This window comes from Streptomyces sp. NPDC058092, from assembly GCF_042884935.1.
Classification (GTDB): domain Bacteria; phylum Actinomycetota; class Actinomycetes; order Streptomycetales; family Streptomycetaceae; genus Streptomyces.
The window spans coordinates 1-112,988 of the sequence record NZ_JBHVSY010000013.1 but is presented as its reverse complement, the minus strand read 5'-3'; the positions used below and the strand labels follow the sequence as shown (position 1 = coordinate 112,988).

At 71.0% G+C, this 112,988-nt stretch carries 98 protein-coding genes, 5 pseudogenes and 1 riboswitch (1 of these 104 running past the window's edge); of the genes and pseudogenes, 40 read left to right on the top strand and 63 right to left on the bottom strand.

Annotated elements, in window-relative coordinates:
- Window positions 1–383: the 3' portion of a phosphatase PAP2 family protein gene (locus ACFVV1_RS22340; RefSeq protein ID WP_389991830.1), read on the top strand. It extends 322 nt beyond the left edge of the window; 383 of the gene's 705 nt are visible here — the last part of the coding sequence; the start codon falls outside the window, past its left edge; its stop codon occupies window positions 381–383.
- A 49-nt stretch (window positions 384–432) separates the two neighbouring features.
- On the top strand, window positions 433–1,524 hold the full coding sequence (locus ACFVV1_RS22335) for a bile acid:sodium symporter family protein (RefSeq protein WP_389991827.1): 1,092 nt from the start codon (window positions 433–435) through the stop codon (window positions 1,522–1,524).
- Here ACFVV1_RS22335 and ACFVV1_RS22330 read toward each other — a convergent pair.
- The 10 genes from ACFVV1_RS22330 to ACFVV1_RS22285 form a co-directional block, all read right to left on the bottom strand.
- The gene (locus tag ACFVV1_RS22330; RefSeq protein ID WP_389991824.1) at window positions 1,512–1,832 is read right to left on the bottom strand and encodes a DUF6191 domain-containing protein; all 321 of its coding nucleotides are present in this window, start codon (window positions 1,830–1,832) and stop codon (window positions 1,512–1,514) included. The genes ACFVV1_RS22335 and ACFVV1_RS22330 overlap by 13 nt on opposite strands.
- A 113-nt stretch (window positions 1,833–1,945) precedes the next feature.
- Window positions 1,946–2,986, bottom strand: a complete 1,041-nt coding sequence (locus ACFVV1_RS22325) for an NAD(P)-dependent alcohol dehydrogenase (RefSeq protein ID WP_389991822.1) — start codon at window positions 2,984–2,986, stop codon at window positions 1,946–1,948.
- Window positions 2,987–3,044: 58 nt separating this feature from the next.
- The gene (locus ACFVV1_RS22320; protein ID WP_389991819.1) at window positions 3,045–3,818 is read right to left on the bottom strand and encodes an SDR family NAD(P)-dependent oxidoreductase; all 774 of its coding nucleotides are present in this window, start codon (window positions 3,816–3,818) and stop codon (window positions 3,045–3,047) included.
- Entirely contained in the window at window positions 3,815–4,486 is a 672-nt protein-coding gene (locus ACFVV1_RS22315) for a TetR family transcriptional regulator (protein WP_389991816.1), read from the bottom strand. The genes ACFVV1_RS22320 and ACFVV1_RS22315 overlap by 4 nt, the downstream gene beginning before the upstream one ends.
- A gap of 80 nt (window positions 4,487–4,566) precedes the next feature.
- Entirely contained in the window at window positions 4,567–5,787 is a 1,221-nt protein-coding gene (locus ACFVV1_RS22310) for a PP2C family protein-serine/threonine phosphatase (protein WP_389991814.1), read from the bottom strand.
- Window positions 5,788–5,965: 178 nt separating this feature from the next.
- Window positions 5,966–6,724, bottom strand: a complete 759-nt coding sequence (locus ACFVV1_RS22305) for a GNAT family N-acetyltransferase (protein WP_389991811.1) — start codon at window positions 6,722–6,724, stop codon at window positions 5,966–5,968.
- Window positions 6,721–7,641, bottom strand: coding sequence for an NADP-dependent oxidoreductase (locus tag ACFVV1_RS22300; RefSeq protein WP_389991808.1), 921 nt, complete (start codon window positions 7,639–7,641; stop codon window positions 6,721–6,723). Before ACFVV1_RS22300 ends, ACFVV1_RS22305 begins: the two co-directional genes overlap by 4 nt.
- Window positions 7,642–7,828: 187 nt before the next feature.
- Window positions 7,829–8,740 carry a TIGR03619 family F420-dependent LLM class oxidoreductase gene (locus tag ACFVV1_RS22295; RefSeq protein WP_389991805.1) on the bottom strand — a complete coding sequence of 304 codons (912 nt, stop codon included), beginning with the start codon at window positions 8,738–8,740 and terminating at the stop codon, window positions 7,829–7,831.
- 75 nt (window positions 8,741–8,815) lie between these two features.
- On the bottom strand, window positions 8,816–9,553 hold the full coding sequence (locus ACFVV1_RS22290) for an SAM-dependent methyltransferase (RefSeq protein WP_389991802.1): 738 nt from the start codon (window positions 9,551–9,553) through the stop codon (window positions 8,816–8,818).
- 122 nt (window positions 9,554–9,675) lie between these two features.
- Entirely contained in the window at window positions 9,676–10,314 is a 639-nt protein-coding gene (locus tag ACFVV1_RS22285) for a hypothetical protein (protein ID WP_389991799.1), read from the bottom strand.
- Window positions 10,315–10,389: 75 nt separating this feature from the next.
- Between ACFVV1_RS22285 and ACFVV1_RS22280 the strand changes: the two genes are divergently transcribed.
- Complete coding sequence (locus tag ACFVV1_RS22280; RefSeq protein WP_389991796.1) at window positions 10,390–10,788, top strand: hypothetical protein; 399 nt, start codon at window positions 10,390–10,392, stop codon at window positions 10,786–10,788.
- 530 nt (window positions 10,789–11,318) lie between these two features.
- Entirely contained in the window at window positions 11,319–12,293 is a 975-nt protein-coding gene (locus ACFVV1_RS22275) for an RNA polymerase sigma factor SigF (protein ID WP_389991793.1), read from the top strand.
- A gap of 126 nt (window positions 12,294–12,419) precedes the next feature.
- On the opposite strand, the gene ACFVV1_RS22270 is transcribed toward ACFVV1_RS22275, so the two are convergent.
- The 6 genes from ACFVV1_RS22270 to ACFVV1_RS22245 form a co-directional block, all read right to left on the bottom strand.
- On the bottom strand, window positions 12,420–13,328 hold the full coding sequence (locus ACFVV1_RS22270) for an NAD(P)-dependent oxidoreductase (RefSeq protein ID WP_389991790.1): 909 nt from the start codon (window positions 13,326–13,328) through the stop codon (window positions 12,420–12,422).
- A gap of 53 nt (window positions 13,329–13,381) precedes the next feature.
- Window positions 13,382–14,035 carry an adenosylcobinamide amidohydrolase gene (locus tag ACFVV1_RS22265; RefSeq protein ID WP_389992113.1) on the bottom strand — a complete coding sequence of 218 codons (654 nt, stop codon included), beginning with the start codon at window positions 14,033–14,035 and terminating at the stop codon, window positions 13,382–13,384.
- Window positions 14,036–14,156: 121 nt separating this feature from the next.
- The gene (locus ACFVV1_RS22260) at window positions 14,157–15,458 is read right to left on the bottom strand and encodes an alpha/beta fold hydrolase (RefSeq protein WP_389991787.1); all 1,302 of its coding nucleotides are present in this window, start codon (window positions 15,456–15,458) and stop codon (window positions 14,157–14,159) included.
- A 123-nt stretch (window positions 15,459–15,581) separates the two neighbouring features.
- The gene (locus ACFVV1_RS22255) at window positions 15,582–16,646 is read right to left on the bottom strand and encodes a hypothetical protein (protein WP_389991784.1); all 1,065 of its coding nucleotides are present in this window, start codon (window positions 16,644–16,646) and stop codon (window positions 15,582–15,584) included.
- Between the two features lie 68 nt (window positions 16,647–16,714).
- The gene (locus ACFVV1_RS22250; protein WP_389991781.1) at window positions 16,715–18,379 is read right to left on the bottom strand and encodes an OPT/YSL family transporter; all 1,665 of its coding nucleotides are present in this window, start codon (window positions 18,377–18,379) and stop codon (window positions 16,715–16,717) included.
- A 123-nt stretch (window positions 18,380–18,502) separates the two neighbouring features.
- On the bottom strand, window positions 18,503–19,303 hold the full coding sequence (locus ACFVV1_RS22245) for an IclR family transcriptional regulator (protein WP_389991778.1): 801 nt from the start codon (window positions 19,301–19,303) through the stop codon (window positions 18,503–18,505).
- A 462-nt stretch (window positions 19,304–19,765) separates the two neighbouring features.
- On the opposite strand from ACFVV1_RS22245, the gene ACFVV1_RS22240 reads away from it, so the two are divergent.
- Window positions 19,766–20,803 (top strand): DUF2382 domain-containing protein, encoded by a 1,038-nt coding sequence (locus ACFVV1_RS22240; RefSeq protein WP_389991775.1) that lies wholly within the window; start codon window positions 19,766–19,768, stop codon window positions 20,801–20,803.
- A gap of 282 nt (window positions 20,804–21,085) precedes the next feature.
- Here ACFVV1_RS22240 and ACFVV1_RS22235 read toward each other — a convergent pair whose 3' ends face one another.
- The 7 genes and pseudogenes from ACFVV1_RS22235 to ACFVV1_RS22205 form a co-directional block, all read right to left on the bottom strand.
- On the bottom strand, window positions 21,086–21,886 hold the full coding sequence (locus tag ACFVV1_RS22235) for an ABC transporter ATP-binding protein (protein WP_389991772.1): 801 nt from the start codon (window positions 21,884–21,886) through the stop codon (window positions 21,086–21,088).
- Complete coding sequence (locus ACFVV1_RS22230; RefSeq protein ID WP_389992110.1) at window positions 21,883–22,917, bottom strand: FecCD family ABC transporter permease; 1,035 nt, start codon at window positions 22,915–22,917, stop codon at window positions 21,883–21,885. The genes ACFVV1_RS22235 and ACFVV1_RS22230 overlap by 4 nt, the downstream gene beginning before the upstream one ends.
- A gap of 80 nt (window positions 22,918–22,997) precedes the next feature.
- A complete protein-coding gene (locus tag ACFVV1_RS22225) occupies window positions 22,998–24,038 on the bottom strand; it encodes an ABC transporter substrate-binding protein (protein WP_389991769.1) in 1,041 nt (346 codons plus the stop codon).
- A 61-nt stretch (window positions 24,039–24,099) separates the two neighbouring features.
- A riboswitch (cobalamin riboswitch) is annotated at window positions 24,100–24,289 on the bottom strand.
- Window positions 24,290–24,368: 79 nt separating this feature from the next.
- Window positions 24,369–25,592 (bottom strand): beta-ketoacyl-[acyl-carrier-protein] synthase family protein, encoded by a 1,224-nt coding sequence (locus ACFVV1_RS22220; RefSeq protein ID WP_389991766.1) that lies wholly within the window; start codon window positions 25,590–25,592, stop codon window positions 24,369–24,371.
- Window positions 25,589–25,867 carry an acyl carrier protein gene (locus tag ACFVV1_RS22215; protein WP_389991763.1) on the bottom strand — a complete coding sequence of 93 codons (279 nt, stop codon included), beginning with the start codon at window positions 25,865–25,867 and terminating at the stop codon, window positions 25,589–25,591. The genes ACFVV1_RS22220 and ACFVV1_RS22215 overlap by 4 nt, the downstream gene beginning before the upstream one ends.
- Before the next feature lie 87 nt (window positions 25,868–25,954).
- A pseudogene (locus ACFVV1_RS22210) lies at window positions 25,955–28,011 on the bottom strand (acyl-CoA dehydrogenase).
- Window positions 28,012–28,025: 14 nt separating this feature from the next.
- On the bottom strand, window positions 28,026–29,303 hold the full coding sequence (locus ACFVV1_RS22205; protein ID WP_389991760.1) for a beta-ketoacyl-[acyl-carrier-protein] synthase family protein: 1,278 nt from the start codon (window positions 29,301–29,303) through the stop codon (window positions 28,026–28,028).
- 198 nt (window positions 29,304–29,501) lie between these two features.
- Between ACFVV1_RS22205 and ACFVV1_RS22200 the strand changes: the two genes are divergently transcribed.
- Window positions 29,502–30,800: a hypothetical protein gene (locus tag ACFVV1_RS22200; protein ID WP_389991757.1), complete on the top strand. Its 1,299-nt coding sequence runs from the start codon at window positions 29,502–29,504 to the stop codon at window positions 30,798–30,800.
- Window positions 30,801–30,885: 85 nt separating this feature from the next.
- Here the strand turns inward: ACFVV1_RS22200 and ACFVV1_RS22195 are convergent, their stop codons facing one another.
- The 3 genes from ACFVV1_RS22195 to ACFVV1_RS22185 form a co-directional block, all read right to left on the bottom strand.
- A complete protein-coding gene (locus tag ACFVV1_RS22195; RefSeq protein ID WP_389991754.1) occupies window positions 30,886–31,818 on the bottom strand; it encodes a carbohydrate kinase in 933 nt (310 codons plus the stop codon).
- A gap of 282 nt (window positions 31,819–32,100) precedes the next feature.
- Window positions 32,101–32,364 (bottom strand): type B 50S ribosomal protein L31, encoded by a 264-nt coding sequence (locus ACFVV1_RS22190; RefSeq protein ID WP_389991751.1) that lies wholly within the window; start codon window positions 32,362–32,364, stop codon window positions 32,101–32,103.
- A gap of 142 nt (window positions 32,365–32,506) precedes the next feature.
- On the bottom strand, window positions 32,507–33,394 hold the full coding sequence (locus ACFVV1_RS22185; protein WP_389991748.1) for an ABC transporter substrate-binding protein: 888 nt from the start codon (window positions 33,392–33,394) through the stop codon (window positions 32,507–32,509).
- A 181-nt stretch (window positions 33,395–33,575) separates the two neighbouring features.
- Here ACFVV1_RS22185 and ACFVV1_RS22180 point away from each other — a divergent pair.
- Window positions 33,576–33,863: pseudogene (locus tag ACFVV1_RS22180) on the top strand (RNA polymerase sigma factor); the annotation flags it as partial.
- 9 nt (window positions 33,864–33,872) lie between these two features.
- Here the strand turns inward: ACFVV1_RS22180 and ACFVV1_RS22175 are convergent.
- A complete protein-coding gene (locus ACFVV1_RS22175) occupies window positions 33,873–34,748 on the bottom strand; it encodes a LysR family transcriptional regulator (RefSeq protein WP_389991745.1) in 876 nt (291 codons plus the stop codon).
- An 80-nt stretch (window positions 34,749–34,828) separates the two neighbouring features.
- Between ACFVV1_RS22175 and ACFVV1_RS22170 the strand changes: the two genes are divergently transcribed.
- Window positions 34,829–36,094, top strand: a complete 1,266-nt coding sequence (locus ACFVV1_RS22170) for an MFS transporter (RefSeq protein ID WP_389991742.1) — start codon at window positions 34,829–34,831, stop codon at window positions 36,092–36,094.
- On the opposite strand, the gene ACFVV1_RS22165 is transcribed toward ACFVV1_RS22170, so the two are convergent.
- Together ACFVV1_RS22165 and ACFVV1_RS22160 are read right to left on the bottom strand one after the other, a co-directional pair.
- Entirely contained in the window at window positions 36,084–36,401 is a 318-nt protein-coding gene (locus ACFVV1_RS22165) for a cupin (protein WP_389991740.1), read from the bottom strand. The genes ACFVV1_RS22170 and ACFVV1_RS22165 overlap by 11 nt on opposite strands.
- Entirely contained in the window at window positions 36,389–36,925 is a 537-nt protein-coding gene (locus tag ACFVV1_RS22160; protein ID WP_389991737.1) for a GNAT family N-acetyltransferase, read from the bottom strand. The genes ACFVV1_RS22165 and ACFVV1_RS22160 overlap by 13 nt, the downstream gene beginning before the upstream one ends.
- 274 nt (window positions 36,926–37,199) lie before the next feature.
- On the opposite strand from ACFVV1_RS22160, the gene pgm reads away from it, so the two are divergent.
- The gene (gene pgm, locus ACFVV1_RS22155) at window positions 37,200–38,840 is read left to right on the top strand and encodes a phosphoglucomutase (alpha-D-glucose-1,6-bisphosphate-dependent) (RefSeq protein WP_389991734.1); all 1,641 of its coding nucleotides are present in this window, start codon (window positions 37,200–37,202) and stop codon (window positions 38,838–38,840) included.
- A 194-nt stretch (window positions 38,841–39,034) separates the two neighbouring features.
- Window positions 39,035–41,140: a SpoIIE family protein phosphatase gene (locus tag ACFVV1_RS22150; protein ID WP_389991732.1), complete on the top strand. Its 2,106-nt coding sequence runs from the start codon at window positions 39,035–39,037 to the stop codon at window positions 41,138–41,140.
- Between the two features lie 97 nt (window positions 41,141–41,237).
- On the opposite strand, the gene ACFVV1_RS22145 is transcribed toward ACFVV1_RS22150, so the two are convergent.
- A complete protein-coding gene (locus tag ACFVV1_RS22145; RefSeq protein ID WP_389991729.1) occupies window positions 41,238–41,912 on the bottom strand; it encodes a lamin tail domain-containing protein in 675 nt (224 codons plus the stop codon).
- Between the two features lie 449 nt (window positions 41,913–42,361).
- On the opposite strand from ACFVV1_RS22145, the gene ACFVV1_RS22140 reads away from it, so the two are divergent.
- The 3 genes from ACFVV1_RS22140 to ACFVV1_RS22130 all read left to right on the top strand — a co-directional run bounded on the left by ACFVV1_RS22140 (window position 42,362) and on the right by ACFVV1_RS22130 (window position 45,720).
- Window positions 42,362–42,973 (top strand): TetR/AcrR family transcriptional regulator, encoded by a 612-nt coding sequence (locus ACFVV1_RS22140; protein WP_389991725.1) that lies wholly within the window; start codon window positions 42,362–42,364, stop codon window positions 42,971–42,973.
- 68 nt (window positions 42,974–43,041) lie between these two features.
- Window positions 43,042–44,745 (top strand): acyl-CoA dehydrogenase family protein, encoded by a 1,704-nt coding sequence (locus tag ACFVV1_RS22135; protein ID WP_389991722.1) that lies wholly within the window; start codon window positions 43,042–43,044, stop codon window positions 44,743–44,745.
- Window positions 44,746–44,868: 123 nt separating this feature from the next.
- Window positions 44,869–45,720 carry a hypothetical protein gene (locus tag ACFVV1_RS22130; RefSeq protein WP_389991719.1) on the top strand — a complete coding sequence of 284 codons (852 nt, stop codon included), beginning with the start codon at window positions 44,869–44,871 and terminating at the stop codon, window positions 45,718–45,720.
- Between the two features lie 11 nt (window positions 45,721–45,731).
- Here ACFVV1_RS22130 and ACFVV1_RS22125 read toward each other — a convergent pair.
- From ACFVV1_RS22125 to ACFVV1_RS22115, 3 genes and pseudogenes are all read right to left on the bottom strand, one after another.
- Window positions 45,732–45,905, bottom strand: a pseudogene (locus ACFVV1_RS22125) (DUF6629 family protein); the annotation flags it as partial.
- Window positions 45,906–46,055: 150 nt separating this feature from the next.
- Window positions 46,056–47,150, bottom strand: a complete 1,095-nt coding sequence (locus tag ACFVV1_RS22120; protein ID WP_389991716.1) for an XdhC family protein — start codon at window positions 47,148–47,150, stop codon at window positions 46,056–46,058.
- A gap of 86 nt (window positions 47,151–47,236) precedes the next feature.
- Window positions 47,237–47,536, bottom strand: coding sequence for a DUF1876 domain-containing protein (locus ACFVV1_RS22115; RefSeq protein ID WP_389991714.1), 300 nt, complete (start codon window positions 47,534–47,536; stop codon window positions 47,237–47,239).
- Window positions 47,537–47,730: 194 nt separating this feature from the next.
- Between ACFVV1_RS22115 and ACFVV1_RS22110 the strand changes: the two genes are divergently transcribed.
- Both ACFVV1_RS22110 and ACFVV1_RS22105 read left to right on the top strand, forming a co-directional pair.
- A complete protein-coding gene (locus tag ACFVV1_RS22110) occupies window positions 47,731–48,561 on the top strand; it encodes a PP2C family protein-serine/threonine phosphatase (protein ID WP_389991711.1) in 831 nt (276 codons plus the stop codon).
- A gap of 81 nt (window positions 48,562–48,642) precedes the next feature.
- Window positions 48,643–49,638, top strand: a complete 996-nt coding sequence (locus ACFVV1_RS22105; protein WP_389992107.1) for an MASE1 domain-containing protein — start codon at window positions 48,643–48,645, stop codon at window positions 49,636–49,638.
- 65 nt (window positions 49,639–49,703) lie between these two features.
- Here ACFVV1_RS22105 and ACFVV1_RS22100 read toward each other — a convergent pair whose 3' ends face one another.
- Complete coding sequence (locus ACFVV1_RS22100) at window positions 49,704–50,963, bottom strand: FAD-binding protein (protein WP_389991708.1); 1,260 nt, start codon at window positions 50,961–50,963, stop codon at window positions 49,704–49,706.
- Window positions 50,964–51,298: 335 nt separating this feature from the next.
- On the opposite strand from ACFVV1_RS22100, the gene ACFVV1_RS22095 reads away from it, so the two are divergent.
- Window positions 51,299–52,834 carry an exopolysaccharide biosynthesis polyprenyl glycosylphosphotransferase gene (locus tag ACFVV1_RS22095; protein WP_389991705.1) on the top strand — a complete coding sequence of 512 codons (1,536 nt, stop codon included), beginning with the start codon at window positions 51,299–51,301 and terminating at the stop codon, window positions 52,832–52,834.
- 114 nt (window positions 52,835–52,948) lie between these two features.
- On the opposite strand, the gene ACFVV1_RS22090 is transcribed toward ACFVV1_RS22095, so the two are convergent.
- Window positions 52,949–53,932 carry a GDP-L-fucose synthase family protein gene (locus ACFVV1_RS22090; protein WP_389991702.1) on the bottom strand — a complete coding sequence of 328 codons (984 nt, stop codon included), beginning with the start codon at window positions 53,930–53,932 and terminating at the stop codon, window positions 52,949–52,951.
- 114 nt (window positions 53,933–54,046) lie between these two features.
- Here ACFVV1_RS22090 and gmd point away from each other — a divergent pair, with 114 nt between their 5' ends.
- From gmd to ACFVV1_RS22065, 5 genes are read left to right on the top strand one after another with little or no spacing between them, the layout of a single operon-like run.
- Window positions 54,047–55,060 carry a GDP-mannose 4,6-dehydratase gene (gmd, locus tag ACFVV1_RS22085; protein WP_389991699.1) on the top strand — a complete coding sequence of 338 codons (1,014 nt, stop codon included), beginning with the start codon at window positions 54,047–54,049 and terminating at the stop codon, window positions 55,058–55,060.
- The gene (locus tag ACFVV1_RS22080) at window positions 55,057–55,350 is read left to right on the top strand and encodes a hypothetical protein (RefSeq protein ID WP_389991696.1); all 294 of its coding nucleotides are present in this window, start codon (window positions 55,057–55,059) and stop codon (window positions 55,348–55,350) included. The genes gmd and ACFVV1_RS22080 overlap by 4 nt, the downstream gene beginning before the upstream one ends.
- Window positions 55,347–57,608: a LamG-like jellyroll fold domain-containing protein gene (locus tag ACFVV1_RS22075; RefSeq protein WP_389991693.1), complete on the top strand. Its 2,262-nt coding sequence runs from the start codon at window positions 55,347–55,349 to the stop codon at window positions 57,606–57,608. The genes ACFVV1_RS22080 and ACFVV1_RS22075 overlap by 4 nt, the downstream gene beginning before the upstream one ends.
- Window positions 57,605–58,300 carry a hypothetical protein gene (locus ACFVV1_RS22070; protein WP_389991690.1) on the top strand — a complete coding sequence of 232 codons (696 nt, stop codon included), beginning with the start codon at window positions 57,605–57,607 and terminating at the stop codon, window positions 58,298–58,300. Before ACFVV1_RS22075 ends, ACFVV1_RS22070 begins: the two co-directional genes overlap by 4 nt.
- Window positions 58,297–59,124, top strand: a complete 828-nt coding sequence (locus ACFVV1_RS22065; RefSeq protein WP_389991687.1) for a glycosyltransferase family 2 protein — start codon at window positions 58,297–58,299, stop codon at window positions 59,122–59,124. The genes ACFVV1_RS22070 and ACFVV1_RS22065 overlap by 4 nt, the downstream gene beginning before the upstream one ends.
- A gap of 1 nt (window position 59,125) precedes the next feature.
- On the opposite strand, the gene ACFVV1_RS22060 is transcribed toward ACFVV1_RS22065, so the two are convergent.
- The gene (locus ACFVV1_RS22060) at window positions 59,126–60,295 is read right to left on the bottom strand and encodes a glycosyltransferase (protein ID WP_389991684.1); all 1,170 of its coding nucleotides are present in this window, start codon (window positions 60,293–60,295) and stop codon (window positions 59,126–59,128) included.
- A gap of 107 nt (window positions 60,296–60,402) precedes the next feature.
- On the opposite strand from ACFVV1_RS22060, the gene ACFVV1_RS22055 reads away from it, so the two are divergent.
- Window positions 60,403–61,917 carry a hypothetical protein gene (locus ACFVV1_RS22055; RefSeq protein ID WP_389991681.1) on the top strand — a complete coding sequence of 505 codons (1,515 nt, stop codon included), beginning with the start codon at window positions 60,403–60,405 and terminating at the stop codon, window positions 61,915–61,917.
- Here the strand turns inward: ACFVV1_RS22055 and ACFVV1_RS22050 are convergent.
- Genes ACFVV1_RS22050 through ACFVV1_RS22040 form a run of 3 tightly spaced genes read right to left on the bottom strand, consistent with a single transcriptional unit; the run spans window position 61,886 to window position 66,062 of the window.
- Window positions 61,886–63,130 (bottom strand): hypothetical protein, encoded by a 1,245-nt coding sequence (locus ACFVV1_RS22050; RefSeq protein WP_389991678.1) that lies wholly within the window; start codon window positions 63,128–63,130, stop codon window positions 61,886–61,888. The two genes, ACFVV1_RS22055 and ACFVV1_RS22050, sit on opposite strands and share 32 nt — an antisense overlap.
- A complete protein-coding gene (locus ACFVV1_RS22045; RefSeq protein WP_389991675.1) occupies window positions 63,127–64,800 on the bottom strand; it encodes a lipopolysaccharide biosynthesis protein in 1,674 nt (557 codons plus the stop codon). The genes ACFVV1_RS22050 and ACFVV1_RS22045 overlap by 4 nt, the downstream gene beginning before the upstream one ends.
- The gene (locus ACFVV1_RS22040) at window positions 64,797–66,062 is read right to left on the bottom strand and encodes a glycosyltransferase (protein ID WP_389991672.1); all 1,266 of its coding nucleotides are present in this window, start codon (window positions 66,060–66,062) and stop codon (window positions 64,797–64,799) included. Before ACFVV1_RS22040 ends, ACFVV1_RS22045 begins: the two co-directional genes overlap by 4 nt.
- 210 nt (window positions 66,063–66,272) lie before the next feature.
- On the opposite strand from ACFVV1_RS22040, the gene ACFVV1_RS22035 reads away from it, so the two are divergent.
- Window positions 66,273–66,722 carry an adenylyltransferase/cytidyltransferase family protein gene (locus ACFVV1_RS22035; protein WP_389991669.1) on the top strand — a complete coding sequence of 150 codons (450 nt, stop codon included), beginning with the start codon at window positions 66,273–66,275 and terminating at the stop codon, window positions 66,720–66,722.
- Here the strand turns inward: ACFVV1_RS22035 and ACFVV1_RS22030 are convergent.
- Both ACFVV1_RS22030 and ACFVV1_RS22025 read right to left on the bottom strand, forming a co-directional pair.
- Entirely contained in the window at window positions 66,688–67,419 is a 732-nt protein-coding gene (locus tag ACFVV1_RS22030; RefSeq protein WP_389991667.1) for a CDP-alcohol phosphatidyltransferase family protein, read from the bottom strand. The genes ACFVV1_RS22035 and ACFVV1_RS22030 overlap by 35 nt on opposite strands.
- A gap of 186 nt (window positions 67,420–67,605) precedes the next feature.
- Entirely contained in the window at window positions 67,606–68,289 is a 684-nt protein-coding gene (locus ACFVV1_RS22025; RefSeq protein WP_389991664.1) for a ribonuclease H, read from the bottom strand.
- A gap of 132 nt (window positions 68,290–68,421) precedes the next feature.
- Here ACFVV1_RS22025 and ACFVV1_RS22020 point away from each other — a divergent pair, with 132 nt between their 5' ends.
- Entirely contained in the window at window positions 68,422–68,613 is a 192-nt protein-coding gene (locus ACFVV1_RS22020; RefSeq protein ID WP_389991661.1) for a DUF6381 family protein, read from the top strand.
- Between the two features lie 173 nt (window positions 68,614–68,786).
- A pseudogene (locus ACFVV1_RS22015) lies at window positions 68,787–69,306 on the top strand (glycosyl hydrolase-related protein); the annotation flags it as partial.
- A gap of 333 nt (window positions 69,307–69,639) precedes the next feature.
- Here the strand turns inward: ACFVV1_RS22015 and ACFVV1_RS22010 are convergent.
- From ACFVV1_RS22010 to ACFVV1_RS21995, 4 genes and pseudogenes are all read right to left on the bottom strand, one after another.
- Window positions 69,640–70,281, bottom strand: coding sequence for a hypothetical protein (locus ACFVV1_RS22010; protein ID WP_389991659.1), 642 nt, complete (start codon window positions 70,279–70,281; stop codon window positions 69,640–69,642).
- A complete protein-coding gene (locus ACFVV1_RS22005; protein ID WP_389991657.1) occupies window positions 70,278–70,988 on the bottom strand; it encodes a hypothetical protein in 711 nt (236 codons plus the stop codon). Before ACFVV1_RS22005 ends, ACFVV1_RS22010 begins: the two co-directional genes overlap by 4 nt.
- 132 nt (window positions 70,989–71,120) lie before the next feature.
- Window positions 71,121–71,406: pseudogene (locus ACFVV1_RS22000) on the bottom strand (acetylxylan esterase); the annotation flags it as partial.
- A 52-nt stretch (window positions 71,407–71,458) separates the two neighbouring features.
- Window positions 71,459–72,463: an alpha/beta fold hydrolase gene (locus ACFVV1_RS21995; RefSeq protein WP_389991654.1), complete on the bottom strand. Its 1,005-nt coding sequence runs from the start codon at window positions 72,461–72,463 to the stop codon at window positions 71,459–71,461.
- Between the two features lie 219 nt (window positions 72,464–72,682).
- Here ACFVV1_RS21995 and ACFVV1_RS21990 point away from each other — a divergent pair, with 219 nt between their 5' ends.
- A complete protein-coding gene (locus ACFVV1_RS21990; RefSeq protein WP_389991652.1) occupies window positions 72,683–73,816 on the top strand; it encodes a PP2C family protein-serine/threonine phosphatase in 1,134 nt (377 codons plus the stop codon).
- Between the two features lie 49 nt (window positions 73,817–73,865).
- Here ACFVV1_RS21990 and ACFVV1_RS21985 read toward each other — a convergent pair whose 3' ends face one another.
- The 4 genes from ACFVV1_RS21985 to ACFVV1_RS21970 all read right to left on the bottom strand — a co-directional run bounded on the left by ACFVV1_RS21985 (window position 73,866) and on the right by ACFVV1_RS21970 (window position 78,335).
- Window positions 73,866–75,077 carry an aromatic acid exporter family protein gene (locus tag ACFVV1_RS21985; RefSeq protein ID WP_389991649.1) on the bottom strand — a complete coding sequence of 404 codons (1,212 nt, stop codon included), beginning with the start codon at window positions 75,075–75,077 and terminating at the stop codon, window positions 73,866–73,868.
- Between the two features lie 117 nt (window positions 75,078–75,194).
- Window positions 75,195–76,346: a glycosyltransferase gene (locus ACFVV1_RS21980; protein ID WP_389991646.1), complete on the bottom strand. Its 1,152-nt coding sequence runs from the start codon at window positions 76,344–76,346 to the stop codon at window positions 75,195–75,197.
- A 200-nt stretch (window positions 76,347–76,546) separates the two neighbouring features.
- On the bottom strand, window positions 76,547–76,708 hold the full coding sequence (locus tag ACFVV1_RS21975; protein ID WP_389991643.1) for a hypothetical protein: 162 nt from the start codon (window positions 76,706–76,708) through the stop codon (window positions 76,547–76,549).
- A 100-nt stretch (window positions 76,709–76,808) separates the two neighbouring features.
- Window positions 76,809–78,335 carry a glutamate synthase subunit beta gene (locus ACFVV1_RS21970; protein WP_389991640.1) on the bottom strand — a complete coding sequence of 509 codons (1,527 nt, stop codon included), beginning with the start codon at window positions 78,333–78,335 and terminating at the stop codon, window positions 76,809–76,811.
- A gap of 146 nt (window positions 78,336–78,481) precedes the next feature.
- Between ACFVV1_RS21970 and ACFVV1_RS21965 the strand changes: the two genes are divergently transcribed.
- Both ACFVV1_RS21965 and ACFVV1_RS21960 read left to right on the top strand, forming a co-directional pair.
- Window positions 78,482–78,637: a hypothetical protein gene (locus tag ACFVV1_RS21965; RefSeq protein WP_389991637.1), complete on the top strand. Its 156-nt coding sequence runs from the start codon at window positions 78,482–78,484 to the stop codon at window positions 78,635–78,637.
- A gap of 261 nt (window positions 78,638–78,898) precedes the next feature.
- Window positions 78,899–79,294: a hypothetical protein gene (locus ACFVV1_RS21960; RefSeq protein ID WP_389991634.1), complete on the top strand. Its 396-nt coding sequence runs from the start codon at window positions 78,899–78,901 to the stop codon at window positions 79,292–79,294.
- Between the two features lie 89 nt (window positions 79,295–79,383).
- Here the strand turns inward: ACFVV1_RS21960 and ACFVV1_RS21955 are convergent, their stop codons facing one another.
- From ACFVV1_RS21955 to ACFVV1_RS21945, 3 genes are all read right to left on the bottom strand, one after another.
- Window positions 79,384–80,313 (bottom strand): TIGR03619 family F420-dependent LLM class oxidoreductase, encoded by a 930-nt coding sequence (locus ACFVV1_RS21955; protein WP_389991631.1) that lies wholly within the window; start codon window positions 80,311–80,313, stop codon window positions 79,384–79,386.
- A 149-nt stretch (window positions 80,314–80,462) separates the two neighbouring features.
- Entirely contained in the window at window positions 80,463–81,305 is an 843-nt protein-coding gene (locus ACFVV1_RS21950; RefSeq protein WP_389991628.1) for an SMP-30/gluconolactonase/LRE family protein, read from the bottom strand.
- Window positions 81,302–82,078, bottom strand: coding sequence for an IclR family transcriptional regulator (locus tag ACFVV1_RS21945; protein WP_389991625.1), 777 nt, complete (start codon window positions 82,076–82,078; stop codon window positions 81,302–81,304). Before ACFVV1_RS21945 ends, ACFVV1_RS21950 begins: the two co-directional genes overlap by 4 nt.
- Window positions 82,079–82,327: 249 nt before the next feature.
- Here ACFVV1_RS21945 and ACFVV1_RS21940 point away from each other — a divergent pair, with 249 nt between their 5' ends.
- From ACFVV1_RS21940 to mmsB, 6 genes are all read left to right on the top strand, one after another.
- Complete coding sequence (locus ACFVV1_RS21940; protein ID WP_389991622.1) at window positions 82,328–83,482, top strand: mandelate racemase/muconate lactonizing enzyme family protein; 1,155 nt, start codon at window positions 82,328–82,330, stop codon at window positions 83,480–83,482.
- Window positions 83,479–84,486 carry a zinc-binding dehydrogenase gene (locus ACFVV1_RS21935; RefSeq protein ID WP_389991619.1) on the top strand — a complete coding sequence of 336 codons (1,008 nt, stop codon included), beginning with the start codon at window positions 83,479–83,481 and terminating at the stop codon, window positions 84,484–84,486. The genes ACFVV1_RS21940 and ACFVV1_RS21935 overlap by 4 nt, the downstream gene beginning before the upstream one ends.
- 94 nt (window positions 84,487–84,580) lie before the next feature.
- A complete protein-coding gene (locus ACFVV1_RS21930; protein ID WP_389991616.1) occupies window positions 84,581–85,549 on the top strand; it encodes a hypothetical protein in 969 nt (322 codons plus the stop codon).
- Between the two features lie 3 nt (window positions 85,550–85,552).
- Window positions 85,553–86,677 (top strand): multiple monosaccharide ABC transporter substrate-binding protein, encoded by a 1,125-nt coding sequence (gene chvE, locus ACFVV1_RS21925; protein WP_389991613.1) that lies wholly within the window; start codon window positions 85,553–85,555, stop codon window positions 86,675–86,677.
- 17 nt (window positions 86,678–86,694) lie between these two features.
- The gene (mmsA, locus tag ACFVV1_RS21920) at window positions 86,695–88,257 is read left to right on the top strand and encodes a multiple monosaccharide ABC transporter ATP-binding protein (protein ID WP_389992104.1); all 1,563 of its coding nucleotides are present in this window, start codon (window positions 86,695–86,697) and stop codon (window positions 88,255–88,257) included.
- Window positions 88,258–88,266: 9 nt separating this feature from the next.
- Window positions 88,267–89,496, top strand: a complete 1,230-nt coding sequence (gene mmsB / locus ACFVV1_RS21915) for a multiple monosaccharide ABC transporter permease (RefSeq protein WP_389991610.1) — start codon at window positions 88,267–88,269, stop codon at window positions 89,494–89,496.
- Window positions 89,497–89,594: 98 nt separating this feature from the next.
- Here mmsB and ACFVV1_RS21910 read toward each other — a convergent pair whose 3' ends face one another.
- Window positions 89,595–90,689, bottom strand: a complete 1,095-nt coding sequence (locus tag ACFVV1_RS21910) for a glycosyltransferase (protein ID WP_389991607.1) — start codon at window positions 90,687–90,689, stop codon at window positions 89,595–89,597.
- A gap of 369 nt (window positions 90,690–91,058) precedes the next feature.
- Between ACFVV1_RS21910 and ACFVV1_RS21905 the strand changes: the two genes are divergently transcribed.
- From ACFVV1_RS21905 to ACFVV1_RS21890, 4 genes are all read left to right on the top strand, one after another.
- Window positions 91,059–91,874 carry an SDR family NAD(P)-dependent oxidoreductase gene (locus ACFVV1_RS21905; protein ID WP_389991604.1) on the top strand — a complete coding sequence of 272 codons (816 nt, stop codon included), beginning with the start codon at window positions 91,059–91,061 and terminating at the stop codon, window positions 91,872–91,874.
- A gap of 8 nt (window positions 91,875–91,882) precedes the next feature.
- Window positions 91,883–92,848, top strand: coding sequence for a DMT family transporter (locus ACFVV1_RS21900; protein WP_389991601.1), 966 nt, complete (start codon window positions 91,883–91,885; stop codon window positions 92,846–92,848).
- 41 nt (window positions 92,849–92,889) lie between these two features.
- Window positions 92,890–93,600: a polysaccharide deacetylase family protein gene (locus ACFVV1_RS21895; protein WP_389992101.1), complete on the top strand. Its 711-nt coding sequence runs from the start codon at window positions 92,890–92,892 to the stop codon at window positions 93,598–93,600.
- A gap of 102 nt (window positions 93,601–93,702) precedes the next feature.
- A complete protein-coding gene (locus ACFVV1_RS21890; RefSeq protein ID WP_389991598.1) occupies window positions 93,703–93,858 on the top strand; it encodes a DUF6131 family protein in 156 nt (51 codons plus the stop codon).
- Window positions 93,859–93,976: 118 nt separating this feature from the next.
- On the opposite strand, the gene ACFVV1_RS21885 is transcribed toward ACFVV1_RS21890, so the two are convergent.
- The gene (locus ACFVV1_RS21885) at window positions 93,977–94,636 is read right to left on the bottom strand and encodes a dienelactone hydrolase family protein (protein WP_389992098.1); all 660 of its coding nucleotides are present in this window, start codon (window positions 94,634–94,636) and stop codon (window positions 93,977–93,979) included.
- A 159-nt stretch (window positions 94,637–94,795) separates the two neighbouring features.
- Between ACFVV1_RS21885 and ACFVV1_RS21880 the strand changes: the two genes are divergently transcribed.
- Complete coding sequence (locus tag ACFVV1_RS21880; RefSeq protein WP_389991596.1) at window positions 94,796–95,020, top strand: hypothetical protein; 225 nt, start codon at window positions 94,796–94,798, stop codon at window positions 95,018–95,020.
- 43 nt (window positions 95,021–95,063) lie between these two features.
- Window positions 95,064–95,276, top strand: coding sequence for a hypothetical protein (locus ACFVV1_RS21875; RefSeq protein ID WP_389991593.1), 213 nt, complete (start codon window positions 95,064–95,066; stop codon window positions 95,274–95,276).
- Between the two features lie 195 nt (window positions 95,277–95,471).
- On the opposite strand, the gene ACFVV1_RS21870 is transcribed toward ACFVV1_RS21875, so the two are convergent.
- The 9 genes from ACFVV1_RS21870 to ACFVV1_RS21830 all read right to left on the bottom strand — a co-directional run.
- Complete coding sequence (locus ACFVV1_RS21870; RefSeq protein WP_389991590.1) at window positions 95,472–95,810, bottom strand: hypothetical protein; 339 nt, start codon at window positions 95,808–95,810, stop codon at window positions 95,472–95,474.
- A gap of 105 nt (window positions 95,811–95,915) precedes the next feature.
- The gene (locus ACFVV1_RS21865; protein WP_389991587.1) at window positions 95,916–96,116 is read right to left on the bottom strand and encodes an MbtH family protein; all 201 of its coding nucleotides are present in this window, start codon (window positions 96,114–96,116) and stop codon (window positions 95,916–95,918) included.
- A gap of 48 nt (window positions 96,117–96,164) precedes the next feature.
- The gene (leuD, locus tag ACFVV1_RS21860; RefSeq protein ID WP_389991584.1) at window positions 96,165–96,788 is read right to left on the bottom strand and encodes a 3-isopropylmalate dehydratase small subunit; all 624 of its coding nucleotides are present in this window, start codon (window positions 96,786–96,788) and stop codon (window positions 96,165–96,167) included.
- Between the two features lie 20 nt (window positions 96,789–96,808).
- On the bottom strand, window positions 96,809–98,212 hold the full coding sequence (gene leuC, locus ACFVV1_RS21855) for a 3-isopropylmalate dehydratase large subunit (RefSeq protein ID WP_389991581.1): 1,404 nt from the start codon (window positions 98,210–98,212) through the stop codon (window positions 96,809–96,811).
- Between the two features lie 45 nt (window positions 98,213–98,257).
- On the bottom strand, window positions 98,258–99,649 hold the full coding sequence (locus ACFVV1_RS21850; protein ID WP_389991579.1) for a hypothetical protein: 1,392 nt from the start codon (window positions 99,647–99,649) through the stop codon (window positions 98,258–98,260).
- 48 nt (window positions 99,650–99,697) lie between these two features.
- Window positions 99,698–101,143 carry a pyridoxal phosphate-dependent aminotransferase gene (locus ACFVV1_RS21845; protein ID WP_389991576.1) on the bottom strand — a complete coding sequence of 482 codons (1,446 nt, stop codon included), beginning with the start codon at window positions 101,141–101,143 and terminating at the stop codon, window positions 99,698–99,700.
- Window positions 101,144–101,236: 93 nt separating this feature from the next.
- Complete coding sequence (leuB, locus tag ACFVV1_RS21840) at window positions 101,237–102,358, bottom strand: 3-isopropylmalate dehydrogenase (protein ID WP_389991573.1); 1,122 nt, start codon at window positions 102,356–102,358, stop codon at window positions 101,237–101,239.
- Window positions 102,359–102,463: 105 nt separating this feature from the next.
- A complete protein-coding gene (gene fes / locus ACFVV1_RS21835) occupies window positions 102,464–103,738 on the bottom strand; it encodes an enterochelin esterase (protein ID WP_389991571.1) in 1,275 nt (424 codons plus the stop codon).
- Window positions 103,739–103,796: 58 nt separating this feature from the next.
- Window positions 103,797–112,988 (bottom strand): amino acid adenylation domain-containing protein (locus ACFVV1_RS21830; RefSeq protein ID WP_389991568.1); only part of this gene is annotated, 9,192 nt, incomplete at its 5' end.

The following is a 112,988-nucleotide window of genomic DNA, read 5'->3' as shown; positions in this document are numbered from 1 at the left end:
GTGCCCTGGCCTTCCTGCTGCTCGCGCAGGGTGTCCGCTACGGTCTCATGGAGCTGATCGCCCGGCCCCGCCCGCCGCTGGGCGACTGGGCCACGCACGCCTCCGGCTTCGCCTTCCCCTCCGGGCACGCGACGACGTCCGCACTGATGGCCGGCCTGCTGCTCACGGCCATCGGCGTCCGGACGCGCGGCGGGACGGTGCCGCGTTCTCTCCGTGCCGCCGTCGCCGCCCTGGTGATCTGCTGGGCGGCGGCCGTCGGCCTGAGCCGGATCCTGTTGGGGGTGCACTGGGCGACGGATGTGCTCGCCGGATGGCTGTTCGCCGCGGTCTGGGTGGGGCTCGGGACCGCGCTGATACGGAAGGCACTGCCGCTCCCGCAGTGACCGGTCCGTTCAGGTCCCACCCTCATCGAGGTCCCGTGCGATGCCCCTCATGACTCCCGTGCGTGCCACCCGTGTCGTCCGTCCGCCGGTGGTGCCGCGTGTGCTCTCGCTCCTCCAACGTCGGCTGACCCGGGTGACGGTGACCGCGTACGCAGCGGCCGCGCTGCTGCCGGGGGCGGGACTGGCCCTGCGGCGGGTTCACCTTGCCGCGGTGCCCGTCCCCGGCGGCGCCCGTACGCAGCTCACCCTGCCGTCGCTCCTGCTGGCCTATCTGCTCTTCACCGCGGCGTTACGGGTGCCTGCCGGGGAGCTGCCACGGCTCGTCCGCCGGCCGTTGTCGCTGCTGGTGGGAACGGCCGCCAATACGCTCATTCCGCTGGCCCTGCTGCCCTGTCTGGCCGCGGTGCTGGGGCGACTGCCCGATACGGACGGCTGCAGCGGGCTGATCACCGGGCTCGCGCTCGTGGGGGCCATGCCGGTCGCGGCAGGTGCCACGGTCTGGGGCGACCGGGCGGGCGGCAACCACTCACTGGTCGTGGGGATCGTGCTCGCCTCCACGCTGCTCAGCCCGCTCACCATTCCACTGATGCTCTCGGTGGCCTCGACGATGACACGTGGCCACTACGCCCACGATCTGTCACGCATGGCCGCGACGGACGGCGGGGCGTTCGCCGTGATCAGCGTGATCGTGCCGTGCGTCGCCGGTCTGGCCGTCCAACGGATGACGCCCCGCCACGTGCTCGAACGGCATCTGCCGTGGCTGGGGCTGCTCGGACTCGTCGACGCGGTGCTGCTCACCTACAGCAACGCCTGCGGGGCGCTCGGCGGCTTCCTGTTCCACCCGCGGCCCGCACTGCTGGTCGCGGCCGTCGTCGTGGCCGGGGCGCTGTGCGCGGCTTCCTTCGTGATCGGCTGGTGTCTGGCCCGTACGGTACGGGCCGACCGCGCGGACACCGTGGCGATCACGCTCGCCTGCGGAATGAACAACAGCAGCGCCGGTGCGGTGCTGGCGGCGACCAATCTGCCCAGCAGCCCACAGGTGCTCCTGCCGGTTCTCGCGTACAGCCTGTTGCAGAAGTGCGGGGCGGGGCTGGCGGACTCGGTGCTGCGCCGCAGGGCAGACACGTCTCAGGTCTTGTGACCGGGCAGGCGGATGACGGCGAGGCCGCCGTCGAGGTCGACGGTGGACCGGTGGGGCGGGGCGCCGTCCTCCTCGTCGTCGCGCAGCAGCAGAGCGCTTCGGCGTTCCTTGAGCTCGCTCTGTTTGCCGGGCGAGAAGGTCGCGTGCAATTGCTCGAACCCGGTCGCCGAGACCTGGCCCCGGCGGGCGCTGTTGCGCCACGGCAGCAGACCCGCCCGCCCCGCCCGCAGCATCAGCTGATCGAGGAGGGCGACGGCGGTCAGCCCGATCACGAGTCCGGGCAGCGTCATCAGCGCGACGAATTCCATCCGCACAGACTGACCGATGTGCGGTGCGCCGCGCATCCGTCGCGAGAACGACCGTGCGGGCCGTCGCGCAGCGCGACGGCCCGCACGGTCCTGACGGGTCGGGCCCCGGACGGTCAGCCGTTGGGGAGGATGACCGCGCGGCCGTTGATCTTGCCGTGGTGCAGCCGCTCGTACGCCAGCGGCGCCTCGTCCAGCGTGTAGGTCTCGACGTGAACCTCGACCGATCCGGCGCGGGCCAGGTCCAGCACCTCGGCGAGTTCGGAGCGCGAACCCCAGTACGGGGAGGTCACTGTCGTGCTGTACGGCAGGAAGCCGAAGCCCACCGGCAGCGCACCACCGCCGATGCCGACGATCGTGACGTCCGAGTCGATGGCGGCCGCGGCCCCGGCCGTGACGACGGTCGGCGGTGCTCCGACGAAGTCGAGGACGACCTGTGCGCCGACGCCACCGGTCAGCTCGCGTACCTTCGCCGCCGCGTGCTCGTCGGAGAGCACGGTCTCGTGGGCGCCGACGGTGCGGGCCAGGGCGAGCTTGTCCGCCGAGACGTCCAGGGCGATGACCCGGACGGCCGTCATGGCGCGCAGCAGCTGGATCGCGACGTGGCCGAGGCCGCCGCTGCCGATGACGACGGCGGTGGCACCGGGTACCAGCTTGGGCAGGGACCGCTTGATCGCGTGGTACGGGGTCAGGCCCGCGTCGGTGAGCGGTACGGCCTGGACCGGGTCGAGGTCACCGAGCGGCACCAGGTGGCGGGGGTCGTCGACGATCATGTACTCGGCCATGGCACCGGGTGAACCGAGTCCGGGCGGGGTGATGCCCAGCTCCTCGGCGCGCAGGCAGTAGTTTTCCTTGCCCTCGGCGCACTTGACGCACGTACCGCAGCCCCAGGGGCCGTAGACCGCGACGGACTCGCCGGTCGAGAGGCCGCTCACTCCGTCGCCGAGCGCCGCGATGGTGCCCACGCCCTCGTGGCCGAGGGTGAGCGGCAGCGGGAAGGGGATCTGTTCGGCGGGCCAGCTCATCAAGGCGATGTCGGAGTGACAGACACCTGCGGCGGTGACCTTGAGCAGCACCTGGCCGGGGCCGGGCTCCGGGTCGGGCACGGTGACGACCTCGGGTGCCGCGCCGACGGTGCGGTACTGAACGGCCTTCATGGGGTTCTCCTCACTCTTTGTGTATCTCTGCTTGCCCCCGTTACCGCCTGTCCGTCGCTCAGGAAGCGGAGTATCCGCCGTCCACCAGGTGGTAGCTGCCGTGGATGAAGGAGGCGCGGTCGGAGAGCAGGAAGGCGGCGAGTTCGGCGACTTCCTCCGCCGTGCCGAGGCGTCCGGCCGGGTGCAGCGAGATGAGGTGGTCGCGGGCCGGGCCGTCCGTGTTGCGCAACAGCGGTGTGTCGATGAAGCCGGGACCGACGGCGTTGATCCGGACGTTCTGTGCCGCGTATTCGAGGGCCGCCGTCTTGGTGAGCCCGACGACGCCGTGCTTGGCGGCCACGTAGGCGGGCGATCCGGCGAAGCCGTTGGTGCCGAGGATCGACGACATGTTGACGACGGCGCCGCCGCCCGCCGCGACGATCGCGGGGAGTTCGTAGCGCATCGAGTAGAAGACACCGCTGAGGTTGGTGGCGACGACCCGGTTCCAGTCCTCGATCGCGTACTCACCCGTGGGGCTGCTGGGACCGCCGATGCCCGCGTTGTTGACGGCGAGGTGCAGGGCCCCGAACGTGTCGACGGCGAATTGCACGCCCGCTTCCACGGAGGAGGGGTCGGTCACGTCCATGGTGACGGCGGCTGCCTTCGCACCGGCGCCTTCGAGCTCGGCGACGGCCTTGCGGGCGTTCCCCTCGTCGTAGTCGGCGACGACGACGGCCGCGCCGCCCGCGGCCAGCCGGTGGGCCAGCGCCAGTCCGATTCCGGAGGCGCCGCCGGTGATGAGGGCGGTCCGGCCGGCGAACTCCTGGTCGGCGGGGGTGAGAGAGAGGCTCATGATGGTGCGTTTCCTTCCGTGGTGCTGTGCGGCGCCGGCCCGGCGGGACGCTGCGCGAGCAGTTCTCCGCAGAGGGCGTCGAAGGCCTGCCCGACCAGTCGGGGCAGGGCGTCCGGCCGTCTGCCGCGGACCCAGGCGGCCTGGGCTGCGAGGAGCGCCCCTGCGCCGGCGGCGACTGTGACGGCGGGACGGATGTCCAGCCGTGGGTCGACGCCGAGCCGCTCCGCGACGATGGCGACCGAGTCCTCCTGGGCATCCACCCGGATGTGGTGGAACGCCGCGTAGAGGGTCGGCTCCTCCTCGGCGACGACCAGCAGGTCGAAGATCCGGGGGCTCCGGTGCCAGGCCTGTGCCTCGGGGTCTTCGAGCCAGTCGAGGACGGCGCGGCGGTAGGCGGTGAGCGGGGGCTCGTCGGCGGGGCGGGCACGCAGGGCGTCATTGATCCGGTCGCCGTCGCCCCGGAGCGGGTCCAGGACTGCGGCTTCCTTGCTCGTGAAGTACCGGCTGAAGGTGCGCCGGTCGACGTCCGCGTGTTCCGCGATCTCCTCGACCGTCACGTTCCTCAGACCGCGGTCGAGTACGAGCTCGAAAGCGGCCTGCGCCAGTGAGTCCCGGGTGCGACGGGCCTTGCGGCTCCGCCTCTCCGGGGTCTTCCGCTCCGGATTCATAGCTGCACTGTACACCTACAAATGTCCCGGCGCGACATGAGTCTCGCCGGGACACTTGGCTATCGGGTCTCGCGGGTCCGTCACCACTCACTGAAGGTCTGTGCGGCCCTCCGGGCGCCCTGACCGGACATCGCCCCGGGCTGTCGGCGACGGATACCGGTCGGCGCCTTGCGCAGGGCGAGCATCGCGATGTCATCGCGTCGTACGCCGCCGGAGAAGGCCTCCAGGTCCGCATGGAGCGCGTCCAGCACTTCACTCGGTCCGTACCCGGCCCAGCGGCCGAGCCGGGTGTCCAGCGGGTAGAAGGCGCCGGAGGCGTCGCGGGCCTCGGTCACTCCGTCGGTGAATGCCAGGAGCGTCGCACCGGCCGGGAAGTCGAACTGCTCCGCGCCGCGCGCCTCGCTGCTGAGCTCCGCCATGCCCAGTGGTACGGAGGTGAGGCGCAGCGGGACCGCGGCTGCCCCTCCGTCGTGCAGCAGGTGGGGCGGCAGATGACCGCAGTTGACGGCCTCCATCCGGTCCTCGCCCTCGAAGCCGAGGACCAGGGCCGTGACGAAGCGTTCGACCTCGCCGGTCTGGGCGGAGAAGGTGTTGTGCCGGGCGACCGCGTCCTCCAGGGCGTCCACCACTGTGGTCAGGGTGGGCTCGCGGATGGCCGCCTCCCGGAACGCGCCCAGCGCGGCGAACCCCGCACCGATGGCGGCGATCCCCTTGCCCTGCACATCGCCGATGATCACCCGGGTGCCGTAGGGCGACTGGACGACCTCGTAGATGTCGCCGCCGACCAGGCGGTCCTCCTCGATCGGCGTATAGATGCCGTGGGTGATGAGCTGGTCGGTCAGGACCGGCAGCGGGCGCAGGATCTGCCGCTGGAGCGCGACGGCGGCGGAGCGCAGCCTGGCTATCTCGGCGGCGTGCCGGAGCCGCAGCGCGCAGGAGCCGACACCCAGGAAGCAGGCCAGCACGGTGAACGCGACGCTGCTGGTGACGTCCCAGAACGTTCCCCCGGTCAGCAGCCGTGAGCAGACGACGACGGCCATGATCCAGGAGGCCACGCCCACGGTCTGCCGGATCGTTCCGAAGACCGATACGAGCGCGGGCACGACCACCATCAGCGGTACGAGGTGCATCTCGTCGCCGGTCCGGATGTCGAGGAGGCCGACCAGGGCGGTCAGCAGCACGAGCCCGCCGAACAGGGCCCTGTTCCCGATCCGGGGAGCGAAGACGGCCGCCTCCCCCGCGTCCGTACCCGGGAGCGTCGCCCCTCGCGTCACCGTCCGGCGCCGGAGCCCGATCGTCACGGCCCATTCCTCCTGGGATCTGCCGGCCCCACACCGGCGTTCGGTCCCAGTCAATCCGGACCGCGGGGGTCGACACACGAGGCTTACGGCCCCATGGAGCACGCCGAAAGTCCCATGACGGGAGGCGGCCGGTGGACTTCGGCCCGTAAGTCCCGGGCCGAAGGTCCCGTGCCGGAGGTCACCGCACGGCTGCCGTACGGACACCGCCGGCCCCTGCCAGGCGTGTCGGCGGGTGCTCCGGTACGAGAGCCGAGAGGAAGGCTGTCCGGCGGCGGAGCACGAATCCCAGCGATTCGTAGAGCCGGACGGCGTTCGTGTTGGAGGCGGAGGCGTGCAGGAACGGCGTTTCGCCGCGCTCCCTGATCTCGTGTGCGACGGCGAGGACGAGTCCGGTGCCGAGCCCCTGACCGCGCACCGACTCGTCCGTGCAGACGCCGCTGATCTCGCTCCAGCCGGGCGGGCGCAGACGCTCGCCCGCCATCGCGACGAGCACCCCTTCGCGCCGGACGCCGAGGTAGGTGCCGAGCTCGACCGTACGGGGCAGGAACGGCCCCGGCCGGGTGCGGGCGACCAGGTCGAGCATCTCGGGTACATCGTCGGGTCCCAGCCGCACGGCCTGCGGAAACGGGGCCGCCGCGACCCCGGCGTCGACGAACTGGACACCCTCGGCGTGGAAGGTGATCTCCCAGCCGGCCGGCGGCGGCTCCCGGAACGCGGTGAGGGTGACGGCGCCACCGGGTCCGGCGAGGGCCGCGGCGTCGGCCCAGTCCGCGGCCTCGGGCGGGTCCGGGACCGCGACCCAGGGGGCCACGTCCGCCGGGTAGCGCAGGACGCGGCCGCGCTGCTCGGCGAAGTGGGCGTGCGGGCCGGTCAGTGCGGCGCGGACCGGGTTGTCCAGCGGGTGCGCGTCACCGGCGGCGGCACGCGGCGCGCTCACGCGTCCACCTCGATCACGGTCTTCCCGCGCGCGTGTCCACTCTCCACGGAGCGCAGTGCTTCTCCCGCTCCGGAGAGCGGGAAGGTCGCGGTCACATGCGTCCGCAGGACTCCGGTGACGACGAGGCTCGCCACCTCGTCGAGGACGGCCGCGGTGCGGGTGCGGGCGACGGCCGCCCCGCCGAGCTCCACCGCCAGGGGCTTGCCCCCGGCGCTGATCAGCGCCGCCGGGTCGGCGAGCAGCGGGGCCACGCTCCTGAGGGTGTCACCGCCGACCAGGTCGAAGATCGCGTCGACGCCGTCGGGCGCCGCCGCCCGCACCCGGTCGGCGAGACCGGCGCCGGATTCGACGTGCACCGCGCCGAGCGACTCGACGAAGTCCTTCTTGGCCGCGCTCGCGGCGGCGATGACATGGGCACCGGCGTGGCGGGCGAGCTGAACCGCGAAGGCGCCGACACCGCCTCCGGCCCCGGTGATCAGCAGGGTCGAGCCGGGGGCGGGACCGAGCTGGCGCACACCGTCGTACGCGGTGGCAGCCGCGACCGGCAGCACAGCCGCATCGGCGAACGACAGACCGGCCGGCTTGTGCGCGGTCACGGCGACGGGAAGCAGCGTGTACTCGGCGTAGCCGCCGGTCACCGGATTGCCGAAGACCTCGTCCCCGACCGCGAATCCTTCGACGTCCGGGCCCACGCCCTCGACGACTCCGGCCGCCTCGCTGCCGAACACGGTGGGAAACGGCTGGGGCTCGCTGCCGGGCCTGGTGTACCCCGTACGCAGCTTCCAGTCGACCGGGTTGACCCCGGCCGCCCGGACGGCGACGAGCAGTTCGCCGGGGCCGGGCACCGGCACGTCCTGTTCGACGAGGGCCTCGACCTCCGGTCCGCCGTTACGGGTGAACACGTACGCCTTGGGCATGAGCTTCCTCTCTCCTGTTTCATGGCGGTGACCGCGCACGGCACCCGGGGCCGGGCCGGTCACCGCTCGCCACAGCAGCAGGAAGGCGCCTCTTCGCACGTGTATTCCCGGACCGCTGGGGGCGTTCATCGGACCGCACTGCTCGCCGCGACGACCTCCGTGCCGTCACTCACGTCTCCCACGATGCTCAGCGGACCCCGCCCGTGACCGGGTCCACGACCTTGTTCACCAGGAGTTCGAGAAGCCTCCGGTCGTCGCCCGCGGTGCCGCGCTCGGCGGGTGTGTCCGGGTTGACGTCGAGCAGCACATGGGTGGCGCCCAGCTCGCCGAGTTCCGCCAGATCGGCCCGGATCCGGTCGATCGTGCCGTGTCCGGCGGGGCGTTCACTGCCGAGGAGGGCGTCGGTGACGCGGATCTGCAGCCGCGGCACGAGCGCGGGAACGGGGCGGTGAACGCGTTCGGCCTCCTCGGTGATCAACGGCAGCCCGGCCCGGATCGCGTCGAGCGGCAGCCGGTACGGGTGCCAGCCCTCGCCGAGCCGGGCGGCGCGCCGCTGGGCGGCGGCCGAATTGCCACCGACCCAGACGGGCAGGCAGGGAGCGGATGCCGGCGCGGGCGCGGTCCGTACGCCTTCGTACGAGACGTAATCGCCCCGGAACGTCGAGGGGTCCTCGGCCCAGGCGGCCCGGATCGCGGCCAGGTATTCATCGGTGATGCGCCCCCGCTCGGCGAAGGGCACGCCCAGCGCGTCGTACTCGGCCCCGGACCAGCCGATCCCCGCACCGAGGATGAACCCGTCGGCGTTCAGGTTGTCGATATTGGCGGCGAGCCGGGCCGTCTGCAGCGGGTGACGGTACGGGATCACGGTGACGGTCGTGCCGAGCGCCAGACCGGGTACCCGCCCGGCGATGTACGCGGCGAGCACGAACTGGTCGTAGAACGGGGCCGGATACGTCTCGTGCACATCGGGGGTGACCGCGATGTGGTCGGAGATCATCGCGAAGGAGTACCCCAATTCACGTGCGTCCACAGCCTGTTGGAGAAGGCTTTCCGGGGTGGTGCCGACACCGAAATTGAGTATGTTTACGCCGAATTTCACAACCAGAGCCTAAGCGAGTCTTCTTGACGGCAGGTCACCGGGCGGGCCTGGAAGATCCCGGTGACCTGCCGCGATTCAGCCGGCTGTCCGACGCAGGACCAGACTGACGAAGCCCCAGGATTCGCGGTAGACACGCAGCCATTCGGTGCGCCGGACCGCGGCCGTCTCCAGCACCTGCGGGCTGTCCGGGTGGTCGGGGTGATCCAGGGCCCAGGAGGCGAGCGAGCCCCAGTTGGACCACTCGTAGTCGTCCAGTTCGCGGCGCGTGCTGACGTGACCGTGGACCGGAGTCCACCCGTCGGCGGCGACGTGGTCCAGGGTGGTCGCGAGGTCGGTGAAGTCGCCGAGCATCTCGACGGCCTCCTGCGACGGCTCACGTTCCCAGAAGCCCTCACCGATCAGGACGCGTCCGCCCGGAGCCAGGTGGGTGCGCGCCGCCGCGAGTGCGGGCAGCAGTCCGCCGAAGGCATGCGCGGCCCCGACGCTGAGCACCAGGTCGAACGAGTGCGCGGAACGGAACTGCGCGGCGTCCTGGTGGTGCAGTGCGAGGCGTTCCTGCACGCCGAGACGGCTCGCGGCCTCCTGGGCCTGCCGAAGGGCGTCCTCGGAGGTGTCGACCCCTTCGGCGAGCAGCCGCGGGTGCGCGGTCAGGGCACGCAGCAGCCATTCTCCGCCGCCGCAGCCCAGGTCGAGCACCCGCTCGTCCCCACGCGGGGCGCCACGCGCCAGGAGTTGTCGCACCGATTCGTCGTCGAGCGGGGACTTGATCGGGTGTTCGGCATGGGCAAGCCTGGACATCTGTTCACGGTTCACCGGCGCAGCCTGACAGCACCGAAGGCCGTACGCACGTCGTTTTTCCGGTGCCGGCCGGCCGCTCCCGCTCCCGGTACGGGTACGGGCGCGGGAGCGATCCTCCCCCGACTCCTGAGTCGCCGTCAGCGCTTGAGGCCGTCCATCAGGTCGCGCATGTCGCTGATCATCGCGGACTGGTACGGGGAGAGATCGGGGAGGTCCGGTCCGTCACCCATCGGGGCTCCGCCGAGGTCGTCCTCGTACTGCAGGGAGGAGGAGAGAGTCAGCGAGAGGACCGCGCCGCCCTCCAGCACGCGCAGTTCCGCGATGCCGTTGTCCAAGGTCAGCAGATACGCCTTGTCGCCGAGGTCCGCGACCGACTCCACCTTCACGCCGGGATCGGCGCCGAAATCGGTCACCCCGCGCTTCGCCTCGAACTCGTCAGCGGGGTCGGTCTTCTTGTGCAGTTCCACCATGACGCCGACGGAGTAGCCGATGGACCAGCGCTTCAGAGAACGCTCCTGCCCGGCGGAGGAACGAAGAGGAATGAAACACCTGACCTGATCCAGCGCCGGGTCGTTCAGAATCCCTGATTCCACCTTGCCCGTTGATTCCCCCTCGCCCGTGGGCTCTCTCGGTGCGATCGCCGTACCGATCGCCTTCAGTGGCAGCACCGGGCAGGGGGCTTCGTCCAACCGGTATCCGTGCATGTCCGGCGCGTCCGGTCGTCGGTCACCCCATGGGAACAGGAGCAGCACCGCCGCCCACACGGCCGAAGTCACCACGACTCCGCCCAGCGCCCACCGCCACGGCCTGCGTGGCCGCGGCTCCCCCACGGGCCCCTGACCGAAGTCCATGTGGCCCCGACCGAAGTCCATGTGCCCCTGGCCGAAGGCTCCCAGCACCTCGTCGGCCCCGACTCCGCCCGGCTCGCCCGCCATTTCCGGCTCAGAAATCATTACGCCCCCCTGGTCGCGCTTTCCCTCCGCTCCCCTCATGATCGCAGCACCGCCCTGTCCGCCGGGTGCCGTCGGGTACGCCGGGCGAATCCGAGCCGTTCCACCGGATCGTCAGGCGTTGCTGGTCGCCACCGCCGTCGACCGCACGTTCCGGACCTCCAACTGCTCCGTCAGCCGCTGCTCGGGCCGGACATCGTCCACGCCGCCTCGCTGGGCGAACCCGACGACGAGACCTCGGTCAATCCGCTGTTCTCCGGCCACGAGCAGGGCCGCATCGAGATCTACCGGACGGTCTGATCCGCACGCCCGGAGCCAAGTCAGCTCGCACGGTGCGGACTCGGTGGAGTACGTGCTGGTGATGTCCGGCCGGGCGACGCTGGTGGTGAACGACGTCCCGCACCTTCTGGAGGTGGGGGAGCACGGCCCGGTTCTCAGGACTCAGCAGTCACTTCTACACCACTGAGGACTCCCCCTCGGTCACGCACACCATCGTCGGCTCCCCGCGCGACCGACCCGTCCGGGCAGCGGGCTCGAGCCGGGTCACCATCGATTTCGACTCAACTACCGCTGGATATACGATGGTCGGTCCTCATTGCGCCGTCGGCTGTGGCAGTCTGGAGACGACCGCCCCACCGGGCTCCCCCGTACCGGTGGGGCGGTTCCGCTGCCCGGCGCGCCCGGGCAGCGTACGAACATGACGGCCGATCACGACGATTCCCGGCCATTACTGCCGTGTGACCTGATCAACTTCCCCTTTTCCGCATGGGAGCCTCCCCCCGGGGCAGACGCATGTACCTCATGGCCTACGACCAGGGGGGCGTGACGAGATGACGGCGCACACTGCGCGGACCGCCGGTGCGGAGCGGGCGGAGAGCGCACGGCCGACGCCGACTGACGTGCCGACAGGAACCGGAAGGCACAGGGCGGTTGCCGCGGAGCCGACGGAGGTCACGGGGTTCGCGGAGGCTGCAGCGGACAGCGGCGAACTGCCGTGGATCGAGGACGCGGGGAGAGTTGCGCCCTCCGACGCGCGGGAGCTGTCCAGGCTGTTCTTCGAACGTCTGCGGGTTCTGGAGGAGGGGACCCCCGCCCACCAGTACGCGCGGAACACCCTCATCGAGATGAACCTCTCCCTCGTCCGGTTCGCCGCCGGGCGGTACCGGAACCGGGGCGGCGGCGACATGGAGGACATCGTCCAGGTCGGCACCATCGGGCTGATCAAGGCCATCGACCGGTTCGATCTCTCCCGCGAGGTCGAGTTCACCTCGTTCGCGGTCCCGTACATCACCGGTGAGATCAAACGATTCTTCCGCGACACCAGCTGGGCGGTGCACGTCCCGCGCCGGCTTCAGGAGTTGCGGGTCGACATCGCCAGGACCAAGGAGTGCCTCACCACGGAACTCGACCGCGAGCCCACCGTCCCGGAACTCGCCGAGCAGCTGGGACTGAGCGAGGGAGAGGTCACCGAGGGCATCGTGGCGGCCAACGGATACACGGCGGGTTCGCTGGACATGCCGGCCGATCCGGCCGACGCGAGTCAGCGCAATGCGGCGGGCCGCACCTTCGCCGACGTCCTGGGCGGTCCGGATCCCGCCATGGAGACGGTTGAGAACCTGCATACACTGGCGCCCCTGCTGGGTGGTCTGGACGAGCGTGAGCGCCACATCGTCGACATGCGTTTCGGCCAGGAGATGACACAGTCCCGGATCGGCGCGGAGCTCGGCATCTCGCAGATGCATGTGTCCCGGCTGATCAGCAGGATTCTGCACAAGCTCCGCAGCGGAATGTTCGTCGAGGAGTGATCCCGGCGGTCTCGTGGCCACCTGTTCGACGCCGTGGTCCGGCACGAGGCGCGGGTGGTCCGACGGCCTCGTGGGACCCTGCGGTGCCGGAACGGATCGCTCCGGCACCCGGGCCGGCCGACGGGCTCAGTCCCTGTCCTGCTCCGGGGCGCGGCCCGCGTAGTAGGTGGCGATCATGTCCTCGCCGCCATGCCCTGCCGCCTCGGCGCGCGCGAATCGGTCGGCCGACGCGGCGACCAGGTCCAGCCGCACCCCCGACTTCTCCGCCGCGTCCAGGATGAGGCGGGTGTCCTTGAGCGCCGTGGACAGCGCGAAGCTGGGGGTGAGGTCGCCGGAGAGAACGGCGGCGGACTTGCCCTGGAGGTACGGGGAGTCCAGCGGGCCGCCCTTCATGACGTCGAGGAACGTCTGCGGGTCGATCTCCAGGCCCTCGGCGAGGTTGAGGCATTCCGCGATGTTGTTGACCAGGTTGATCACCCAGGTGTTGACCACGAGTTTCAGCCGCGACGCCGCTCCGGGGACCTCGGCGACCCAGACCGTGCGCTGCCCGATCGCTTCCAGCACGGGGTCCACCGTCGCCCGGACGGTGGAAGGGCCGGAGACGAAGACCGTCAACGCGCCCTGTTCCGCAGGCTGTTTGGTGCCGGCGACCGGCGCGTCGAGATAGACCAGCCCCAGGTCCGCGGCGCGCCGGGCGAGATCGGCGGTGGCCTCGAACCCGACGGTCGAGCTCTGGAGCAGAACCTGGTCGGTGTGGAGCCCCGGCGACGCGGCGGCGAGCGCGGCGGCGACGGAGGCGCCGTCGTTGAGCATGGTGAGGATGACGTCGGCGCCGCGCACTGCTTCGTCCGCCGTCTCCGTGACCGTGGCGCCGTCGGCGGCGAGCGGGGCCGCCTTGGCCTGGGTCCGGTTCCAGGCCCGGACGTCGAGTCCGGCCCGCAGCAGGCTCCGGGCCATGCCGGATCCCATGATCCCGGTTCCGAGGACGGCGACGGTCGGCCGCTGCGGGGTGGCGTCGGCAGCGCTTGAGGACATGAGGGACTCCCTTGGTCGGCCGCGCCCCGGTCGGCTCGCGGGGCGGTGGGTTCTCAGGATTGCCGCAGCGCACCGTCGAGTACGGCAGCGTGCACGGCCCTGGCGAGTCGCGCTCCCCAGCGCGAGCGCGGCCCCGCGAAGGGTTCGCCGGGGTCGGCTCCCGGGGAGGGGGCGGCGACGCAGACGGCGTCGGTGGGGGTGCCCGAGCAGTCGAGACCCGCGTCGAGGAGTGCCTGGACCTTGGCCTCGGTGGCCGTGGCGACGGCGTTGACGAGTGCGGCGTCGGAGAGCGGCACAGGGAGCGTGACGACGATGTTGACCGTGCCGGGCCGAGGCGGGCCGCCGGTGCCTTCGGCGGGGGTCGCCGCCCAGCCGCGTACGCCGAGTCCGCAGGTGGCGGTGGCCGTGACGCCCTCGTCGTCGGCGACCGTGTACGCGGTGACGTCGGCGGCCGTCATCAGCCCGGCGCCGGGGCCGGTGAGGTGTTCCGCGGCGGCGATCCGGGCGAGGTGGCGGTCGGGGTCCATACGCGGATAGCCGCCGGGCACCTGAGCGTTGAGGATCCAGTCGCGCGGGCCGATGCCGCCGCCGAGCACGGCACTGCTGCACACCCGCCATCCGCGCCCCAGCCGCCACACCAGATGATGCAGGTCCTCACCGTCCTCGCGCCGGGTCAGCAGTTCGCCGCGCTGTTGGGGCAGCCGGATGCGTACGGAACTGATGGGGCACCCCCGGTGGCACGGCAGGACGACGGTCGGCACTTGGCCGGTCGATCATATGCGCCGGGGCGGGGCGCCCCCGAGCGGCGCCCCGCCCCGGTACGGACGGTCAGGCTTCGTCCCGGGCCATGGCGATCAGCCGGTCCAGCACCGCGGCGTCGGCCCGTACCCCGTCGTGCGCATAGGAGTCGGTCACCCAGGTCCGCAGACCGCGGACGGCATCGGCGGTGACGAGGGCCTGCTCGCGGTCGACGTACATGTCGTCGTGGTAGACGGCGGCCACGACGGGGACCTCGTTGGCGGCGAGCCGGTCGAGGTCGTAGAGGGCCGGCCAGTCGGTGCGGGCGGCCAGCGCCTCGGCGGCGCCGCGCAGCGGGACGAGCGCGGGGTCCTCCTCGAACTGCCAGGGATAGACCATCTCGCCGGTGAATCGCAGCGGAGTCGCGGCCGTGGCGTCGAAGGCGGGGAACTCCTGCCGGACGCGGTGGGCGGACCAGTCGGTGGGGCGGGGCCCCTGGGCGTAGATCGGCTCGTGGAGCGCGGCGTACAGGGGGCGTTCGGCGAAGGAGACGGCGGCGTCGACCCCGCGCAGGAAGGTGTCGGTGAGCTCCGGGCCGTGGGCGCCTTCGGTGAAGGCGGTCTCCAGGAGGTAGTGGAGCGAGTCGAATTTCGCCGAGGTGCCGAAGGTGATGCCGAGGGTCTGGAAGCGGCGGACGGTCAGCCGCTCGCCGGTCGGCATGCGGACGTCGTGCGCGTCGAGGTGCGCGGCGACGGCATCGGCGAGCCGCTGGTCGCCGGGGTAGCGGGCGAAGTAGCGCTCGTTGTGGGCGAGGGTACGGGCGTAGGCGGCCCGGTACACGTCGTCGGCGTGGCCGGTGAGGGTCGGCAGACCGCCGGTGATGTAGGCCTGTGCGAGCCCTTCGGGGGCGAGGCTGAGATACGTCAGGGTGGAGAAGCCGCCGAAGCTCTGCCCGAGGACGCTCCACGGCCGTTGGCCCTGGAGGTGTCGGCGCAGCAGTTCGGCGTCACGGACGATCGAGTCGGCACGGAAGTGAGCGAGATACCCGGCGGCGGCTTCGCCGTCGGTGCCGAACCGGGCGAGGGTGACCCGGTCGGCAGGGGTGGAGCGGCCGGTTCCGCGCTGGTCGAGCAGGACGACGCGGTAGTCGGTGAGGGCGCGGCGCAGCCAGGCTCCCGCCGCGTTGGGACGCTCGGCACGGCCGCCGGGGCCGCCCTGGAGCCAGAGCAGCCTGGGCAGTTCCTCGTGTGCGCGGCCGGCGGCGACCACCTCGCGGGCGAACAGGCCGATGGTGGGGCCGTCGGGGGTGTCGTGGTCGAGCGGCACGTCGAGGGTGTGGTCCGTGCAGACCAGGCCGCCGTGGCGGTAGGAGACGGGGGCGGCGGTGGACATGGGCGCTCCTTTCACTTCGTGGGACGCGCGTCGCGGAACAGTTCGCGGGACGCGCGTCGCAGAACGGTTTCACGGGTGGCGGGCGGACCCGCACCGGGGTGGTGCGGGCCCGCCCATGCGGGCTCAGTAGCCGGCGACGCCGAGGTCGCGGCAGATCTCGACCAGCTCCGGGTGCACGTAACGCCCGTTCTCCTCGATGGCGACGCCGTCCAGGTGGATGGAGGGGCCCAGCACGCTGCCGTCGGTGTGGGCGGCGGCCACCCACGGTTCGCCGCCGATCCAGGCGCCCTTGGTGCCGATGCCGAGCTCGACGCAGCCGAAGACCCGCTCGTCCTCGACGATGCGGCCGGTCGGGGCGAGGACGCCCGGGTTGAAGCCGAGCGACCAGTGCGCGATCCGGAACATGTTCGGGTCGTCGAAGGACTCCATCCAGCGGCGGAAGGTGTCCGCGTCGGCGCCGCCCTCGATCCTGGTCACGACACCCTTCTCGACGGTGCAGCGGACCGGGGAGCGCAGCAGTCCGATCTCGTCCGGCGGCCACAGGGCCCCGTCGAAGACGAGGACGCCGTCCTGGGTCTCTTCGAGGGGGTTCCAGGAGATCTGACCGGAGAGCATCACGGTCTCGCCGGGCTTCTCGGCGGGCTTGCCGCGCAGGTTGATCGGCCGGTCGCCGTTGCGGCCGACGAGGTCGGTGCCGTTGGCGGAGGTGATACGGACCTCGTCGGCGGCCTCCAGGAGTGCGACGAGGGCCTTGCCGAGGCGGATGACGCCCTGGAAGTCGGGGCGGCCGACGGTGGCGACCAGCATCTGGACGTCCATCGCGGTGAGGTTGGTGTAGCGGCAGCCGTTCGCCATGGCGGCGCGGAAGGCGTCGGAGTGCATCAGGTACGAGACGGCGAACTCGATCCACACGTCGGCGTCGGCGATGGCTCCGGCCACGGGCCGGGGCGGTTCCATGGAGGCGCCGGGCAGCGTCTCGTACCAGACGACGACGGGGTGTGCGCCGGCGGCGGCGACGGCCTGCGCGGTGGCCTCGATCACCCGGCGGTCGCTACTGGTGTCGCCGGTGAGGACGACGTGCTCGCCGCGCTTGACGAGCATGACCTCTTCGACGAGCTTGCGGGCGGCCAGGGCGAGTTCGAAGCTGAGGTACTCGGGACGCGGTTCGAGCCTGCTGTACATGTCCATGGAGGGTTCTCCTTGCCGTGCGGGTGGTGCTGAGTGATGCGGTGGTACGGGGAGTGGTTCAGGGGCCGTCAGGTCTTGAGGATCTGGGCGGAGTCGCCGAGCGAACTGCCCGCGATCAGTCCGGCGCCGACCAGGTTGAGCTCCTCATCGGCGGCGGGGCCGCGCAGCTTGCGGTAGCCGACCCGGACGACGAGGGCGCCCAGGACGAGCCAGCAGGCCTGCGGGGTGAGGATGAGCAGACCGGTCGCGAGCATGACGCCCATCTGTCTGCGGGTGCCGCCGAGCAGTTGGATGGCGGCGCCGGGGACGGCCCAGAGCAGCATGGTGCGTACCGCGTCCGGGTCGCTGAGCCCGCTCTTGATGGTGTCGGCGTACACCTTGGCGACGGGCGGGATGAGGCCCTGTCCGAAGTAGGAGCGCCAGGCGACGGCGACGACGACGAGGGCGACGGCGAAGCCGATGAGGGCGGCGAGGAACTGCTGGCGGCGGCCTTCGCGCTCGAACGGGTCCCAGGGACGGTGGTCCCTGCGCAGCAGCCAGCCGGCCTTGAGGTCGTAGCCCATGTCGGCGAAGGCGGGACCGGTGGCGGATACGTATCCCACCAGGAGGGCGAGCGGCACGGACGGGATTCCGATGGCCAGGCCGAGGATGAGGAAGATCAGGGTGACGGCGAAGGACGGGAACCAGCCGGACTGCATGGCGGCGAGGCCGACGATCAGTTCGTGGACCAGGGCGGCGAAGGCGGCGAACAGCACCCAGCCGACGATGCCGAGCGGGCTCATGTCGCCGGCCAGCCCGCCGAGCACGGCGAGGATCGCGGCGCCGGCCGTGAACAGGGCGTAGCCGCGGATCAGGGAGAGCCGCAGTGCTCGCTCGTCGACGGTGTACACGGTGCTCGGGTCCGCCGGGACGGCCGCGACCCGCGTATCCTCGACGACCGCCTGCCGTTTGCGTTCGCGACGCCCGACCAGCAGATGCACGGCCTGGCCGAGCGCCACGATTCCGGCGCCGACCATGACACCGTGCGGAACGTATCCGGCGCCCAGGTCGGTGTGGAAGAGGTCGGGGCTGTACTGGCGCAGCAGCAGGCCGATGCCGAACATCATCAGGGCCCAGACGTTTCCGAGGAAGGCGACCCCGGCTGCGGAGAGCGGCAGGCTGAAGAGGGTTCCGGCCAGGCCTACGGCCGTACCTCCGGCGAGGATGAGGGCCCGGCGTCCTCCCCGGTCGCCGGCCTTGATGGTCTCGGCGGCGGCCGTGCCGGGCGGCCAGGCCGCGTCGGCGGGCAGCAGCCGGGAGCCGAAGGCGCGGTAGAGCACCCAGGCGTCCACGACCAGGCCGATGAAGGCTCCCGCGAGCATAGGCCAGACCAGGTCCTTGCGCCCGAAGACGTACGGCACGGCCACGGAGGTCAGCAGCGCGTTCGCGGAGGCGAAGGTGGCGGCGGAGATGGCGCTCTGGGCGAGGTTCTGCCGGTGCACGGAGCGCATCCGGCGCAAAAAGCCCAGCGGGATGCGGCCGATCAGCATGGCGACGAGTGCGCCGACCACGGAGGTGTTGGCGGAGATGCCCAGTTTGGAGACCAGGTCGATACCGATGACGGCACCGACCGCGGCCAGCACCACCAGGATGACCAGCAGCACGGGCTCCAGGGTGCGCGGATGCGAGCGGGTGTCGTCGGTATCGGGGCCCGGCGGCGGGGCAGGGTCCGGGGCGGAGACATGGTGCGCCATGGGGCACCCCCTTCGGTGAGCAGGACTGGGTAGGTCGTCGGCGGATGTGCGCGGGCATGGCCCGGCACACCGGCGACGCGGGTACCGCGCTCGCAGCGGTGGGAGGTTCTGCGGTGGGCCGGTTCAGCCGCCGAGGGCGGCGGTGATCTCCGCCGCTCCGGCGCGGACCAGCGTCACAAGGGTGTCGGCGGCCCGGTCCACGCGGTGGGACGGGCCGATGACGGTCAGGGAGGCGGGGACGCCGTCGCCCTGGAAGACGGGGGCCGAGACCGCGGTCACGGCCTCGTCGTACTCGCCGTGGCTGATGCTGTAACCATCGGCGCGGACCTGTGCGTAGCAGGCGAGCAGGGCGTCCAGGTCGGTGATGGTGCGGTCGTTGAAGCGGGTCAGCCCGGTGGGGCCGAACATCTGCCGGATCTCGCGTTCGGGGTGGTACGCGAAGATGGCGTGTCCGGACGCTCCGGCGTGGCCGGGCATGACCGCGCCGATGATCGCCGTGTAGCGGACGGGGCCGGTTCCGTCGACGGCGGCTTCGCAGCGGTAGCTGCCGCCGTGCGGGACGTTGAGGACGATGCTCTCGCCGGTCTCGCGGAGCAGCCGGGCGAGCACCGGCCGGGCGAGCGAGGAGAGCATCCCGCTGTGTTCGCCGACCCTGGCCAGCCGGGACAGGGCGGGTCCGGGGCGGTAACGGCGGGTGCGGTCGTCGCAGACCAGGAAGGCGCGCGCGGTCAGCGTGGTGAGCAGTCGCTGGACGACGGCCTTGTCCCAGCCGTGGTGACGGGCCAGTTCGCTGACACCCCACTCGGGCCGTTGCTCGGTGAAGGTGAGCAGGACGAGCAGGGCCCGGTCCACGGTCTGCAGGACGCCAGGGACCCGGTTTCCGGCTTCGGCCGGGGTGCCGGTTTCCTTGCCGTGCTCCGTCATGGGGACGGCCCTCCTTCGTCCATGTCATCCGCCTACCGGTGCGGAAATCGCAACGCCGTTGCGTTTTCTGGCGAAAGAATGCGGGTGCCCCAAGCGGGTGTCAAGGGTTTGCCGCGAATTCGCCTCCGCGGCGCGAATGTGCTGCTCACAGGCGGTGGCGGGACAGGTCGCACCGGTGGCGTCGGCGCGTGGGCGTGCCGCCCGCAGGCATGCGTTCTTCGCACGGTCAGGAGCTCACGCATGAGGCGCACACCTTTCACGCTTCACCCGATTGGCCTAACGGAAGGGTGGCGTCCGCACCACCGTGACGGGCGGCCACCGCCGAAGCGCCGCGCATGTGACGGCCGGCCTGCGCGGGCGGGGAGGTTGCAGCGTCCATCCGGGTGAGGCGCGATGGGAATCGGACGCGCCTCCCCTGATGGATCCAGCCACAGGACGCGCCCGGGCGAGGAGGGATCGGCCATGGGAGCCGCTGACGGTTTCACGGATTCCGGAGAGCTCGACGGCCTGACGGTGTACGACACCGCGGGCGAGAAGATCGGCAGTGTGGGCCGGGTGTATGTCGACGACAACACCGGCCGCCCGGACTGGATCACGGTGAAAACCGGCCTGTTCGGCATGAAGGAGAGTTTCGTGCCGCTCGCCGGGGCCCGTCGCGTGGGCTCCGACCTGCACATCACGCATCCGAAGGACCGCGTCAAGGAAGCCCCCCGGGTGGACGCGGACGCGCATCTGTCCGTGGCGGAGGAGGAGGAGCTCTACCGCCATTACGGCCTCGCCAGGAACACCACCGCCCGGTTCGGCGGGCAGCCGGGCACCGGAACCACGACGTCCGGGACCGGCACCACGGCCACGGGCGCGGCGCGAGCCGCCGGAACCGGAGCCATGGGCGCGGCCGGCACCTCCGCCTCCGGTACGGACACCTCCCGCACCTCCACGTCGCGCACGACCGGCATGGCCGGCGCCGGAACCGGTACGGGTCCGGGCAGGCACCGCGACACCGGGACGGCCGGCACGGCCCGGCCCCTCGTCGGCGCCGGGGCGGGTGCCGAGCGGTCCGCCGCGGACCTGGGCGGCAAGGAGGAGTTGATCCGCTGCGAGGAGCAACTGCACGTCGGCACCGAGGAGTACGAGAGCGGCAAGGCGCGCCTGCACAAGTACGTCGTCACCGAGAACGTGACCAGGACGGTGCCGGTGGCACACGAAGAGGTACGGGTCATCCGTGAACCGTTGCGGCCCGGCGACAGGGCGACGGGGCCCACGGACATCCGCGAGCAGGACGTCGAGGTCACCCTGCACGCCGAGCGCGCCACCACGCGCAAGGAGACGGTGCCGGTCGAGCGGGTGCGCATGGAGACCAAGAAGGTGACCGAGCAGAAGGAGGTCTCCGCCGAACTCCGCAAGGAACAGATCGACTACGCGGACGACAGGAACATCGAGGGCGGAGACATCGGAGGAAAGGGCATGGGCGGCGAGTACGGCCGAGGGCGCCGCCGCTGACCCCCGCCGCAGAGCGGCGGACAGCCGCACCGAGAGCGCGAGTGAGGGGCGGGCCCGTGTCGTGTCAGGGCCCGCTCTCCCGCCGTCAGAACTCCGGCAGTTCGCGTACGGCACCGCCACCGCAACGCCCGTCAGCGCCCGCCGCCACAGCGCCCGCCGCTACGGCCGCACCGGTCCCTCCGGCCCCACGGGTTCGACCGGCGACTCCGGTCACTCCGGTCACTCCGGTCACTCCGGTCACTCCGGTCACTCTGTGCGCTCCCGCCGCTCCCGCCTCTCCGGTCACTCTGTGCGCTCCCGCCGCTCCGGCAGGAAGCGCACCGAAGGCCGCCCGTCGGGGCCGTCCGGAGCGACCCGCGCCCGCACCCGGTAGACGTCGGCGATGAGTTCCTCGGTGATCACTTCGGTGGGGGTTCCGGCGGCCACCACTCGCCCCTCCTTCATGACGACGATCCGGTCGCAGAACATCGCGGCCAGGTTGAGGTCGTGCAGAGCGATCACACCGGTGAGGGGCAGCGAGGTGATCAGTGACAGCAGTTCCAGCTGGTGCTGGATGTCGAGGTGGTTCGTCGGCTCGTCGAGCAGCAGTTCACGCGGTTGCTGAGCCAGTGCGCGCGCGATCTGGACGCGTTGCCGCTCGCCTCCGGAGAGGGTGTGCCAGGACTGGCCGGCGCGGTCGGCGAGACCGGTCCGCTCCAGGGCCTCGCGCACCGCGTCGTCGTCCGCCCGGCCGGGCGCCGACCAGGCCCTGCGGTGCGGGACGCGCCCGAGGCGCACCACGTCCAGGACACTCAACTCGACCTGGGTGACGGCATGCTGGTCGACCACGGCGACCCGCTGGGCCACGGTCCGGCGGCCGATCGCGTCGAGCCGCCTGCCATCGAGGGTGACCACGCCCGTCGCCGGGGCGAGCACCCCCGCGAGCACCCGCAGCAGGGTGGACTTGCCGGAGCCGTTCGGCCCGATCAGCCCGACGGTCGTGCCGGGCGGCGGGGCGAAGTGGACCCCGTCGAGGATGAGGCGGCCGCCCGCCTCCCGGCTGACCCGGTCGGCACGCAGCCCGTCCGAGGCTCCCCCCGTCATGTGATCCTCCGGGTGCGGTACAGGACCAGGACGAACGCGGGCACGCCGATGAGCGCGGTGACGACACCCACCGGCACCTCCTGCGGGTCGAGGACCGTCCTGGCGAGCGTGTCGACCCAGACCAGGAACACGGCCCCGGCCAGTGCGGTGACCGGCAGCAGCCGCCGGTGCCCGGAGCCGGCGAGTGCCCGCGCGGCGTGCGGCAGTACCAGGCCGACAAAGCCGATGGCGCCCGCCGCGCTGACGAGTGCGGCGGTCAGCAGCGCGGTCGCGCAGAGCAGCACGATCCGGGTGCGGGCGACATGGACGCCGAGCGCGGCGGCGGCGTCCTGGCCGAACGCGAAGGCGTCGAGCGTACGGGCGTGTCCGAGGCAGACCAGCAGCGTCAGGACGAGAACGGCGGAGCAGATCCACACATCGGTCCAGCCGACCCCGCTGAGCGAGCCCAGCAGCCAGAACAGCACCCCGCGGGTCTGCTCGGCGTCGGCGGAGGTCATCACCACGAAGGAGGTGAGCGCGGAGAACAGCTGCATGGCCGCCACACCGGAGAGGACGACCCGGTCGGTCGTGCCGCCCAGGGTGTGGCTCAGCAGCAGAACGAGGGCGAACGAGCACAGTGCGCCGATGAACGCGCCGGTCGAGATCGACACCGCTCCCCCACCGACCCCGAGGACGACGACCACGACCGCGCCGGTCGACGCACCGGAGGAGACGCCGAGGACGAACGGGTCGGCGAGCGGGTTGCGGAGCAGGGACTGCATGACGGTGCCGCACACCGCGAGCCCGGCGCCGCACACCGCCGCGAGCAGGGTGCGCGGCATGCGCAGGCTCCAGATGATGCCGTCCCGGATCGGGGTGAGCCGCGTCCGGCCCCAGCCGAAGTGGGCGGCCACTGTGGACCAGACGTCGGCGACGGAGATGCGGGCGGGGCCGATGGTGACGGCGACCGCGACGGACAGCACGAGCAGCGCGACGCCGCAGGCCCACAGGACCCCGCCGCGCAGCTTCCGTACGCCCGCCCCGCCGCGCAGCTTCCGTACACCGTCCCCGCCGCGCGCGGTCGCTTCGGAGGCCCGCCGCGCATCCGCCGCCGTGGTCCGCTCGGTGTCCGTCACCCCGCGAGCCCGAACGTGCGCAGCCCGGCGGCGACGCGTTCCACGCCCTCGACCGTCCGGATGGACGGGTTCATGGCCTGGCCGCTCAGCAGGACGTACCGCTTGTGCCTGACGGCGTCCATGTTCTTCGTGGCGGGGTTGGACTCCAGGAATTCGATCTTCTTCGCGGCGCTCTCGGCGGTCTGTGCCTTGCGGGTCAGGTCACCGATGACCAGGACGTCGGGGTTGCGGTCGGCGACGGTCTCCCAGCTGATCTGCGGCCATTCCTCGTGCGTGTCGTCGAAGACGTTCTTCGCGCCGAGTTCCCCGGTGATGATGCCGGGTGCTCCGCAACAGCCGGCCAGGTAGGGGGCCTTGGAGTCGGAGAACCAGTAGAGGAGGGTGGTACCGGAGGCGTCGATGGACCCGGTCGCCTTCTTCACCCGGGCCCGCAGCCGCGCCACGAGCGTGTCGCCGCGCTCCTGCACGCCGAACACCCTGGCCAGGTCGCGTACTTCGCCGTAGACGCTGTCCATGGTCAGTGGCTCGGTACGGGCTCCGTCGCCGCCGCCGCTGTTGTCCTTGCCGGTGCAGTCGGCGGGCGAGACATAGGTGGGGACGCCGAGCTCCTCGAACTGTTCGCGGGGGGCGACGCCGCCCTTGGCGAGGGTCGACTCGAACGACGCGCTGACGAAGTCGGGCTCCTGGTCGAGGACCTTCTCCGACGAGGGCCGGTTGTCGGCGATCCTGGGGACCTCGGCATTGGCCTTCTCCAGGCCCTTCATCACCGGGTCGGTCCAGGTCGCGGTGGCGGCCAGCCGGTCGGCGAGGCCGAGGGACAGCAGGATCTCCGTCGACCCCTGGTCGACCGGGACGGCGCGGCGCGGCGCGGATTCGACGGTGACGGTGCGTCCGCAGTTCTTCAGCGTCACGGGATATCCGTCGGCGGAGCCGGACTTCGCGGTGGAGTTGCTCGTTCCGCCGCCGCAGGCGGTCAGCAGGACGAGTCCCGCCGTGAGCAGGGCGATGGTGCGGACGGGGCTGGCTATGGACGGCACGGAGTCCCTCTGCGTCTCTGGGCCCATGCGCGGAGCCCGTTGTACGGAGTTCTGCGCCCGGTACCGGGTCGCAGCCGCCAGCAGGTCTTCGGACTCGGGTTCCTTCGGACGGGACGCCTTCCCAGGACACCCGAAGGTGTTCCCAGTGGCCGTGGCCCCGCCCGTCCCCCTCACCGCTGCGCGTCAGTTCCGGATTCTCACCGGATTCCCTGACTCCTACGTGGAGTTCGACTGGCCCAGGCAAGCTATCACGAGCTTCTGCGCAGCTCATGGTCGGTGTGGCCGGTGGTACGCCGGGATGGGCTCCCCGTCGCACCACCTGCCTGATGCCTACGGACGCTGAAGGGCGATCACGGCATTGTGTCCGCCGAAGCCGAAGGAGTGGCTGATGGCACGCCGGACAGGCAGCCGCAGCGGTTCCTTGGTGACGCAGTTGATGTCGAACTCGGGTGCCGGGGCGTCCAGGTTGGCGATGGGCGGTACGACTCCGCGCTGGAGCGTGAGGACGGTCAGTCCGGCCTCGATCGCTCCGGCCGCCCCCATGCAGTGCCCCAGCACGCCCTTCGGGGCGGTGACGGGCGGCCGGTGCGGGTAGACCCGGCCGATGAGGGCGGCCTCGGTGGCGTCGTTGATCGGCGTCGCCGTGCCGTGCGCGTTGATGTGCTCGACATCCTCGGCCGCCCAGCCCGCGTCGCGCAGCGCGGCCTCGACCGCTGTCTGGGCGACCGCGCCGGACGGGTGCGGGCTGGTGGGATGGTGGGCGTCGGTGGTGGCGCCGGTGCCCGCGAGCAGCGCCCGGGGTCCGGCGCCCCGGGCTGCGGCGTCGGCCGCCCGTTCCAGCACCATGACGGCGGCGCCCTCGCCCATGACCAGCCCGGCACGGTCGGCCGCGAAGGGCCGGCATCGCCTGGCCGGGTCGCCGTGCGCCCGGGCCGCGGCTCCGGACCGGGCGAACCCGGCCATGGCGGCCGGGTAGACGATCGACTCGGTGGCTCCGGCGATCGCGATGTCGCACTGCCCGGTGACCAGGAGATCGCGGGCGACGGACAGGGCGGTGACACCGGACGAACACGCGGTGCACGGTGCCATGCTGGGACCCGTGGCCCGCAACTGGATCGCGATCTCGGCCGCCGGCATGTTCGGGATGGTGAGCAGGATGCCCGACGGCGAGATGGCATCCGGTCCGTGCCGGTCGAGTACGACGGCCTGCTCGGTCAGTGAGGCGGAGCCGCCGCTGCTGGTGCCGACGACCACCGCGACCCTGCTGCCCTCCCACCGCGCCGGGTCGAGCCCGGCGTCGGCGACCGCCTCCCGGGCGGCGAGGACGGCGAACTTGACGTACCTCCCCATCCGGAAAGACGTACGGCCGCCGATCGCGGCGTCCAGATCGATTCCTTCGACGGTGCAGGCGAAATCGATCGCGCACCCTTCGAGTGCCGCGACGGTACGCACCGGCGAGACTCCGGCGCACACACCTTTCCAGGTGGATTCGGTGTCGTTGCCGACCGGAGTGATCATTCCCAGGCCGGTGACGGCGATGGCGGGCTTGTTCATCGGGCGTTGCTCATCGGTGCTGAGCCGCCCACCGGCGTCCCGCGGTCCGTTGTCGCGTCGATGAACCGCGTGATGTCGGCGAGGGTGGCGTCCTTGGGGAGCCTGTCGAAGTCCCCGTCGCCGCCCGCCGTCTCCCTGATGAGGACAGCGAACTCCGCGACGGCGAGGGAGTCCATCTCCAGGCTGTCCATCGTGGAATCAGGGCGGATCTCGGCGGCGGGCACTTTGAAGGTGTGTGTCAGCACCTCGGTGATCTTGGGATGAATCGTACTCATGAGCTTCCTCTCCATCATTCGGTACGGCTGCCGGGGACGGTGGGGGCATCGTCCCGACGCCGGATCAACTGGGTGGCGTGCCTCCAGTTACGCCTTGTGGCGAACCGATTCGGCACCGTCTTTCCGCGGGTGTGCGCACCACCGGGGCAGGACGGCCGCCGTACCCCAGAAGGCGAGCAGCACGACCCGGACGCCGAGGGCCCCGGCCGCCTCCCGTACCCGGCGCCGTGGGCCCGTTCCGGTGCTGGTCACGGCCCTCATCGCGGTCCCTGAGCCGTCGTCCGGCCGCCGTGCTGCTGCTGCTGCTGCTGCTGCCAGGCTGCCGCCGGGTCGTCGTACGCGTCGACGTAATCGGCCCCCGCGATGGGCCAGTCGGCCAGCAGCTCCTGCGGCAGCGCGAAGGAGTCGACGAGGGCGGGCAGTTGGGGCGCGACGGCGGTGACGAGCTGATCCACGGCCTCCGGCAGCCGGTTGACCTGATCGCTTGTCAGATGACCTGCGACCAGCAGGTCACCGCTGTTCCGGGCGATCCAGTCGAGCGCGAACAGCCGTTGCAGTGTGATGAGTTGCTCGCGGGCGGGCCCGTCCGGCAGACCGGCCACCGCGTCCGTGTACGCCTCGGCCGCCTGCCGGTGGGCGTGAGCCTCGACGCCGCGCAGGGCGGGTCCGGCCGTGGCGTTCCACCGCCCCAGCGGATCGCCGTGCGGTGCGCGGCCCATCCGCTCCCTGGCCCGGCCGAACCAGATCTCCTCCAGGGCCGCCAGGAGCCTGCCGAGGAACCGGGGGTCGGCGAGATCACCGGGTGCGCCGCCGGAGGGGGTTCCGCACCCGGCGGGTTCGGTGACGAAGAGCATTTCCGCGGCCGCCTTGGCGTGGATGGCCAGGTTGTCGCCCTCGGCGGTGATGGCGCCTTCCACTCCGGTGAGGAGTTCGCTCATGCCGTTGTTCTCCAGGAGCGCCTGGGCGCCGCACCGTTCACGGCATTCGACGATCACGGACCTGGCCCGCCAGGTGATCCACCCCTTGGCCACGGCGACCAGCCGCTCCGCCTCCTCCGGGCCCGCGCCCGAGCCGTCCTCCCGCCGCTCCCAGCAGTCCAGGGCCCTGCGGTGCAGCAGGCTCATCGCGAAGACGGTGGCCATGGCCACGGCGAGGGGGCCGTGGTGGCTGCGGTGGGCGATCACCGGTACCTGCCGCGAGCCGCGCGGCCCGGAGATGTACCGGTGTCCGCCGTAGCGGACGGCTACGGCGAGTGTCGCGCGCGCGGAGCCGACCGCGCACGCGCTCATCGAGATCTTCCCGGAGGTGACGCGTCCGATCGACATGCGGAGTCGATACCTCCGGTTGCCGACGGTGCTGCTGAACCCGCCGTCGTCGCCGATCCGTCCGTGGTCCCCGCCGAGCAGCGCGTCGCGCCCCACGAAGACCTGGTCGAAGGAGGTCAGGCAGTGGTCCACCGGGCTCCCCATGCGTGCGGGAAGTCTGCGGACCCGTACACCGGGCAGGGCCCGTACGGCATCGGTGAGCGGTACGAGAAATAGGAAGACCCCCTGATCGGTGCCGTCGACGAGCAGCCGGGCGGCCACGAGCCCTGTCTTGGGGCCGCCCGCCGGACTGGTGTTGGGCATGAATTTCTGGGCGCCCGCGTGCGGGGTGTGCAGCACGAAACCGTCACGTGCGCGGTCGTAGGCGGCCACGGTCTCGACGGCCGCCACATCGTTGCCGTGCGCCACCTCCGTACAGAGAAAGGTGCCGATGCTCCGCAGCCGCAGGAAGTCCGACAGGTCCCGCCGGGTGTCGCCCTCGTGGTCGAGGAGGGTGCCGAGAAAGAGGTTGTAGTGGATGCCCGCCACCGTGGCGAGTGCCGGGTCGACCGGCCCGAGCCATTCGTGCAGGGCCGCGAGGGCGCGTGGGTCGGCGGCGACCCGGGCGCCGCTGTCGAGGCAGTCGTTGAGGATGCGCAGCCGCTCGTACGTGAGACTCAGGCGCTCCTCGGGAGTGCGGCGCTCCGGGCGGCGGAACGGTTCCGTGCTGATCAGCCGCTGCCAGAAGCCGTGCTCCCGGCGGTGGTTGTCGCCGAGGAGCACAGCGGTGAGGAGGTCCGTGGACGCTTCGGTGGAGGGGCCGTCGATCGTTGTGGTCATGCGACAAGAACGACTCAGTCGACGGCGAGGACACCGGGGGCGGCCCGCCGCGGACCGTCCGGTTCGACGCGCTGGAAGGCGAGCGCGACGTTGTGCCCGCCGAAGCCGAAGGAGTGGCTGATCGCCCGCTCGACGTACTGCGGGCGGGGCTCCTTGACCACACAGTCGAGGCCGAACCCGTCCGGCAGCGAGTCCAGGTTGGCGATCGGCGGGACGAGACCCTGTTCCAGGGTCAGTACGGTGGCCACCGCCTCGATCGCCCCGCCCGCCGCGAGGGTGTGCCCGAGCACGCCCTTCGGCGCCGTCACCGACGGCCGGTGCGGGAACAGGCCCGAGATGAGTTCCGTCTCCATCGCGTCGTTCAGCGGCGTCGATGTGCCGTGCGCGTTGATGTGATCGATCTCGTGGGCCGCCCAGCCCGCCTCGTGCAGCGCCGCCTCCACGGCCCTGCGCGGCCCGGCTCCGTCCGGAGCCGGGGCCGTGGGGTGGTGGGCGTCGGTGCCGGAGCCCGCACCGGTCAGCAGGGCGCGCGGCCGCCCGCCGCGGGCGTACGCGGCGGGTGTCCGCTCCAGCACGAGCGCGGCGGCACCCTCACCGATCACGAATCCGTCCCGGTCCGCGGCGAACGGCCGCGATGCCCCGGCCGGATCGCCGCTCCGCCGGGAGAGCGCGCCCATGCCCGCGAAGGCGCTCACCACCAGCGGAGTTACCACGGATTCCGCGCCGCCCGCCACCACCACATCGCACCGGCCGTTCATCAGCAGGTCGCGGGCCACGGCGATCGCGGTCGCCCCGGACGCGCACGCCGTGGCCGGTGCCAGGCTCGGGCCGTACGCCCGCAACGCGATGGCCACCTCCCCGGCGGCCGCGTTGGGCATCATCATCGGGACCAGGAGCGGCGACACCGCCTCCGCTCCCTGGTCGTCCAGCCTGCGCACATTGTCGACGAGCACGGACACCCCGCCCACACCGACACCCAGCACCACGCCGACCCGGCCGCCGTCCCACCGCTCCGGCGACAGCCCGGCGTCCGCCACCGCCTGCCGGGCGGCGACCAGCGCCATCTTCACGAACCGTGCCATCCGCCACACCGCGCGTCCGCCGACGGCCTCGTCGAGATCGATCCCGTCCACCGGACAGGCGAAGTCGACGGGCAGCCCCGCCAGTTCGTCGCAGCGCCGGGCCACGGACACGCCGGCGCACAGTCCCGCCCAGAAGGTGTGCTCGTCCGCGCCCGCCGGAGTCACCAGCCCCATTCCCGTCACCGCGACACCCATGTCCGCCCGCCCCATGTTCCGCCCCCTCCGCCGTAATCGATCACGCCTACCGGTTGTCGAACGGCCGTGGCCCCGGCGAGGATGCGCTCACTGAGCCGAACGGGTCAACGATGGGCCGGGTGGACCGGTCCGCGCGGCACGTCCGGTACGCGCGTTCACCCGTCCGCAGCAGCCCACCGCGCTGTGCGGACCGGTGGGGCATCCCCTTGGGTAATGGAAGCGGACGACAACCGGTCGGAATCCCCCGACGCGCGCACGGAACTGGACGCGCTGCGCGCCAGGGTGGCGGCGCTGGAGACCCATGCCCCGGCGCGGCACCGGCTGCGGGCCCGTTCGTTCCTCGCCGTGCTGTTCATCCTCGTCGCGGCCGTCCTCACACCGCTGAGCATCGTGTCCACCTGGGCGAAGAACGAGATCGGCGACACGGACAACTACGTGGCGATGATGGCGCCCCTCGCATCCGATCCCGATGTGCAGGCCGCCGTGACCGACCGCGTCACCGGCGCCGTCATGAAACACCTCGATGTGAAGGCGTTGCTGGCCGATGTCGCCCCCGCGGACCGGCCGGTGGTCGACAAGGCGCTCACGCGCCTGAGCGGCCCCCTCACCACGGGAGTCACGGGCTTCGTCCACGGAACCGTGGAGAAGTTCGTCACGAGCGACGCCTTCGCGACGATCTGGACCGATCTCAACCGGGCCGCCCAGTCCGCGACGCTGAAGGCACTGACCGGCAGCGGCAACGGGGCGGTGAGGCTCACGAACGACACCGTCACCATCGACCTGGCGCCCGTGATCGACCGGGTGAAGCAACGCCTCGTCGACCGGGGGCTGACGATCGCCGCGAAGATCCCCGAGATCCACACCGACTTCACGGTGCTGACCTCCGACGCGGTCGGCAAGGCCAAGAAGGGGTTCCGGGCCCTCCAGATCATCGGCTTCTGGCTGCCGCCGGTCACTCTGGTCCTGGCCGCGGGCGGGGTGCTGCTCGCGGTGCACCGCCGTCGCGCCCTGGTCACGACGGCGCTGGCGGTCGCGGCGGGTGCCGCGGTGCTCGCGATGGCCATGTGGCTGGGCCGCGCGTTCTATCTCGACAGTCTCCCGCCCGAGGTGTCGCAGCCGGCGGCCGGTTCCGTCTTCGACGCCCTGGCCGGCCCGGCACGCACCCTGGTCCGGATGGTGATCACGCTCGGCATCGTGGTGGCCCTCGCCGCGTGGCTCACCGGTGCCGGCCACGCCGCGACCCGCGTCAAGGCCATGTGGAGCGGCGGCATCGGTGCGGTACGGGACGCGGCCGGTGTCGCCGGCGGCCCGGTCGGCAGGTGGGTGCACCGGGCCAGGGCCTGGCTGAACTGGACGGTGGTCGTGGTGGCCGCCGCGGTCCTGGTGGCGTGGGACCGGCCGACGGGCCTGGTCACCGTGTGGATCGCACTGTGCGCGCTGTTCGCTCTCGCCGTCGTCGAATTCCTCGACGACGACAGCAGACCGCGTCCGGCGGCGCCCGGACTCCGGTGACCTCGTCGGTGAGTAACGAACGTGGGGGGACGATGCGGGGCCCGCCCCGGGTGAGCTCGGAGCAGGCCCTGTGGCACCGTCGTGTTCAGTCCCGGGCGAGTGCCGCCTTCAGTTCCGCCGCGTCCGGCGGGTTGGCGCCGGCCCGTGCGACGGTCACGGCGGCACAGGCCGCGGCGTGGCGCAGGACGTCGGTCACGGTGGCCCGGTCCAGCGAGCGCAGCCGTTCACGGCCGTCCGCGCCGAGCAGTCCGTGCGCGGCGAGGGCGTGCAGGGTGCCCGACATGAAGGCGTCGCCCGCCCCCACCGTGTCGACCACGTCGGTGGGCAGCGCGTCGACCGTCACCTGCCCGCCGGGAAGGACGGCGAGGGCCCCGTCGCGTCCCCGGGTGACGAGGACGACGGCCGGGCCGATGGCGAGCCACCGCTCGGCGACCTCCTGCGAATCCCGGTCCGGGTAGAGCCACTCCAGGTCCTCGTCGCTGGCCTTGACCACGTCGCTGAGCGCGACGCAGCGCTCGACCTTGCGGACGGCCGCGTCGTGGTCCCCCATCAGTTCGGGTCGCACATTGGGGTCGTAGCTGACGGTCGCGGACGTCCGCAGCGACTCGACTGCGGCGAGGACGGTGGCCGCACCGGGTGCCATCACCGTCGCGATGGAACCGGTGTGGACATGGTGGGGCGGCCGGTCCGGGGTCACCGGGGCGAACGTCCAGGTGATCTCGAAGGTGTACGCGGCCCGGCCGCCGTCGTCCAGGGTCACGGCGGCGGACGGGGTGGGCGCCGTGGCACCGTCCGTGCGGACCTCGACCCCGGCAGCGGCCAGGTGGTCCCTGATCAGCCGTCCGTTGTCGTCCGGGCCGAGCTGGGTGAGCAGGGTGGTGCCGTGCCCGAGCCTGGCCAGGCCGTACGCCACATTGGCCGGGCTGCCTCCCGGGTGGACCTGATCGGCCGCACCCGGCAGCCGGACGATGTCGGCGACGCATTCGCCGATGACCAGCAGGTCGAGTCTGTCGAGCATGAGGGTGGGGTCTCCTGGAGTGCGGTGACGAGGGTGTCCTGGTCCCGGGCCCGGATCGGCAGTCGCGCGTTGTTCGTGGCCACTTCGGATACCCCCTGCGTCCCGCCGGGGGCGGGCGTGCTCCGGTGACGTGCTTCAGTGGCGCGCGTCAGTTCGATGGTGTGGGCAGGTTACGACGGGCGGACGGTATCAAGGGGTGTGACGGACAAAGTCCCCCGGCCCTGTGGGGAGGGCCGGGGGACTCGGGTCCGTACGCGGGTCGGGTTCAGGTCCGTACGCGGGTCAGGAGGCGTCCTTGCGCCCCTCCTCCCCGTACCGCCGCTCGAACTTGGCGACCTGTCCCTCGGAGTCGACCACGCGGGCCTTCCCGGTGAAGAACGGGTGGCTCTGCGCGGAGATCTCCACGTCGATGACGGGGTAGCTGTTGCCGTCGTCCCAGTCGATCGTCTGCTCGCTCGACGCGGTGGACCGGGTCAGAAAGGCGTAGCCCGCCGAACGGTCGCGGAAGACCACGGGACGGTAGGGCGGGTGCTTGTCCTGCTGCATGCCTGCTCCTGGGGACGTGCGGGGTCGGCTCGGGGCACTCCTGGCCAGCCTCCCGAACCGGGACGCCCGGCGCGATCGCTGACGTCCGTACGGGGCATCGGCACACGCGGGCGGCGCCGGCAACGCCCTGGGGCCGCGTACGTCATCGCGGGTGGGCGACGGCCTCCAGCGCGTCGGCCACGAGTGTCAGGAATCGTGCGTGGGCCTGCGGGCTGCAGACCGGCTCCGGGTTCCACGGCAGCACCCGGGCGGCGCGCTCGATCGCCGCCCACTCCTCGATTCTCCGGAGTTCGTCGAGGGGGGTGGCGTTGGCCCGGATGTCGGCGAGCACGACGGCGGGGCGCAGTGCAGCGGCCTCCGCCCAGCCGACCGTGGACCAGTTCGCGCCGGGCCCGTCCGCCGGTTCCACGAGGTCGACGCCGAGCTCGGCCAGCACGCGCAGTTCGGGCCACATGCGGGGGCGGGCGAGATGCGTCCGGTTCTCCTCGGCCGGGGAGAGGGCGACCACCCGGGGCCGGTCAGGTCCGGCGGCGAGCGTGCGCAGCCGGTCCCGGGCGGCGTCCAGGTCCTGGGTCGCCGTCGTGGGATCCCCGGCGCCGAGCGATCGGGCCAGCTGTGCGAACCGGTCGCCGATCTCCGCGAGGGTACGCGCCCGGCCGACGTCGATGACGACGACCGGGACGTGCTCCTCCAGATGCTTGGCGGTCTCCGGGGCGAGCCCGTAGACATGCCCGCCGCCGTAGCTGACGGCCACGACCAGGTCCGGACCACCGCCCAGCAGGGTGTCCACGTCCAGGGTGCCGCCCGCGCCGAGGTAGCGGACCTCGGTGAACGACAACGATCCGGTCTTCGCCGGGTCCGGCACGGTGCGATCGTCATGATCGGAGCCGAATATCGCGCTCGGGCGTATCCCGTGGTCCCACAGGGTCGCTCCGGCCTGGACATAGGCGAGCACCCGCGTCGGGCGCCGCACAGCGGTCGACACCTGTCCACGATCGTCGGAGAACTGCCACACGGTCTGCTCCCTCACGTCACACGCACCTCACCGGCGGCCACTGCGCCCCGTCTTCCGGGTCGTACACCAGTACCTGCCCAGCGAACCCCCGCGACACCCCCCTGTGCGGCCCGTCCGGCACATGTGACGCGAAGACACCCGCGCATGGCCGGGGCGCGTCGGCGCGGGCGGCCTCGCGGCGCAGGCGGTCGATGGCCTGCGGTTGTACGACCAGCTGCCGGCCCTGAGCCCGAGCCCGGTGGTGGCGCTGAACCGCGCGGTGGCGGTGGCGGAGGTGGTGGGACCGGAAGTCGCGCTCGGACTCGTGGAGCAGCTCGACCTCGACGGGTACCACGTGTTCCATGCCGCCCGGGCCGATCTGCTGCGCAGGCTGGGCCGTACCTCGGATGCCGCGTCGGCGTACGACGCCGCCGTCGACCGTACGGAGAACACGGCCGAGCAGGACTTCCGGCGGCGTCGCCGCCGGGCGCTGCCGGAAGGCTGAACGGAATCCTCAGCCGGTATCGACACCGAGTCCGGTCAGGAACGCCGCGGCGGCCGGGGTGGGTCGGAAGCGGCTCCAGACCAGTCGCTCCGTGCGGGCGGGCGCATCACGGACGGGCAGCACATGTACGCCGGGCAGTTCCGCCGCGAAGGCGGCCGGCAGCATGGCGATGCCGAGCCCGCTGCGGACCAGCCGGACGATGAAGTCGGTGCCGCTGACCTCGAACGCCACCTCGCGGGTGAGCCCCATCGCCGCGAACGCCTCCTCCGACTGCGCCCGGGCCGCCGTGCCGTCGGGGTAGTCGACGAACATCTCCTTCGCCAGCAGTTCCAGCCCCACTTCCGCCTTCCCGGCCAGGGGGTGGGTGGGGGCGACGACGGCGACCAGTTCGCCCGTGGCGAGCTCGTGATCGCTCACGCCCTTCGGCCGGTAGCTCGGCAGCACGCCCAGGAACGCCACGTCGAGCGTGCGCTCCCGTACCTCCTGGACCAGGTCCTTGCTCGCCCCGTCCCGCAGGACGATGTGCACCTTCGGGTAGCGGAGATGGAACGCGCGCAGCGCGGCCGGGATGTCGACCGCGGCGACGGTCGGGATGGCTCCGACCGCGAGGCGGCCGTGGACCTCCCCCGTCGTGGCGGCGACCTCGGCCCGGGCCCGCTCCGCCGCGTCCAGCGCCTGCCTGGCCTCCGGCAGGAACGCCTCGCCCGCCGCGGTGAGCCGCACCTGACGGCTCGTGCGGTCGAAGAGCCGGGCCCCCAGCTCCTTCTCCAGCCGGGCGATCTGATGGCTCAACGCGGACTGGACGACCAGGCACCTCTTCGCGGCGCGGGTGAAGCTGCCCAGTTCCGCCACCGCGACGACGTACCGCATCTGCTGAAATTCCATCCATCCATCGTGAACCACGATCGATGGAATGAAAAACATGTGTTGGACTCATGGATGGTGGATCCTCGAGGCTGAGGGACATGGCTCATTCCACTCACGGGACCCGCAGTCGCGCCGTCCCGCGCACGCTCCCCGATCCGCCCGCGCCCGGTCGCGGCCTGGTCCTGCTGATGGCCCTCGCCGCGGGGCTCTCGGCCGCCGGAAACTACTTCGCGCAGCCGCTGCTCGACGTCATCGAGGTGAATCTGCACATCGGTGTCACCGCGGCGGGGCTGATCGTGACCGCCGCGCAGGCCGGATACGCGCTGGGCCTGATCCTGCTCGTTCCCCTCGGGGACGTCATGGACCGCCGGCGGCTCGCGGTGATCCTGTTCGCGCTCACCGCCTTCTTCCTCCTGATGACGGCCGCGGCGCCCACCGGTCCCCTGCTGATCGCCGGAACCCTGCTCACCGCGCTGACCTCCGTCGGGGCGCAGGTCGTGGTGCCGTTCGCGGCGGCCCTCGCGGCTCCGGCCGAACGCGGCAGGATCGTCGGTGTCGTCATGTCCGGTGTCCTGCTCGGCGGGCTGTTCGGGCGACTGGCCTCCGGTGCGCTGTCCGAGCTCGGCGGCTGGCGGACCGCGTACTGGGTGAACGCGCTGCTCATGGCCGTCATGGCGATACTCCTGCACAACCGGCTCCCCCGGCTGCCCCGGCCGCGCGACGCGGCGACGATGCCGTACACCGGACTGCTGCGCTCCACGCTGGCCCTGCTGCGGCAGGAACCCCTGCTGCGGTGGCGGGCGGCCATCGGCGCGTTCTCCATGGCTTCGTACAGCGTGCAGTTGACCGCGCTGACGTTCCTGCTGACCCGGCCCCCCTTCCACTGGAACGCGGCCGCCATCGGACTGTTCGGGCTGGTGGGCGTCATCGGTGTGGTGGGCATGAACATCGCGGCGCGGCTGAGCGACCGCGGCCGGGTGCAGGCGGTGTCGGGCACGGCGGCCGCGCTCCTCACGCTCTCGTGGCTGCCGCTGCTGGCCGGCGAGTCCTCGCTGCTGTGGCTGGCGGTCGGGGTGATCTCGCTGAACATCGCCCAGCAGGCGGGGCTCAACAGCGGTCAGACCGTGATCTACGCGCTCCGCCCGGAGGCCCGCAACCGGATCAACTCCGGATTCATGACGCTGTTCTTCCTGGGCGGTGCGGCCGGAGCCGCCCTGGCTTCGGTGGTCTGGTCACGAGCGGGCTGGAGCGGCATCTGCCTCCTGGGCGGTGCGCTGGCCGCCGGAAGCCTCGTCCTGTGGGTTCTGGAGCGCGTCCGGATGGCCTCCGCCGCACGTCCCGGTGCCGTCTCCGTCACTCGTTGACGGCTGTCAGCAGCACCACGGCGTCCTCCAGCGCCAGCAGTCCGTGCCGCTCCTGCGGAACCGGCTGGAGCGCCCCGGCGCTCAGCTCCACATCGCCCGAGGCCGCCGTGAGGCGCACCCTGCCGCGGAGCACCTGGAGGGAGGCCGCGGCGGGTGCGTTGTGCTCGTCGAGGGCGAAGCCCGAGACGAGGGCGATGACGGTCTGGCGCAGGGGTTCCTGATGCAGCAGGCGGTGGGCGCTGCGGCCGTGCGCGGACGCGCGGGCCGCGGCCAGATGCTCGTCGGCGAGGGCATTCAGATCGTCCATATGCCCACTGTGCCGCAGCCCCCGCGCCCCCGCGATCCTGCCGGAGGCCCGTCCGCGGTCCACCGGTATCTCACATCCGGTTCCTTCTCCTCGTTGCGGCTTCCGTCGTCGAACTCGACCGCGGTGAATCCGTATCGCTCGTAGAAGGCACGGGCGGCGGTGTTGCGCTGGAAGACGTACAGGTTGAGCCCGTCGGGAGCGGTCTCGCGCGCCTTGGCCAGGAGCAGGGAGCCGATGCCCCGACGCCGTACGTCGGGTCGCAGATACAGGTGTTCCAGCTCGGTTCCGTCGAGGGAGGCGAAACCCAGCACCTCCCCGGCCCCCGTCCCGGCGATCCACACCGTTGTTCCGGGCAGGACGACATGGGTCATCCAGGCGAGCGTGTCCGCGTCGCTGTGCACCTTCGGGAGGTACGGCATGGACGCGGCGCGGGAGTCGAGGAACAGCCGGGTGAGCGGCCCCGCGTCCTCGGCGGTGGCCTCGCGCAGCAGGACGCGGCCGGCGGGTGACTCGTTCGGTGCCATCTCTGGTCTCTTCTCTTCCTGCATTCGTCCGGAACCCGGTTCGTCCGGAACCCCGTTCGTCCCGGTCCCGCCATGTGTCGCCGTCGGTCGGCGGACCCCTCGTCGTCGTGGACGAACATATGCCGGGGCCGCGCGGCGCCTCCACAGGAATTGCGCTGCACCTGGGGGCCCGGCCTCCCGTGCCGACGGCGGGGCAGTGGCGGACCGGCGCGGGCCACCCGCGAAAATGGCGCGGGGAAGAACGCAACGACCGACCGATACGGAGGAGTGGCAGATGTCGCACGAACGAGCTGGACAGCCGGCCCGGCCGGAGGATCTCACCGATGTGGCCCGGCTGGTGACCGCGTATTACACGCTGCACCCGGATCCGTCCGTGCCGGACCAGCGGGTGGCGTTCGGTACCTCCGGCCATCGCGGGTCGTCCACGGCCACCGCGTTCAACGAGGACCACATCGCCGCCACCAGCCAGGCCATCAGCGAGTACCGGGCGCGGCAGGGCACGGACGGGCCACTCTTCCTCGGCGCCGACACCCACGCCCTGTCGGAACCCGCCAGGATCACCGCCATCGAGGTGTTCGCCGCCAATGACGTGACCGTGCTCATCGATCCGGCCGACGGCTACACCCCGACCCCGGCGGTGTCGCTCGCCGTCCTCACCCACAACCGGGGCCGGACCTCACGGCTCGCCGACGGTGTGGTGGTCACGCCGTCCCACAACCCGCCCGGCGACGGCGGGTTCAAGTACAACCCGCCGAACGGCGGCCCGGCCGGGTCCGAGGCCACCGGCTGGATCCAGGAACGGGCCAACGAGATCATCGCGGCCGGCATGAAGGACGTACGCCGACTGCCCTACGCCCGCGCACGGGCGGCGTCTACCACCGGGACGTACGACTTCCTCGGCAGCTACGTCACCGATCTGCCGTCCGTGCTCGACCTCGACGCGATCCGCTCGGCCGGGGTGCGGATCGGTGCCGATCCGATGGGCGGCGCGTCGGTCGCGTACTGGGGCCGGATCGCGGAACAGCACCGGATCGATCTGACCGTGGTCAATCCCCTGACCGACCCCACCTGGCGGTTCATGACGCTGGACTGGGACGGAAGGATCCGGATGGACTGTTCTTCGCCGTACGCCATGGCCTCGCTGATCGGCGGGCGCGACCGCTATCAGATCGCGACCGGGAACGACGCGGACGCCGACCGGCACGGCATCGTGACACCCGACGCCGGGCTGATGAATCCGAACCACTACCTCGCCGTCGCCATCGACTACCTGTTCGCCCACCGAGAGGAGTGGCCGGCCGCCGCGGGCATCGGCAAGACGCTGGTCTCCTCGGGAATGATCGACCGGGTCGCCGCCGGTCTCGGCCGTGAACTGGTCGAGGTGCCGGTCGGCTTCAAGTGGTTCGTCGACGGACTGGCCGGCGGATCGCTCGGGTTCGGCGGCGAGGAGTCGGCCGGGGCCTCGTTCCTGCGCCGCGACGGATCGGTGTGGACGACCGACAAGGACGGCATCATCATGGCGCTGCTCGCCTCGGAGATCCTCGCGGTGACGGGCAAGTCGCCGTCGGAGCACTACGCGGCGCTCACCGACCGGTTCGGCGAGCCGGCGTACGCCCGGATCGACGCCCCCGCCGACCGGGAGCAGAAGGCGGTTCTCGGACGCCTCTCCCCCGAGCAGGTCACGGCCGACACCCTGGCCGGCGAACCGGTCACGGCCGTGCTGACGGAGGCGCCCGGCAATGGCGCACCCATCGGCGGCATCAAGGTGACCACCGAGAACGCCTGGTTCGCCGCCCGCCCCTCGGGCACGGAGGACGTCTACAAGATCTACGCCGAGTCGTTCCTCGGCAGCGACCATCTCGCCCGCGTGCAGGAGGAGGCCAAGGCCGTCGTCTCCGCGGCCCTCGACGCCTGAGTCCGGCCGGAGCCGCCCCGAGCCTGTTCCACGACAGGGATCGACGACAGGGATCGGAAGGCTCCGGCCGTTCGCCGCGGCCGGCGACGGTTCACCCGTCCGCCACCGACCGGTGGCGCGGCGCGCGGGGTGCGTCGACGCTTGTCCCTACCCGCCGATCCAGCAAGCGGGCGGAGCCTGATGGGGGTGAATCCGTGTCGGACGCCGGTGCACCGGACCCCGCGTCGCAGGCGGTCGAGGGCATGGGGGCAGCGATCCTCGACACTTTGTTCGCCCAGTCGGCGGTGGGCCTGCACGTACTGGACACCGAGCTGCGGGTGGTGCGGGCGAACACCCTTTCCGGCGCCGTCCCCGACGAACGCCTCGTGGGGCGTCGCTTCACCGAGGCGTACCACGTCGAAGGACCGGTCGAGGCGGAGCACATCCTGCGCAAAGTGCTGGACAGCGGCGTCGCCGTGCGCGACCAGGTGATCCGCGGTCGGCCCGTCGACTCCACCGGGCGAAGCCGCAGCCTCCTGGTGTCCGTCTACCGGCTGAACGATGCGGACGGTCACGCCCTGGGGCTGCTCGCCGCCGTCGTCGACGTCAATGAGCAGGAGAAGGCGCGCACCCGGACGGCCTGCCTCACCGCGGTGCGCACGCGGGTGGGCCGGTCACTCGATGTTGCGGCCACGTGCGAGGGACTCGTCGAGGCCGTCGTTCCGGCGTTCGCCGACCTCGCCGTGGTCGAGGTGGTGGATGACGTCCTGCGCGGTTCGGATCCGACGCCGGGGCCCCTGGAGCCCGATGTCCCCCTGCGCCGCGCGGCCGTTCGAGGTCTCGGCGTGGACGGGCACCGGAGCGACCTCGTCGGAAAGACGCGCCGGCTGCCCGACCGTACGCCGTACTCCCTGGCCGCATCGGATCTGAAGCCCCGTCTCGTCCAGATCGACGCCCGGACGCCGTGGCTCGAAGCGGACCCCGACAGTGCCCGGCTGATCGAAGCGACCCGGGCGCACTCCTTGATCGTGGTCCCGCTGAAGCTGCACGGCACGGTCCTCGGTCTGGTGAGTCTCTTCCGGTGCCGGAGGACGGAACCCTACGAGGAGAACGATCTCCCGCTGGCTCTGACGGCGGCCGCTCACGTCGCCCTGAGCATCGACAACGCGCGGCGCTACGCACGCGACCACGCGATCGCGTCGACGGTACAGCGCCGGCTCCTTCCCCAGCACAACGCCGGCGGCATCGCCGTGGAGACGGCACATGTCCTGCTGCCCGGGCGCAACAGCGGCTGCTGGTTCGACACCATCGGCCTCTCGGGCGCGCGCACCGCTCTGATCGTCGGCAATGTCGAGGCGCCCGGCCTCCAGGCAGCCATCACCATGGGGCAGTTGCGGACCGTCATCCACGCGCTGGCCGGTCTCGATCTGGAGCCGGACGAAGTACTGGCCAGGCTGACCGACACCGCCGGCCGGCTGGCCGACGAGCGGGCCGCGCTGCCGCCCGGCGACTGGCTGCACAGGCAACCACCCACGGCAACCTGCATGTACGCCGTCTACGACCCGTTCTCCCGCACCTGCACCATGGCTCGGGCGGGGCATCCGTCCCCCGTCCTCGTCACCCCCGACGGCACCACGACCACCCTCGATGTGCCCGACGGGCCCCCGCTCTTCTCCACCGACAGTTCGCCGTTCGCCACCGCTGCCCTCGAGCTCGACGAAGGCAGCGTTCTGGCGTTCTTCACCGGAACCCTCCTGGCCGACGGGGGGTCCGCGCATCGGGTACGGGAGGCACTCGCGCGACCCGGCCGGAATCTGCAGGACCTGTGCGACGACGTGGTCTACAACCTGCCGGCCGAGGCCCATCCGGAGGGCGCCGCGCTCCTCCTCGCCCGTACCGGCGTCGTTCCCCCCGACCGGGTCGCGACCTGGGAGCTCGCCCATGACCGGACCACCCCCGCCATCTCCCGTACGCTCGTGCGCGACCGGCTCGAAGGCTGGGGCGTGGACGAGGCGACGACCGACGCGACCGAACTCATCGTGAGCGAACTGATCACCAACGCCGTCCGCTACGGCACCCCTCCGCTTCATCTGCGGCTGATCCTGGACCGCACGCTCACCTGCGAAGTACACGACAGCAGCCGGGTGTCGCCCCATCTGCGCCATGCGCGCACCGTCGACGAGGGCGGCCGCGGACTGTTCATCGTCTCCCGGCTCGCCACCCACTGGGGCACCCGGTACAGCAACGACGGCAAGGCCCTGTGGACCGAACAGGAGCTCCCGTCCGTCACAGATGACCCGTCCGTGGCAGACGATTCCTGACCTCGGCGTGCGGCGCCCCGTGGCCGGATGGGCCGCGGGGCGCCGCGATCAGGGTGGTGGCGGCCGTTCCGGGGACGGGGAGCGGGCGCCGGTCGGGTCAGTCGCGACCGTCGTGGTGGTGGTGGTGACGGCCGCCGCGGTCGTCGCTGCGTCCGTGATCGCGGCCCTGGTGACCGTTACGGCTGTCACGGTCGTCGCGGTCGCGGCCCTGGTGACCGTTACGGCTGTCACGGTCGTCGCGGTCGCGGCCCTGGTGACCGTTACGGCTGTCGCGATCGTCGCGGTCGCGGTCGCGGCCCCAGGACTTCGAGTCGACTCTGCGGCCGTGCGCGTCCCTCAGTGTCGCCGTGTCACGGGCGTCCCAGACGTACCTGCGGAGGTCCTGGTAGACGTCGCGGTCGGTGTCGCGGCCGATTCCGGTGTGCACGCGCACGGAGGAGCGGCCGGCCAGGCGCAGATCGAACCGGTAGGTGCGGTGGCTCTCGTCGCTCAGGGTCCAGCCGCGGAGGCTGACCGAGTGACGGCCGGTGTTGGTGACGGTGACCCATTCGCCGTTGAGGCGGCGGTTGGAGCCGTCGTCGCGACCGGGGCTGTTGTACTGGATCTCGCCCAGGACCACCGCCGGACGCTCGTCGGTCCGGCTGTGACCGTGGCCGCGGTCGCGACCGTGACCGTGGTCGTGTTCGTCTGCGATCGCCGGGAGTGCGGCGGCGGCCACCAGAGCGCCGGAAGCGAGGACGGCGGCGGTGGACCGCCGTGCGGAACGGGACATGAAAACCCCTCGGATACGGGCCCGGACCTCTGCGGTCCGAGCGTTGTTCGGTCCCGGCGTGTTGCCGAGAACGCACACTGTGGCCCGGTGACCCGAGCCATGGAAGGCACCCTGATACGTGTGACGAAGTACGGACATTTCCGTCACGCACGCCTGCACCGGGCACGCATCTCGGCCGTCCGAGTACCTGTCAACCGCTGTCCGCTGCATCCATCCGCCCGGCACCGCACCGGCGCAGCCGGCGCTGATCCCGAGCGCGGGACGCACGCCCGCGCGCACCCCGCGCGAGCCGCCCGGGAATTCCGTAACAGCCGCCGTCCGCACAGCCTTGAACCCCCGTTCCCTTACCCACGGAAATGAGAACGACAGTTCTGCGACAGGGCCGTTGCGCGGTGCGAACAACAGTGGTTCAGTGACAGAGAAAGATATGAATCGAGGTTCAGAACATCATGGCCTACCGCCCCACCGCCCGCACGGAGGCGAACCGGCTCGCGCACCGCGAACGGTTGCTGGAAGCCGCACGGCAGCTGCTGGCCGAGGGTGGGTACGCGGCGGCCGGCATCTCCGCGATCGCCGACCGGGCCGGCGTCGCCACCGGCAGCGTCTACAACCACTTCGCCTCCAAGCAGGAACTGCTCGCGGCGGTCTTCCGCCATGTCGCCGGTCATGAGCTCGGCACGGTGCGGGAGGCGGTGCGGGCGCGGAGCGGTGCCGCCGAGCAGTTGCGCGCGCTGGTCGAGGTCTTCGCGCACCGTGCGCTGCGCAACCCGCGTACGGCCTGGGCGCTGCTGGCCGAACCGGTCGATCCGCTCGTCGAGCAGGAGCGACTGACGTACCGGCGCGGCTATCACGCCCTCGCCGAGTCGGCCATCGCCGCAGGGATCACCGCGGGTGAACTGCCCGCGCAGAACGCTCGGTTGTCGGCCGCCGCCGTGATCGGGGCGGTCAGCGAGGCACTGCTCGGCCCGCTGTCACCGGTCAGCGGGCGGACCGAATCGGGACCGGTCGTGGCAGGCATCACCACGCTGTGCCTGAGAGCGGTCGGAGCCCACGGCACCTGATCGCGAGCCGCACCCGCTCCCCCGCTTCCTCGCCGCCCCCGCCCACCTCCCCAGGACAGGAACCCGCGATGACCGTCACCCCGCACCGGACCGGCCTCCGGCCCGACGCCCCCGCACCGCACCCCACCCACGAGGTCACCAACCAGGCCCCGCCCAGGAAGGGTCTCGACGAGTACGGCACCAACCTGCCGCTCGCGGAGGCCGTCCGGGCCTTCGGCGCGGCCTGGCACGAGAAGGAGCTGCACGAGATCGGCACCCTGGTCGGTTCCGAGCGGTTCCAGATCGACGCGGAGCTCACCCACACCGCCCCGCCCGTCCTGCGCACCCATGACCGTTACGGAAACCGCGTCGACGAGATCGACTTCCACCCCGCGTACCACGAGGTCATCGGCGCGGCGGTGAACCACGGCACGCACACCGCGGGCTGGGCCGACCCGAAGCCCGGAGCGGCGGTGGCACGGGCGGTCTCCTTCATGCTGTTCGCCCAGATCGAACCCGGCCATGCCTGCCCGATGTCCATGTCGCATGCCGTGGTCCCGGTCCTGCAACGCGATCCGGATGTGGGGCGGGACTGGCTGCCGGGCCTGCTGAGCCGCTCGTACGACCCCCGGCCGATCGCCCCGGGCCGCAAGTCCGGGCTGACGTTCGGCATGGGGATGACGGAGAAGCAGGGCGGCTCCGACGTCCGCGCCAACACCACGCGGGCCGTCCCGCTGGCCTCCGACCCCGAGGGCCGGGCCCATCTGCTGACCGGTCACAAGTGGTTCTTCTCGGCCCCGCAGTCGGACGCGTTCCTGGTCCTGGCCCAGGCCGAGGCCGGGCTCACCTGCTTCCTCGTGCCGCGTGTGCTGGCCGATGGCACCCGTAACACCGTGCGTGTCCAGCGGCTGAAGAACAAGCTCGGCAACAAGTCGAACGCCTCCTCCGAGGTGGAGTTCGACGGCACCTGGGCGGTACGGGTCGGCGAGCCCGGCCGCGGTGTCCCCACCATCATCGAGATGGTCAACCACACCCGGCTCGACTGTGTGCTCGGCACCACCGCGGGCATGCGCCAGTCGGTGTCCGAGGCGATCTGGCACGCGCACCACCGCAGCGCGTTCGGTGCCCGGCTGGTCGACCAGCCGGCCATGACGGCGGTCCTCGCCGATCTGGCACTGGAGACGGAGGCCGCGACCTGGACCTCACTGCGCCTGGCCCACGCGTACGAGGCCGACAGCGGCGAGTCCGAGGCGATGTTCCGGCGGCTGGCCACCGCCGTGGCCAAGTACTGGATCTGCAAGCGCGGTCCGCACCACGCCTACGAGGCGCTGGAATGCCTGGGCGGCAACGGCTACACCGAGGACTGGCCGTCGGCCCGGCGCTACCGCGAGCAGCCGGTGATGGCGGTGTGGGAGGGCTCCGGCAATGTCATCGCCCTCGATGTGCTGCGGGGCATCGCCAGGACCCCGCAGTCGCTGGACGCCTTCTGGGCCGAGCTGGAGACCACGGCCGGTGCGAGTTCCGTGCTGGACGCGCACATCCGCCGGGTGCGCCGGGAGCTGGCCGAGGACCTGCGCGACCCGCTCGCCGCGCAGACCCGCGCCCGGGCGACGGTCGAGGGCATGGCGCTGGCTCTGCAGTCCTCGCTGATGCTGCGTCATGCCCCGGCGGCGGCCGCCGAGGCGTTCGTCGCCGCCCGGCTCGGCGAGGAGCGTGGCCACCAGTACGGCATCCTGCCGCGCGGCACCGACGCCGCGGCGATCGTGGAGCGGCACTTCGGCCAGGGCGGCTGAGACGGCCACCGCCGAAGCTCCCCGGTGTGCGGTACGGGTACGGCGGGCAGCGGCCGGAAGGAGCAACTGCCCGCCCGTCGTCGCACGGGCGCATCCGGTGCCCTGGGCGTTAGATTGGCTCCCATGGAGTCGAGACCCCGCACCCTGTGGCTGCGCACCGAGCCCCTGCACGCGGTGATCTACTTCGACGAGGAGTGCCGCGGCATCGGCAGGTCCGTCGGCCTCAAGGGTTTCTGGATGGGCTACTTCGCCACCCGTACGGCCCCCATGGGGCCGGTCCGCCCCGAGACCGCGACCGCTGTCCTGGCCGTCTTCGCCCCGGACATGGTGGCCCGCGCGCTGCCCGCCGCATGGCAGATCGTCGCCCCCGGAACGCTCACCGACCTCCGCGCTCAGCTCGCCGCGCGGGCGCTGCGCAGGCTGGTGCCCGGCATCGACACGCTCGCCGGACAGCTCGCCCCGCCGCTCGCGGCGATGGTGGCGGACGCCTCGGCGCTCGGCCGTCCGCTGTTCGCCGCGAACCGCCCGCTGTGCGACCGTACCGACCCGGTGGAACGTCTATGGCAACTCACCACCGCACTACGGGAGTTCCGGGGCGACGCGCACGCCGCCGCACTGGCCGACCACGGTCTGGACGCCCCCGAGGCGCTCGTTCTCGCCGCCGCCACCGGCCGCGTTCCGCTCGAGGGCATCCGGCTCGACCGGGGCTGGAGCGAGACGCAGTGGGCGGACGCGGGGGAACGGCTGCGCTCCCGTGGGCTGATCGATGCGCAGTGGGCTGCCACGGCGCGCGGCCGCGCGGAACGGGACCTGATCGAGGACACCACGGACCGGCTGGCCGCCCGGCTGCTGCGCCCCCTCGCCGACAGCACGGCGGACGCGCTGCTCGCCGCGCTGGAGGTGCCTGCCCGGCAGGTGCTGGAGGCGAAACTGCTGCCGTATCCGAACCCGATCGGTCTGCCCCGGTCGGTCTGAATCCGCTCCGCGGGGCGCCGGCGGGTCCAGCCGAGCAGGACCACCGAGCACACCGCCGCGAAGGCGCACCGGGTCGAGATGAACTCCAGCCGCCACAGCGCCGCGCAGACGGCGGCCCCGGCCGCGACCGGCACGCCGAGCCACCGGAGCAGCCGGTCCCCGGACAGGAGCAGGGAGCCCACCGTCTCTGCGGGCAGGCGCCCGAGGTGACACGACCGGCACCCGCCACCGAAGCGGCGGCGGCAGCGCAGCAGCCGGCGCCGCCGTGGACGGTTCTTCCGCAGCCCACAGCCCTGGCGAACAGCCGTCGGCGGACCGGCCGACGAGTCTGCCGCTCACCGGTGGATCGCCCCGGACGTTTCCGTGAGCGGGCTGCCGGTGCCGCCCCAGCGCAGTGCGACGATCTCCGCCGCGATCGATACGGCCACCTCCTCGGGGGTGCGCGCGCCCAGGTCGAGGCCGATGGGCGAGCGCAGTCGGGCCAGTTCCGCTTCGCCGAGACCGGCCTCGCGCAACCGGGCCAGGCGGTCCTCGTGGGTCCGCCGGCTGCCCATCACCCCGATGTACGCGGCCGGGGTGCGCAGGGCCACCTCCAGCAGCGGGACGTCGAACTTCGGGTCGTGGGTGAGTACGCACATCACGGTCCGTGCGTCGGTCTCCGTGCCACGCAGATACCGGTGCGGCCAGTCGACGATCACCTCCGCGCCGTCCGGGAAGCGGCGGGGGTCGGCGAAGGCGGGGCGGGCGTCGCAGACGGTGACGCGGTAGCCGAGGAACGCCCCGATCCGGGCCACCGCCGCGGCGAAGTCGATCGCGCCGAAGACCAGCATCCGGGGCGGCGGGGCGAACGACTGGAAGAACACGGTGACATCGTCCTCGCGCCGTTCACCGTCGGGGCCGTAGTGCCGCAAGCCGGTTGCGCCCCGGGCGAGTTCCCCTCGCGCGTCGGCGGTGACGGCGGCGTCGAGTCCGCTCGCGCCCAGCGAGCCGGAGACGGTGTCCGGCCGGACGGCGAGGGCGACACCGCGCGGGGCGGGGCCGTCGGTCACGGTGGCGGCCACCACCGGGCGGTGAGCGGCGACCGATGCGGCGAGTTCACCGAAGGAGACGTCGTACGCGGCCGTCACGGGGCGTACGAGGAGGGTGATCTCACCGCCGCAGGTGAGACCGACGGCGAAGGCGTCCTCGTCGCTGTAGCCGAAGGTACGGAGCTGGGCATGGCCGGTTTCCATGACCTCCTTGGCCAGTTCGAAGACCGCGCCCTCGACGCAACCGCCGGAGACGCTGCCGACCACCTCGTCGTCCGGGCCCACGGCCATCGCCGCCCCGGGGCCGCGCGGCGCGCTGCGGCTCACCGCGACGACGGTGGCGAGCCCGAACGGCTCCCCGGCGGCGTACCAGCGGCTGAGCGCCGGAAGAATCTCACGCATCGGCCACCTCCACCAGGGCCGGGACGTGTGCGTTCCTGCCCGCGCCCGCTTCGCCCCGTGGCACGGCGGCCGGTGCGGTGCGAGGCTCAGGCCGTGGTGTCGGACCACGCGTACGGCGGTGCGACGGGCCCGGTCTCAGGTCCGGCCCCGACCGATTCCAGTTCCTGGTCGGCGGCCTTCATCAGCTGCGCGGCGATGTCCTTCATGGCACGGCTCGCCGCGAGTTCGTCGCCGATGGCGGGGACGTCCACGTCCTGCGGGTTGCAGCGGGCGACCCCGTGTCCCACGAGCTTTTCCGCGCCGGTGTCCAGCACCGCCTCCGCCCTGGTCGTACCGTCCTCCTCGGACAGGCCTACACGGACTTTCCATTCCAGCGTGCGAGTCATCGCGCACCTCCTGCGACCGCGCGCGGACTCGGTGCGCCGCCACGACGCGGTCCTGTCACCAGGATCCCCCCGGCCGGGACCGTCCGCGCGTTCCGGATCGTCCTGCCGGGATCACGGCGCCGCTTCTCGTCCTGCGAGGCTCGCGGCGCCGAAATAGGATGCGGGAGTCACTGCCACCGAGTGCGGAGCCGCCCATGAACCGGCGTCGTCCTCCCCGTGCGGCGAGCGCCGGCGAATTGCTCACCACTCTGCAGCAGCTCACCGAACAGGCACGCCAGGAGGTGGATCTGCACCGGGCGCGGGTGGAACTGGCCGAGGCGCTGCAGCGGGAGATGCTCCCTTCGGCGCTGCCCGCCCTGCCGGGGCTGCAGACAGCTGCCCGGTACATGCCGGCCCGCAGCGGACTGGACATCGGTGGTGACTGGTACGACGGGTTCGTGCTGCCGGACGGCGCGCTGGCGTTCGCCATCGGGGACGTACAGGGCCATGACGTCGAGGCAGCCGCTTTCATGGGCCAGATCCGCATCGCCATGCGGGCGATAGCCGCCACCGCCGCGGATCCCGGCGAGGTCGTGGGCCGGACCAACGATCTGCTGCTCTCGGTGGACTCGGGCCTCTTCGCGACCTGCACCTTTGCCCGCCTCGACCCGGTCACCCGGGAGCTCCACAGTGCCCGCGCCGGGCATGTCGCCGCCGTATGGGCCACCGCCGACGGGCGCTCCGGTCTCACCGACGACGAGGGCGGCCTGCCCCTGGGGATCCGGGCGGGTGAGCGCTATCCGGTCACCCGGCGGCGCCTGACGAGCCCCGGTGCGTTCGTCCTGGTCACCGACGGGGTGATCGAGGGTCCTTCGTTCCCGATCGACGAGGGGCTGGACGCGGTGACGCGGCTGGTGGTCTCCCGGGTGTCCGCCGACGCCGACGAGCTGGCCGACGCGGTTCTGCGCGCGGCGGAGCGGACCGGACACCAGGACGACGCCGCCGTTCTCGTCCTGCGCCACGGGGCGGTTTCCGGCGGGGAGTGACGCCCGGGTGCGGGACGAGCGTGTCAGACAGCCGCCACCCGTCCGGGTCGGTGTCTGATGAGATGTGTGATCCGCAGCAAGGTGTCCAGCAGCGAGAGAACGACAGGCACGGCCTCGGCCGCACTGCGCGTCCTGGCCGTCGCCGCCGCCTACTACCTGGCCGGTGGGCTCGGTCTGATCCGCGGGGTGTCCGTCCACAGCGCGGTCGTCACCCCGCTCTGGCCGCCCACGGGCATCGCGCTGGGTGCCCTGCTCTTCCTGGGGCTGAGCGCCTGGCCCGGTATCGCGCTGGGCTCCCTGTCCGTCGTCGCCACACTCAGCGACTCGGTCTCGCTGCTCACCGTCGTCGTCGTGGCGGGCAACACCCTGGCTCCCGTCTGCTCGTACCTGATACTGCGCAGAGCCGGTTTCCGCAGGGAGCTGGACCGGCTGAGCGACGGCGTCGTGCTGGTCTTCCTCGGCGCGCTGGCGGGCATGGTCATCAGCGCGACCGTGGGCACGTGCATGCTCGTGGTGGACGACAATCTGCCGCTGAGCGGTTTCTGGCCGGTCTGGACGGCATGGTGGTCCGGGGACGCGATGGGCGTGCTCGTGGTCACCCCGCTGCTGCTCGTGCTGTGCAGGGTGCGGATGCCGCGGGCCACGGACCGGTGGATCGAGGCGAGCGCGCTGGCGGCGGCCTCCGTGGCGGTCTCGCTGCTGGCCACCAGGACCTCGCTGGCGATGATCTACCTGGTGTTCCCGCTGATCATCTGGGCGGCTCTGCGTTTTCGGCTGGCGGGGAGCGCGCCGTGCGCTCTTCTGGTGTCGGTCCTGGCGGTCGTCGCGGGAACGCAGGGCGTGGGGCCGTTCGAGGGCCACACCATCCTTCATGTGATGGTGAATCTCGCCGTGTTCAACGGTTCGGTGGCCCTGACCGCGCTGCTGCTCGCGGCCGTCGTCACCGAGCAGAGCGACATCCGCCTCAGAATCCAGCGTGCCTGCGAGGAGCTGGCCGAGGTGGTGGAGCGGCTGGCGCCGGGACGGTCCCCGGGCGGCTGGCCACCCCGGCCCGACGACGAGCCCGACGGCCTCTGACCTCGGTCCCCCGGATGGCCGGGCCACGGCCGCGGAAGGTGGCCTGCCACCGGAGGCAGGGCGGTTCACCGCCGGAAGTGGCGTGCCAGGAAGTCGTTGCGGAACGTGCCCTCCGGGTCGAACCGGGCCGTCAGCCGCTCGAAATCGGCGTACTTCCCGTACAGCGCGCGCAGGCTCTCCGGGGCGGTCGTGAACACCTTGCCCCAGTGCGGTCGCGCGCCGAACGGCGCCAGGGCCTCCTCGATCGCCCCGAGCACGGGGGTGACGGCGGCGGTGTCCCGTACCCAGGTGAAGTGGAAGGCCACCGAGTCCCGGCCGGACGCCGGGCTCAGCCACAGATCGTCGCGGGCGACGGTACGGATCTCGGAGATCTGCAGCAGCGGCGCGATCCGCTCCCGGAGCCGGGCCAGTGCCTCGTACGCCGCGGCCGCGTCCCGCCGTGCCACGAAGTACTCCGACTGGAGCTCGTTCCCGTTGCTCGGGGTGAACTCCAGGCGGAAGTGCGGAAGCCGGCGGTGCCACGGTCCGGCAGCGCCCTGCTGACGGGTGCAGTTCTCGGCCGGCATACCGGCGATCGGATGGCGCGGCCCGTCCGCGAGCCGCGCGCCGAGCCACTCCCCGGGCGCCCGTCGCGGCCCATCGGGGCCCACCCGTTGCTTGAGCCACACCTGGTTGAGCGGCCCGGCGCGCCAGTCGGTGAAGACACTCACGCTGTACGCGGCCGTCATCACCTCGTCGAGCCCGTCGGTGAGCCAGGACTCCGGCAGATCCTCGTAGACCCACTGCTGTACGTCGAAGGCGGGCACCAGGTCCAGCGTCAGCGCGGTCACCACGCCCAGGGCGCCCAGGGCGACCACCGCTCCGGGGAAATCCGCGTCGCCGCGCCCCAATGACACGGTCCGGCCGTCGGCCGTGACCATCTCCAGTGCCCGGACGGCGCCCGCTATGGAACTGTTACCGACTCCGGAGCCGTGCGTTCCGGTGGCGCAGGCTCCGGCGACCGAGATGTGCGGCAGCGAACCCAGGTTGTGCAGGGCGTACCCGTTCTCGTGCAGTACGTCGGCGAACTCCCCGAAGCGCAGCCCCGCGGCGACGGTGACGGCCCCGGCCCTCCGGTCGATCTCGATCCTGCGGGGCAGCCCCGCCACGGACACCAGCTCGCCCCGGGTGTCGGCGACGGTGTTGAAGGAATGCCGGGTGCCGAGCGCGTGCACCGCGGACGCGGCGGACACCGTTTCCCGCAGCTCGGCCTCGGAGCGGGGGGTGCTCAGCCGCCGTGCTCCGAAGGTGATGTTTCCGGCCCAGTTCTTCTCCACGGGAGTCACCGCACGTCCGCACTCTCGTTCCTGGCCGGGTGTCCTGATCCCGACGGTACATCCTCGCGGACGAGCCCGTTGGTGAGACCATGCAACTGGTGACCCACATGTCCGCACACCATCCGATTCCGGCACCCTCCAAATGCGAACAGTCACCCACAGACCAAGCGATCCAGCACGGAACGGGATGAGTTCAGAGTCAGTGCACATGTCTGAACTTCACTGGAACTCCAGCGAAATGGCACGTGTGTGGATATCGTGCACCGAGCGCGGGCGCATCCGTCAGTCCATGGGATCGGCGGATGCGTCCCGTTTGTGGCGATGCAACTGTGACTGGGGGGTTCATGGGGCATGTCGAGCTACCCGATTCGGACAGATCAGGACCCGTGGGACTGGCGGGGGCGCCACGTCCACGGACTGCTTCAAATCGGCCTCGCGGCAAAGAACTTGACAATCTGTGGAGGGTGCCGACCGGACCGTGCGAACGTTCGGGACCGGCCGCGGCCAAGAGACGGACGGACCGGCGCCTGCCGGTCGTCATCGGCGCCGAACTGCTCGGCCTGGGGATTCCGGCATGGCTCGTCCTGTGGGCGGGCGGGCAGCCGCGGGCCGAGGTCGCCGCGGCGGTGGCCGCGCTGGCGTGGTCGGGTGTGCGGGCCGCGCGCGGCCGGTACGCGGGCGGGTCTCTGGGCGATCCGCCGGGGGTGCTGACCACGGCCGGCGACTGGCTGCTGCTCATCGGCGTGCTCGCCGTGCTGCGGACCATGACCGGTGACGCGGTCGATCCCGCGACGGCGGTCGTGGCACTGCTGGCCGGTCTGCCGGCGAGCCTGACCGCGTGGGGGGTACGGCGATTGCGGCGGCAGCGGACGGTCCGGCGGGTACTGGTGGTCGGCGAGGCTCCGAGAGTGGAACGCGCGGTGCAGCTGCTGGGTTCCCGTGCGGACCACCCGTACCGGGTCGTGGCCGCCATACCGGTGGGGACCGCGCCGCTGGAGTGCGAGGTCCAGGTGCCGGGCCGGCTCGCACCGGCACCGGCCGACGACGACGCGTCGACGGTGCTGGGCGGCGCCTTCGCCCATGACGTCGACCTGGCTCTGGTGGTGCCCGGGCCGCAGCTCTCCGAGGAGCGGCTGCGCCGGCTCTCCTGGGGACTGCACGACGGCGGGCTTCCGCTCTCCGTGCTGTCGGAGCTCTCGGGCATCGCGGCCGGCCGGATACGGCCGTCCGCCGCCGCCGGGCTGACCCTGCTGCACGTCGCACCGCCGCTGCGCCGGGGACCGCAGATGATCCTGAAGGCCGTGGTGGACCGCATCGGCGCCGCACTCGGGCTGCTGGTCCTGGCACCCCTGCTGCTCCTGATCGGGGCGGCGGTGCGGCTCGGCTCGAACGGGCCGGTCTTCCACCGCCAGATCCGCCACGGGCAGCACAACCGGCCGTTCACGATGTGGAAGTTCCGGACGATGGTGGTGGGCGCCGAGAGCCACAAGCAGCAGCTGATCACGGCGAACGAGAACGACGGCCCGATGTTCAAGATGCGCCGAGACCCCCGGGTGACCGGAATCGGCCGTCTGCTGCGCCGGACGTCTCTGGACGAGCTGCCGCAACTGCTCAATGTGCTCCGGGGCGACATGTCGCTGGTCGGTCCACGGCCTCCGCTGCCGGAGGAGGTGTCCCGCTACGACGAACGGGAGCTGAGGCGGCTCGCCGTCAGACCGGGGCTGACCGGCCTGTGGCAGGTCAGCGGGCGTTCGGACCTGTCCTGGCAGGAGACCGTCTCGCTCGACCTGTGGTACGTCGACAACTGGTCGGTGGCCACGGACATGGGACTCATGGCCCGTACGCTGCGCGCCGTCACCGACGGCCGCGGGGCCTACTGAGAGCGGCGGCCGTCGATGCGAAGAGTGCGGGACAACCGGCCGTCCGGGGCCGGTGGGACGGGCGGCCGTCGCGTTGCGGCGGCCGGCCCGTGCCGGTGGACCGGTCGGCTCCGCTCAGACCTGTGCGGCCCGCCGCTCCAGCCACCACGCGTACGTACGGGCGATCCCGTCGCGCAGCGGTATGCGCGGTGCGAAGCCGAGGGCGGTGAGCCGGGAGACGTCGAGCAGCTTGCGCGGGGTGCCGTCGGGCTTCGACGTGTCCCATGCGATGGAGCCCTGATACTTCGTCACATCACCCACAATTGCGGCGAGTTCACGGATCGACAGGTCCTGGCCGCAGCCGATGTTGACGGGTTCGTCGCCGTCGTAGCGCTCCAGCAGCAGGAGGCACGCGTCGGCCAGATCGTCGACGTGCAGGAATTCGCGACGCGGGCTGCCGGAGCCCCAGAGCGTGACCGCGGGCGAGCCGTCCCGCTGCGCCTCGTGGAAGCGGCGGATCAGCGCGGGCAGGACGTGCGAGGTCTCCAGGTCGAAGTTGTCGCCCGGACCGTAGAGGTTGGTGGGCATGGCGCTGATGTACGCGGCGCCGTACTGCCGGCGGTAGGACCGGATCTGCACGATCCCGGCGATCTTGGCCAGCGCGTACGCCTCGTTGGTCGGCTCCAACGGGCCGGTGAGCAGGGCGCTTTCGGCGATCGGCTGCGGGGCGTGCCTGGGGTAGATGCAGGACGAGCCGAGGAAGAGCAGCCGCTCGACCCCGGCGGAGTGCGCTCCGGCGACCACGCTCAGCTGGATGCGCAGATTGTCCTCCAGGAACTGCACCGGATACGTGTCGTTGGCCATGATCCCGCCGACCTTGGCGGCGGCCAGCACCACGGCGTCCGGACGGGCCTCGCGAAGGAATGCCTCGGTCCGCGCGGCGTCGCGCAGATCGAGGTGGTCGCGATCGCGGGTGATCACCTCGTGTCCGGCGGCGGTGAGGCGGCGTACGACCGCCGAGCCGACCAGGCCGCGGTGGCCCGCGACGAATATACGGGCACCGGGTCGTAGGAGGGGGCGGACGGATTCCTGGGGAGGGCCGGGGAGATCAGTCGTCATGGCTCGGATTGTGCCAGCAGCCGCGGACCACGGTGACGTTTTGCCACAGATCGCTCAATTACGGAATTTCGGTGTGAATCAACAGCCTTTCAGGCGAACACAGAGGGGGTAGTCGTGGCGAAGACCGCGCTCATCACCGGCGTGACCGGACAGGACGGTTCGTACCTGGCCGAGCTGCTGCTCGACAAGGGGTACACGGTCCATGGACTGATACGCCGCTCGTCGAGCTTCAACACCGAGCGGATCGACCACATCTACCAGGGACCGGAGGAGGACGACCGTTCGTTCGTCCTGCACCACGCCGACCTCGCCGACGGGGTCGCGCTGGTGAATCTGCTGCGCGACATCCGGCCGGACGAGGTCTACAACCTGGGTGCGCAGTCGCACGTCCGCGTCTCGTTCGACGCCCCGCTGTACACCGGTGACATCACCGGTCTCGGCACCATCCGGCTGCTGGAGGCCGTCCGCGCGAGCGGCATCGACACCCGGATCTATCAGGCGTCGTCGTCGGAGATGTTCGGCGCGACACCGCCGCCGCAGAACGAGAAGACGCCGTTCCATCCGCGGAGCCCGTACAGCGTCGCCAAGGTGTATTCGTACTGGGCGACCGTCAACTACCGTGAGGCGTACGGGATGTTCGCGGTGAACGGGATTCTCTTCAACCATGAGTCCCCACGCCGCGGCGAGACCTTCGTGACCCGGAAGATCACCCGTGGGGTGGCCAGGATCAAGGCGGGTCTGCAGACCCATCTCCATCTGGGCAATCTCGACGCCGTGCGCGACTGGGGGTACGCCCCCGAGTACGTCGACGCGATGTGGCGGATGCTGCAGCGCGACAGCCCGGACGACTATGTGGTGGCCACCGGCGAGGGCGTCAGCGTCCGGCAGTTCCTGGAGTACGCCTTCGCCCACGCGGGCCTGGACTGGCGGGAGCACGTCCGCTACGACGCCAAGTACGAGCGCCCCAGCGAGGTCGACGCGCTGATCGGTGACGCAGCCAAGGCCGAGGAAATGCTCGGCTGGAAACCGGCGGTGAAGTCGCAGGAGCTCGCCAGGATCATGGTCGAGGCGGACATCCGCCAGCTCTCCGACCAACTCGCCGGAGCGGCCGTGCGGGTGGACCGATGAGACATCCGTACCTGTTCGACGGCCGGACCGGCGCACCGGCCGGTCCGGCGCGCACCCACATCACCCGGCAGCTGCTCCTGGTGGCCCCGCCGGGGACCGACCCGGGCGCGATCTCCACCTCCACCGGCTGCCCGGTGGACCCGAGCGCGTCCGCACCGGTCCGGGCCCCCGGCCCGGACCACCCACTCGCCCCGACCGGCAGCGGACCGGACCGTCTCCGCCGCCGGCCGGACGAGGCAGAAACCGCGGTCTCAGGGCCGCAGCTCGTTCTCACCTTCGGAGCTGAATGATGAACGGAAGTACGGGGCGCAGACCCACCGGACGCAGGAGGGCGCGGGCTACTGCCGGTGCGCTCTGCCTGCTCGCCGGAACACTGACCGCCGCCGCGTCCGGGGGCTCCCCGGCCGCGGCCCTCACCCCGCCGGTCTCGCTGACCGCGGACGACCTCACCACCTGGCAGACCAACGGCATCGTCTGGTCGATGGCCGCCTCGGACGCCGGTGTCGTCTACGCCGGCGGCACCTTCTCCACCGTCCGGCCACCGGGCGCGCCCGCCGGCACCTCCGAACAGCCCGCGGTGAACTTCGCCGCGTTCGACGCGGCGACCGGTGCGCCGACGGGGTGCAAACTGTCGTTCACGCTCTCGTCGGGGACGGCGACCGTACGGGCCCTGGCACTCTCGCCCGATCAGAAGACCCTGTACGTCGGCGGGCAGTTCGGAGCGGTGAGCGGGTTCGGGGTGAGCAATATCGCCGCGATCGACACCGCGACCTGCACCCCGCGCCAGGACTTCAAGGTCTCCGTCTCCGCGACCGTACGAGCCCTGGCCGTCACCGCCGACACCGTCTACCTGGGCGGAGACTTCAACACCGTGGCGGGACAGACCCGGAACAAGTTCGCCGCGGTCACCACCGGCGCCGCACTGAAGCCGTGGACGGCCAACGCGGACGAGATCGGCCGGGCCGTGGAGCTGACGCCCGACCGCAAGCACGTGCTGATCGGCGGAAACTTCTTCACCGTCAACGGCACCACCTCGCACGCGCTGGCCGTGGTGGACGCCACGACCGGGGCCGTGACCAAGAGCTATCCGGCGGGCTTCATCCCGAACACGTCCACGGTGCAGGACATCACCACCGACGCCACCGGCTTCTACACCGCCAACGAGGGCACCGGGGGCGGTGTCTTCGACGGCCGGATCGCACTGAACCTCAGCAATTTCGAACAGCGCTGGCGGGACACCTGCCTGGGCGCCACCCAGGCCGTTCTCGTGCACGACGGCGTTCTGTACAGCGGGAGTCACGCGCACGACTGCGCCACCATGGGCGGGTTCCCGAACCAGCCCCGCAAGCATCTGCTGGCCCAGTCGGTCAGTGATCCGAAACTTCTCCCCTGGTTCCCGGACACCAACGACGGCATCGGGGAGCCCGTCGGACCGCGGGTGATGGCACAGACGGACAAGGGCGGGCATCACTATCTCTGGGTGGGTGGCGAGTTCACCACCGTCAACGGCTCCGCGCAGCAGGGGCTGACCCGGTTCGCCGACGGTCCCGACACCGGGGCGCCGTGGGTACCGAACGTCAGTGTGTCCACCGTCGCCGCGGGCAAGGTCCAGGTCAACTGGCAGTCGAGCTTCGACGCCGACGACGGGGAGCTCACGTACCGGATCTACAAGGACGGTGCGAGCACTCCGGTGCACACCACGACGGGTTACTCCGTGTTCTGGGACCGGCCGCAACTGAGGTGGACCGATACGGACGTGGCCGCGGGCGAGACCCACACGTACCGGATCAGTGCGAGCGACGGCATCAACACCAGCGCCAAGTCCGCCGCCGTGACCGCCACGGTGGCGTCCGCCGCCGAGAAGTACCCCGCCAGGGTGCTGGCCGACGGCGCTTCGCTGTACTGGCGGTACGACGAGGGCTCGTCGACGTTCGCGGCCGATACCGGCACCGGACTGGACAACGCCTTCCTGCGCAACTCCCCCGCCTACCGGCAGACTCCGGCCGCGGTCGCGGGTCCCTCGACCGCGATCGGCTTCAACGGATCGAGCCAGTACGCGTACGGCAACAGGCGCCATCCGCAGCCGACCAGGTTCTCGGTGGAGACCTGGATCAGGACGACGACGGCCAAGGGCGGGAAGATCGTCGGCTTCGGCAATCTGACCATGCAGAACAGCACCCAGTACGACAAGCACGTGTACATGCGCGATGACGGACGGCTGGTCTTCGGGGTCCACAGCGGAAGCACCAGGACCATCACGACACCGTCCGCCTACAACAACGGGGCCTGGCACCACGTCGTCGCCACGCAGGGCACGGGCGGCATGGCGCTGTACGTGGACGGGCAGCTCCGCGCCTCGAGCGCTCTGTACACCGGCAACGAGAGCTACAACGGCTACTGGCGGGTCGGCGGCGACAACCTCAACGGCTGGCCCAACCGGCCGACGAGCAACTTCTTCGCCGGGCAGGTCGACGAGACCGCCGTCTACCCGAACGCGTTGAGCAGCGCGCAGGTCAGTGCCCACTACTCCCTGAGGACGGGTGGATGAGGTATCCGTTCCGGGCCGGCGTCGCCGTCGTCGTACTGACGGCGGCGCTGGCCGCCTGCGGCTCGTCCTCCGACGGCCACCGGGACGCGGGCGGCGCCGGGCCATCGGCCACCCAGCCCCCTGCCGCGTCCCCGTCGAACGGTCCCGGAGCCACCACGTCCAGTGGCCCTGCGGCTCCGCGGACGAGCGCAGCACCGAAACTGCCCACCGATGAACTCACCCCGGCCACCGGCTCGTTCAGCAAGATGCAGAAGGAGTATCTGGTCGACCGGGTGCCCAAAGGCATGGATCCGGCGGCCGTGCTCCAGACGGGTCAGGAGACCTGCGACAGGCTGACGTACCTGGTGAAGGCCGACCGGGAGGTGGCGGTCGCCGCGATCGTGACGGGCGAGATCGCCGACGCGAAGCCCGCCGTCGAGCATCTCTGCACCCAGCACCGGAAGTTGGTGCAGGAGGCCTCCCGGGGGTACGCGGACGGCACGTACGGGGCCGAGCAGATCCGGCCGGGCCGCTACCACGACGTCTCCCCCACCGGGAACTGCACCTGGCAGATCACCGGGGCGAACGGCAGGAACCTTGGCTCGGGCTCCGCCGCCTCCGGGAAACGGGCCGAGATCACCCTCCCGGACTCGGCCCGCGCCTTCACCTCCACAGGCTGCTACGCCTGGCTGCCCGAAGGAGAGCACGGATGAGCAAGCTGCCGATAGCCGTGGCTATCCCCACGAAGAACGAGGGGCTCAACATCGCCGAGGCGGTGAAGTCGGTGCTCGGCCACTTCGAGGCGGTCGTCGTCGTCGACTCGCACAGTACGGACGACACGGCGAAGATCGCCGAGGAGTGCGGGGCCGAGGTGATCACGTACACCTGGGACGGCGGTCATCCGCGCAAGAAGCAGTGGTGCCTGGACCATGTCCGCACGGATCTGGACTGGATTCTGCTGCTCGACGGGGACGAGCGACTCAGCCCCGGGCTGCTGGCCGAACTGCGGCAGCTCTTCGCCGATCCCGGGGCGCCCAGGCCGGCGGCGTACGACATACCGCTGGGCTACTGGTTCTCCGGGAAGCGGCTCCGGCACGGCTACACCATCCGCAAGCGGTCACTGACGGACCGGACCCGCTGCCGGTACCCGGAGGTGGGGGATCTCGAAGCGCCGGGCATCGGCGAGGTCGAGGGGCACTACCAGCCGGTCGCCGAGTCGGCGGCCCCGCTCCGCAATCCGATCGAGCACCAGGACCTCGACCCGGTCACGGCCTGGTTCGAGCGGCACAACCGGTACTCGGACTGGGAGGCGTGGCTGGAGCATCACCCCGAGGTCAAGGAGCAGGTGCGGAGGGTGAAGTCGCGCCAGGGGCAGCTGTTCCACAAGGCGCCCTTCAAGCCCCTGGTGTCGTTCGCGTACATGTATCTGTACCGGCGGGGTTTTCTCGACGGGCGGGCGGGGTTCGACTTCGCGCTGGCGATGAGCTTCTACCGCTGGCAGATCGCGCTCAAGTCCCGTGAGGGAAAAGCCGGGTGACTCAGGCCGACCGGCGGCCCTTTTGGCGGACCACGTCCTCGTAGGTCCGCCGGAGGGTCCGGGTCACGCCGTCGATGGTGAAGTGCTCATTGACCAGGTCCCAAGCAGCCTTCTCCGCCCGGGCGTTGGCCTCGGGTTCGAGGAGTTCCAGTACGGCCCGGGCGACTTTGAGCGCGTTCTTGCCGTCCTCGCCGACCCGGCTGTCGATCACCCGGCCGGCCCCGGCCCGCGCGACATCGTCCCCGAGGCCACTGGTGCGGGTGATGACCACGGGGGTGCCGACGGACATCGCTTCGAGGACGGAGACGGCCAGGGGTTCCTCGATCGACGGCAGTACGTACACATCGGCCTGCCGGCCCGCGGCCAGAACCTCTTCGTGGCCGAGCGGTCCCACGTGGTCGAGGGAGCCCATCACCCCCAGTTCACGGGCGAGTTCGAGAGTCGCCGACAGCGCTCCGGTGTCGGGGCCGGCGAGCACGAACCGGGCGTCCGGGTGCTCGGCGAGGACCGTCGGCATCGCGGCGACGAAGTCCTGCGGCCGCTTGCGCTCCTGGATCCGGCCCAGGAAGAGGACCGTCGGCGGCCGCCCCGGCGCGCGGGCGGGCTTCGGCTCCTGCGGCCGTACGCCGTTGACCAGCCGTACGGTGCGGGTCAACGGAACCGGTGCGGCAACGGCGTTCACATCGAGGCGTTCCATCTCGGTCAGATGCAGCACGGCGTCGGCTTCGCGCAGCACCTTGCGTACACCCAGCAGATCGGTCAGCTGGGCGACCCGCTTCTCGGTCGGGTCCACCATGCCGTGGGTCTGGACGACCAGGGGTGTGCGGGACGCCAGCGCGAGCAGCGCGGCGGGGAGCGTCACCAGGTCGCGCATCAGATGGACATGGACGAGATCGGCGCCGCGCATCATGCGCCGGGCGGCGAGCAGGAGCGCGCCGGAGGTGATTCCGCTGACCTCGAACATGGGGAGCAGATGACGGGCCTGGAAGAGAAGGACCGGGACTCCCTCGACCTCACGCGGCAGTCGCCCTTCGAAGCCGTCGCCCAGTGCCATGATGCGGGCGTCGTCGCCGCCGGCCCGCTGGACCTTCGACAGGTTGAGCGCCACCCTTGTCGGGCCGCCGAACGCGTGGTCCGGGGTGTGCAGTGTGACGACGTGCAGGATCTTCACCAGAGTTCCCCTCAGTCTCGGCCGGTCTTTTACAGACTAGTCATCCAAACCCCCCAAGTGGGTTGATTCGTTAGAGTGTTCACAGATCCACGGAACGGGGGGGGCAGATGACGTCCGTGCACGAGGCGGCGCCGTCCGCCCCCGTACCGGAGCACGGCCCGCAGGACCCGGTCCAGCCGCCGGCGAAGCCCCTGTCGTGGGCCATGCTGTCGCGCGCCCTCGCCGTGCCGCTCATCCTCGGCCTGGTCTGCTTCCTGCCCGCGGTGATCGCCGCGCAGCCGGGCACCGGAGTCCGGGACACCGCGTACTGGCTGCAGCTCGTGCTGGCCTGCTATGCGGGGGCCCGGCTCGCCACGATGATCCTGTCCACCCGGCGCCGCCTGCTGCAGGGCGTCTTCTGGATGTTCGTGTACATCGCGATGGGGGTGGCGCCGTTCGCGCAGGTGGTCATCGGGCAGACCCCGACACCGATGGTCGGGCCGCGGTCGGATCTGGTGACCGCCATCGCGCTGGTCCTGGTGGGGTGTGCGGCGTTCGACCTCGGGGCGCTGCTGGCATCCCGGCGCCCGCTGCGCCGCCGGGCCACCGCACGCTCCGGGAGCGGTCCGGCAACGGCGCACCCGGTGCGGCTCAGGCTGTTGGTGGTGCTGGCCTTCGCGGCGAGCGGCTATTACATCGTGAAGCTCGGCGGGCCCGCCGTCTTCTTCACCAGTCGCCAGGAGATCAGCGCCTCGGTCGCGGCCAGCGGGGTGGTGTCGGGCCAGTCCAATGTGGGTTCGGCCCTCCTCAAGGGCTTCGGTACGGTACCCGCGCTGCTCGGGCTGCTCTTCTGGACCCGTCGGCTGGTGACCTCGCGCAAGGCCCGGCGCTCCCCCTCGACGGTGCTTGTCTGGTGTGCGTTGCTGGCCCTCAACGTCATCGTCAACAACCCGATTTCCAATGCTCGTTACTGGTTCGTGACCGTACTGGTCTCGCTCCTGTTCACCGCGTTCCCGAGCAGTGCGGCGATGTACCGCTCGGTGCTGGCGATGGGGGTGGTCGGGGCGTTGGTGCTGTTCCCGTACGCGGACCGGTTCCGCTACGACAGCGCCGGGTACCGGCCGGTGGAGTCGTCATCGGTCTTCGAGCCGCTGGCCACCAAGGACTACGACCAGGCGGTGATGTTCGCCAACACCGTCACCTGGGTCGACGCCCGCGGTCACACGTACGGGCGTCAACTGGCGGCCTCCGCCCTCTTCTTCGTGCCCCGGTCGGTGTGGAGCGGCAAGCCCGAGGACACCGGGGTGCGCGTCGGCCAGTGGATGGGGATGAACATGACCAACTTGTCGGCGCCACTGTGGACCGAGCTCTGGGTCGACTTCGGCGCTCCGGGCATGGTCGGAGCCTTCGCCCTGATCGGGTACGCCGCCGCGCGCACCGACCGGCGTTACGCGCGCGCGGTCTCCCGGGACGGCCCTGGCCCCGGCAGCGTTCTGGCCATTGCCGCGCCCCTTATCGCCGGGTACACCTTCATCCTGTTGCGCGGACCGCTGTTGCAGTCCGTCGGGAAGCTGGCGATCGCGGCCCTCTGTCTGCTGCTGGTCACCAGTTTCAGGAGCCGGAACGGATGGCACGCGCACTGACGGGCACCTGGTCTCCCGCGGTGCGGCGGCTCAGCCGGGCCACCCGGGTCCAGGTGGCCACCGCCTTGCAGACGGACCCCAGGCACAGGCCCCAGGCCGCGCCCGGTACCCCGCCGAGCACATAGCCGCCGGCCAGAAAGGCGACGGCGGCGAGCGAGAAGACCACCTGGATGGAGAGCGTGGTCCTCGGGTCGAGCATCCGCAGCGCCAGCAGCCCGCAGGTCCCGACGGCCATCGCCGCGTACTGGCTGCCGGTCGCGGGGAGCAGGGCGGCCGCCGTGGGCCAGGTGTCGCCGAGCAGATGGCGGCCGATCCCGTCGGGCAGCAGGGCGAGTGCGGTGGCCCACGCGGCGGCCGTGGCGGCCAGGACAGCGGCGAGCATCGCCGTGGCGCGTACCCTGCGCCGTTCGGAGGCGAGCCGTCCGAGCAGGGGCGGACCGAAGCCGGTGGCCGAGGTGAACAGGACGTTCAGCGGCCCGAAGAGGGTGGTCGCACCGCGCAGGGCACCGACCACCAGTGCGTTGCCGACGACACCGAGTCCGAGCACGGAGAGCTGGCTGGTGGCATTGCCGACTCCGAACTCCACCACGAAGCGCCGCCCCAGATGGCCTCGGCGCAGCAGGACCTTCAGCCGCAGCGGCGTACCGGCCACTCTGCGGTGCAGCAGGGCGGCCGACAGCAGCAGGGCCGGCAGCGCGGACAGCCCCCAGACGGTGACGAGCCGGGCGGCCGGGGCACCGTGGGGCTGCATGGCCAACGCGCCCAGCACACAGGCCAGTCTCAGCGCGTCGCCCGCCAGTGCCAGGTGCGGCAGGTGCAGGGTGGAGAAGGCGTACCGCATGGTGTCCTGCCCCAGAACCACCGGCAGGACCAGTCCCAGCATCATCAGGGCACGCGGGGTGGCACCCGGCAGCGGCAGACAGACGGCGGCGAGCAGGGCGCCGAGCCCGGCCGCGGCGAGAAGGGTGAAGGTGACCGCCGACCGGCACGCGCCGCCCACCTCCTCGTGCTCACCGCGTCGCAGTACGAGCGGCTGCCCGGTGTAGGCGCCGGACACTCCCAGCAGCACCGTGAAGACGAGATAGACCGCCGAGAAGCGGGCGAAGTCGGCCACGGTGGAGAGCCGGGCGGCGGCCACCAGTACCAGGATGTTGGTGAGCGCCGCCACGCCCTGGTCCGCGACCGAGCAGACGATCGCGGTCCGTGCCTTCATCTGTGTCCCGCGGTGGGGTCGAAGGTGCGCAGGCCGAGGGTCTCGGCGGGGTCACCGGTGCGCTCGGGGCCGTGACCCGCTTCGGCCCCGCCGGGCGGGTCACCGCCCGCGCGGCGCTTGCCGGCCTTCTTGCGGGCCCGGCGCTCGGGGCGGCTCCGGCCGGGGTGCAGCAGGGCGCCGAGCACGGTGCCGCCGGCCGCCCCGATGATCTCGCGGATCCGTTCCAGGTCGCTGCGGTGCACCTCGCGGGGGTCGCAGACCACCACGACACCCTCCACCCGGTCGATCAGCGCGACGGCGTCGGCGTACGACAGCACCGGCGGGGCCAGCACGATGACGACGACGCCCGGCCGGTCGCCCTCGGCGACGATCCGTCCGACGGGCGCGGAGGTCAGGGCCCGCGGCACGTTGTCCGTGCGCCGGCCCGCTATCAGGGTGAAGGCGCCCGATCCGGGGACGTCCACGTTCATCCGGCTGTCCGACGGCCAGGCCCGTTCGCCCTCCGCCGCCCAGCGCGGCCGGGCGCCCTGCACGGCCGGGCCGAGGGCCCTGGCCAGGGACGGGGTACGCAGATCGGCCTCCACCAGGAGTACGTCCCGTCCCATCTCGGCGAAGGCGGCGGCCAGGTTGACGGCGGCGGCGGCCGGCGCGTCGCCGGCCCCGCGCGGGGACGTGACCAGGAGTCTGCGGCGCTGGGCGAACGACGGATCGTAGGCGAGCCGGAAGGCGACCGCCCGGTACTCCTCGGCGAGCCGGCTCCCGCTCCGCCCGATGGCGAGCAGCGCGCCCGCCGCTCCCCGCTCCCTGGGCAGGGTGCCGAGCAGCGGGGCGCCGAGCGAGCGGACCAGCTCCCGGGTGGAGCGCGCGGCCGGGTCGAAGACGAGGCGTACCCAGGACAGCAGCAGTCCGAGCGCGAGGCCGACGACACCGCCGAGTCCCAGCAGCAGGGGAAGTCCCGCACCGGTCGGCTCGGTGGGCGCGACGGGTTTCTTGGTGAGGTAGCCGGGGGTCGTGTCCAGGGCGCGCAACTCGGAGATCTTCCGGCTCAGTTCGGAGATCGACACGACGAGGTTGGCGCGGGCGCTGGTCACGTCGTTGCTCCCGACGGCCTGCTGGGCGAGTTGGTCACGCTGTTCGGTGAGCGGCTTCAGCTGGGCGCGGTAGCCGTCGACCATGTTGGCGATGCTGTCCTCGGTGCGTTGTCGGCGGATCTCCAGATAGGCGTCGGCGAGCGCCTGGGCCCGCGCCCTCGCGAGGGCGGGGGTGCGGCCGGTGTACGAGAAGCGGAGCACGAGGGTGTTGGGCGGGTTGGTGACCTGGAGGCCGGACAGCAGGGTCCCGACCTCCACCCGGTCGCCGTTCCTGGCCAGGGACCCGACGGCCAGGGTGCCGACGGTGTCGCTGACGGCGGTCTGCCGCTCGGAGCCGATGTTGATGCCCTTGTCGGCGGAGGCGCCCGCGGCGAAGGGGTCGGAGGCGGCGGAACGTACGACGACCTCGCCCGTCGACGTGTAGCTCTCCTCGCCGCTGAGGGCGAGCCAGCCGCCGCCGAGCAGTCCGAGGACCACGCCGGAGGCGAGCAGTGCGCGGTAGCGCAGGAGCTGTCGGAACTGGTCCCGCAGCAGCGCGGGTTCGTCCTGGTCCTCCAGGGCGCGGATCGGCTGGGTCATCGGCGTGGTCTCCCTTGTGCGTCCGCGAGGACCTCGGTGAGCAGTGCGTCGAAGCGGGCGAGGCCCGCCTCCCGGCTCAGGTGTCGTGCGACATACCGCGGTCCGTTGGCACCGAGCCGGTCCGCCTCGGCCGGAGCCTCGACGAGCTTGCGTACGGCCGACAGCAGCGCGGCGGGGTCCTCCGGTGCGACGAGGATCCCGGCGCCCGACCGGTGGATCTCCTGGGCGGTGCCGCCCCCGTCGGCGACCGAGGCGACGACGGGGCGGCCCGAGACGAAGTACGAGGTGAGTTTGGACGGGACACTCATGTCGAGCACGGACGCCCGCTGGGTCACCGCGAGAACATCGGCGGCGGCCAGGATGTCGGTGAACTCCTCGGAGACGGCCGGCGGCAGGAAATCGAGGTTGCGCAGGCCCGCCGCCCGCCCCAGCAGCGCCGTGCGCTGGTTTCCGTCCCCCATCAGCACGAAGTGGATCCCCGGTGCCAGCCGGGCCGCGTCGACGAGGACTTCCAGTCCCTGCTTGAGCCCCATGTTCCCGGAGTGCAGGACCACGGGAGCGCCCTCGCTCCAGCCGAGTTTCGCCCGGGTCCGGGCGCGGTCGGCCGAAGGCGCCTGTACATGCGACCAGTTGGGGACGAGACGGATGCGCCCGGGGTCCACGCCGTACGCGGTGACGCGCGGGACGAACGTCTCGTGGATGACGCCGACGAGGGCGGCGCCGCGCAGCGCGTAACGTTCGGCCGCCGAGGCGACGGCCGCTGCCCGGCCACCGCCCCGGATACCGCTCTGCGCGGCGGCGGCGCCCATAAGATCCTGCACGACCGGTATGTACGGGACGTGCCGGCGGCGGGCCAGCCGGGCCCCGATGACGCCGCCCGCGAGGCTGGGCATCTGGGAGATCACCGCGTCCGGCGGGCGCGGAAGGGGCAGCGACACCAGTCCGTGCCCGAGCACTGTCGCCTCGAACACGGCCCTGCGCAGGGCACTCTGACGGGTCGGCACATAGTGTCTTCGCCGGTGGACGGTGACCCCGGACCGCTGCTCGGTGACCCGCCACACGCCGCGGTACCCGGCCTCGGTCCGCCAGGACGGATAGTGCGGCATGCCGGTCAGCACGTGGGTCTCGGCCCCGGACTCGGCCCAGTGCTCGGCGAGCTGCGCGGCGTACGGGCCGATGCCCGTCAGCTCCGGCGCGTAGTTCGTCGAGACGACCAGCAGCGTACGGCCCTCGAACGGTGTGTGACGGTCGGCATCGGACATGGACGCTCGCCTTCCCCCCGGAACATCTGTGTTCCCCCCAAGGAACAACCCCAAAAGCGAGCTTATCCGTTCACGTGATGCGCAAGTGGTCTTCACAGTAAGGTCGTTGCACCATCAACACCGATACCGATATCCCGCTCCACCGGATGCCATGTCCGGACAACCGCTGCGGGACACGGACATCACGTTCACCGTGGGGGGAGAGAACGGATGGTGCACAGGGTCGGCTACGCGCCGGGTGTCTACGACCTGTTCCACATCGGGCACCTGAACATCCTGCGGCATGCCCGCAGCCAGTGCGACTACCTCGTCGCGGGCGTCGTCTCGGACGAGATGGCCGCGCTCGCCAAGGGCCACAAGCCGGTGATTCCGCTGCCGGAACGGCTGGAGATCGTACGCAGCGTCCGCTACGTGGACGCTGCGTTCGTCGAGACGGTGCCCGACAAGGTCACGACCTGGCAGCAGGTCAGGTTCGACGTCATCTTCAAGGGGGACGACTGGCGGGACACGGAGAAGGGCAAGCGGCTGGAGCGCGACTTCGCCGAGGTCGGCGTGGAGGTGGTCTACTTCCCGTACACCGTGCACACGTCCAGCACCCAGCTGCGCCGGGCGCTGGACACACTCGTCAGTCCACAGTCCGGAGCGCTTTCAGCTCCCTGAACCACTTGGCGAGGAACGCCACCAGGAACAGCGCGTGCACGACGGCGAGCACCGCGTAGCCGATGCGGAACGCGGTCCGGTCGCCGAGCAGCAGGAACACCAGGCAGAACACCCCGTAGTCGGCGGGCAGCAGCGCCACGGCCCGCACCCGGGACACCGGGCCCGGCCCACTGCCGCCCGCCGCGGGCCGGACGACCGCCTTGCCCAGCTGCTCACGCAACAGCCCGGCGCAGAAGGTCAGCACGGCGGTGAACAGGAAGCCCAGCGGCAGGAGCAGCCAGCCCTGGGACGGAAGACCGAAGAACCGCTGGAACGATATCAGGACAGCGGTGTGTACGAGGATCATCTTGGCGCAGTCCACGACATGGTCCAGCCACTCGCCGTCCGGCCCTCCTCGCCCGGTCAGCCTGGCCAGCTGCCCGTCGGCCGAATCGAGGGCGAAACCGACGGCGAGGCCCGCGTACACCGCACCCGCGAGCCCCCAGGACGGCCGGACGAGCGCCACCGCGGCGATGGCGGCGAAGGTGAACGCCGCACTGATCAAGGTGACTTGATTGGGTGTCAGCCCGATACGGTACGCGGCGGCCGCGAACACCCGGCCGGCCGGCCGGTTCACGTACCGCGAGTACAGCGACACCCCCTTGGCCGTCTTCTGCGCACCGCGCAACTCGCGCAGAACCGTGCCCGTGCTTCCCATACGCCCCCCAGCGTGTCGCGGTTGCCCCCGGCGGCACCGGCAGAGCGCCGGAAGTGCGCCACGGTTGCCGCCGTCGGAGCCGCATCATGGCACGCGGCCCGTGCCGCGCGTGGCCACTCGCCCGGTCCCGCCGGCGATCGGCGCCCGCCGGGCCCGCACCGGGTGCGGGCCCGGCGGAACCGCGCCTCAGGCGGACGCGGTGCGGCACTCCGGGTGGCCCCAGCCGTTCGGGTTCTTGGCGATCATCTCCTGGGCCGCATAAGGCTTTCCGCAGTGGCAGCGGCCGGCGAACCGCGCTCGGATGGTTCCACCGGAACGCGCCGCACCCCCCGCCTTCTTCGCCGGAGCGCCCTTGCTCCGCCCCTCCGCCGCACGGGCGGGGGCCGGCTCCGGCAGCTGCGAGCCGTGCGCGGTACCGGCCGGCCGCTGCGCCACCGCGGCCTCGCTCGCCGCCTGATCGGCAAGGGCGTTGAGCGGGTCCCCGTCCACCTGGTGGGCGGGGACGTAGACGAACTTCACGGCCCGGCCGGTCAGCAGGGCGTCGATACCTGCCACCAGGTCTCGGTTGGCCACCGGCTTTCCCGCCGATGTCTTCCAGCCGTTGCGCTTCCACCCGGGAAGCCACTTCGTCACCGCGTTCATCGCGTACTGCGAGTCCATCCGTACCTCGATCGGCACGGACGGGTCCGTGGACTCCAACAGCTCCTGCAGCGCCGTGAGTTCGGCGACATTATTGGTGGCCGTCCCCAGTGGTCCCGCCTCCCAGCGCTCCGGTCGCCCCTGCGCATCGGCCACGACCCATGCCCAGGCCGCAGGCCCCGGATTGCCCTTCGATGCCCCGTCACACGCGGCGATGATGCTTTCGTTCATGCCCCCGATCATGCCAGCGCCGTACCACCCCCTCGGCACACGGTAACGCTGAGTGATGATTCAAGGTGCGGTGAACCGGCGGCGCTGGTTCTCTGATGGAGCCCGCTCTTCCCAACCGCACAAGGAGCGATGATGAGCGTTGCACGTGAATCCGGTGACCGTGCGCAGCAGCTGCGCGACAAGGCCCGGCAGATGAACGAGGCCGCTGAGCGCACCACCGACCCTGAGCAGCGCCAGCGGCTCCAGGAGAAGGCCCGGAAGCTGCAGGAGCAGATCGAGCAGCAGGGCAACATGGGCAAGGGCAACATCCGCCCGCCCAAGTAGTACCCGCCTCACGTAGTACCTGTCTCACGCGAACGGCCGACGTCTTGCCGCTCTTCCATGAGTGAGTGGCAAGCCGTCGGCCGCTTCGCTGCGGCGGGGCGGCGCGCAGCTTCGGGCGACCGATCCGTCGCTCACGCTGCGTGATGGTGTGGCGGCTGTCACCGCTCACGCTGCACGACGGCCTGCACGTCGGCGAGCCCGGCTGGGGCGCGGCGCTGATCAACGATTCGGCGTACGGGCACGATGTGACCCGTACGGTGCGTGCGGACGGGTCCACCACGACCACGGTGCGGTTGTCGCTGCTCCGTGCGCCCCGCTCTCCCGACCCGGCGACCGACCGGGGGGGTGCACCGGCTGCGGTACGCGCTGCTGCCCGGGGCGACGATCGGCGACGCGGTGCGCGAGGGCCGGCAGTTCAGCCTCGCCGAGCGCCGGGTGCCGGGGAGCGCCGCGGTGGCCCCGCCGGTCCCGGTCGATGACGACGCGGTGGCCGTGACGGCGGTGAAGCTCGCGGACGACGGCAGCGGGGACGTGGTGGTCCGGCTCCACGAGGCCCACGGCGGACGGGCCTCGGCACGTCCGACGACGGGGTTCGCACGGGCCGGGGCAAGCGTCACGGACCTGCTGGAGCATCCGCTCGCCGACGAGCCCGCCGAGGTGGCGGGCGATGCGGTGCGGCTGCGGCCGTTCCAGAACAAGCACTTGTACGACGTCTACGCGTACGCGGACGGAAAGGCCGTCCGCGAACGGGCCGGCGGCACCCTCGCGCCGGGCGCCAAGTCCGTGGACCTGGAGACGTTCGACTGGGACGCCCTCCCGGGGCTGATACGCCGGGCGGACAAGGATCTCGGCGTCACCGAGCCCACCAGCCACTACGTGGACATCGATCCGGCCTCCCCGTTCGACGACTACCAGCCGACCCTCAGCGTCTACGTCTCCGACGAGTACGGCGGTGCCTACCTGAGGGCCGACATCAACGGCAAGGTACTCAAGGAGAATCCGCGCAACGGCTGAGCCCGATGCGGCTCAGCCGAACACCCGGGCCAGCACCAGCAGCACGGCCGCGACGACCACGCCCGACACCAGTGCGCGAAAGCCGGGCGGAAGACCGCCGGCGCGGCGCTTCACCTCGGCCGTCGGCGGGGCGAGGCTGTTCGCGCGGGCCAGCCACTCGCGCGGCGGGTTGTTGGGGATGACGACCCGCCAGGGCTGCTCGGGGTCGTACTCGACGACCGCCCTGGACCTGTGCAGCAGCCCCTGCAGGTCGAGGGGGTGACGGACCTCGACCCGGTACGGGGGCAGATCGTCGGTCACCACGGTGAGGTCGAAGGCGAACACGGAGTTCACCGCCTGCCCGTCGGCGACCGGCCGTCCGTTCTCCTTGTTCACGGCCTTCACCCCGTTGACCACAGCGGGCGCGAAGGCGCGCGGTCCGCCGGAGCGCAGCCCGGGGACGGCGATGCCCGACTTCATGTCCTCGGCCGCCTTGCCGAACGCCGTCAGGGCCAGGGCCGTCGCGGGGAGCCCGAGCATCAGCAGCCAGCGGGGGCCGTCCATGGCGCCCTGGACCACTGCGGCGAGGGCGAGCCCGGTGCCGAGCGCGGACAGCAGGCTGAACAGCCTGAAGAACCGGCGCAGGGAGGACACGGGGGATGTCGACGTGGTCATGAGAGGCGCAGCACCTTCCGGCGGGGAACGACGACCCTGGTGCTGGCCGGGTCGTCGGGGCGGTCGGCGTCGTACAGGGCGAGGACGTCCCGTTTGAGGGCGACGCGTTCCACGACGGCCGGGACCTCGTGGCGCACCCCGGCCGTGTCGTCGAAGACCACGGTGACCTCGCCGTACTTGCGGCCCACCGGCCGCCAGCCCTCCAGCACCGCGTCGGCCGTGGTGCAGCGGCGGGAGAGCCGGCGCAGCCCCGCGGTGCGCCGCAGGCTGACGGCCGCGCCCCACCAGGCGGCGAGGCAGCCCGCGCCCGCGACGGACCACAGGATGACGAGCCATACGGAGACGGAGATCCCACTGATCGGCAGGAGAATGCTGAAGGAGGGGGTGGAGTGGTGCTCGACCTGGCCCTCCCCAAGCGCGTCGTACCAGCCGGCGATCGCGGCGACGGCGCAGAGCACGACCATCGCCCCGGGCGCGGCACGGTGCAGGAATCGGGCGGAGAGCAGACCGAGGACGACGGCCGAGCCCACCCCGATGAACCCGGACACGGACGCGAGCTGGTCGCTGGCGCAGCCGCCGGTCCCGTCGCAGGTCCACCGCACGGAGGTGGCCTCGTGACTGGCGATGTACCACATCATCCAGACCTGCCACACCATCAGCGCGCAGGCGATGGCACGCATCGCCTGCGCATAGGCTTTCTGCCGCACTGTCCGCCCTCGTCCTTGCAGTCCGCAGGGCCATGGACCGCCCCGGCGGACCATATACGTGGTGTCCACACCCTGTCCGTGATCCACAACACGCCGGCCGGAGTGCGGCCGGGCTCAGACCGCCCTGTTCGGCGCCTTGGAGAAGAGGGCGGGGGCTCGGCCAGCGCGGCGAACGACACCCCGTCGAAGTACGACAGGGTACGGAAGACGTTCTCCTCCTTGCCGCGGTGCATCTTGAGGTAGCGGGTTGTCTCCGAGTACGGGGCGGCGTCGGTGAGGGTGACGGCCCGTCCGGAGTGGCAGAGGAACGGAACGTCGGCGCGATGGCTGCCAGGTCGGGGACGAGTGCGTCGACCGCGAGGGTGATGCCGCCGCCCTGACGACCTGGTCCTATATCGCGGACCAGGGGGTTGGTCCGGAAAGGAGCAGGCCGATTCCGGTCACCGGGACCGGTCTGCTCCGGAGTCTCCTCAGAGAGCCGTGCCGGTGCCGCTGTCGGTGGCGCGGCGTCTGCGGACCGCCACCACGAGGCCCGCGCCGGTCAGGATGCTCACGCCCGCGAGTGCGCCCAGTGAGGCCATGACCAGGGTGCTGGTACCCGTCGAGGCCATCGGCGACTCCGCCGGTGTCCGGTCTCCGGCGGCCTGCCGGATCAGATCGGCGACGACGTCGGGATGCGAGATCATCGCGGCGTGGGAGGAGTCGACCTCGATGGTGTGCGATTTGGCGCGCTTGGCCTCGAAGCGTTCGAGGTCCGGGGCGATGGCCTTGTCCCGGGTGGCGACCAGCGCCCAGGACGGGATGGTCCGCCAGGCCGCCGCAGTCGCCTTGTCCATGAACGCGGCTCCGCTGATGGGGCGTTGGGCGGCGGCCAGCGCGGCCGCGGTGTCCGACGGCACGTCCGCCGCGAAGACGTCGTGGAACTTCTCGGGCCGGATGTACAGGTCGGTGCCCTCCTTGCCGTCGGAGCCCAGGAACGGCACCGGCTTCAGAGCCGTGTTCAGGTCGCTGCCCGCGAACTTCGCGCCCAGATCCGCCAGCCGCTCCCCCTTGTCCGGCATGAAAGCGGACACGTACACCAGCGACTTGACGTTCGGGTTCCCGGCGGCGGCGTTGCCGATCACCGCACCGCCGTAGGAATGCCCGGCCAGCACGATCGGACCCCTGATGCTCTTCAGGACGTCGGCTATGTAGGCGGAGTCACCGGCGAGCCCACGCAGCGGATTGGCCGGGACGGTGACCTGGTACCCGTCACGTTTCAGGCGTTCCACCACGCCGTTCCAGCCCGAGGCATCGGCGAACGCGCCGTGTACCAGCACCACCGTGGGCTTGGCGCCGGCCGGATCGCCGCCGTCGGCTGCGGCGGCGGGTACGGGGGCCGTGGCAAGGGCAGCCGTGGTGAGCGCTGCGGCAAGGCTCTGCGCGCGACGCCCGCGTATCCGTCTCCGCGGGGCGAGGAAGGTTGAGACGGTCATGCTGTTCTCTCTTCGTCGTGGAACGGTTGGTTGGGCTCAGCGTCGCCAGGCCCGGCCGGAACAGCGCGACACGAGAAGCAGGGGAGTGAAGACCGCCGACGTTCGAGTGAGACGTAAGCGACGCAGAGTAACGGTGCGGAAGGGTCTCGCCGCTCCTCGTACGCCGTCGTGACCGTCGCACGAGGAGCGGCGGCGGACCGGGTGAGGTATTCCGGAAGCATGGCTTCTCGGCGATTCCTGCAATCGTTCCGCGAGTCCGGACGACGCAGGAACTCACTCGTGGCGGTGCCGTTCGCGCTGATCGCCCTCGTCACGGTGGTGGATATCGTCTCGCCGCCAGATGTCCATTTGGGCCCCTTCCTGGTGGCGGCACCCGCGGTGGCCGCCACGTTCACCGGGCCGCGCATGACGGCGTTCGTCGGTGCCGTCGCCGTACTGGCCCAGTCCCTCGTGGCCGTCGGGCGCACCGAAGTCAGCGACCTCAACCACACCTACCAGATCGTCGCACTCATCCTCATCTCTGCCTTCGTCACCTTCTTCGCCCACCTGAGAGAACGGAACGAGCAGGCGGTGACGCAGCTGCGTTCGGTGGCCGAGGCGGCGCAGCGTGTGGTGCTGCGGCCGCTGCCCGTACGAAGTGGTCCGCTGCGCATCGCCTCGGTCTATCTGGCCGCGGAGGCGGAGGCGCAGATCGGGGGCGATCTCTACGCGGCCGCCCGCACCAGCGACGGCACCCGGCTGATCATCGGTGATGTACGTGGCAAGGGACTGTCCGCGATCGGTGAGGCAGCAAGCGTGCTGGGCGCCTTCCACGCTCTGTCCCGCCAGGAGTCACGGCTGCAGGATCTGGTGGCGCATCTGGAGGTGAGCGTCACACCGGACCAGAACTTCGCCGTCCACGACGGCGGGGGCAGGGGCGACGACGAGGATCTCGCGGAGTCCTTCGTCACCGCGGCCGTTCTCGACATCCCCGATGCCGCCGCTGAACTCCACCTGGTCAGCTGCGGTCATCCGCCGCCGCTGCTGCTGCGGGCGGGCGAGGCGATCCCGCTCCTTGTGCGGGTGCCCGCCCCACCGCTCGGTCTGACGCACCTGCTGGTCACCGAACACACGGCGGAGACGTTCACCTTCGGCGTCGGCGACACCCTGCTTCTGTACACGGACGGTGTCATCGAGTCCCGGGACCGGTCGGGGATCTTCTATCCGCTCCGGGAACGGGCCGCGTCGCGGTGCGGCCAGGCCCCGGAACCCCTGCTGCAGTCGCTCTGCGCCGACCTCGTCCGCCACGCCGGCGGCCGCCTGGGCGACGACGCGGCGCTGGTCGCCATCGAACGGCTCCCGGCTCCGGGGTGACCGCCATCGGGTGACGGCCTCCGCGTGACCGCCGTCGGCCAGCGCCGCCTCAGTTCTGGCGGCCTCGCAGCCGACGCGACACGGCGCGCAGCCACGGGTGGCGTTCGTGCACGTGCGCCGAACGCCGGTCGAGCTCCTTGCCCAGGCGTTCCGTGCGCTTGTCGATGTCGAGTTCGTCGAGAATCCGGTCCACTTCGGCGAGCAGGGCTCCGTGCAACTGCCACTGTCCGGGGTGTTCCTGAACGGCCTCAAGAAGCTGGTCCGCCACCCGGTCCCGGGTCGTGCGGCTGACGGCGAGTGCGCGGGCCAGCCGGTCCTCCGCCTCCTCGGCGTTCTCCGCGACCGGAGTGGTGATCAGCTCCGAGAAGCTCTCGATGGCTCCGGCCATCTGTCCGAACAGCTCCCTCAGGGATGCGGCCACGTCGGCGGGGAAAAGGGTCTCCTCGGTACGGGCCTTGGCCAGGTCGGTCAGGGTGCGGGACAGCACCCGCAGCACCACGGCGCAGATCTCCAGGGTGTCCAGACCGGTGCGCAGCACGACCCGGTACAGCAGTCCCTGCCGGACGCGGGGATTGAGCGTGAGGCCTTCCTCGGCCTGCCGCAGCGAGGCGTCGACCTCCACGATGTCGTGGTCCAGCCGACGGGCCTCGTGGAGCCGGTCGGCCGCCCGCTGGACCGAGATGTGACCCGTCACGTCCTCCCCCATGGCACGGAACATGTGTCCCATCGCCCGGGCCAGGCTGTCGATGGAGGCGCCCGCGGGCTGCACCCACACCGGTGGCGCGAAGAGCAGGTTGAACAGCAGTCCCACGCCCGCGCCGATCAGGGTCTCCAGCACGCGGTCCCATGCGGTGTAGGCGACCTGCGAGACGCCCAGGACGAGCATCGCGCTGATCGCCACCTCGGGGACGAACTCGTCGACCCGCACCAGCCGCCCGATGATCAGCGAGGCGAAGATCGTCAGTCCGAGGCTCCACCAGCTGAGGCCGACCAGGGCACTGAGCGCGGTGGCGATGAGCACTCCGACAACGACCGAGTTCACCCGGCGAATCCCGGTGGTGAGGGTCGCGTAGAGGGTGACCTGTACGACGAGGAGCGCGGTGAGCGGCGCCGTGAGCGGTGCCGGATTCGACAGGGTCCACACCGCCACGACGTAGGCGATGACGGCGGCTGCCGTGGAGCGCAGGGTCTGCGCCCCGACGGGTTCGGTCGTGCGCCGGACAAGCTTGATCACGGGCTCGGATACGGATACTGCTGGCATCTCTGTCCCATGCCCGCCCGCACGCCGTCACACCGCCTCGGCGCACCGAACCCCACCGTACGGCCGTGCCCGTACGCGTCGGATGCGCCAAAGGCGCGGCTGCCGCACCTGTCGCCTTCAGGAACGCGGATCGAGGGTGTCGATCAGCTCCCCGCACGTGGCAGTGGCCCGCATCTCGTCGGCCAGGCGCGCGGCCCGCGCCCGGTACGAGGGTTCCTTGAGCACCAGTTCGGCGGCCGACCGGATCCGGGAGATGTCGTCGGCGCCGAGTACCGCCGCATGGTCCGCCGGACCGCCGGTCGGGGTGACGGCGAGCCCGGCGCCCGCCTCGGTCACCAGCCGGGCGTTCACCGGCTGGTCGGCGAAGAGGGGGACGCAGACCAGCGGGACGCCCGCCGCCAGCGCGCCGAAGGCCGTCCCCGACCCGCCGTGACAGACCACGAGCGAGGCGCTGCCCAGGACGTCGGCCTGCGGTACCCACGGCTCCACGTGGACGTGGGGCGGGATCGGTCCGAGGCCCGGCAGATCGGTGCCGTGGCCTGCCGTGAGCAGTACCCGTACCGGCAGTCCGCTCACCGCCTCCAGTGCGGCCCGGTACAGGCCGCCGGCGGTCGGCACGGCGCCCGCCTCGGTGCCGAGGGTGAGGTAGACCAGCGGCTCCTCGGCTCCGCCCCACCAGTCCGGCAGCGCGCCCGGCTCGGGGGTTTCGTGATAGCGGTGGGTCACGGCGTACGGCGAGGGGTCCAGGGAGGCCGGCAGGCGCGTCAGATACGGGGACGCCCGGAGCCGTTCGACGATGCCGGGGCCGTACGGTTCGAGCACGGGGCGCAGCAGCGTGTCGGTGGACCGGGCGAACCGCGCGGCGGAGACCGCGACCCGGGCGTGCGGGATGCCCTGGCGCTCGGCGGCCACCACCGACGCGAACTCGTACGCCTCGTGCAGCACGAGGTCGGGCCGCCACTCACGGCAAGCTGCCTCCAGCGCGGGCAGCATCGCGGCGATGCGCAGCCGGCCGAACACCTCCCTGGTCATCAGGGACACCCCGTCGTCCGGGGGCAATTCCAGGACGCGCGTCATCACACGCGTCAGTTCGTCGCCCGGCGGCTCCGCTCCGATGCGGTACGGCTGTTCCCGGGCCGCGAGTGCCGCTTCGAGTCCCGGTGGCGCGACGACGAGGACGTCGTCGCCGCGTGCCGTGCACGCGTCGATGAGGGGGACCAGTGGGTGGAAGTGGCCCGAGCCGCTGGTCGAGGCGAAAAGTACACGCATGGGCCGAGCCTAGGGAGGCCGGCCCCTTGCCCACAGCCCCACTTTCCGCCTCTTTCCGGCGCGTCGCGAATCCCACGTGCACATGGTCGTGATGGGTGGCGTCGGTGAAGAACTGATTCGCCCGCGCGCCCCCGGAGAGCTGGATCGGTCCGCCGACGTTGTACGAGCGTGCCGCTGCCGCGTCCCGCATGAACGACTCGTCAGCCGGCGCGGGGTGGCGCGGTGACCTCCCAGCGGGGCCGCGCCCGGCTCAGGCGTACGTCGACGGTCGTGCCGCCCGCGTGCCCGGGGGTCCATTGACGGCAGACCACCATCACACTGGCCGTGTCCGCCGGAATCCCGCCGTACTGCGCGTCGATCACCCCGGCCTCCTCGGCACCGCGCCCGCCGACGGCTGCCCCGGCCGCACCGTGGACCCGGTCCCGCTGCGGAACGCGCTGGTCGACACGGTGCCGGAGCCGCTCAGGCGATCAGGGGGCGGTCGTAGGGGGCAACGGGTGCCGGAAGCACCGTGGAGCCGCTCAGATAGCGGTCCGTCGCGGCCGCGACGGACCGTCCCTCCGCGATGGCCCACACCACGAGGGACTGGCCGCGTCCCGCGTCACCGGCTATGAAGACTCCGCCGTTCCTGGCGCGGGCCGCCCGCTCGGCCGAGCCCTCCGGGACCGCCCCTTCAGCAGTTTCGGCGGCGAAGCCGGCGTCCCGGGCGAAGTTTCCCCGGTCGTCCAGCGTGAGTCCGAGCTGCCGCATGAGGCCGGTGTCGCGTTCGGGACCGAAGAAGCCGAGGGCGAGCACGACGAGATCTGCCGGCAGCACCTGCTCCGTCTCCAGCCGCGGCCTTCTGCCCTCGGGCTCCACTTCGGCCAGGCGCAGCGCGCGCACATGGCCGGTCCGGTCGCCTTCGAAGCGGAGGGTGGCGCAGGAGAACAGTCTCGGATCCGCGCCGTCCCGCCCCCGGGCCTCCTCGTGGGCGTGGGATATCCGATAGACCTTCGGGTACACGGGCCAGGGTTCGGTGTCCCGTCGGGCAGCACCGGGCTCCGGGTTGATGTCGAGCTGTACGGCGGAGGCTGCTCCCTGGCGCAGGACGGTGCCCAGACAGTCCGATCCGGTGTCTCCGCCGCCGATGATCACCACGTGTCTGCCCTCGGCGGTGACGGCCGGCACGTCGCGGTCGCCCTCCACGACCCGGTTGGCCAGGGTCAGGTACTCCATGGCCTGGTGGATGCCGTACAGCTCGCGGCCCGGGACCGGCAGCTCCCGCTGCCCGGTGGCTCCGACGGCGATGACGAGCGCGTCGTACCGGTCCGCGAGCTCGGCGGCGTCGAGATCGCCTCCGACGTCCACGCCCGTACGGAATTTGGTGCCCTCCGCACGCATCTGCTCGACGCGGCGGTCGAGGTGGCACTTCTCCATCTTGAAAGCGGGGATGCCGTAGCGCAGCAGTCCGCCGATGCGGTCGGCGCGCTCGTAGACGGCGACGGTGTGTCCGGCGCGGGTCAGTTGTTGCGCTGCCGCCAGTCCCGCCGGGCCCGAACCGATGACGGCGACGGTCCTCCCGCTGAGCCGCTCGGGCGGCTGCGGCGTGGTGTAGCCGCGCGCCCAGCTCTCGTCGGCGATCGCCTGCTCGACATTCTTGATCGTCACCGGATCGGCGTTGATGGTCAGCACGCAGGCGTCCTCACACGGCGCGGGGCACAACCGCCCGGTGAACTCCGGGAAGTTGTTCGTCGCGTGCAGCCGCTCGGCCGCTGCCCACCAGTCGCCCTTCCTCGCGTACGCGTTCCACTCGGGGATGAGGTTTCCCAGCGGGCAGCCGCTGTGACAGAACGGTATGCCGCAGTCCATGCACCGCCCCGCCTGCCGGGACACGAGCGGAAGCCGGGCCTGCCCCGCGTAGACCTCGTTCCAGTCGCTCAGCCGTTCCTGGACCGGGCGCGCCGGGACGGGCCGGCGGGGGGTCCTGAGGAAGCCGTGGGGGTCGGTCATGCGCCGCCTCCGTCGCTGACTCGCGGTGCACAGGCGTTACGGTCAGACTACGCCCGCAGTCACCCCTCCTCGTTCCTGGCCGGGCCACCGGCCGGACGACGCGATACGCTCGGTTTCGGGGACGTGTTCCGACCACGGAGGCGGCCATGAGCGAGTACGACGAGTACCCGACGCCGTCGCAGGCAGAGGGCGAGCGGCTGGACGAGGACATGAATCCGGCCGAGGAGCGGCACCCCGCCACGATGCGAACCCAGCCGTCGCAGGCCGAGGGTGAGCGCCGAGCGGAGGATGCCGAAAGCTGAAAGAGGCGGCAGCTGTACGGTGGCGGCTCCTTGCCGGTTCGTTCCGGAGAGAGTTCCACGCGTACAGCCGCTGCGTCCGGCGCCTCCGGGAAGGCCGCACCCGATGGGCCGGCGCGACAGGCATACGCCCCTGGGGTTCGCACGCGCGTCCGCATGCATGTCCGTCCTTCCGTCCGTATGTCCGTACGCGAAGGAGGTCCGCCCGGTATGGATTCGGATCGTGCCCGCCGGTTGGTGTCGGCGCTTCGTGACCGTCGCGTGATGGCCCACCTCGTAGAGGCGGGTGTCTACGAGTTCGGGATCCGGGTCGTCCTCGACGAGGGAATCGAGGCGCTGTGGGACGTCGACGGGGCCTCGGGTCTCGACGCGGAGATCGTCAGCGACGGGGTGCTCATCGGCTTCGTACCTCATGTGCCCGGCTCGGAGAGCTTCACCGAAGAGCAGCTCGTGGAGAGCATCGCGACGACGCGGTACTCGACGGAGGGGCTCCGCCCGCCCAGCGGCACTCCCGCTCCGGCCGCACCCCCGGCCGCCGAGACCGCGCCCGTCGCCGGGCCCGGGCCGTCGCCCACTCCCCCGGTCACCCCGCCCGTCGCCCGGTACCAGCGCCGGGCCCACTGGATCCGGCGGGACAAGGAGGGCGGTGCCCGGCACTGACCGGGCGCCCGCCGCAGCGCCCGGTCAGTGCCGGGCCCGGCCGGCTGGACGGGGTGCGCCTCGCGGGCCCGGCTGCCGTCGCGCCCTCGTCAGACGCCCGCGGCCCGCGCCGTCTCGTACACCTCGGTCGCCACACCGATCAGCTCCGCGGCGTCGCGCGTCGTGCCCTGGAGGTCCAGCATGATCTCCGGTACGCCCGTTGCGGCGTGTGCCACCAGGTCCTCGACGATCTGCGCCACGCTCCCGTGGAAGGGCTGCCGGTCCGCACCTTCGAACGGCTTGGCGCTGTACCGAGCGTTGGCGCGGGCGCAGACGTCGATCGGACGCTCCCGGCCACGCTCGGCAGCCACGTCCCGTACTCGTTGCCACTGCTCGGCCAGCTGGGCTGCGCCCATGGCCACGGGCATCCAGCCGTCCGCCCGGTCCACCAGACGGCGGGTGGCGCGCGCGCTGTTCGCGGGCAGGTAGACCGGGATGGGGCGCACCGGCTTCGGGCCGACCTCGGACGGGGCAATGGTGGTCAGCTCGCCCTCGTACGAGACGGGGTCCGGGCCCCAGACGGCCGCGCACACGTCAAGCAGTTCGTCCAGGACCGCGCCGCGCTTCTCGAAAGGCGCGACGGAAGCGGCCGCGTACTCGTCCAGGGACCATCCCGTGCCGAGGCCCGCGATCACTCGTCCACCGCTCGCGACGTCCAGCGAGGCGAGCGACCGGGCCAGCTGGAACGGTACGTGCAACGGCGCGACCAGGACGCTGGTGCCCAGCCGCGCCCGGCCGGTGGCCGCGGCGGCCAGTGCGAGCGTGACCAGCGGGTCGGCGACGCTGCGGTACTGATCGGGCCACGGCAGCCCCGGTACGCCGTACAGCCCCTGGGTGGCCGGCTCGGGAAACAGGACACGCTCGAAAACCCACAGGCTCGCGTATCCGGTCTCCTCCGCCGCGCGGGCCACGGAGGCCACATCGCGGCCGATGTCGTACTGCTTCATCTGCGGGAGACCGAGACCGAGTGAGATCGGCATGGATCCGCTCCTTCATGATGGCTGCGGAACAACTACCTCAGAACACTTACGTCTTCCCCGCCCGGTGTCCGTCGAAAAACACGGTGTGCAGGGCCTCGCCGTCGACGTCCGCCGCGCTGACACCGCCGGCCGGCGACCGGCTGCGCGCGTCAGCCCGCGAAGGCCGGGCTCGGCATACCCCGGCCCGCGTCCGGGAGGACCAGGAGCGATCCCGACAGCGGGTGCGGCCGGTCCAGGCCGGTGCGGGCCGTGGTGACGTAGAGATCGCGCAGGCCGGGTCCGCCGAAGGCGCAGGCGGTGGGCCGGCGTACCGGGAGCCGGACGGTGCGGTCCAGGTCGCCTCGCGGGGTGTAGCGGCGCAGCGCGGCGCCGTCCCAGAGTGCGACCCACACGCAGCCGTCGGCGTCGACGGTGAGACCGTCGGGGAAGCCCGCTCCTTCCTCGACGGTCGCCAGCGGTCGTCTGTCGAGGACGCGTGGGCCGTCGACGCGGCAGACGTCGATGCGGCGGGTGGGACTGTCGATGTAGTACATGAGCGAGCCGTCGGGGGCCCAGCCGGTGCCATTGCTGACCGCTACCGAGTCGAGGATCTCGGTGACGCTGCCGTCGGGGGCGATACGGGACAGGGTGCCGCCGCCCGGCTGCTCGTCGTACCGCATGGTGCCCGCCCACAGGGCCCCATCGGGGGCGACGGCCGCGTCGTTGCCGCGGCGGCCGGCCACCGGGTCGTGCACGAGCCAGGAGAACGCCCCGTCCGCGGCGTACAGGCCGATGCCGTCCCTGAGGTTGACCACCAGGCCGCCGCCCGCGCGGGGTTTCGCCGCCCCGACGTGTTGTCCGGTGGCCATGACCGTGCGGCGGCCACGCGTCGGTTCGTAGGTGTGGACACGGCAACCGAGGATGTCCACCCAGGTCAGGCGTCCGGTCGCCGGGTCCCAGGTGGGGCCCTCGCCGAGGGCGGCCCGCTCCCGGACGGCGACCTCGGGCCTCATCGGGCGCCGCCGCGGTGGCCGAGGCGTGCGGAGAGGTCGGCGGCGCCCCTGGCGGCCAGCTCGGCGAGTTCGGCCTCACCCTCCTCGCTCCAGCGGATCATGGGCACGGAGATGGACAGGGCGGCGACGACACGGCCCGTGCGGTCGCGGACCGGCGCGGCGACGCAGCTCACGTCCGGGTTGGACTCGCGGTGTTCGAAGGCGATGCCGCGGGCGCGGATGTCGGCGAGGGCGGTCCGCAGCTCGCCGGGATCAGTGATGCTGTTCCGGGTCATCGCGACCAGTTCGCCCTCCTCCTCGATGCGGGCGTCCAGTTCCTCGGCCGGCAGCGAGGCGAGCAGCATCTTGCCCACGGAGGTGCAGTGGGCCGGGAGCCTGCGGCCCGCGGCCGAGACCATGCGGACCGCGTGGATCGAGTCGACCTTGGCGATGTAGATGACGTCGAGATCCTCGAGGATCGCGACGTGCACCGTCTCGTCGCAGGTCTCGGCGACCTCACGGGCCACCTCGTTGCCCTCGGCGGCGATGTCGAGCTGTTCCGCGTAACGGCTGCCGAGCTGGTACGCGCGCACACCGAGGCGGTAGCGGCCCGGCCGGCCCGGGACCGTCACGAGGTAGGTGCGAACCGCGAGCGTGGTGATCAGTTCGTGCACCGTCGTGCGCGGCAGCTGGAGCTTGCGGGTGATCTCGGGGGCGGAGAGGGTTCCGTCGCCTTCCAGGAACAGCTCGAGTATGTCCAGCGCCCTGGTCACCGCGGGGACGAGACGTCCCATTTCCTTCACCCACCCTTGGTCGTTCGCCGTCGGTTGCCGTCGTTCGCCGTCGTTCGCCGTCGTTCGGTATTTCGGTCAGCGGCCGGGATGGCGGACACAGGCTAAACACAGTCGCGTTCGTCGGGCAACGGTCCCTGCGGAATCGGCTGGCGCGCGACCCATTGACACCCCCCACGGAGCCTGTTTACGGTCACGCCACCCATCTCGAACATGTGACGAAATCTCGAACAGACTCTAGAGGAAGCCGCCTTGCGCATCACGGGAATCAGTACCCATGTCGTCGGGACCCCCTGGCGCAATCTCACCTACGTACTCGTCCACACCGACGAGGGTCTCACCGGTGTCGGCGAGACCCGGATGCTCGGCCGCACCGACGCCCTGGTCGGCTATCTCCGGGAGGCCGAGGCCAACCACATCGCCGGGTCCGATCCGTTCGCGGTCGAGGATCTCGTGCGGCGCATGAAGTACGGCGACTACGGACGGGCCGGCGAAATCGTCATGTCCGGCATCGCGGTCGTCGAGATGGCCTGCTGGGACATCAAGGGCAAGGCACTCGGGGTGCCCGTGTGGCAGCTGCTCGGCGGCAAGGTGACCGACCGGGTCAAGGCGTACGCCAACGGCTGGTACACCACCGAGCGCACCCCGGAGGCCTATCACGACGCGGCCAAGGAGGTCGTGGCACGCGGCTACCGGGCCCTGAAGATAGATCCCTTCGGGACCGGGCACTTCGAGCTGGACCACGAGCAGACCAGGTACGCCGTGTCGCTGATCGAGGCGGTGCGCGACGCGATCGGGCCCGAGGCCGAGCTGATGCTGGAGATGCACGGCCGCTTCAGCCCGGCCACGGCGGTGCGGCTCGCCCGCGAGATGGCGCCGTTCCGCCCGGCCTGGCTGGAGGAGCCGGTGCCGCCGGAGAACCTCAAGGCACTGGCGAAGGTCGCCGAGCGGGTGGACCTGCCGGTCGCGACCGGGGAACGCATCCACGACCGGATCGAGTTCCGCGAGCTGTTCGAGTCGCAGGCCGCCGACATCATCCAGCCCGACCTCGGCCACATCGGCGGCATCCTGGAGACCCGCAAGCTGGCGGCCACCGCCGAGACCCACTACATGCTGGTCGCCCCGCACAACGTCGGCGGCTCGGTACTGACGGCCGCCTCCCTCCAACTGGCCGCCTGCACACCGAACTTCAAAATTCTGGAGCACTTCAACGACTTCGCGGACGCGGAGATCAAGAACGTGGTCGAGGGCGCGCCGCAGGTGGACCCGGAGACGGGGTGCTTCGAGATCTCGCACGCCCCCGGCCTCGGGGTCGAGTTCGATGTCGACGCCGCGGCCGAATTCCCCCAGCAGCGGGCCCGGTTCGACCTGTGGGCCGAGAACTGGGAGCAGAGGAAGCCCGAGTGAGCCGCGCGATCGTCATCGACCGGCCCGGCAGCCACCGCCTGGTCGACGGAGCCGTGCCGGAGCCGGGGCCCGGCGAGGTCCGGGTGCGGGTGGCCGCGGCCGGTATCTGTATGAGTGACCGCGAGGTCTACGACGGCCACCGCGACCTCGCCTATGTCCGCTATCCCGTGGTTCCCGGCCACGAGTGGGCGGGCACGGTGGAGGCGGTGGGCGAGGGCGTGGACGCGGCCCTCGTCGGCCGCAGGACCGTCGCCGAGGGATTCCGGTCCTGCGGTGTCTGCGCGCGCTGCCGGTACGGGGAGACCAGCCTGTGCACCGGCGGATACGCCGAGACGGGGTTCACCGAGCCGGGCGCGTTCGCCGACCATCTCCTCGTACCCGTACGCCTGTTGCACCCCCTGCACGACGAGGCCGATCTGCGGGCAGCCGCGCTGATCGAGCCCGCGGCGGTGGTCACGGCCGCCGTACGGGCCGGGCGGCCCCGGCCCGGTGAGCGCGTCGCCGTCGTCGGCGCAGGCACTCTCGGGCTGCTCGCGGTGCAGTTGCTCGCCGCCTCGTCGCCCGCCGAGCTCACCGTGATCGACCCCCGTGCCACACGCGCCGAGCAGGCGGTCCGGTTCGGCGCGACCGAGAGCCTGACGCCTGAACAGGCGGCTGGGAAGGGCGATTTCGACCTGGTGGTGGAGACCGCGGGCGCCCCCTCCACGGCCGCCGACGCCTGCCTCCTCGCCCGCAGGGGCGGCCGGGTGGTGCTCACCGGGATGTTCGCGCCCGGCGCCACCGGGATCGATCCGGTGCATCTGGCGCTGAGCCAGCTGGAGATCCGTTCCGTCTTCGGCGCGCCCTCCTCGGCCTGGTCGGAGACGGTACGCGCCTTCGGTCTCGGGCTGATCTCCCCCGCCCCGCTCATCACCCACACGTTCCCGCTGGAACGGTTCGCCGATGCCATCGCCCTGGTGGGCGGCGGCGACCCGGCGACCGGAAAGGTGCTGCTGCACCCCTAGTGCGTACGGGAACTGCCGCACCCGCAGTACGTATGCGTGCCGCCGCACACCACCTCATCCGAATGACGTCCGAAATATCGAACATGGGAGTCACGTGACCGCCCCCTCTTCACCCCGACGCCCCGGCGGCGACGCGCTCGCCCGCATCGGCCATCCCTCGCCCGCCGTCGACCCCGCCGATGCCTCACCGCACACCTTTCCCGACGGCGGCACCTGGCGCACCGAGATCCCCTCGGTGGAGGGGCCCGAGGCGCTGAGCGTCGTACTCGAGGAGAGCGCCCGCCACGACGTGCCGGTGCACCGCATCAGTCAGGGCAGCGGCGTCTGGATGCTCACCGACAGCGAGATCACCGAGATGGTGGAGTCCTGCACCGAGCGGGACATCGAGCTGTGCCTGTTCACCGGACCGCGCGGCACCTGGGACATCGGCGGCTCCACGCGCACCGGCTCCGGCGGCGCGGGGCTGCGCGCCCGGGGACACGACGCACTCGCCGGATGCGTGGAAGACGCCCTGCGCGCAACGGAGTTGGGCGTCACCTGCCTGCTCGTCGCCGACGAGGGGGTGCTGTGGACCCTGCACCGGATGCGGCTGGCCCAACTGCTGCCCGCCGGCACCACGCTGAAACTGTCCGCGCTCAGCGGCCCGGTCAACCCGGCCTCGTACGCGGTGTACGAGCAGCTCGGCGCCGACTCCCTCAACGTGCCCTCCGACCTGACGCTGGATCATCTGTCCGAGATCCGCCGGGTCAGTGCCGCCCCGATGGACATGTACGTCGAGGCGCCCGACGACCTGGGCGGCTACGTGCGCATGTACGAGGTCGCCGAGCTGATCCGGCGCGGCGCCCCGCTCTATCTGAAGTTCGGCCTGAGCAACGCGCCCGGGATCTACCCGTACGGCGCCCAGCTGCGCGACCACACCCTGGCGACCGCCCGCGAGCGCGTCCGGCGCGGGCGGCTCGTCCTCGACCTGCTCGCCCGGCACGGCGCGGACGGCGGCATGTCGCCGCTCGGCTCCCGGCTGCCGGGGGACCTGAGGCGTTTCCCCGTCCCGGAAGGCAACTGATCCATGACCGACCGCACCCGCATACGCCGCACCCGCCTCGCCGTGGCCTGCACGGCCGCCGCCCTGCTCGCCGTCTCCCTCACCGCCTGCGGCCAGGAGGCCAGAGGCGGCAGCCGTTACCGCGCCGATGACGGCACGAGCGGCACCATCGGCCTGGCCATGCCCACCAAGGCCTCCGAACGCTGGATCGCCGACGGCCGGAACATGGCCGAGCAGTTCCAGAAGGCCGGGTACAAGACCGATCTGCAGTACGGCGACGACAAGGTGGAGAACCAGGTCGCCCAGATCGAGAACATGATCACCAAGGGGCGCCGGCTCCTGGTGGTCGCCGCCATCGACGGCTCGGCCCTCACCGATGTCCTGGCCCGCGCCCACGACGCGGGCATCCCCGTGATCTCGTACGACCGCCTCATCATGGGCACCGGGAACGTCGACTACTACGCGTCCTTCGACAACGAGCGCGTCGGGGAGCTCCAGGGCCGGTACATCGTCGACAAGCTGAAGCTCGGCAAGCCGGACGGGGGCGCCGCCGAGACGTTCAACATCGAGCTGTTCGCGGGCTCACCGGACGACAACAACACCAAGTACTTCTGGACCGGCGCCCTCAAGGTCCTGGGGCCCTATCTGGCCAGCGGGCAGCTCGTCGTGCGCAGCAAGCAGACGAAGATGAGCCAGGCCACCACGCTGCGCTGGGACGGCGGCACCGCGCAGAAGCGGATGGACGATCTGATCAGCAAGAATTACGGCGACCAGAAGGTCGACGCGGTCCTGTCGCCGTACGACGGGATCTCGATCGGCATCATCTCCGCGCTCAAGAGCGCCGGATACAGCGGCAAGGACCTGCCGATCGTCACCGGACAGGACGCGGAGCTGGCCTCGGTGAAATCCATCATCCGGGGCGAACAGCGCCAGACCGTCTTCAAGGACACCCGCAAACTCGCCGCGCAGGCCGTGCAGATGGGCGACGCGGTCCTCCACGGCAGGAAGCCGGAGGTCAACAACACCGAGGACTACGACAACGGCAAGAAGACCGTGCCGTCCTACCTGCTCAAGCCGGTCAGCATCGACAGGACCAACACCGATCTCCTCGTGCGCGAGGGGTACTTCACGGCGGGACAGCTCAAGTGAAGCGGCCCGTACTGGAGATGCGCTCGATCACCAAGACGTTTGCGGGCGTCAAGGCGCTCTCCGGGGTGAACCTGACGGTACGGCCCGGAGAGATCCATGCCGTCTGCGGTGAGAACGGCGCGGGCAAGTCGACCCTGATGAAGGTCCTCAGCGGCGTACATCCGCACGGCAGTTACGAGGGCGAGATCCGGTTCGAGGGCGAGCCGGTGGCCTTCAAGGACATCCAGGCCAGCGAGCGGCACGGCATCGTGATCATCCACCAGGAACTGACCCTGGTCCCGTATCTCTCCATCGCCGAGAACATCTTCCTCGGCAACGAGCGGACCTCGGCCCGGGGCGTGATCGACTGGAACGACACCTACCGCCGGGCGGGCGCACTGCTCGAGCAGGTGGGCCTGCGCGAGAAGCCGCAAACGCCGGTCGCAGACATCGGCGTCGGCAAACAGCAACTGGTGGAGATCGCCAAGGCCCTGTCCAAGGAGGTGAAGCTGCTCATCCTCGACGAGCCCACGGCCGCGCTCAACGACGAGGACAGCGCCCAGCTGCTCGGCCTGATCCTGGAGCTGCGCGAGCAGGGCGTGGCGAGCATCATCATCTCGCACAAGCTGAACGAGATCCGCGAGGTCGCCGACTCGGTGACCATCCTGCGCGACGGGCAGACGATCGAGACGCTGACGGTACGTCAACCCCCCATGGCTGCACCCCGGTTGTCCGAGGAGCGCATCATCCGCGGCATGGTCGGCCGCGACCTGGACCACCGCTTCCCCGACCGCACCCGCTACACCGGCGAGGACGCCGAAGCCCTGGCCGTCGCCGGCTGGACGGTCCGCCACCCCGTGGACCATCAGCGCACGGTGGTCGACGACGTGTCGCTGACCGTACGCCGCGGCGAGATCGTCGGCATCGCGGGCCTGATGGGCGCCGGCCGCACCGAGCTCGCCATGTCCGTCTTCGGCCGCTCCTACGGCCACTACGTCGCCGGCACGGTTTCGGTCGGCGGGCGCGAGGTGGTCACCAGGACGGTGTCCGCGGCGATCGGCGCCGGGATCGCGTACGTCACGGAGGACCGCAAGCGGTACGGCCTGAACCTCATCGACACCATCGACCGCAACATCTCCCTGGCCTCGCTGCCGGGCATGCGCAGGCGTGGCGTCGGCGGCATCGGCGCAGTGGTGGACGAGCACCTGGAACGTCAGGTCGCCGAGCGCTACCGCACCTCGATGAACATCAAGGCCCCCACGGTCTTCGAGCGGGTCGGGCGCCTGTCCGGCGGCAATCAGCAGAAGGTCGTCCTGAGCAAGTGGATCCACGCCGACCCCGAGGTGCTGATCCTCGACGAGCCGACCCGCGGCATCGACGTGGGCGCGAAGTACGAGATCTACACCGTCATCGACCGGCTCGCGGCCGACGGAAAGGCCGTGCTGTTCATCTCGTCCGAACTGCCGGAGCTGCTCGGGATGTGCGACCGGATCTACACGATGGCCGAGGGCCGGCTGACCGGTGAGGCAGCCCGCGCGGACTGCACCCAGGAAGTCCTGATGCGCCTGATGACACGCGACACGACGATGAACAGAAGCTGAGGTCCCGTCATGACCACTACGACCACTCCCCCCAGGGGCGCGACCCCGACGCCGTCCGAACGGCTCCCGACAGGCGCTCTGCTCCTGCGGTCGGTGCGCGCCAACATGCGCCAGTACGGCATGCTCGTCGCCCTGGCGTTCATCGTTCTGCTCTTCCAGATCTGGACCGACGGCACCCTGTTGCTGCCGAACAACGTGTCCAATCTGATCCAGCAGAACGGCTACATCCTCATCCTGGCCATGGGCATGATGATCGTCATCATCGCGGGCCATATCGACCTGTCCGTCGGCTCGTTGGTCGCCTTCGTCGGGGCCGTGGCGGCGGTGATGATGGTCAAGGGCGACATGCCCTGGGTGCTCGCGCTCGTCCTGTCGCTGCTCATCGGGGCGGTCGCGGGCGCGTGGCAGGGCTTCTTCATCGCTTACGTCGGCATCCCGTCGTTCATCGTGACGCTGGCCGGCATGCTGCTGTTCCGCGGTCTGACGCAGATCGTCCTGGAAGGCCAGTCGCTCGCGCCCTTCCCCGACGGTTTCCAGAACATCGCCAAGGGCTTCATCCCCGAGATGGGCCCGTACACGCAGTACCACAACCCGACGCTCGTCCTCGGTCTGGTCACGATCGTCTTCCTGCTGCTGCGCGAGTGGCGCGACCGCAGGCGTCAGCTCGCCTACGACCTCGACGCCCTTCCGCAAGGCCTGTGGGTGGCCAAGTGCGTGGCGATGACGGCTGCCGTGGTGGCGTTCACACTGACCCTGGCCAGCTTCCACGGTGTTCCCGTCGTGATGCTCATCATGTGCGCCCTGCTGCTCCTGCTCGGCTACGTGATGCGCAATGCCGTGGTCGGGCGGCATGTGTACGCGCTCGGCGGCAACAAGGCCGCCGCGCAGCTGTCCGGCGTCAAGGACAAGCACGTCACCTTCCTGGTCTTCGTCAACATGGGCGTCCTGGCGGCGCTCGCGGGCTGTGTGTACGCGGCACGTCTGAACGCGGGCACTCCGCAGGCGGGCCTCAACTTCGAACTGGAGGCGATCGCCGCCTCGTTCATCGGCGGCGCGTCGATGAGCGGCGGCGTCGGCACGGTGATGGGCGCGGTCATCGGCGGCCTGGTACTCGGCGTCCTCAACAACGGCATGTCGCTCGTCGGCATCGGCACCGACTATCAGCAGGTCATCAAGGGCCTCGTCCTGCTCGCGGCGGTCGGGTTCGATGTGTGGAACAAGCGCAAGATCGGCCGCTGACGCCAGGCTTCGGCGGAGCTCCCCGGCGGCGAGACCGACGAGCACGGCGCCGCCGCCGGCCCGGTAGCGGGGCGGCACGCGGTTCCGGGCCGATCGGTTCAGGCCGGTCGCGCCAGGGCCTGCAGGGGGAGCACTCCCGCGCCGGAGAACAGGCCGCGGGCCGCGCCGACGCGCCGTTCGCGCGCCGGACCCGGTGCGGTCAGGCGGTCCAGGGCGCGGACCAGCGCCCGGGGGTCCGTCGCGTAGTCGGTGAGACCGTGCTCCGCCATCCGTCGAACGCCCTCCTTGCCGTGGCCCGGAATGGCCCGGTAGCCGACCACCGGAACTCCGGCCGCCATGGCTTCGAGTGCCATTTGACCTGCCGCGTTGTCGATGAGCGCGCGGGAGGCGCTCATGAGGCCCGGCATGTCGTCGACCCAGCCCGCCGCGCGCACATGGGCGAGGCGTGACAGGTCCCGGCGCAGCCGGGTGTTCGTACCGCAGAGCACGACCGGCACGTATCCCGCCGCAGCCACCAGGCGCGCGGTCCCGGCCACGCGGGATCCGGCCCCCCAGGCCCCCGTCGAGATCAGCACGGGTGACCGGCCCGGCGAGTCGAGACGTCGTCGCCAGTCCGCCGCCGTCGGCGCCGGGGCGTGGAACCGGGGTGCCACCATGGCGCCGGATACGACCGTCGGACGCCGTACCGCTCGCCGTACCTGATGTGCGAGATCGGACGTGAGGCACAGGTGGAGATCGTTGCCCGGGTGCAGCCATTGGCGGTGAACGGCGAAGTCGGTGATGACGACGGCGCTCGGGATCGTGAGCGCGCCGCGGGCGCGGAGTCCGCCGGTGAGCTGGGCGGCGAGGTGGAAGACGGGTACGACCACGTCCGGCCGCTGTTGTGCGACGAGGTCGAGCAGGCGTCGCTGCGCGAGGGCCGCCAACGGGGAACTGCCGGGCCGGGGACCGCCTCCGGTCCGGAAGAAGGCCGCGTACAGCGCGGAATAGACCACGGGCGTGTGGCAGACGGCCGTCCGGTAGAAGGAGTGCAGTCCACCGCCGATTCCCGGGGGCAGCAGGTCGAGGACATCGACCGTCGTCGTCCGCCCTCCGCCGGCCTCCAGTCTGCGGGCCAGTTCGGCGGCCACCACATGGTGGCCGGAGCCCATGCCGGCGCTCAGGATCAGGAAGCGTCCTGGCGCCGCGTTCATCGGCCGTACGCTCCCGGGAGTGCCGGCTGGCCGTCCGGCGCGGGACCGTTCCGACGGGACCTCCACCGGTAGCAGCAGGAGCCCTCCGGGCGGCGGAGGGGTCCGCACGGGTCCGGTAGCTCGGTCGGACGAGTGGCAGGCACGTGATCACCTCTGAGGTCGGCAGCCCTCGGAGTATCCGTCGGGACGGGTACGGAACCCGGTTCTTCCATCCTGTCGGTGCGTTCGGTGCAGTGAGGTATGGGCTTCAACGGTTTTACGGGAGCCCACTCGGGCTACCCCTAACCCGACCCGACACCGCAATGCCCGCGTCCGCGGTCTCCGAGGGGCGGGCCACCGTGCCGCACAGTACTGAGACAGGGAGAGGCCATGCCACGTGTTCCGTGCATCGCTCACCGCGGCGTGCCGGGTGGCGACTCGTCGGACGGTCATGACGTCCGGGCCGGGGTGGCTCTGGTGACGGGGGCCTCCTCGGGTATCGGGGCCGCGGTGTCCCAGCGGATCGCGGCCGAAGGCGGCTGGCGGCTTCTGGTGAGCGGGCGCGACCGGCAGCGGCTCGACGGGGTCGCGGCGACGACGTGCTCGACGCCGCTGTACGCGGACCTGATGTCGCTCGACGGTACGGAGCAACTGGTCGAGGAGGCCCTCGACACCGCCGGCCGGGTGGATCTGCTCGTCGCGGCGGCAGGGGTCGGCTGGGCGGGCTCCTTCCACGCGATGCCGGCTGCCGCCGCCGACCGGGTCCTCACCGTGGATCTGGTGTCCGTCGTCCATCTGGTACGACTGCTGCTGCCGCACATGCTTGCGGCGGGGCGCGGACACATCATGCTGATCGGATCGGTGGCGGGATCCACCGGTGTCCGCGGTGAGGCGGTCTATTCGGCGGCGAAGGCCGCCCTTGCCGCCTTCGCGGACGCTCTGCGCTACGAATTGAAGGGCACCGGAGTGCGCGTCACACATATGGTCCCCGGTGTGGTGGACACGCCGTTCTTCGATCGACGAGGAATGCCGTACGCCCGTTCGTGGCCCCGGCCGATGGCGCCGGAACGCGTCGCCGACGCGGTCTGGGAGGCCTTCGCGGCGGACCGTGAGGAGGTGTACGTCCCCGGCTGGCTGCGCTTGCCGGGGTGTGTGCGCTCCGTGGCCCCCGGGCTCTATCACCGGCTCGCGGCACGCTTCGGCTAATCGGCGACATGAACGTCCTCGCCGTGGTACTCGCGCTGTGGGCGGCTCTCGCCAATGGCGCGGCATCCGTGCTGCAGCGGCGGGCCGCCATGGAGCAGACGGAGTCCGAGGCGGTGGGCGGCAGGCCGGCGGTGTGGCAGGGGATGCGCGGTCTGGCGCGGCTGGTGCGCCGTCCCTTCTGGCTGGCCGGCGTGACGGCGCTCGGGCTGTCGGCCGTCCTGCAGGCGGGGGCACTGGCGGTCGGCAGCCTGTCGGTGGTTCAGCCGCTGATGGCGAGCGAACTCCTCTTCACGTTGCTGCTCGGCACCGTGGTCTTCCCTCACCGTCCGGGCGGCGGAACCTGGCTGTCGTTCCTGATGCTCGCCGCAGGTCTGGCGCTCTTCCTGGCCGCCGTCGGCCCGTCGGCCGGGGAGGAAACCGGAAAGGCCGGTACCTGGCTGCCTGTCGGAATCTTTGCCGCCACGGCGGTGCCGGCGCTGATCCTGGTGGCCCGTACGCTCACCGGCGCCACCGGCGCCGCCGGCGCCGCGGTGCTGGGCTGTGCCACGGCCATCTCCTTCGCCTGCACGGCCGCTCTGATCAAGGAAGTCACCGGCCGGGTCCAGGAGGGAGCGGCCGTGGTCTTCACGACGGGGTACGTGTACGCGCTGGGCTGCGCCGGTCTACTGAGTCTGCTGCTGTTGCAGAGCGCTCTGCGTGCCGGGACTCTGGCCGCTTCCCAGCCGGCGCTCACGCTCGGGGACGCGCTGGTGAGTGTGGTGCTGGGGAGGGCACTGTTCGGCGAGCGGATCGCGCTGGGTGATCATCTGCTGCCGGCCACGCTGGGTGCGTGCCTGGTGGCTGCCGGCACGGTGGGCCTGTCGCTCTCCCCGGCGGTCGCGGGTCACTGGGATGCCACGAGAACGACCATGCGGCACAGCCGGGCCGACCGACTGCCGACGGCCGCTGACGACGAAGGGACAGAAGCCCGTTGAACCCCCGGCACATCAGAATCCCCACCGCGCTCCGTGCCCCACTGACTGTGTCGGCACTTGTGCTGACCGCTCATGTCGCCCCGGCCGGCACATGGCTGCCGGGGTTGCGCCGGACGTGCTTTCCCTCCCTGGCAGGCCTCGGCCACCCCAGACATGTCGCCCTGACCTTCGATGACGGCCCCGACCCCCGCTCCACCCCGCTCTTCCTCGACGCGCTGGACCGGCTGTCCACCCGCGCCACCTTCTTCGTGCTCGGGGAGAGTCTCCTGCGCCATCCGGAACTCGGCCGCGACATCGCCCGCCGCGGCCACGAACTCGCCGTTCACGGATGGACACACAGCCGCCCGTGGCTTCCCGCCCCCGGCCGGGACCTGCGCGAGGTCTCCCGTGCCGCCGAAGCGGTGCGAAGGATCTCGGGCGTGTGGCCGTTGTGGTACCGGCCGCCGTACGGAATCCTGACCGGCGGCCGGTGGACCGCCGCCCTGGCCTGCGGGCTGCGACCGGTGCTCTGGTCGGCCTGGGGACGGGAATGGGCGAAGGACGCGACGGCCGAGGGCGTTCTGACGACCGTACGCAGCGGGCTGCGCGGCGGCGGGACGGTCCTCCTGCACGATGCCGATCCGTCGGCATCGTGCCAGTGGCGGCCGGTACTCGCGACGCTGCCGGAACTGATCAACGGCTTGCGGACCGCCGGGCTGGCCGTCGGCCCGCTCGCCGACCACGGCCTCGCACCGGTCCGGCGGACGGGTTGACGGCGCCGGCTGCTCCGATCGTTCCCCCATCCGTGGACGGTTGCCCCGGCAGCTCACGAAGGACACAGTGAAAAAGAAGCACGTACGAGATCGGAGCACATCGTGATCGTTCTCGGAGTCATCCTGCTTGCCATCGGTTTCGTGACCGGCATCTCCATCCTGTGGACGATCGGGATCATTCTCGCGGTGGTGGGTCTGATTCTGTGGGTCCTCGGAGCGATGGGACACGCGGTCGCCGGCCGAAGGCACTACTGGTAGAGCGACAGCGGCACTCGTTCGTCAGCTCCCCGGAGCCGCTCGGCGTCCTCCACCCGCGGACTCGTCCGGGGGAGGTGGCAGAGGTACGACGTGACCGCGCTCCCGCCACGGAGGAATCTCATTGCCGCCTCTCCTCCTGTCCCGGACGCAAGAACCACTGACACGCCGCATCCGCGACGTCTTCCAAGGCACCGGGCTCCTCGAACAAATGTGTGGCTCCGGGAATCACATAGAGCCGGTGCGGCACCCGCAGTTGCTCGGCCGCCTCCCGGTTCAGCATCAGTACGTGCCTGTCGTCGCCGCCCACGATCAGCAGCACAGGGGATCGCACCTGGCTCAGCGCCTCGGCCGCCAGGTCGGGGCGGCCGCCACGGGACACGACGGACTGGACACGGTCAGGCCGCTCGGTTGCCGCCACCAGGGCTGCGGCGGCCCCGGTGCTCGCGCCGAAGAGTCCCAGAGGCAGGTCCGCCGTGGCCGGCCGGTCGCCGAGCCAGTCGACCGCGGTCACCAGGCGTCGCCCCAGCAGGCCGATGTCGAAGCGGTACTCCCCCGACACCGCGTCCAGCCGCTCCTCCTGCTCGGTCAGCAGGTCCAGCAGCAGCGTGCCCAGCCCCGCCTCCCGCAGGGACGCGGCCACGGCCCTGTTGCGCGGGCTGTGGCGCGAACTGCCGCTGCCGTGGGCGAAGAGCACCACCCCCGCGGCCTGCTCGGGAATCACCAGGTCGCCGACGATCGCCGATCCGTCAACAGGTATGGAAACCGCTTCGGATTTCACCACTGTCATCGTCTCCTTCCCAGGGTGCGCCGCGGTGCGGTCGGCCCGGGCACGGAGCGGAATCGTCGGCGTCCATGGTGCGACGTCGTACGCTCCCCACGCTTCCGGGTCCGTGTTCCCACGGTCGCGCGAGCCGTCGCCGCGAGCCACCCTGGAGTCATGGCGACACCACCGATCACCATCCACGCACCGACGCCGTCCGGCGGCCGGCTGGTGACCGTGCACCTCAACAGCCGCGACGAGAAGCTCGGCATGGCACACAGCGATCAGGACCTCGTCGTGTTCCTCGCCGACGCCGGGCTGGCGAACCCGGAGCTGATCCTCAACAACCCCGCCGTGGTCCAGTGGCAGGGCGCCGCGGCGCATCACTTCGAGAGCGTCTGACCTACCGCGAGCGTCAGCGGCCGAGCGGGCGCACCCTGGGGGCATGGGTGCTCCGATCGTCGTGCACCGCCCGGCACCGGGTACGGGCGGCCGGGCGGTCACCATCAACGGTGGCCTCGCCGGCCTCGCTCACAGCGACCGCGACCTGATCGATTACCTCCGGCAGGCCGGGCTCTACGACGCCGAGCACCTCCTCGACGACCCGTCCTGGATCGAATGGCGCGACGGCCGGGCCCACTGCTACGAAGCGAAATGATCCGGGCATGCGGTTCCAGGAACCTTCCCCGGCTGTGCGTGCTTACGCCGGCAGAGGCCGGGCACCGGGTCGAACGCGCGCGTAGCCCCGGAACGGAATCGGCGGGACGAGCGTGATCACTCGTCCCGCCGCGCCGGGACCCGCCTCCGTCGAAGCGGCGGGGACATCACGGTGTGCGCCGCGAGGCGCAGGCAGCTACCGAGTGACCGCTTCTTCGAGCGCCACCAGGTGTCCGGTGCCGCTGAGCGACGACAGCTCGATGTCGGTGACGCAGCGCACCTTCACGGTGTTGAGCGTCAGCGTCCCATCGATGTGCACACTGCCGGTGCCGTTCGCGAAGTCCGCCTTACCGAGATCGGTGGCCGCTTCGTCGACGCGCACGCCGAGGTCCGTGCCCCCGCGCGAGTCGGGGAACTTGATGAAGACGTACCCCATCTCGGTGATGCGCCGCTGAAAGTCCTCCACCGAGGGCGAAGGGCCGCCGACCACGACCTTCTGCCCCTCGACGGAGAGGCGTTCGATGAGTTCGTCCATGAGTGGCTCCTCTGTGACAGTAGCGAAATTCATGACCGCTGCGGGCTTCTCGGCGCGTGCGGCCTCGGGGCGGTGGGACTTTGGCGGGTGCGGTGACCGGGCCGGTCAGCCGGCCGACTTCGCCATCTGCCGGCGCAGGCTCCTGGGGCGCATGTCGACCCAGACCTCTTTCACGTACGCGAGGCACTCCTCCTTCGAGCCGGCGGTCCCCGTCTCCCGCCAGCCGGCGGGGGCGGCGAGGTACGTCGGCCACAGGGAGTACTGGTCCTCGTCGTTGACGAGAACCTTCATCTGATGTGCTTCCATGAACGGTCTCCAGCCTCTGCTGTCGGGAATGCTGTCCGCTGCGTCGGATCACGCGGTCCGGGTGAAGAGCCAGGGAGTCTGCTGCTTGCGTCGCTGCTCGTAGGCGAGGACCTGGTCCTTGTGGGAGAGGGTCCAGCCGATGTTGTCCAGACCCTCCATCATGGAGTTCTTCTTGAAGGGATCGACCTCGAAGCGGAAGAGCCGTCCGTCCGCGGTCGTCACGGACTGGTCCGGCAGATCGACGTGGAGCGTCGGTGCGGCACCGCTCGTCAGGGCTTCGGAGATCGCCTCGACTTCAGACGCTTCCAGTCGGACGGGGAGGATGCTGCTGTTGAAGCAGTTGTTGTGGAAGATGTCCGCGAAGCTCGGCGCGATGACGCACCGGAAGCCGAACTCCCGCAGCGACCAGGGCGCGTGCTCACGGGAGGAGCCGCAGCCGAAGTTCTCGCCCGCCACGAGAATGCCGGCGCCGTCGTAGCGGGGCTCGTTGAGCGGGAATTCCGGGTTGGGCGTGCAGCCGTCCTCAAGGTAGCGCCAGTTCGCGAACAGATGCCGGCCGAAGCCGGTGCGGTGAATCGACTTGAGGAACCGGGCGGGGACGATGTCGTCCGTGTTCACATTGGACCGCATCAGCGGCACCGCGGTGCCCTGGTGCGTGATGAATTTCTCCACGGAAGTCCTTTCTCTGTTCTCTACGCGTCGCGGACGTCGGCGAATCGGCCGGCCACGGCCGTTGCGGCCGCCGTCACCGGACTGACCAGGTGGGTGCGGCCTCCTCGGCCCTGGCGCCCCTCGAAATTGCGGTTGCTCGTCGAGGCGCAGCGCTCGCCCGCGGAGAGGCGGTCTCCGTTCATGGCGATGCACATGCTGCAGCCGGGCTCACGCCACTCGAAGCCGGCCTCGCGGAAGACGTCCGCGAGCCCCTCCTCCTCGGCATGGCGGCGAACGCTCATGGAGCCGGGGACGACGATGGCGCGCACACCGGGCGCGACCTGCTTCCCGGCGACGTACTGGGCGGCCAGTCGAAGGTCCTCCAGCCGCGAGTTCGTGCACGACCCGATGAAGACGGTGTCGACCTTGATGTCGTGGACATGCTGGCCCGGTTCCAGACCCATGTACTCCAGGGCCTTTTCCATTTCCGCCCGGACCGCGGGGTCGCTCTCGGCGTCCGGGTCCGGGATCGTTCCCGTGATGTCGGCGACCATGCCCGGGTTGGTGCCCCAGGTGACCTGCGGGACCAGGTCGTCGACGTTCAGGTGGTGCTCCGCGTCGAAGCGGGCGCCCGGGTCGCCGGCCAACTGCTTCCACTGCTCGGCCGCGAGCTCGAAGAGCTCCCCGGAGGGCGCGAAGCGCCGGCCGCGCACGTACTCGATCGTGACGTCGTCGGGGGCGACCATGCCCGCCCGCGCCCCCGCCTCGATCGCCATGTTGCACAGCGTCATGCGGCCCTCGATGGTCAGCGACCGTACGGCGGAGCCGCTGAACTCGACGACGTGGTTGGTGCCGACGTCCGTGCCGAGCCGGCGGATCACGGCCAGAGCGATGTCCTTCGCGCTCACGCCGGGCGCCAGGGTGCCGTCGATCCGGATGTTCATCGTCCGGGGCTTCTGCTGCAGCAGGCACTGGGTGGCCAGGACGTGCTCCACCTCGCTGGTGCCGATGCCCATGGCGAAGATGCCGAGGGCGCCGTGCGTGGAGGTGTGGGAGTCGCCGCAGACGACCGTCATGCCGGGCAGTGACAGTCCGAGTTCGGGGCCGATGACGTGCACGATGCCCTGGTCCGCGTCGTTCATGCCCAGGAGCCTCACGCCGAAGTCCCGGGCGTTCTCCTCCATCGTCTCGATGCACATGACGCTCTGGCTGTCGACGACGTCGATGAGCCGGCGTCCCGGCATCGTGGGAACGTTGTGGTCGATCACGGCGACCACGGTCTCGGGGCGGTGCACCGGAAGGTCGCGCTCGCGCAGCCCGGCGAAGGCCTGCGGCGAGGTCGCCTCGTGCGTGAGGTGCCGGTCGATGTACAGCATCGGTATCTCACCGGGCTCGTCACGCACCACGTGTGCGTCCCAGATCTTGTCGAACATCGTCTGTGGCATCGTGCGGTTTCTCCTCTGGGGGCGTGTCGTCACGGGAAGGAACGCTCAGGCTGCGTGGGAGGCGTGCGCCTTCGCGAAGCCCTCTTCGAGCTCCTGCGAAGTCAGTTCGCGGCCCAGCTCATTGGCGCGGGCGAGCAGGCCCTCGATGATCTGCGTGGAGAGCTCGCGGGGGTCGCGTCCGCTCAGCATGTAGGCGAGCCGCACGGAGCTCTGTCCGCTCCACGGGCTGACGGCCACGGACGGGACGCCACCGACGGCGGCCGGGTCGACGGCGGAGTACACCGTGCGGGACATGTCCCGCAACTTGTCCTCCAGTTCGCCGTTGTCCGCCTCCCGTGCCAGGTCGGCCAGGTGGTGGGCCTTGAGGATGGCGTCCGTGTGGATGCCGGAGGAGGTGTGGCTGTAGCGCCGGCCGAGCACCCCGTGCTCCGGCGCCGGGACGCCGACCATCTTCTGGTAGCAGGTGATCAGTTCGAGCAGCTGGGACATGTCCCAGGAGACGGGCAGTCCGGCCTCTTCCTCGATCGCGGCGAAATTCAGCACGACCTCCTCCAGGGAGGCGTTGCCGGAGCGCTCGCCGACCCCGCGCGACACGACGTGGATGCGGCCGGCGCCGGCCGCGACGGCCGCCATCGCGTTGCCCAGGGCGTTCCCGGTGTCGCGGTGGCCGTGCCAGTCCATCTGCATGTCCGGCACGCCCAGGGCGTCGAGTTCGTCACGGATGAAGCGGACGAGCCGGTAGGTGCCGAGCGGCCGGATGACGCCGATGGTGTCGGCCATGGCGACGATGTACGCGCCGCTCTCCACCTGTGTCCGGGTGATCGCCCGCAGGTCCTCGGGGGAGGTCTGCGACGTGTGCTCGGTGCCCGCGACGACGGGGATGCCCGTCTCCACGGTCTTCTTGATGAAGGTTTCCAGCTTGTTCAGGATGAAGTCCAGGTCCCAGCCCTGGACGAGGCGGCGGGAGGGCGCGCTGCCCATGAAGACGACGGATTCGAGTGCCGGGTGGACGTCCCTGCACTCGACGGTCCACTTCAGCGACTCCTCCGTGCACATGGAGAGCACGGAGGGCACGATGCCGGGAAGCTCGTCCCGCATCCGCGCCAGCAGTTGCTTCATGGTCGCGTTGAGCCGGTCGGCGTTGCCCGGGTAGATGCCGACGGTCGCGTACTTGATCCCGAAGCCGTGGAGGAGATGCAGGTACCGCATCATGTCGTCGACCGTCGGGTAGCCGGGTATGCCCTGGAGACCGTCGCGCAGACACTCCGAGAGGATCTGGGTTCGGGCGACCTCGGCGGCGAGCGGCTCACCGGGAATGCTCGTCGGAATGGGCGAGAGCGGGCTCGAGTCGCTGTTCCAGTTGAAGTTCACCGGGACATCGATGGAGTCGATGTCCCTTCTCGCGTTCGCTGCGGTTCCGTTCGTTTCCTTCTGCATGGTCTCTCCTTGTCGGAAGATCTGTCGTCTCGATGGCGCGACGATTCGTCAATCCATCACAACCGGAAGAATGCCGACCGAGAAGCGGATGTAGTCGTCGGAATAGCCGAAGGTGGAACCGGGTATGCCGGCGATCCCGGTCTTTTCGAGGACCGAGAAGCAGTCTTCACCTGCCCTGAGCCTGCTCCAGCTGTAGATCGTCGCGTCGTCGTCGACGTGGATTCGCTCGAAGAGCCGGAACTCCTCGTCGAACAGCTCCAGTTGCCTGCGCAGCCGCGAACGACGCAGCCGGTAGAGGCCGCGGATCTTTTCGATCAGTTCGGGATTCTGACGGAAGAGGGCGTGATAGGCCATGAAGCGCAGCTGCCATTCCCCGGGCAGGCAGCTCACACTGTTCATCCAGCTCGATCGCATGGCGACGGAGAATTCGGTGTCACCGAATACGGCCCAGCCGAATCGGTCCCCGGTCAGCGTGTAGGTCTTGGAGAAACTGTTCACGTAGATCATCTGGCCGGCCACATCGGCGGCCGAGGCCAGGCCGCGCATGCGCGCCTCGTCCTCGGCGGGGCGGCCTGTGCCGATGTAGGCGAGATCCGCGAGTACGTGGACGCGGCGCCCCCGGCCGGCGAAGCGCCGGACGACCTCCATGAGTGCGGAGAGCTCGTCCTCCGTGTACGCGAGGGTCGTCGGGTTGTTCGTCACCGTCAGGTAGACGACGGTGATGTCCGGGTTCTCGTCCAGATGCCGGGCCAGGAGTGCGGCGGTCAGCTTGAACTGTTCCCCGGGCCGGGTCCGTACCCGGTGCAGCCGGTACCCGTACGTCTCGGCCTGCAGCTCCGGCATGTTGAAGCCGGGGGCGGCGAAAAGGACGGCGCCGGGCGGCTGGGAGCGGCGCCGGGCGAAGTGCGCCAGTCCCCGGAGGATCTTGTCGATGCAGTCCGTCGCCCCCAGGCCGAGGGCCACCTGCTCCGCGGAGGCCGTCACTCCCCACTGCCGCATGTCCGCCGCGAGCCAGCCTCGCAGGATCGGGTTGCCGACGCCTTGGATGTCGTAGATGCGCGGGTCGTAGCCTGCGGCGAGAAGCTGCCGCTCCGCCTCCGTCATCCGGTCCCGGAGCCAGTGGTAGCCCTTCCCGGACGCGGTGTGGCCGTTCAGGTCCTCGCCCGGCAGCGCGATGCCGAGTTCGTCCCCCAGCAGCCGGTAGTCTCCGGGGCCGCCCTCCTCCCCCTCGCACTCGGTGATGAGCCGCACGTTGACGTCACCGATCGTCCGGTTCACGATCTCGAGCCGCGTGGCGGTGCGGTCGAACCGGCGGGCCGCGCATTCCCGTTCCAGGTCGTCGACGAGGCGCGCCATGACCCGGATGGGCGGCTCCGCGCTGTCCCCCTGCCGGGTCCGGTGGCGCCGCACCATCTCCTTGCGGGCCCGGCGGACGAGCAGGCGCTGCTCTTCGAGGCCGGTCGGGCTTGCCGGGACGGAACTCTGTGGCGTCATGCGCGGGCAACTCCAGTCGTCTGTTCGTCGAACGGTGCGTGCGTGCGGCGGTGGCCGATGAGCTCGCCCCGTCGGGCAGGCGGTCCAGCAGGTTCAGGGCTGCCGCAGCCGGTCCAGGATTCGCCGGCCCATCTCCTCGGTGCCGACGACGGTGCGTCCGTCTTCGTCGAGATCCGGCGTGCGGTAGCCCTCGCGGATCGCTGCCTCCACCGCCTCCTCGACGGCCGAGGCTTCCTGGGCCAGGCCGAGGGAGTGACGCAGCAGCAGCGCGGCGGAGAGAATCGCGCCGACGGGATTGGCCTTGTCCTGACCGGCGATGTCCGGGGCCGAGCCGTGAATGGGCTCGTACAGTCCGAACATGCCGCCCGCGGTGCGGCGGGTCCCGAGGCTGGCCGACGGCAGCATGCCGATGGAGCCCGTGAGCATCGACGCCTCGTCGGTGAGGATGTCGCCGAACAGGTTCTCGGTGACGATGACGTCGAAGTCCGACGGGGTCCTGATCAGCCGCATGGCACAGGCGTCGACGAGCATGTGCTCGTAGGTCACGGTGGGGTGATCGGCCGCCACCCGCTCCACGACCTCCCGCCACAGGACCGAGGAGCTGAGCACGTTGGCCTTGTCGACCGACGTGACCTTCCGCTCCCGGTCGAGAGCGATCTCGAACGCGGCCCGCACGACCCGCTCGATCTCCTCCTCGGTGTACAGGAGGGTGTCGACGGCCTCCGTGCCCTGCTGCGTGCGGCGGATCTCGCTGGGCTTGCCGGGCACGGATTCCAGGCGCCCGTAGTAGAGCCCGGCCGACAGTTCCCGCACGAAGATCATGTCCGCGCCCTTGAGGTGCTCGGGCTTCAGCGAGGACGCCCCGTACAGGGCTTCGAAGGGGCGTACCGGCCGCAGGTTGGCGAAGAAGCCGAACTCCTTGCGGAGGCGGAACAGTGCCTGTTCGGGCCGGGGGCCGCCGCTGCGGTCCTCCCCGGCCGGCAGGCTGCCGACCGCGCCGAAGAGGATCGCGTCGCTCTGCGCGCAGGTCTCGAAGGTCGATTCCGAGATCGCGACGCCTTCGGCCGCGAGGGCGTCCAGGCCGACCCGGCGCTTATGGACCGTGAAGCTGTGGCCGCACTTCTCCTCCACGGCGCGCAGCACCTTCAGGGCCTGGGCCGTCACCTCCGGACCGACACCGTCCCCCGGAAGCACGGTAATCGTGGCTTTACTCATCGGGCTCACCTTTCGCAAGCGGTCGCGGTGCTCGTGCAGTGAATTGCCGAACGGCCCGGGGCCGACGGCTCGATGGGGATTTCCCGCCGCCCCGTTTCTTCCGTCTCACCGCTTCCGTCCGGCCGGTGACTCTTTCGGTCTGGGGTGGAAAGAGAGCAGCCGGTCGACGATGGTGCCGCGCCAGCAGATCATGTCGTGGCCGCCCAGGTATTCGCGGTAGTCGACCTCGTAACCCTTGTCGACCAGGACGTCCCGCATGTTCTGATGGGTCGTCATCGGGTCGTAGTCGACGATGGCGCGTTCAAGACTTCCGATGTCCATGGAGAATCGGATGGGGAGTTCGGGGGATTCCTCGAACCGCCGCGTCAGCCATTCCTCCTCCCTGTCCGGAACGCCCTTTCCCGGCCACCAGTACGACCCCGACTGGGATATGACGTTCCCGAACCTCTCGGGTGACCGGAACGCGGCGTACGCCGCGGCCAGTCCGCCGAAGCAGGAGCCGCCCACGACGGTGCGCGCGGGATCCGAGGTGATGTGGTAGTTCTCGTGGACCCAGGGCATCAGGTCCTGGGTCAGGAAATCGCTGAACGGCTCGTGGCAGGGCAGTTCGCGGGCGCGGATGTCCTGGTCCTCATTGGTGTGCATCACCAGGACGTAAGGGGGGATCCGGCCGGTGTACAGGAGGTTGTCCAGCACGGTCGTGATGGCTGCGAAGTTGTAGTACGACCACCCGTCGAAGAGCAGGAAGACGTTGTAGTCGTCGCCGTCGGGGGTGTAGCCGGGCGGCACGTGGACGGTGATGTGGTGGCGTGTCCCCAGGACGGAGCTGTCCATCGTGTGCATCTTGCTCTCGCCCTTCGGGACACCGCGGCGGGGGATGTTCCACGGCTGTTTCGGGGCTTCGGGCAGTTCGAGCACCGACACCTTGAACTGGTGCGGATTGCCCATGAGCGTGTAGTCGCGGGGGTTGAGCGGATCGGTCCGGTACTGCGGGAGGCGCTGCAGCACCTCCGCGTACGAAGCGAACGGCACCATCGGGTCGTTGACCGACAGCAGGTAGGTCGTCCGCAGCTCGGAGGGCAGGAAGTAGGACCGGTACCAGAGGTCGGTGCCCGGCAGTCGCTCCATCCGGAATTCACTGAAGTCGCCGCTCGGCGCGCTGCAGAAGAGCACGATCACGTTCTCGGTGTCTCCCGGGTCCCGCCACAGGAAGGTGACCAGGGTCCGGGAGTCGTCATCCCCGACCTGTTCCATCAGCGGGCTGCCGGACTGAGCGGCCTCCTTCCAGAACTCGTCGACGGCGTCGTGGTCTTTGGCCTCCACGGCCGCCGCCACTCGGGCGATCCGGGGACTCACCAGGGATGTCTCCGCAGCGAACATGGTCTTCTCTCCTTGTGCCTGGCCGGTGCGGCGGGAATGAACGGCGCGTCGGGGATTGTCAGAGCAGGTCGAACAGCTCCGCCGCGTCCAGCTCCTCGTCGTCGCCCTCGTCGACGCTCCGGTCGATGACCTGGGCGAGCGCTTCGATCGTCCGGTTCTGGAAGACCGTCGTGAGCATGAGCGAGATGCCCCACCTCTCCTGGACCTCGGTCGCCATGGTGGCCACGAGGAGGGAGTGGCCGCCGAGGTTGAAGAAGTCGTCCCGGATTCCCACCCGGTCCAGTTCCAGGAGCCGTGCCCACAGGTCCGCCAGAACCGTCTCGGTCTCGGTGGTCGGGGCGACATGGTTCTCGTCCGCCTGCGCCTGCCGCACGACGTCCGACAGCGCCGGCAGCGCCTTGCGGTCCACCTTGCCGTTCGGGGTGAGGGGGAATGCGTCCAGCGCGACGAAATAGGTGGGCACCATGTATTCCGGCAGCCGTTCGAGGAGATGCGCCCGCAGGTCGTCCTGGGGCGCCTCCTGGCCGGACTTCCAGGTGAGGAAGGCGGTCAGCCGCTTGTCGGCGGACGTGACCTCGTGCACGACGACCAGGCACGACCGGACGGCCGGGTGATCGGCCAGGACGGCCTCGATCTCCCCGATCTCGATGCGGTAGCCGCGGATCTTGATCTGGTGGTCCTTGCGGCCGGCGTACTCGATGACGCCGTCGGTCCGGTACCGGGCCAGGTCACCGGTCGCGTAGAGACGGCCGGGGCCGAACGGATTCGCCACGAAACGTTCGGCGGTCAGGTCCGGGCGCCCCAGGTAGCCGCGCGCCAGTTGGACGCCGCCGATGTACAGCTCCCCGATGACGCCGTCGGGCACCGGCTCCATCGCCTCGTTCAGGACGTACAGCTGTGTGTTCGCCACCGGGCGGCCGATGGGGACGGTGCCGGCACCCGGGGCGTTCCCGCATTCCCAGAAGCTGACGTCGACGGATGCCTCGGTGGGCCCGTAGAGGTTGTGCAGCCGCGTGTCCGGCAAGGTCCGCTGGAACTGCTCCTGGACCTCCGGAGGCAGGGCCTCCCCGCTGCACACCACGTGCCGTACGTCCCGGCACTGCTGGCCCACGGTCTGCTGCTGGAGGAATGCCTGCAGCATCGAGGGCACGAAGTGGAGGACGCCGATGCCCTGCCGCTCGATCAGCTCGGCCAGGTAGGCCGGGTCCCGGTGCCCCTCGGGGCGGGCGACATGCAGTCGGGCGCCGGCGATCAGGGGCCAGAAGAACTCCCAGACGGAGACGTCGAAGCTGTACGGGGTCTTCTGCAGGACGTGGTCGTGCTCCTGCAGGCCGTAGGCGTCCTGCATCCACAGCAGACGGTTGCAGATGCCGCGGTGCGACAGCATCGTCCCCTTGGGCCGGCCGGTGGAGCCTGAGGTGTAGATGACGTACGCCAGGCTGTCCGGGCTCACCGGGACGTCCAGCGGGTCGGTGCTCGCGTCCGTCCGGGATGCGTCCGCGCTCCCGCCGGGGTCGACGAGGCGGATCCCCCGGTCGCTCAGGAAGCCGACGCGCTCCCTCGTCCCGGACTGCACCAGGACGAGCTGGACCTGGGCATCCTCGGCCATGAAGACGAGCCGGTCCTGCGGGTGGTCGGGGTCCAGCGGCACATAGGCGCCGCCGGCCTTGAGGACGGCAAGCAACGCGGTCACCAGGCCGAGGGAACGGTCCATGCAGACGCCGACGCGCGTCTCCGGACCCACGCCGTGGTCACGCAGGATCCGCGCCAGCCGGTTGGCACGCCGGTCCAGCTCGGCGTAGCTCAGCTGCTGGTCCTCGTAGGACAGCGCGATCCGGTCGGGCGACCGGCGGACCTGCTCCGCGAAGAGCTCGTGGAGGCGGACGGGCCGCAGCGTGCTCGCGTCGCGGGTGGCGTTCCGCTCCTGGAGAATCCGCGCGCGCTCCGCGTCGGAGAGGAGCGGGAGCCGGGCGACGGGGGTCCGGGGTGCGGCCAGGGCCGCCTCGAGCAAATGCCGCAGGTGCTCGCCCATGCCGGCGACGGTGTCCCGCTCGAAGAGGCTGGTGCTGTACTCGAAGGTGTACTGCAGCTGCCCGTTCCGCTGCTGGATGCTCATGCCGAGGTCGAACTTGGCGACGCCGACGCCGTCGTCCGTCACGTCGTGGATCCAGGCGGGCTCCCCCTGTGTGCCGGGAAGCTCCTCGAAGAGCTTGTCCAGGCCGGTGAACATCACCTGGAACACGGGGCTGTAGCTCAGGCTGCGTTCGGGCTTCAGCTCCTCGACGATACGGTCGAACGGCACCTCCTGGTGGCTCTGCGCCTCCAGGAGCTTCCAGCGGACCTGGTGGAGCACGTCCGCGAAGTCCGGGCTGCCCTCCAGGTCCACGCACAGCGCGATCGTGTTGACGAGGAACCCGATCATCGGCTCGGTCTCGATGCGGCTGCGGTTGGCGACCGGAATGCCGATCACCACCTTGTCCTGCCCGCTGTAGTGCGAGAGCAGGGTGGCGAAGGCGCTCAGCAGCGTGACGAAGTGTGTCGTCTGGTGCTCGGCGCTCACCTTCCTGAGCTGCTCGCCGAGCTCCGGCGGCAGAGACGCGGTGAGATTGGCACCCTGGTAGTTCTGCACGGCGGGCCGGGGGTGGTCGGCCGGCAGCGAGATCAGCGCGGGCGCCTCTGCCAGCTGCTCCTTCCAGTACTGCAGGTGCGGCCTCAGCCGTTCCTCGTCGAGCCACTGCTGCTGCCACACCGCGTAGTCGGCGAACTGGACGGCCGGCGGCTCCGGGAGGGAGGCGTCGGCCTCATCGAGGGCGTCGTAGGACCGCAGCAGTTCCTCGTTGAGGATGCGGACCGAGTAGCCGTCGAAGACCGCGTGATGCGCGCTGAAGGCCAGCAGCGCTTCGCCGTCGGGCAGGTGGATGAGCAGAGTGCGGAACAGCGGACCCCGGGCGAGATCGAAGGTCTGCATCCACAGCTCGCGCGTGATGGCCTGCACCGACTCCAACCGCTGTTTCGAGGGCTCGGCCGACAGATCGGCTTCCGTCAGGACGACGGTCCCGGTCTCGGCGATCTCCTGCCACACCCGCCCCTTGGTCTCACGGAACGTGGTGCGCAGGATCTCGTGGCGGGCGATCAGCGCTTCGAGCGCGCGCCGGAGTCTTGCCGGGTCCACCGCCGCGGGCCGGTGGAGGAGCCAGCCCACCGTGTACAGGGGGCTGTCCGGGTGCAGGCGGTCCATGTACCAGAGGCGCTGCTGGTCGAACGTCGCGGGTACGGGCTCGTCGCGCACCACCGCGACCAGGGGGATCGTGGGGTACGGCTGCTGTTCCCGCAGCAGCCCGTCCAGTTCGGCCGCGACCTGGGAGAGGGTCGGCTGCTCGAACAGCACCCGGACCGGCATCTCGAGGCCGAACGTCTGCTGGATGCGCGCCACCACCTTCACCGCGAGCAGCGAATGCCCGCCCAGCGTGAAGAAGTCGTCGAGTACGCCGATGGGGCTGTGGCCCAGTACCTCCGACCAGATCACGGCCAGCTTCGCCTCGGTCGCCGTCCGCGGGAGCGCGGTCTCGGACAGAGCGGACGCCGGGCTGTCGTCGGGCAGCGGAAGCGCCCGGCGGTTCAGCTTGCCGTTGCCGGTGAGGGGCAGCTCGTCGAGGCGGACGAAGGCCGAAGGCACCATGTACGAGGGCAACTGCTCCATCAGATGGGCCCGGAGCGCCTCGGTGACGTCCGGGACGTCCTCGTCCAGCACCACATAGGCGACCAGTCGCCTGCCCGTTCCTTCCGGCTGGGCCAGCACCGCGCAGTTGCGCACCAGCGGGTGCTGTTCGAGCACGGCCTCGATCTCGCCCAGCTCGATCCGGAAGCCCCGGATCTTCACCTGGCCGTCGATGCGCTCGATGAACTCGATGTTCCCGCCGGGGAGATACCGGACGAGGTCCCCGCTCCGGTAGAGGCGGCCGCCGGGTTCCTCGCCGAACGGGTCCGCGACGAAGTACTCGGCGGTGAGGTCGGGGCGGTTCATGTAGCCCCGGGTCACGCCCACGCCGCCGATGTGGAGCTCGCCGGGCACCCCGGGCGGCACGGGCTGCAGGTACTGGTCGAGGACGTAGAACCGCACATTGGTGATCGGCCGGCCGATGTGGATGACGTCCAGGTTCTCGTCGGTGTGCGTTCCGGTGGCGAAGATCGTGGTCTCGGTCGGCCCGTAGACGTTGAAGAACGTACGGCCCGGCGCCCACGTCCGGATGAGGTCGGCCGAGTACGCCTCGCCGCCGACGACCAGCGTGCGCAGGTGGGGCAGCGGGTCGTCCGTCGGCAGGGTGGCCAGCGCACCCGGCGTGAAGTTCAGGCTCTCGATGGCCCGCTCGGACAGCATGGCCTGCAGTTCGGTGCCGATCATGCGCATGCGCGGGGCGGGTATGTGGAGCGTGCCGCCGGTCACGAGCGGCAGGAGGATCTCCCAGACGGAGAAGTCGAAACTGGTGGAGGCGACCTGCAGGACGTTCTGACGCCTGTCGAAGCACGGGTTCCGGCGGATCCACGGCACCACGTGCTGCAGGCAGCGGTGGGCGACCATGACGCCCTTCGGCCGTCCGGTCGACCCCGAGGTGTAGATGATGTAGGCGAGGTTCCCCGGGGTCAGGGTCGTCGGCGGAGCCGTCCTCGGCTCGGCGGCGACGGCCGGCCAGCCGGAGTCCAGGCAGAGCGTCGGCAGGTCTCCGGCCGGCAGCTTCGACACCAGGTGCGACTGCGTGAGCATCAGGCGCAGCCGCGCGTCCTCGACGACGTACGCCATGCGGTCGAGGGGATAGCGGGGGTCGATCGGGACGTAGGCTCCGCCTGCCTTGAGAACCCCCAGCATGCCGACGATGCCCTCCAGCGAACGGTCCAGGCACAGCCCGACCAGGACCTCGGGCCCGACGCCGCGGTGCTGCAGCCAGTGGGCGAGCTGGTTGGCGCGGCCGTCGAGCTCGGCATAGGTGAGATGCCCGTCCTCGTGGACCACGGCCACCGAGTCCGGGGTCTTCCGTGCCTGTTCCTCGACGAGTTCGTGCAGAAAGGCGGATTCGACGGGCGATGTGGTCTCGACGCTCCACTCGCCCAGCGCCCGGGCCCGTTCCGTGTCGGTGAGGAGGCTCACCCGGGCGAGGCTCTGCTGCGGCTTGGCCACCAGTTCGCGGCAGATCTGCCGCAGGTGCGCGAGCATCGCCTCGACCGTGGGCCCGTCGAACCACCGCGTGTCGTAGAGGATGTTGATGCCGATGCGCTCCCCGACGGTGATCGCGGTGTTGATCGGGTAGTGGGTCTGCTCCTTCGAACCGAGGGCCTCCAGGCGCAGCGCCGCCTCGCCGATCTCGTCCTCGGGGTAGTTCTCGAAGACGAACAGGCTCTCGAAGAGGGGCGTGCCGGCGGGAAGGCCGCTCCATTGCTGGACCTTGCTCAGCGGGCTGTATTCGTACTGGCGCATCCGCAGGTTCCGCTCCTGCAGGTCCTGGAGCCAGGCGAGCGCGGAACTCTGCTCGGGCATCCTCACGCGCAGGGGAAGCGTGTTGATGAAGAGACCGACCATGCGCTCGACGCCCTCGATCTCGGACGGACGCCCCGACACCACGGTCCCGAAGACCACGTCGTCGGTGCGGGCGTAGCGGCCGAGCAGGAGGGCCCAGCAGCCCTGCAGGACGGTGTTGAGGGTGAGGCGGTGTTCCTGGGCGAAGGCCGTCAGCTGCGTGGTCTCCGCCTCGTTGAGGGACGTGTCGGCCCAGACGTACGGAGCCGGGTCGCCCGGTGCGCCGCTCCCGGCGTCCCTGCGCGTCCCCAGGTTCAGGGTGGTGGCCTGTTCGACGCCCTGCAGGGTGTGGCGCCAGTAGTCCTCGGCCTGTTGCAGGTCCTGCTGCTGGAGCCAGGACACGTAGTCGCGGTAGGGCCGCGGGGGCGTCTGTTCCAGGTGCCGGCCCTCGATGAGTGCGCCGTACCGTTCGACGGCCTCCGCGAGGACCAGGCTGATGCTCCAGCCGTCCAGGATGCTGTGGTGGGCACTCCAGACGAGCTGGTAATGGTCGTCGGCGGTGCGAGCGAGGAACATCCGCCACTGCGGCGCGTCGTGGGGGTCGAAGCCGCTGGTGCGGTCCTTCAGGAGGTACGCGTCCAGGCGGTCCTGCTGTCCGGCGGGCGTCTCGGACCGCCAGTCCTCCACGTGCAGGGGAACCGGCAGGTCGGCCCAGACCAGTTGGAGCGCCTCGTTCTCCGTGGTGGTCCAGAAGCTGGTCCGCAGGATCGGATGGCGCCGCATGACCTGGGCCCAACTCTCCCGGAACGCCTCGACGTTCAGATCCTGGCCGATCCGCAGCACGTTCTGGACGTGGTAATAGCCCTCCCCCTGCGCGTACTGGCTCTGGAACCACATGCCCTGCTGGGCGGGCGTCTGCGGACAGCAGTCCTCCAGGGGGCGCGCCGATGTGCCGGAGGGCCAGACGGGGTGCGCGCGCAGCCGGCCGATGAGGTCGTTGATCCGGTCCTGGTTCAGTCCGGACAGCGGCAGGTCGGAGGGGCTGTAGCCCTGGACATCCGTGCGCCGGGCCTCACTGGCGAGGTTCCTGAGGACATCGAGCGTGCGCTCGGCGACCTGCCGGATCGTCTCCTCCTCGTGCGCCGCACCGCTGTACGTCCACTCCATGTGGAGCTCGCCGTCCTGGACGCTGCTGACGATGTCGATCAGATACGGACGCCGGTTGCCGGGATCCGCGTCGGGGCCTGCCATCCCCATGGAGGTGGCGAAACTGCCGGCGAAGGACGCGTCGAACTGGCCGAGGTAGTTGAAGCTGATCTGGGCGGTGGTCGTGCTGCCGAGCGCGGTGTCGGCGGCGGAGGGGCCGTGGGCGAGGAGGCCGTAGCCGATGCCTTGCCGGGGCCGTGCGCGGAGCAGTTCCTTGATCTGTTTCAGGCCCTCTCCCAGACCGCCGGGTGAGGGAACGGGCAGCCGGAGCGGGGAGATCGTGGTGAACCAGCCCGTGGTACGGGACACATCGGTGTCGTCGAACAGATCCTCACGGCCATGACCCTCGACATCGACCCGGACATGACCGTCCCCGGCCCAGGCACCGACCGCGGACGCCACACCCGTCAGCAGCACATCGTTGACCCGCGTACCGAAGACCGCCGGAACATCCCGCAGCAGCGCCCGCGTCTCCTCCGCACCCAGAACCGTACCGAACACCCGGCTCCCAGCCATGGTGTTGTCATCACCCGGGCCGTCCATCGGCAGCCCCCGGACCGACGCCTCGGCCTGCTCCTCCCAGAAACGCAACTCCCCCGCGGTCCCGACGCTCCGCGCCTCCCGTACCAGACGAGCGGCCCACTGCTGCCAGGAACTCGACTTCGCCGGCAGCACCAGCTCCTGCCCCCGCCGCACCTGCCCCGTCAACGCCTCGAAGTCTTCGAGGATCACACGCCAGGACACCACGTCGACGACAAGATGGTGGGCGACGAGCAGCAAGCGATGCGGCTGGTTCTCCTGACCGGTGAAGAGGACGGCGCGGAAGAGCGGCGCCTCGGCCAGACGCATGTCCGCCTGAACCCGCTGAGCGGCTTCGAGCAGCCGTTCCTCCCTCTCAGCGGGCGGATACGCCGACAGATCCTCGACCTGCCAGGGCAACGTCCTGGGCATTCCGGCGATCTCGGCCCGCCACTCGTCCCCGTCCCGGAAGAAGCGGGTCCGTAGACCGTCGTGCTGCTCCAGCACCCGACGCACCACCCGCTGCCACTGCCCCGAGGACAGCCCGGCCTCCACCTCCACCAGCACCGACTGATTGAAGTGATCCGGATTCACGAACTCCGCTGAGAGAAACCAGCGCTGAATCGATGTCAGCTCCACCGGGCCCGTCACCAGGCCCTGTTCGGCTTGCACCTGAGCAACTTCCTGCCGCTCCACCACCAGAGCCAGCTCGGCAATCGTCTGGAACTCGAAAAGCTGCTTGACCGTGAAATACAGACCCAGCTGCTTGACCCGGAAGATCACCTGCAGACTCAGAATCGAGTCACCGCCCAACGAGAAGAAGTTGTCGTGGACACCCACCGGCCGGCCGGTACCCAACACCTCCTCCCACACCCGCGCCAGCCACTCCTCCACCTCAGTACGCGGCGCCACGAACTCCCGCTCCGCAGCCACGTACTCCTCCCACGGCAACGCCCCCAACGCCTTCCGGTCCACCTTCCCGTTCGGACTCAACGGCAGAGCCCCCAACGGAACAAAAACACCCGGAACCATGTGACCCGGAAGCCGCTCCCCCAGGAAGGACTGCAAGGCCTCACCCGCCACCGGCTCACGGCAGACGACGTACGCCACCAGCCGCTTCGTGGAACCGGTGTTGTGGACCAGCACGGCGGCGCTGCGCACCTCGGGGTGCTGGGTCAGGGCGTCCTCGATCTCTCCCAGCTCGATCCGGAATCCGCGGATCTTGACCTGGTCGTCGACCCGCCCGAGGAATTCCACGTTCCCGTCGGGCAGGAAGCGGGCCAGGTCACCCGTCCGGTACAGACGACTGGCCGGCTCCCCGAACGGATTCGCCACGAACGCCTCGGCCGTGAGCTCGGGCCGGCCCAGATACCCACGCGCCAGCCCCGCCCCACCGATGAACAGCTCACCGGCAACCCCCACCGGCTGGAGCCGGAGACGTGAGTCGAGCACGTACAGCTGCGCCCCGTTGATGGGACGGCCGATGTGGACACGCTCCAGTTCGGGCCCGTAGCGGGCGACGCTCACGGCGATGGTGGCCTCCGACGGGCCGTAGCCGTTGAAGAACATCCTGCCCTCGGACCAGACACGGACGAGGTCCAGGGGGCAGGCCTCACCGCCGACCGAGACGCAGTTCAGGAACGGCAGCGATTCCTCGGGCAGCGTGGACAGCGCGGCCGGCGTCAGGTTGATGTTCTCGACGGCCTGCTCGATCAGGAAATCGGCGAGACCGGTGCCCATCATCTGCAGGTCCGGGGGCGGCAACACCAGGGTGCCGCCCGACAGGAGCGCGGCGGAGAGCTCCCAGACCGAGATGTCGAAACTCAGGGAAGTGCCCTGCAGCACCCGCTGTGGGGTGTCCAGGCCGTAGTTCTCGTTCTGCCAGCGAGCGATGTCGCGGATGCCGCGATGGGTGATCTGCACGCCCTTCGGCCGGCCCGTGGACCCGGACGTGTAGATCACATACGCCAGGTCGTCACAGGTCCCGTCCGACTCCGGAGGAGTATCGGGCCACTG

Bases quoted from the DNA above. Each gene is read 5' to 3' on its own strand.
- ACFVV1_RS22070 (WP_389991690.1), top strand. From the start codon at position 57,605: ATGAGGTATCCGTTCCGGGCCGGCGTCGCCGTCGTCGTACTGACGGCG.
- ACFVV1_RS22030 (WP_389991667.1), bottom strand. From the start codon at position 67,419: ATGGGAAGCACGGGCACGGTTCTGCGCGAGTTGCGCGGTGCGCAGAAG.
- ACFVV1_RS22075 (WP_389991693.1), top strand. From the start codon at position 55,347: ATGATGAACGGAAGTACGGGGCGCAGACCCACCGGACGCAGGAGGGCG.
- ACFVV1_RS21845 (WP_389991576.1), bottom strand. From the start codon at position 101,143: ATGACGCCACAGAGTTCCGTCCCGGCAAGCCCGACCGGCCTCGAAGAG.
- ACFVV1_RS22055 (WP_389991681.1), top strand. From the start codon at position 60,403: ATGACGTCCGTGCACGAGGCGGCGCCGTCCGCCCCCGTACCGGAGCAC.
- ACFVV1_RS22195 (WP_389991754.1), bottom strand. From the start codon at position 31,818: ATGCTCGACAGACTCGACCTGCTGGTCATCGGCGAATGCGTCGCCGAC.
- ACFVV1_RS22130 (WP_389991719.1), top strand. From the start codon at position 44,869: ATGGAGTCGAGACCCCGCACCCTGTGGCTGCGCACCGAGCCCCTGCAC.
- ACFVV1_RS22135 (WP_389991722.1), top strand. From the start codon at position 43,042: ATGACCGTCACCCCGCACCGGACCGGCCTCCGGCCCGACGCCCCCGCA.
- ACFVV1_RS22190 (WP_389991751.1), bottom strand. From the start codon at position 32,364: ATGCAGCAGGACAAGCACCCGCCCTACCGTCCCGTGGTCTTCCGCGAC.
- ACFVV1_RS21950 (WP_389991628.1), bottom strand. From the start codon at position 81,305: ATGAGGCCCGAGGTCGCCGTCCGGGAGCGGGCCGCCCTCGGCGAGGGC.
- ACFVV1_RS21960 (WP_389991634.1), top strand. From the start codon at position 78,899: ATGGCCCACCTCGTAGAGGCGGGTGTCTACGAGTTCGGGATCCGGGTC.
- ACFVV1_RS21865 (WP_389991587.1), bottom strand. From the start codon at position 96,116: ATGGAAGCACATCAGATGAAGGTTCTCGTCAACGACGAGGACCAGTAC.
- ACFVV1_RS22040 (WP_389991672.1), bottom strand. From the start codon at position 66,062: ATGTCCGATGCCGACCGTCACACACCGTTCGAGGGCCGTACGCTGCTG.
- pgm (WP_389991734.1), top strand. From the start codon at position 37,200: ATGTCGCACGAACGAGCTGGACAGCCGGCCCGGCCGGAGGATCTCACC.
- ACFVV1_RS22025 (WP_389991664.1), bottom strand. From the start codon at position 68,289: ATGAACGAAAGCATCATCGCCGCGTGTGACGGGGCATCGAAGGGCAAT.
- ACFVV1_RS22245 (WP_389991778.1), bottom strand. From the start codon at position 19,303: ATGACGGAGCACGGCAAGGAAACCGGCACCCCGGCCGAAGCCGGAAAC.
- fes (WP_389991571.1), bottom strand. From the start codon at position 103,738: ATGTTCGCTGCGGAGACATCCCTGGTGAGTCCCCGGATCGCCCGAGTG.
- ACFVV1_RS22160 (WP_389991737.1), bottom strand. From the start codon at position 36,925: ATGGCACCGAACGAGTCACCCGCCGGCCGCGTCCTGCTGCGCGAGGCC.
- ACFVV1_RS22275 (WP_389991793.1), top strand. From the start codon at position 11,319: ATGACGGCGCACACTGCGCGGACCGCCGGTGCGGAGCGGGCGGAGAGC.
- ACFVV1_RS21880 (WP_389991596.1), top strand. From the start codon at position 94,796: ATGGCGACACCACCGATCACCATCCACGCACCGACGCCGTCCGGCGGC.
- ACFVV1_RS21945 (WP_389991625.1), bottom strand. From the start codon at position 82,078: ATGGGACGTCTCGTCCCCGCGGTGACCAGGGCGCTGGACATACTCGAG.
- ACFVV1_RS22065 (WP_389991687.1), top strand. From the start codon at position 58,297: ATGAGCAAGCTGCCGATAGCCGTGGCTATCCCCACGAAGAACGAGGGG.
- chvE (WP_389991613.1), top strand. From the start codon at position 85,553: ATGACCGACCGCACCCGCATACGCCGCACCCGCCTCGCCGTGGCCTGC.
- ACFVV1_RS22095 (WP_389991705.1), top strand. From the start codon at position 51,299: ATGGGGCATGTCGAGCTACCCGATTCGGACAGATCAGGACCCGTGGGA.
- ACFVV1_RS21990 (WP_389991652.1), top strand. From the start codon at position 72,683: ATGGCTTCTCGGCGATTCCTGCAATCGTTCCGCGAGTCCGGACGACGC.
- ACFVV1_RS21995 (WP_389991654.1), bottom strand. From the start codon at position 72,463: ATGACCGTCTCAACCTTCCTCGCCCCGCGGAGACGGATACGCGGGCGT.
- ACFVV1_RS22050 (WP_389991678.1), bottom strand. From the start codon at position 63,130: ATGAAGGCACGGACCGCGATCGTCTGCTCGGTCGCGGACCAGGGCGTG.
- ACFVV1_RS22010 (WP_389991659.1), bottom strand. From the start codon at position 70,281: ATGACCACGTCGACATCCCCCGTGTCCTCCCTGCGCCGGTTCTTCAGG.
- ACFVV1_RS21985 (WP_389991649.1), bottom strand. From the start codon at position 75,077: ATGCCAGCAGTATCCGTATCCGAGCCCGTGATCAAGCTTGTCCGGCGC.
- ACFVV1_RS21900 (WP_389991601.1), top strand. From the start codon at position 91,883: ATGAACGTCCTCGCCGTGGTACTCGCGCTGTGGGCGGCTCTCGCCAAT.
- ACFVV1_RS22035 (WP_389991669.1), top strand. From the start codon at position 66,273: ATGGTGCACAGGGTCGGCTACGCGCCGGGTGTCTACGACCTGTTCCAC.
- ACFVV1_RS22200 (WP_389991757.1), top strand. From the start codon at position 29,502: ATGGAAGCGGACGACAACCGGTCGGAATCCCCCGACGCGCGCACGGAA.
- ACFVV1_RS22205 (WP_389991760.1), bottom strand. From the start codon at position 29,303: ATGGGGCGGGCGGACATGGGTGTCGCGGTGACGGGAATGGGGCTGGTG.
- ACFVV1_RS22260 (WP_389991787.1), bottom strand. From the start codon at position 15,458: ATGTCCACCGCCGCCCCCGTCTCCTACCGCCACGGCGGCCTGGTCTGC.
- ACFVV1_RS22145 (WP_389991729.1), bottom strand. From the start codon at position 41,912: ATGTCCCGTTCCGCACGGCGGTCCACCGCCGCCGTCCTCGCTTCCGGC.
- ACFVV1_RS22315 (WP_389991816.1), bottom strand. From the start codon at position 4,486: ATGAATCCGGAGCGGAAGACCCCGGAGAGGCGGAGCCGCAAGGCCCGT.
- ACFVV1_RS21965 (WP_389991637.1), top strand. From the start codon at position 78,482: ATGAGCGAGTACGACGAGTACCCGACGCCGTCGCAGGCAGAGGGCGAG.
- ACFVV1_RS22235 (WP_389991772.1), bottom strand. From the start codon at position 21,886: ATGACGGGGGGAGCCTCGGACGGGCTGCGTGCCGACCGGGTCAGCCGG.
- ACFVV1_RS22330 (WP_389991824.1), bottom strand. From the start codon at position 1,832: ATGGAATTCGTCGCGCTGATGACGCTGCCCGGACTCGTGATCGGGCTG.
- leuB (WP_389991573.1), bottom strand. From the start codon at position 102,358: ATGAGTAAAGCCACGATTACCGTGCTTCCGGGGGACGGTGTCGGTCCG.
- ACFVV1_RS22300 (WP_389991808.1), bottom strand. From the start codon at position 7,641: ATGCCCAAGGCGTACGTGTTCACCCGTAACGGCGGACCGGAGGTCGAG.
- ACFVV1_RS22320 (WP_389991819.1), bottom strand. From the start codon at position 3,818: ATGAGCCTCTCTCTCACCCCCGCCGACCAGGAGTTCGCCGGCCGGACC.
- ACFVV1_RS22220 (WP_389991766.1), bottom strand. From the start codon at position 25,592: ATGAACAAGCCCGCCATCGCCGTCACCGGCCTGGGAATGATCACTCCG.
- ACFVV1_RS21850 (WP_389991579.1), bottom strand. From the start codon at position 99,649: ATGCAGAAGGAAACGAACGGAACCGCAGCGAACGCGAGAAGGGACATC.
- ACFVV1_RS22175 (WP_389991745.1), bottom strand. From the start codon at position 34,748: ATGGAATTTCAGCAGATGCGGTACGTCGTCGCGGTGGCGGAACTGGGC.
- leuC (WP_389991581.1), bottom strand. From the start codon at position 98,212: ATGCCACAGACGATGTTCGACAAGATCTGGGACGCACACGTGGTGCGT.
- ACFVV1_RS22215 (WP_389991763.1), bottom strand. From the start codon at position 25,867: ATGAGTACGATTCATCCCAAGATCACCGAGGTGCTGACACACACCTTC.
- ACFVV1_RS22270 (WP_389991790.1), bottom strand. From the start codon at position 13,328: ATGTCCTCAAGCGCTGCCGACGCCACCCCGCAGCGGCCGACCGTCGCC.
- ACFVV1_RS22255 (WP_389991784.1), bottom strand. From the start codon at position 16,646: ATGGACATGTACAGCAGGCTCGAACCGCGTCCCGAGTACCTCAGCTTC.
- ACFVV1_RS21980 (WP_389991646.1), bottom strand. From the start codon at position 76,346: ATGCGTGTACTTTTCGCCTCGACCAGCGGCTCGGGCCACTTCCACCCA.
- ACFVV1_RS21955 (WP_389991631.1), bottom strand. From the start codon at position 80,313: ATGCCGATCTCACTCGGTCTCGGTCTCCCGCAGATGAAGCAGTACGAC.
- ACFVV1_RS22140 (WP_389991725.1), top strand. From the start codon at position 42,362: ATGGCCTACCGCCCCACCGCCCGCACGGAGGCGAACCGGCTCGCGCAC.
- ACFVV1_RS22110 (WP_389991711.1), top strand. From the start codon at position 47,731: ATGAACCGGCGTCGTCCTCCCCGTGCGGCGAGCGCCGGCGAATTGCTC.
- mmsA (WP_389992104.1), top strand. From the start codon at position 86,695: ATGCGCTCGATCACCAAGACGTTTGCGGGCGTCAAGGCGCTCTCCGGG.
- ACFVV1_RS22090 (WP_389991702.1), bottom strand. From the start codon at position 53,932: ATGACGACTGATCTCCCCGGCCCTCCCCAGGAATCCGTCCGCCCCCTC.
- mmsB (WP_389991610.1), top strand. From the start codon at position 88,267: ATGACCACTACGACCACTCCCCCCAGGGGCGCGACCCCGACGCCGTCC.
- ACFVV1_RS22115 (WP_389991714.1), bottom strand. From the start codon at position 47,536: ATGACTCGCACGCTGGAATGGAAAGTCCGTGTAGGCCTGTCCGAGGAG.
- ACFVV1_RS22250 (WP_389991781.1), bottom strand. From the start codon at position 18,379: ATGGCGCACCATGTCTCCGCCCCGGACCCTGCCCCGCCGCCGGGCCCC.
- ACFVV1_RS22170 (WP_389991742.1), top strand. From the start codon at position 34,829: ATGGCTCATTCCACTCACGGGACCCGCAGTCGCGCCGTCCCGCGCACG.
- ACFVV1_RS22325 (WP_389991822.1), bottom strand. From the start codon at position 2,986: ATGAAGGCCGTTCAGTACCGCACCGTCGGCGCGGCACCCGAGGTCGTC.
- ACFVV1_RS21970 (WP_389991640.1), bottom strand. From the start codon at position 78,335: ATGACCGACCCCCACGGCTTCCTCAGGACCCCCCGCCGGCCCGTCCCG.
- ACFVV1_RS22120 (WP_389991716.1), bottom strand. From the start codon at position 47,150: ATGCGTGAGATTCTTCCGGCGCTCAGCCGCTGGTACGCCGCCGGGGAG.
- ACFVV1_RS22240 (WP_389991775.1), top strand. From the start codon at position 19,766: ATGGGAGCCGCTGACGGTTTCACGGATTCCGGAGAGCTCGACGGCCTG.
- ACFVV1_RS22335 (WP_389991827.1), top strand. From the start codon at position 433: ATGACTCCCGTGCGTGCCACCCGTGTCGTCCGTCCGCCGGTGGTGCCG.
- ACFVV1_RS22080 (WP_389991696.1), top strand. From the start codon at position 55,057: ATGAGACATCCGTACCTGTTCGACGGCCGGACCGGCGCACCGGCCGGT.
- ACFVV1_RS22165 (WP_389991740.1), bottom strand. From the start codon at position 36,401: ATGGACGATCTGAATGCCCTCGCCGACGAGCATCTGGCCGCGGCCCGC.
- ACFVV1_RS21910 (WP_389991607.1), bottom strand. From the start codon at position 90,689: ATGAACGCGGCGCCAGGACGCTTCCTGATCCTGAGCGCCGGCATGGGC.
- ACFVV1_RS22020 (WP_389991661.1), top strand. From the start codon at position 68,422: ATGAGCGTTGCACGTGAATCCGGTGACCGTGCGCAGCAGCTGCGCGAC.
- ACFVV1_RS21905 (WP_389991604.1), top strand. From the start codon at position 91,059: ATGCCACGTGTTCCGTGCATCGCTCACCGCGGCGTGCCGGGTGGCGAC.
- ACFVV1_RS22045 (WP_389991675.1), bottom strand. From the start codon at position 64,800: ATGACCCAGCCGATCCGCGCCCTGGAGGACCAGGACGAACCCGCGCTG.
- ACFVV1_RS21870 (WP_389991590.1), bottom strand. From the start codon at position 95,810: ATGGACGAACTCATCGAACGCCTCTCCGTCGAGGGGCAGAAGGTCGTG.
- ACFVV1_RS21875 (WP_389991593.1), top strand. From the start codon at position 95,064: ATGGGTGCTCCGATCGTCGTGCACCGCCCGGCACCGGGTACGGGCGGC.